The sequence below is a fragment of the Vibrio qingdaonensis genome (assembly GCF_026191675.1).
GTDB classification, from domain to species: Bacteria; Pseudomonadota; Gammaproteobacteria; order Enterobacterales; family Vibrionaceae; genus Vibrio; species Vibrio qingdaonensis.
In genome coordinates this window covers 1-115,343 of the sequence record NZ_JAKRRY010000009.1, presented here as the reverse complement: position 1 = coordinate 115,343, position 115,343 = coordinate 1, and the positions used below count along the sequence as shown (strand labels likewise).

Below are 115,343 nucleotides of genomic sequence, written 5' to 3'. Positions count from 1 at the left end.
CCATCCTTCTCTTGAAAGATCGCATCAATACCTGCGAATTGACCCGCCGTTACTCGCACTTTTTGCCCGACATCGGGAAGTGCACCGTCTTCCGCCTCTACATGCGAATACACTGCTTGCTGAAGCTCAAACACCAAATCCCCTTGCACCTCGGTTGGCTGGGCACCAAAGCGAATAAAGTCAACCACGCCTCGCGTTGAACGTATTGTGGTAAAAGAAGGGCCTGCTTCAAAATCAAACTGAATAAAAATGTACGAAGGAAACAGCGGCTCTTTGACTTTTTGCCTTTTTCCTCGTCGAATTCTTTCCACTTCAACTTCTGGGTAAAAGCATTGTAAGCCTTGATTCTCTAGATGGAGCTTTGCTCTCGCTTGCTCACCGCGCTTACAATACAGTAAATACCAACGTTTCATTGTGTTCACTTAGCCTTAATTATTATAGTTCGCCTGCACTAACTGCCTTACATCGTACCACAAAGGCAACTTTTCCTAATAGGTAGTAGGGAGCTTCTTACAGCGCTTTATAGACAAAACAGTCACTTCCAATGCAATAAAAGTGAAAAGTTAGTTTCCAGCACGCAGCTTTCGTGCCCTCTTGGTTAAAAATTCTTACATTTTAACAACTTAGCCTAATCATTCATATAGGCTATAAAACAACCCTATTGCAGTTTTTAATTTTGTTATGTATATCTTGATGCACATTATATTCTTTCATAACTAAAATTAGTAAAACTTATGACAGCACAACACAACATTTTAGGTCACCCTCGGGGGCTGTTTTTACTGTTTGGTACTGAGCTATGGGAACGTTTTTCCTATTATGCGATGCGTGCCATTTTGGTCCTTTTCCTCACTGACGCAACGATGAATGGCGGTATGGGTTGGTCCACTAAAGATGCTCTGGACTTATATGGCATCTATACTGGACTGGTTTATATCACCCCTCTCATTGGTGGCTGGATTGCTGATAACTATTTAGGTCAGCGTCGTTCAATCATCATCGGCGGTGTACTCATGGCTGCGGGGCAATTTACCCTTGCAATGCCAGTAGGTGCGATTGGGCTGCCCGCTGAGCAAGCTTTCTACCTAGGACTGGCTCTGTTGATTGCCGGTAACGGTATGTTCAAACCAAACATATCAACAATGGTTGGCGATCTTTATAAAGATGGTGACAACCGTCGTGATGGCGCGTTTACTATTTTCTACATGGGCATTAACTTAGGCTCACTACTTGCGGGTATTGCTTCTGGCTCAGTCACTGGCTCTTACGGCTGGCGTGCCGGCTTCCTGATTGCAGGCATTGGCATGGTGATCAGTATTATCATGCAACTGACTATGTCTAAATCATGGTTAGGCGATATTGGTACGGTTCCTGCGGCGGCTCGCGCTAGAGCACTCAACAAAAACAAAACGAAAGCGCCGTTAACTCGCGAAGAACTAGATCGTCTTAAAGTCATTCTTATTATGGGCTTGTTTGTTATTGTTTTCTGGGCTGGTTTTGAACAAGCTGGCGGCTTGATGAACATCTACACGCAGCAATATACAGATCGCATGATTGGTAGCTTTGAAGTCCCAGCGGCTTGGTTTCAGTCTCTTAACCCGTTCTTTGTGATTACGCTTGCTCCCGTTCTAGCCGCGCTTTGGGTCAAACTGGGTAAACGTGAACCTAACTCTCCAGTTAAATTTGCTTTGGCACTGTTCTTCCTTGCGCTTGGTTTCTTGTGCATGGTGGGGGCGGTAATGGAACAAGGTGGTGACACCAACGTGAAAACGTCTATGTTATGGCTAGTAGGTGCGTTCTTCTTCCATACGTTAGGTGAGCTGTGTATTTCTCCTATTGGTCTGTCACTGGTAACCAAACTTGCGCCACTACGTCTTGCTTCACTCATGATGGGCGCATGGTTTGGCTTTAACGCAATTGCAAACTACGTTGCTGGCTTGATTGGCTCACATGTGGGTGAGCTTGGCGCAATGTCCATCTTCGGTGGTATTGCTATCACAGCGGTCATCTCTGGCGTCATTTTGCTGCTATGTGCGAACACTTTGGTAAAATGGATGCACGGTGCAGAACAATCGGCAACATCAAACGCTCAAGAAATCGAAGAGCAACAAGCTCAAATCGCTTAATTGATTTGAAAAAAATAGATGCGTAACAAAAAACGCCGCTCTAAATAGAGCGGCGTTTTTTATGCCTAGCAGCCAGTACACATCTATTAATCCACAACTTTAATACCGTCGATAAGCCCTATGCTCAGTACCACATCAGCTCGATAAAGCATAAGCCCGATAAACCGTAACCTATAAGCTTGTGTTAACCAAATCGACCATCATGTCGATGTGCAGTTCTGAGTCGTTCAAACACTCTATATATTGGTAGGAATCACCGCCAGCTTCGATAAAAATATCACGGCACTCCACGGCAATCTCCTCTAAGGTTTCGAGACAATCAACTGAGAAGGCTGGTGTCATCACGTTTATACGCTTAGTGCCTTGAGTCGGCAAAGCTTCTAACGTCTTCGCCGTATACGGCTGTAACCACTCTTCACGCCCAAAGATAGATTGGTAGCTCATTCCTATCTGAGAGTCGTTCAATCCTAGTTCTTGCGCCAATAACCTCGTCGTGTGCTCACAATGTTGAGGGTACACATCACCATTATCAGCATAGCGTTTTGGAATACCATGATAGGAACAAAGTAAATAGTCTTGTCCGTGCTTGTCCCAATGTGCTCTCACTTTTTGTGCTAGCGCTTTGATGTAAAGCGGATGCTGATAATAATCTCGAATAAAGTCGATACTTGGTATCGTCGACAGTGACTTACACGCTTTCGCTAATCCATCAAAAACTGCGGCGCTCGTTGTCCCCGAATATTGTGGGTATAAAGGCAATACAATCACCTTCTCTACCCCTTGCTCTAGCAAAGAGGACATCCCATGCCTTAATGATGGGTTGCCATAGGTCATTCCCAGCTCTACAGGTACATTCAGGCGCTCTTGAAGCGCCTTCACTTGCCTTACTGAGTGCACCATCAAAGGAGAACCGTCATCCATCCACACCGATTGGTAGAGCTTCGCCACTTTTGGCGAACGAACTGGCAAGATAACACCGTGTAAAATGGGGCACCACAGCCAACGAGTCATATCTACGACTCTATGATCATGTAAAAACTCACCTAAGAATGCGCGCACTGCTTTTGGTGTCGGCGCATCTGGAGTGCCCAGGTTAACCAAGAGTACTCCCGTGTTTGGTGCCATGCTCATAGACTTCCTTTTGATTTGATCAAATAACAATGGCGATTATACCCATTGAATCTAGGATTGGATCAATAAAAAAAACGACCCTAAAGGGTCGTTTTTTAACAAGATTCACGAATCAGCAATTAAGATAGTGCTTTTTCGATGTCTGCACTTACCGCGTCAACTTGCTTAGTACCATCAAACTTAAGGTACTGAGTGTTGCCTGCTTCAGCTTCTTTGCCGTAGTAAGCAATCAACGGCGCAGTTTGATCATGGTAAACACCTAGACGAGCACGTACTGTCTCTTCTTTGTCGTCATCACGAACCACTAGATCTTCACCAGTGATATCATCTTTGCCTTCCACTTTAGGTGGATTGTAAGTCACGTGGTAAGTACGACCTGACGCTAGGTGCGCTCGACGACCCGCCATACGATCAACAATCACGCTATCCGCTACGTCAAATTCAATCACGTAATCAACGTTAACGCCCATTTCTTTTAGGCCGTCAGCTTGAGGGATAGTGCGAGGGAAGCCATCTAGCAAGAAACCTTTCTCACAATCGTCTTGAGCAATGCGCTCTTTAATAAGACCTAAGATGATTTCATCTGAAACAAGTTGACCTGCATCGATAACCGCTTTCGCTTTCTTACCAAGCTCTGTGCCTGCTTTGATCGCTGCACGAAGCATATCACCAGTAGAAATTTGAGGAATCCCGTATTTTTCCATGATGAATTGAGCTTGTGTGCCTTTACCAGCACCTGGAGCACCTAGAAGAATGATGCGCATGTTGTTTCCTCTTATAAATAAAAAGACTTTATACCGAAGCTCACAATCAAAGCATGGCTTTGAATAGCGTATCGACGATAAGTTTCGGTATAAAAGTGAAATGAATGATTATTCAAGCGTCGCATTCTAGCATAGAAAATTCTCGCTTGGCGTGAAATACGACTAAAGAATGCCCGTAGAAAAGATAAAGTTAGCTAAAAACGAGATCCTCACTACGAAAAAACAATGAGCCCAGCACGCTGAGCTCATTGTTTTCAATAAACGTGACTACTTCACATTAGACAAAAGTCGGTTAACCGCACCTAGGAATTGCGAAGGATCCGTCATCGACCCGCGCTCAGCAAGCATGGCTTGTCCAAGCAATACTTCTACCCAGCCGCCAAACGCTTCTTCATCAGCTTCATCAGCCATGCGCTTAACCAATTCGTGCTCAGGATTAATTTCAAAGATGTATTTCACCTCTGGCACTTCCTGACCCGCCGCTTCTAGCAACTTCGCCATTTGTGTGCCCATTTCGAAATCATCCGTCACCACTACTGCTGGTGTCGTGGCAAGCTTAAAGGTTGTACGAACCTCTTTCACTCGATCGCCTAGGTAAGCTTGAGTGCGCTCTACCACTGACTTGAATTCTTCTTCTGTTTCTTTGTGCTTCTCTTTCTCAGCTTCGTCTTCAAACTTGCTCAGATCAAGACCCGACTTTGTGATCGACTGGAACTGCTTGCCATCAAACTCAGTCAGGTAATTCATTAGCCATTCGTCAATGCGATCAAACATCAGTACCACTTCGATGCCTTTCGCCTTGAATTGCTCTAAGTGAGGGCTATTCTTAGCCGCTGCATAACTATCTGCTGTCAGGTAATAAATCTTATCCTGACCTTCTTTCATGCGCTCAATGTAAGAGGCCAAACCGACGGTTTGCTCTGCTGAATCCACCTCTGTGGAAGCAAAACGCAACAGACCCGCCACTTTTTCTTTGTTACCCATGTCTTCTGCTGGGCCTTCTTTTAGCACCAAGCCAAACTCTTTCCAAAACGATTGATATTTTTCTTCGTCGTTTTTTGCTAAACGCTCTAGCATTGTTAATACACGTTTCGTACAAGCATTACGTAGCGATTGCGTGACTTTATTATCTTGCAAAATTTCACGAGATACATTGAGAGGTAAATCGTTTGAATCAATCAAACCACGAATAAAGCGTAGGTAAGAAGGCATGAACTGCTCGGCGTCATCCATAATAAACACACGCTGAACATAAAGTTTTAAACCACTTTTATGGTCACGGTTCATCATATCAAACGGCGCTTTAGCTGGGATATATAGCAAGCTCGTGTAGTCGTTTTTGCCTTCTACTTTATTATGACTCCACTGAAGTGGGTCTGCAAAGTCATGAGAAACGTGCTTATAGAACTCTTGATATTCTTCGTCGCTGATGTCTGACTTATTGCGAGTCCACAACGCTTGTGCTTTGTTGATTTGTTCCCATTTTGTTTCGCCTGTTTCTTTGCCTTCCTCGTCGCGCTCTGCGGTTTGGATAGAAACAGGGATGCCGATATGATCAGAATACTTGCTGATGATTTCTTTTAAACGCCACTCTGATAGGAACTCTTTTCCTTCTTCACGCATGTGAAGGACGATATCAGTACCACGCGTTTCTTTAGTAATGTCTTCAATCGAGTACTCACCTTCTCCAGCAGAGTGCCATTGCACGCCCTGCTCGGCAGACGCACCAGCCGCGCGAGTGCGAACCGTCACTGCGTCAGCAACAATAAACGCGGAATAGAAACCCACACCAAACTGGCCGATAAGTTGCGAATCTTTACCTTGCTCTTCAGAAAGCTTAGAGAAAAACTCTTTTGTGCCTGATTTTGCGATCGTTCCTAAGTGCTCAATCACGTCATCGCGTGACATACCTACGCCGTTATCAGAAACCGTTAAGGTATTATGCTCTTCACTAAACGATAATTTCACACCAAGTTCAGCATCACCTTGATACAAATCACCGTTAGAAAGCGCTTGGAAACGCAGCTTATCTGCGGCATCCGATGCATTCGAGATCAGCTCTCTAAGAAAAATTTCTTTATTGGAATACAGAGAGTGAATCATTAAATGAAGTAATTGCTTTACTTCGGATTGAAAGCCACGAGTTTCTTTATTACTTGTTTCGGTTGCGCTCATGTTATCTCCATCACACTTTTCGTATCAAGTATCGACATTTATTTGCACTCGATACACTTAAGATTGTTCTGGTAAAGAAATGAGGCTGAAGATTGTAAATTCAAGGTCAAAAAACATAAAAATGCTGTTTTTTTGATTTGTTTTTATTATACTTGTGCCCCTGACTATAAAAAAATCCTAAATTACTATAATTGGCACTGCGCGACATTCAGCGCCTAACTATTTTTTTCCATCGCTCCGCGACAATTATAAAGAAGAATGCAATGAGTAACATAGGCACTAAGTTCATACTCGGCCAAAGATATATCTTTGATCCAAATAGCAATTCCTTGGTCGACCAAACCAACAATGATGAAGTAGTACGTCTTGGTAGTAACGAAAGTCGCATTTTGCTTCTGCTTGCAGAGCGTCCCAATGAAGTCGTCACTCGTCATGATTTACACGAATACGTTTGGCGGGACCAAGGCTTTGAGGTTGATGACTCAAGCCTAACTCAGGCAATTTCAACGCTCAGGAAGATGCTCAAAGACCCAACAAAATCACCGTTATTTGTTAAAACGGTGCCGAAACGTGGTTATCAGCTCATTTCAACCGTCGAGCGCTCTGCACCTTCGAGCTCTATTGACCTTAATAACGTCAATGAAGCGCCGGTGGCTGAACTGCCTAACGATCCTGTGGACGCTCAACCTACCGCTGCGGCGCCGCATGTCGCCGTAAGTAAAGCACCAGCAGAGAAAACACCACCAGCAGTATGGGGAATGGTGGTTGCAGCCTTATTGCTGCCGATCTTAGTGTTGATTGGTACCAACCCTGCTGAATCAAGTTTTAGAGAGCTTGCTGTCGTTGATGAGGTGAAAATTGTCACACCAGAAAGTCACCCCGATGTGTCCACCTGGCAGCCTAAAATTGAACAATGCGTTCAAAAATACATTGAATCACACGAGCTAGATAAAAAACCCGAACAAGTCATTGTCACTGGCGATCAAAGTGATCAAATTGCACTCAACTTCATCCATACGGTGGAACACTCTGGAGAAAACGTCACTATGAGAATTTTCACCGAGCAGTCTGACTTAAGTAAAGTGTGCCAGTAGAAGGATAATATGATGAAAATGAAATACGCTGCCATTCTACTTGCGGCCTCTACGGCGCTCAGTGCGTGGCTTTATTGGGGCAGTGACTTAAAACTGGAGCAAGTGCTCACCTCAAATGAATGGCAAAGCAACATGGTTGCGATCCTCGCCTCCAGAAATGCACCAGATACAGATATTGGTCCACTGAGCCGTCTAGAAATGTCGGCAAACGTGAAGTACCTTCCCGAAGGCACTTATATTCGTGAATCTTCTATGCGTTTGTTCGGTAAAGATCCAAATTCACATACGCTACTTAAAATTTCGGAAACCGGAAGCTGGACCATCAGCGACAACTATTTGCTCATTTCACCTCGTGCGTTTAAGGACACCGCAACCGCGCAGTCTGATGAATTTACCCACGAGCAGTTAGCTATGATTAAGCAATTCTTAAAAATGGAAGCACAGCAAAGCCGTCGCATTGATATTGTTAATGGTAAGACGCTACTGCTGACTAGCTTAAATCAAGGCTCATCGGTTTTATTTTCAAACTAAACCACGATTAAAACCACGCCATAAATTAGAACGAGAAGGAGGCCTATCTTGGGCCTCTTTTTTTATGCTTTCTGGCTCAGATCACTCCACGGCTCGAGCCCCCACGAGCCGGTAACACTTACTCATAGTGCATCTCTCTGACCTTATACCTCCGATTATCGCTCGTCGCGAACAGGTTACTTACACGCCTATTCAGCCATAAAAAAACCAGAGCCTGGAAGCTCTGGTTCTTATCTATCGCGCTAATCTGAAACACTGTTAAGCGTTTTACTTACTGATGCACTTAGCCTAGTAGACTCATTGCTGCCTGGGGCGCTTGCTTGGCTTGCGCTAAAATTGAGCTCGAAGCTTGAGAAAGAATTTGGTTCTTCGTCATCTCTGTTGTCTCTTTAGCGAAGTCAGTATCTTTAATACGGCTCTTCGATGCATTCACGTTTTCGTTAATGTTATCAAGGTTGTTGATCGCATGGTCAAAACGGTTTTGGAATGCACCTAGCTCTGCGCGGTGGCTATCAACGTATTTCAGCGCAGAATCAAGAATCGCAACCGACTCCTGTGCACCACCAACGCTTGTCACGTCAATCGTATTCACGGTTACCGCTTGACCGTCTTGCATGCCTAACTCACCCGCAAGTGAACCACCAAATGACACTTCACCATCTACTTTATTAGTGCCGGCAAACATTTGCAGTTGACCATCTTCATTTACCGACGCTTTTACTAGGTCAGTTTGACCATTGATGTACGTGGCTAGCTGTTCAATGTCATCGCCTGCTTTGGCTGTAATAGCGATATTTTGCTCTTCACCAAAGCTGTCTGTAAGCGTGATATTTAGCTCGTTAGAGCCCGCCGCCACACTCCAATCTTTATCTTTAGCTTCTGCTGCTTGGTAGCTTGTACCACCCATTCTAACGTTGTCTGAGCGCATGTCATTCAGGTTTAGCATTACTGCCTCGCCATTATCCGCACCGATTTGGAATGATTGCGTGCCGTACGTGCCATTCAATAGGCGGTTACCACCAAAAGATGTGGTTTCTGCGATACGGTTAAGCTCATCATTTAGCGCAGTCACTTCTTCTTGAATTGCCACACGCTCGGATTTTGAGTTTGAGCCATTTGAAGATTGCAGAGACAAATCACGCATACGTTGTAAGATGTTGGTCGTCTCATTCATCGCACCTTCAGCGGTTTGAGCAATCGAGATACCATCGTTGGCGTTACGTACTGCGACGTCAAGACCGCGGCTTTGCACATTCAAACGATTAGAGATTTGTAGACCCGCGGCATCGTCTTTTGCGCTGTTGATTTTAGAACCAGAAGCCAAACGCTCCATTGACGTCCCTTGCGCTTGACTTGCATTGTTTAGGTAACGTTGAGCGGTCATTGCCGATACGTTGGTATTTACATTCACTGCCATGTTAATTCTCCAATTGATTTTCCGGTGTAGCGGTTTCCGACGTCTCGGAAAACCAAGTAGTTCTCTCAAAGTTACTTTCTTTATCGTCTTGCAAAGCAATAACTTGAGATTTTTTTAAAGATAATTGGATTTTTTAGGGGATATCAGCTTGGAGTGTGATAAGACTGGAAAAAGCAGAAGTTAATAATAAAAAAGTCTAAAGTTATTCGGTGTGACGTCGAATGCCAACGTTATGATTGTAATAAGCTCATGGCTAAGTTCGGGGTTTGCTTCGCTTGCGCCAGAATAGTCGTACTGACTTGCTGCAATATCTGCTGCTTAATCATTTGCGTCGTCTCTTTAGCGTAATCGGTATCGCGGATCCGACCTCGCGACGCTGCCAAGTTCTCTTCCATATTGGCTAAGTTATTAATGGTATGGCCGAGTCGATTTTGGTTGGCACCCAATTCTGAGCGATGGCTATCAACAAACTTCATTGCCTTATCAATAACAGAGACTGACAACTGAGCGCCTCCTACCGAATCAATTGACAAGTCATCAACGGTCACCAAACCTTGTGTCTCCATCTGTAATTCGCCCGCTAATGCCCCTGAAAACGCCACTTCGTTAGTCACTTGTTGCGAATCAGCAAACAGCTGCAATTGCCCATGGTCATTTACAGATGCCGATAATGCGCTTGTTTGGCCATTGATGTATGTCGCCACCTGCTCTATATCATCACCAATCTTCGCTTCAATCGTTTCTGTAATGCTGCGGCCTGTCGAATCCTGATAGCTAAAGCTAAGCTGTTGCTGCCCTGGCATAACACGCCAACTCTCCGCTGCTCCGTTTAATGACTGGTAAGCCGCTCCGCCCATTTGCAGTTGATCGGTTCGCATACTCTTAAGTTCAACCTGCAATGCCTCCCCAGAGCCCGCACCAATTTGAAAAGAAGTACTACCAAACTGGCCATTGAGCAGTTTTCTGCCGCCAAATGAGGTGGTTTCAGCAATACGGTTTAGCTCATCGTTAAGCGCGGTGAACTCTTCTTGTAACGCACGTCGATCATCCGGAGAGTTGGCGCCGTTAGATGACTGCAAGGACAAGTCACGCATACGTTGAAGAATTTGTGACGTTTCATTCATTGCCCCTTCCGCGGTTTGCATGATGGAAATACCATCATTGGCATTTCGTTGCGCGACACTTAAACCCGAAATCTGTGCATCTAAACGGTTGGAAATTTGTAGCCCTGCTGCGTCATCTTTTGCGCTATTAATACGACGGCCCGACGCCAGTCGCTCTAACGACTGATTTAGGGCGTCAGTCGCCTTGTGGAGCTGATTCTGCGCCATCATTGCACTAACATTGGTATTAACGGTAATAGACATAGCAATCCACAAAACAGACGATTGTGTTTTATATCGGCAAGCAAAAGCAAAACTTGAGGAAGGTAAATCGAGCAAGTGGATACGCAATACGAGTTTCTTGCTAAAACCGCAAGAAACTCTTTATTGACCGGTTAGACGGTAAGAATGACTATTTAACCGCTAACTCGGCTAGCATACCCTGAGAAGGAGCGAAGAAGTACGCGCCAGTGACCGCTTTAGTAAAACGCAACAATTGGTCGGTTTTCCCGTCTGTTACCCCGTACATACTTTCAAGCATCGCATCAAAGTTATGGACAGTATTACAGTAAGCGATAAACAGTAAACCATGCGCGCCACTGACGCTGCCATATGGCAAGCTGTGACGAACAATTTTTAAACCGACACCTTCTTCTTTCAAGTCTACTCGCCCTACGTGAGAAGCTGCAGGAACATCATCAAGTTCAATAGAGTCAGGCTTAGTTCGGCCAATCACTTTTTCTTGTGCCGCAACGTTAAGTCGGCTCCACGCCGGAAGATTGTGTTCAAAACGCTGAACCATCACATAACTGCCGCCCGCCAATTCACCCTGCTTGATGATCGCGACTTCTGCGCGCTTTTCACCTTTAGGGTTTTCGGTGCCATCCACGAAGTCGGTCATGTCTCGTGAGTCCATGAACCGGAACCCTTGAGTCTCATCAACAATCGTAACGTCAGCTGAAATATCTAACATCAATTTACGTAACACAAAGAAATGCAAATCGTGACGCTTCGAGTGACAATGAATCAGTACGTCGACATCGGTTGAGGGTGCATGAGTCTCACCCTCCCCTAACTCAGGAAACGGCTTCAGCTCAGCAGGCATTGGCTGAGCAAATCCTGACCAAAATTGGTGGCTGAATGCTAGCGATAGCGTCAGTGCTGCGTCAGGTTGAGATTGATTGAGATCGTCCACCAGCTTTGGTAAAGCTTGTAATGCAGCGAGCACTTGTTGCGGATTTTGATTCACTTTCAATTGCGTATACAGCGCGAAAGGTTCCGCATCTGGGATAATGGCACTTTGTGGTAATGACATAAAAAGTCCTCTATTTTTGCTCAGTGTATTTTTAACTAGTGAGTAGAGTTATGATTGTGATCAGTAACCGAACGGATATCGTTTGGAGTTGCCAAACAATCTACCACAGTACGGCTGTTGACTAAATAAATGGCGAACCAAAGCAGTAGCACTAAGGTCACCGCATTGGTCCAACTGAATCCCCAATGCTGTAAATTGACTAAATACGTGGTGTGTATCAACTGACCTGCCACCACGATCAAAGAAATGGGTTTTAAGTAGTTCACCAATCCGTTTATATACGTCGATTCGGGCTTCCTTAAGCTAATCAACCACATCGCAATGGCAATCGGCAACCCCATTGCTAACCCTATATACAACATCTGCTGATCAGGATAGACGTATTCTAAAATCGTGACTCCCTCATTACGGCTAGCGCCAGCAACGACGAATACCACCCATGCTCGGATAAGAAAAAACCACCCAAGCCATAACCAAATGGGGGCTTTTAAGAAACCATGTTTGTCGTATTGCTCAAGTGCATAGCGCATGTGTCTATCTCTTTTTGTCTCGTATCACATAATATTGAGTTCCACGTATGACTATTCAAGCTCATGCGCGACATTGTGATAAAATAAACAAAACGTATTGGCGAGTAGCTTGGTATTTATAAACAATGAAAAATCAACAACCCATTCCATCAGCTGAAACTCAGCAGGAGGCAATGAAAATTGCAAAATCCACACAAAAACCCGGTCAAACCAAAGAACAAACGCGTCTAGTCGCACAAGGTATCGAAAAAGGCATCGCTCTTTATAAAAAACAACAAAAAGAGAAAAAACGCCAAGCGGATAAGGCACAGAAAAAACAACGAAGAGAGAAGCTAAGACCCGTAACATCCGATAACACTATGCAGGGTGACAACACAATGCAAAGTAACGCGACTTCCCGTCAAGCAACACCATCCCCTTCTATACTACCTTGGGGACTATTAACGATTAGCTGGATAGGCTTTGCTGCGTATGTTTTCTACCTACAACAATAAACTATCGGCGGTATTACTCTGCGGTGTCATTCTATCCGGGTGCTCGTCACCTGCGCATAAGGTTACGCAACAATCGGCATCCGTGGTATTGAGATTGGATCACAATCTAGATACCTCACTGTGCCAGTGGAAAGGTGAAGTCACCGGATCAGAAGGTCATTGGTACAACTTTCTCTTTTTACTCAACAGTACCATGGCAAGAGGCGCAATGAATGACATTAAAAACAATGCAGCCGAACTAGGTGCCAACACGGTCTTCCTATTGTCGCCCGTCGACTTCCAAACTTCTGTTACGCTGCTCGGCAGTGCTTACGATTGCCAAAAATAAAGCCAGAGTCTAGACCCTGGCTTTATTTTTTATTCGCTCGCACGTTGTTAATATTTCATTCGCGTTCAATGATTGCCGCTGTAGCTATACACCTAACGTTGATTCTATATCAACTTTACGCTGTACAACCCATTGGCTATCAAACGGTCCCCAGTCAGACAACTGGTAATATCCATCATTGTGTCTGCGCCCATCTTGAACAAACATAAGTTCAATACCGATACCGGGCAGTGCCTTAATAACATCTTGTATGGTGCGACGAGGCCACCCCGTTCTTTCAATCAGTTTTGGCACATTCGGTCTGTCTAGGCTCTCAACGAGCAGGGCAAGATAGAGACGACGTGCAAATACAGGACTCAGTTCCATTGACACCTCCTAATTATGTGCTTCACCAATATATTGAATTTCACCACAATCGTGTTGCGCTTGATCAATTTCTCGATAATCGGTTTTGTTTCAATTACCTTGTTTTTGTAACGACTCTTTAGAACTTCGCAGCGAAACACGGCAATTTTTTACCAAACTACTATAAAAATCGAGGAGTATCAGTCCGGCAAAGGCCGACAGGCTTTGTCTCTCACAACACTTCTTGATAGGATGCAAAGAACAACCCCCACAACAAGAACCCTCATATAGAAAGAGGGGTCATCAGCGCTCAAAGGACACGACTATGTCGACAACTATGTTTGGGATTCCAAACTGTGACACCATTAAAAAAGCCAAAAAATGGCTGGAAGCTAGCCATATTGAGTACCAATTTCATGACTATCGTAAGCAAGGCATCACACCAGAGCTTGTCGAAGGTTTCTGTGAACAGCTTGGCTGGGAAATCGTACTGAATAAACGCGGAACCACCTATCGACAATTATCGGCAGAACAAAAAGAACAACTCAATGCTGACAATGTTGTCGCGCTTCTTGTTGAGAACCCAGCCATGATCAAGCGCCCTATTCTTAAGGTCGATGGGCAATACCACATTGGTTTTAAAGCCGAACAATACCAACAGATTTTCAACCTATAATACGATTCAATTTTAAATTTAGAGACAAGGATCCTCAAGGATGACAGACAGTCCCGTTTTGGCACTAGCAAAAGACTTAATTAGCCGCCAATCAGTAACACCCGAAGATGCCGATTGCCAGAAAGTGATGATAGAGCGCCTTAAAGCGCTGGGATTCGAAATTGAAATCATGGTATTTGAAGATACCACTAACTTCTGGGCTCGCCGTGGAACCGCCGCGCCACTCTTTGCATTTGCTGGTCACACTGATGTCGTGCCAGCAGGATCTCTCGACCTTTGGCACACCCCACCGTTTGAGCCAACCGTCATTGATGGTCACTTACACGGTCGCGGCGCTGCGGACATGAAAGGCTCACTGGCATGCATGATCGTCGCCGTTGAACGCTTCATCAAAAACAACCCGAATCACACTGGCTCCATCGCGTTCTTAATAACGTCTGATGAAGAAGGCCCTTTTATCAACGGCACCACCCGAGTGGTCGACACCTTAATGGCGCGTAATGAACTCATTGATATGTGTATCGTGGGTGAACCTTCCAGCACCGAACATGTCGGAGACGTGGTTAAAAATGGTCGCAGAGGCTCCATTACTGGCGATCTATGCGTCAAAGGCATCCAAGGTCACGTTGCGTACCCTCAATTGGCGCGAAACCCAATCCATCAGTCCCTCACCGCATTGGCCGAGCTAGCGGCAACCAAATGGGATGAAGGCAACCAGTACTTTCCACCAACGAGCTTTCAAATTCCAAACCTGCATGCCGGCACAGGGGCAAGTAACGTCATTCCTGGCGAGTTTAATGTTCAATTCAACTTCCGCTTTAGTACCGAATTAACCGATGAAGACATTAAGAAACGTGTCCATTCCACACTCGACTTACATGGCCTAGAGTATGATTTGCAATGGACTCTCAGCGGTCACCCTTTCCTAACGGATACCGGTGATTTGCTCACAGCCGTCGTCGATGCGGTCGCCACTGTTAATGAGCAAAAGCCAGAGCTTCTTACCACTGGTGGAACCTCTGATGGTCGCTTTATTGCCAAGATGGGCACGCAAGTCGTTGAGCTTGGTCCTGTGAACGCGACCATTCATAAAGTAAACGAGTGTGTTAACGTGAGCGATCTTGAAAAGCTTACTGATATGTATGAGCACACTCTGATCAACTTACTCGGTCAATAGACATGATAAATAAGTCGCTTGTAGGACTCGATGACAGCAAACTGATCGATTTGAAGGTCGCTCAACGCTTATTTCAAGTCCACCCACATGTTCATAAGGACATGTCACAGTTGATACAAGCGGCATCCTCCGCTGGCTTTGACCTGTTCATTGCCAGTGGCTATCGCAATTTCCAACGACAGCTGGTCATTTGGAACAATAAAATGAATGGCACACGGCCGATACTTGACGACCACGGGTTGCCACTTATCACGGAGCAACTGACAGAAAAAGAAAAGGTATTTGCAATTTTAAAATGGAGCGCGCTCCCCGGGGCCAGTCGCCATCACTGGGGGACCGATTTCGACGTCTACGCGGGCAATCTACTTCCAGAACAAACCACACTGCAATTGGAGCCTTGGGAGTATTTAGATGGGCATCAACACGCTTTCTACCAATGGCTGAAAGACAACCTTTCAACGCATGGTTTCTTTTTCCCCTACCAAGATAGCCTTATCGGTGGTGTCGCTTTTGAAGCTTGGCACATCAGCCATCGCCAAGCTTCGCAAGACAACATGAGCAAACTAACACTTGAGCAGCTAAGTACGCTCATTGAGCAATCTGAAATTTTGGGACGAGATACCATACTTTCTGAGCTCAATACCATCTACAATCAATATATCACCAACATCAGCCTTTGAGAGCGAATTATGATTGAGTGGCTATTTAACCCTTGGGTGATCATCATCGTGGTTTTAGCAGTCGTATTTGGCAACATTGCTGCACTAAAGTACACCGCTAACATGAAGTTCGATAACCAAAAGAATGCTGCAAAGAAAAGAAAGTATGAGCTCGATAGACTGAACGAGCTCGACAAAGAAAAATACGGGAAGCATGATAAAAAATAAAAAGGACCATAATGGTCCTTTTTATTTTATTGGCTCTCTTTACCCTGTTTTATCACCGTTGAGATTAACGGCTCCAACGAACGTAATAAGCTCTCGTTGACAGGTTTACCATCTTTGTCCGTAACATTGATTGACGTACGGTTACCAAGATCACCAAACAGGAAGGTATATTCCCCCGGTTCTAAATCAATCGGCTTCAAGCCTACATCATTCCAAAACTCATCATCTGGTGACGCATATTTGGCTTTCGCTGTCCCTTGGGACTGATTACGAGAATCAATCGTAAAGCCCATTCTAGGCAATAGCTCAGGCACTTCTTGCCACATCACATTATACGGTGTGCGCGCAATAATAACGGGTAGCCCGCTTCGGTCTGTTCCCATACTAATTGGGATTGATTTTACCAGTTGCTGAGCTTTAAGTGCCGCTTCTTCTCTTAAATCACGATCATAACGTGCTGTGACCAAATTGGTCATCAAGGTGTTATAACGCTCTTCATTGGTGCGAGTCACAGGCTTAACCGCATTCGCTTCTCGCCAATCGATCAATACCATCTTAAAACCAAAGCGACGGTTGGCTTCAAAGCGGGTGATTTCGTAACGGCTACCAATTTCAACATCTTCATCTTCAGAAACCCAAGTGACCCAATCCGTTTCGATTCGGTCATCGGTTTCTTCCAGCGCTTTAACGTTAATCTCAGTAAGCATTTTTTGGACCGTCGCCCATACTTTGTCCATTTCGTCTTGCTTGAGTAGCCATAACGTCACTTCTGAACCTTGACGCTCAACTCGAGCACCAGGAATCAATTCCAGTACTTGTTGTGGTGGTCGAATGTCGACTTCACGCCCGATTCCACCCTTGAAGTCACCCTCAGGGATCTCATAGTTAGGGTAAAACTGCGGAGTGGCGTCTTCAGCTAATTGCCAACTGCGAAGCTCTGGCGCTTCTAAATAGTTGAAATCATCTTTGGCTTCACGACGAGTGTTAGGATCACTGGAGCAAGCGGCTAATACAATAACAGCTAACGAGGAGACCGCTAGCTGACGAGAAAATTTCATTGAGACTCCCTTAAAAGAGGAGCATAGCGCTCCTCTTACATAATCTATTTTAGTAGATACACGCTTCCGACATTGCCTGAGCAACGATCGGTTTAGCTTGTTCTGACAATTCAGTCAGCGGCAAACGAAGACCACCTTCTTCAATCAAACCCATTTTGTGAGCCGCCCACTTCACTGGGATTGGGCTTGATTCAACAAACAGGTTTTTATGCAGCGTCATAAGTCGCGCGTTGATTTCATGCGCTTCTTCAAATCGACCCTCTAAAGCAAGGTCCATCATCTTCGCCATATCCGCTGCTGCGATATTATTGGTCACAGAGATAACACCTTTACCACCTTGTTGGATAAAATCCAACCCAGTAGAGTCATCTCCACTTAGTAAGATAAAATCTTCGCCACAAAGTTCACGATGTTTTTCAATTCGTGATAAATCACCCGTCGCATCTTTTAATGCAACAATACCTGGAATTTTAGACAGGCGCGCCACCGTTTCTGGCAACAGATCCACACCCGTACGTCCAGGGACGTTGTATAAAATTTGTGGGATGTCACTCTCTTCAGCAATCGCTTTATAGTGCTGATATAAACCTTCTTGAGTTGGCTTATTGTAATATGGAGTCACACTCAAACAGCCCGCAATACCCACGTTATTTAGCAATCGGCTAAAAGTGATGGCTTCATGTGTAGCATTCGCTCCGGTACCAGCAATAATTGGTACTCGTCCAGCGGCAAATTCAACCGTCTTAGCGACAACCTTGACATGTTCTTCTACAGTTAATGTTGCAGACTCACCCGTCGTTCCAACCGCAACAATGCCGTCAGTACCCGCGTCAACGTGAAAATCCACTAGCTTCTTCAAGCTAACAAAATCCACCTCACCATCTGGAGTGAATGGGGTTATTAATGCAACAATACTTCCTGAAAACATGGCTATCTCCCTAAATTGATACTTCTTGCATGGTACTGTAATGATATTGATAAACACAAGAGATTAAAAACAGTTCCCATAAAGAAGTGAATGATTAATTACAGATTTCAGATATGAGGCACGTATAAGATGCGCTTTTGGTGAATATCGGTGTCAACCAATCGTCAAATTTAGCCAGAATATCTTGGGTAACCGCCATATACCGAGGTTACCTCAGTAGACCAACGCCTAATATAACGAATGTACGAAGGTCGCGTTGACAAAACTCGCTTCCTTTAACAACATTTAAGATGACATTAGAGAGCGGTTTCGACAAAAAAATATCCGTGGTTTTCATTACAGCAACCACAAGAGCTTTAATTTGAGTTGTGCTACCATATCAACAAACATGGAATAGAAGTCTCGCTATGAATCAATACTTAGTCATTACCGCCGTTGGTACCGATCGCCCAGGGATTTGCAACGAATTGGTACACCTTGTCACCCAGTCAGGATGTAATATCGTCGATAGCCGCATTGCTATGTTTGGCAATGAGTTTACCCTGATTATGCTGATCTCCGGCAACAGCAGTCACATTACTCGCGTTGAAACAACGCTACCGCTACTTGGCCAAGAGCATGATCTCATCACCATGATGAAGCGTACCTCTAAGCATGATCTCCTCACGAATCAATATACCGTCGAAGTCTTTGTTGAATCAGAGGACCGTGTCGGTCTAACCGAGAAATTTACGCAGTTTTTTGCAGACCGTGACATTGGCCTTGCCTCATTAAGCGCGCAAACCATTATTAAAGAGCGAGCTGGAACAGATATTGACCAATTCCAGATTGCCCTTAGCGCCAATGTCGAAGAAAACTGCAACCTAATGCAGCTACAAGAAGAGTTTGATGCGCTGTGCCAAAGCTTGTCAGTACGTGGATCTCTTAACTTCATTAGTAGCAATAAGTTATAAGTCAATTACCTATAAAAATAATCACTTCAAAGGAATCAACATGAATACGCTGACGGCTGGCTCACCAGCACCAAACTTTAGCCTTCTCGACCAAGACGGCAATACCGTCTCGTTGGGCGACTTTAAAGGTAAAAAGATTCTCTTTTATTTTTATCCGAAAGCAATGACACCAGGCTGTACTGTACAAGCCCAAGGCTTACGCGATATTCAATCTCAGCTGGCTGAACATAATGTCGTCGTGCTAGGCGCCAGTATCGATCCTGTTAAGCGTTTAGGTAAATTTATTGAGCGTGATAACCTTAATTTCACCTTACTATCTGACGAAGAGCACATTGCTGCAGACCAATTTGGCGTCTGGGGCGAGAAAAAGTTCATGGGCAAAGTTTACGATGGGCTACACCGCATTAGCTTCCTGATTAATGAAGATGGTGTGATTGAACATGTTTTCAACAAGTTCAAAACCAAGACTCACCATGACGTTGTTTTAGATTACTTGAACGACAACGCCTAGCGTACCGGCTAAAAATCACAAAAACGCCTCGCATTTGCGAGGCGTTTTTGTGTGAATAAAACACTCTACCCTAACGTATATCTGCGTAACGCTAGGTTGATGTCCTAGGTTCTTCATGACTTGGTAACGCATTCCACACCGCTTTTACCAACGTTGCCAACGGTATCGCGAAAAATACGCCCCAAAAACCCCACAACCCACCAAAAACCAACACAGCGACGATAATCGCCACAGGGTGTAAGTTAACGGCTTCAGAGAACAGCACTGGCACTAAAACGTTACCATCTAAGGCTTGGATGATGCCATAAGCCAGCAACAACCAGTAAAACGGTGGCGTGAGCCCCCACTGGAATAGCCCAACAATGGCGACAGGTACGGTGACCGCCGCAGCGCCAATGTATGGAATCAACACTGAGAACCCGACCAGCACAGCCAACAACACCGAATAACGTAAGTCTAAAATTGCAAAAGTAATGTAACTGACACTACCAACAATCAGTATTTCTAGTACCTTACCGCGGATATAGTTTGAAATCTGCTGATTCATTTCAACCCAAACTTCATTCGCTAAGCGGCGATTACGCGGTAACACGCCACTCGCCATTCCCACCATTTCTTCTTTATCTTTCAATAAGAAGAAAACCAATAGCGGAACAAGTATCAAATATACGGCTAATGCTGCGAGACTAACTAAAGAGGCAAGCGATCCTTTCACCACATTTTCACCCAACATCAAGACCTTATTCTTAAGGTTGGTCATCACCGACTCGACTAGGTGAATTTCAGCAAGATCGGGGTAGCGCTTAGGGATCTCGACAACAAATTTCTGCATCCCTGCATACATGTTAGGCACGTCGTTAATTAAGTTACCCACTTGATTCCAAATCGTTGGCACCAAACCAAAAATAGCCAGCAACATTAAACTAATGAATAATAAAATGACCCCGACTACCGATACGGTTCTGGGCAGTCCAATTCGGCATAACTGACTTACCGGCCACTCCAATAAATACGCCAGAACAATGGCAACAAGTAGAGGTGCGATCAAATAACCAAAAAAGTAGATGGTGATAAAGCCAAATAGCAATATAAGGACGAGGCTCACCGCCTCTGGATCGGAAAAGCGTCGTTTGTACCAACGACGAATCATATCTAGCATCTACAAATTTTCCTGTTTACTGACCGTAAGTGTGGTGACGTTCCCTGCTTTTGAGCAATCTACGTCGGCATTTTGCATCATAAGATAGTTGAGTATATCTCTTATTGAGCTCTCATCTGTTAATTGAACATGTAACTGTTCGTCAAGCCCTAAGGGCTTAAAAGAACGTTTCACTAATAGAAGTGACATAGGGCAACGCTCTTGACAAAGATCTAAGGTTTGAATCGCCATTCATCTATTAACAACTTGAGCTAGGTGGTTCTATAGTAACATTTTAACGATTCGGCGCTATCGCACATTGCTTTTCATTCACAATTATCAATGTATGTAGCAGCATTTATACACAAAAATAATAAGGCCAACTCCCCTTCCGTGCCGGTACTCATCCGTTAATAGCAAGGGGGATAAAGCGTTAAGTGCTTCCTTATCATTAAGCCATATGCAAAAATGAAGGCGATATGGAAAAAGGTAGGAAACCAAGCTCAACATTAATGGTCAAAACTACCAAATCACAGGAGTTACTTGAATCAGTATGTTAAAACGCGCCCGTTCTTTAGTTTGCCTATGTGTTGCGACAGCCCTAGGTGTGCCGCAAGTCACCTATGCAGAGGCGGATTTGCCTGAAATTGGTACGGCAGCAGGCGCCACATTAACCATAGATCAAGAAATCATCTATGGTGACGCCTATATGCGAATGCTGAGAGCAAGTTCGCCAATCGTCAACGACCCGGTAATGAATGAGTATGTTGACTCTATTGGGCATCGCTTAGTATCCAGTGCCAATGACGTAAAAACGCCGTTCACCTTTTTTATGATTCGTGACCGCAACATTAATGCCTTCGCCTTTTTTGGTGGTCATGTCGCCTTACATACTGGCTTATTTCTTCACGCCCACACGGAAAGCGAACTTGCCTCTGTGATGGCGCACGAAATTGCCCACGTCACTCAACGCCACCTCGCGCGAAGAATGGAAGACGAGGCACGACGGTCACCCGCTACGGTCGCAGCGCTCGTAGGGTCATTACTACTGGCGATTGCCTCTCCTCAAGCTGGTATGGCGGCGCTAACAGCAACGACCGCAGGATCAATGCAAGCGTCCATTAACTACACGCGAAGTAATGAAAAAGAAGCAGACCGTTTTGGCATCGCGACGTTGGCTCGGGCTAAATTTGATGTGAATGACATGCCTCGTTTCTTTGGCCGACTTGCTGATGACTATCGCTATGCCAGCAAACCGCCACCCATGCTACTGACTCACCCATTACCCGAAGATCGTATTACCGATACGCGAGCACGTGCGCAAAACTACCCACCATTGCGCGTATTGCCTTCTATTGATTATCACCTAGCAAGAGCAAGGGTTGTTGCCCGCTACGCCAACATAAAACAAAGTGCGGCGTTAGATTGGTTCGAGCGCACAGCAAAGAAAGCTGACCCTGCCATTAAAGACTCTTTTGAGTACGGTAAAGCACTCGTTTATTTAGATAATAATCAGCTCGATAAATCCGAAGCTATTTTAACAAAACTGCTTAAATCAAGACCAAACGATAACTTCTATCTTGATGCCGCTTCCGATCTTTATATTGCACAAGGTAAGCCTGAGAAGTCGGTGCAGCTGATGCAAAAAGCCTTAAAGACCAAACCCAATAACCCGGTTATTACTCTCAACTATGCCAATGCATTACTAGAAAGTGACCAATTAGAGCAAACCGTTCAAGTATTACAGCGCTACACCCATGATCACCCCGATGATACCAATGGTTGGCACTTACTCTCTGAAGCTCATATTAAATTGAGTAATAGTGATGGTGATTTGGCGGCGCGTGGCGAAATTATGGCACTCAATGCGCAATGGGATAAGGCGATACAGCTCTACTCACAAGCTAGCCAAATTGCCGAGTTAGGAAGTTTAAAACAAGCCCGCTATGACGCTCGAATAGACCAGCTACTGGTTCAACGAGACCGTTTTATGGCACTACAATAAAAAGGAATCTACATGTCAGTCACTATTTTTCACAACCCTCGCTGTTCTAAAAGCCGCCAAACGTTAGCGCTACTGGAAGAAAAAGGCATTCAAGCCGATGTCGTGAAATACCTCGATACGCCACCTAGTGTCAGCGAGCTAAAGACACTGTTTAAACAGCTTGAGCTAGACAGTGTTCGTGCCATGATGAGAACCAAAGAAGATCTTTATAAATCACTCAATCTAGCCGATACAACAATCACTGATGAGCAATTATTTCAAGCAATGTTTGAAAACCCAAAACTTATTGAACGTCCAATTGTCGTGAGCAATGGCAAAGCCAAACACGGACGTCCACCAGAGCAAGTGCTTGAGATTATATAGTGCCTTGCCGTATTTTAGTGCTGTACTACAGCCGACACGGTAGCACTCGCCACTTAGCCCGCGCGATCGCGAGAGGAGTGGAGAGTGTCGCAGGCTGTGAGGCGATATTAAGGACGGTTGAAGAACTCAACACCACCCAAAGTGAAGCTAGTGACGCCTTCGCAACACTCAATGACTTGAAGCAATGCGACGGTCTGGCAATGGGAAGTCCAGTCTGGTTTGGTAACATGGCAGCACCATTGAAACACTTTTGGGATCAAACCTCGAGCTTGTGGATCAGTGGTTCACTTATTGATAAACCTGCCTGTGTGTTTACTTCATCATCCAGCTTACACGGCGGGCAAGAAACCGTGCAGCAGTCAATGCTACTGCCATTGTTGCACCATGGAATGCTCGTCATGGGGATCCCCTACAGCGAGCCTTTACTCCACACCACTACCTCTGGCGGCACCCCATACGGCGCCTCTCATGTTGCCAATGACAGCAACCAATTGACAGCAGAAGAAGCCACGCTATCGCTCGCACTCGGCAAGCGTTTGGCGACTATGGCACAACAACTAAAACAATCATAATGGACATGACACGATTGCAACCAAAAGTTCACTACGTTCGCTACTTTGCTCTGTTTACCAACTTAGCATTACTCACATGGGTCGTTTTATGGCACAGCACCCTTTCGCCTCACCCGCACGTTAATGCGCTTGCCATTACCGTCGCATGGGCGATTCCACTACTGCTGCCTTTACCCGGTATCCTTGCTGGTAAACCTTATACGCATGCATGGGCTAACTTCATGCTCATGCTCTATTTCTTACACGCCTTTACTTTGTTATACACCGATGAAGGTGAACGTTGGTTAGCGGCGATAGAGTTACTGCTCACGACACTCACTTTCATCGGCAATACGCTTTATGCCAGAGTCAAAGGGAAAGAAATGGGGCTAAGATTACCGCGCCTATCCAGCGTTGAGAAAAAAGAAAAAGAAACCTTTGAAAAGAAACAATAACCAATAAAAAAGGAGGCTGAGCCTCCTTTTTTATTATTTGCTGTCTGTCATTAATATGACCAACGCGACGTTAGTACAACCACTCAAATACAAGCTTAGGTTTTGAGATTAACCCCGACGCCGTTTTATCATCGCTAGCAGTCTCTGCCGAAGAGTCGGTTGTAGACGACTCTAAGCCATCAGATACATTAACATCAGAAACATTTGCACCCGCTTCATTAGGGGTTTGAAGCGTCTCTTCCGCTGATACCAATGCTGAAGTCTCTGGCAGTTGCTTCGGTTCAGCGGCTTCAAGTACCTCTTCAGCAACCTCTTCAACCACTTCAACTTTCTTAACTAAACCAAGCTTAAGTACTTCTTGCTCAAAAGAGTCGATAGAACCTAATAACGCCACACGGACGATAACATTATTGCCACGAATTTCTGCCACATCGACACGAGCCGTCGAGGCAAGTCGACCTAACGCGCGCTCTAAGGTAAAGAAAGCATCGGCGTTCGCTAGACCATTAAAAGCGACAGTTACGGTACCCGCACTGTCACCACTGACGACTGAGGTATTTTTCGATGCGTAGTAATCACTCACTTGAGCAATTACGCTTTGCGCCGCTTGCTCTCCAGATGTGCCACCGGTAATGGGAGCAATCTGTGTTTTACCCATACTAGCAGGAGATTGATCATATAAAGACCAACGTAGCTGGCGACCATCCGCTTTGATCACCATCACGGCATCAACAGGGTAACGCATCGTCGCCTGTCCTATTGAGCTAACAAAGCCACCCCATAAGTCAGTCGACTGGATACCGGTCATATCATCAAAGTCCCCAACAGGAAACGTTAATGGTAAGCCACGCTTTTTCGCCTCAGCACGCAACTGAGTCGCCATTGCAGAGTTACTATGTTCCCACGTGATGGTACGATCGTAACCATTATCTTCAACTAGCCATACCATGATGTTACTGCGCTCTGCTGGCCAAGATGTCAATTCAGCTTGTTGTAATAACACATCAATTTGATTGCTATTAAACTTCATGTTTAACGCTTGCTGACCATCAACTTGAGTATAGCCAAGCTGAGAAATATACCGAGAGCTCTGGCCCAGTGCTTTTTTAACGACACTATTTGACGCAACACTCGCGTCACCACTAGCACGCACAAGCACCTCTAGCATTCCCTGCTGACGTGCAATTTCATCGGCGTTTGGTTCTTCCGTATTCACCGCAATTTGAGTTGAGTAAATATCAACTTTAGTCAACGCATACGCTGGTAACGAACATAATCCAACCAACAACCAAGCAAAATAACGCATAGGAATCCTAAATAACAAAGATATAAGTCGGAATAATAAGCAAACATGAGGACAGGAGCAAGCAGACTGCTTCAAGGTTTGGTTAAATTATCCAAGCACAAGGCGATCTCGACACCCACAGATAGAATAGCACAGCAAGTATTGAGATATTTGTAACAATAAAGCGGATTTATTTACCAAGATCATTAAGTAATCGATTACAAAGTGATACTATCGCGCGAATTTGCCTGACTGCGGTTGGGTGTGCTTATGACTTGCTTGGAATATTAAATAATGAAAACAATTCTTCAAGGTTCGCAAATGCTGTTCGTTGCATTTGGTTCCTTAGTTCTTGTCCCTTTGCTAACAGGGCTTGACCCTAACGTTGCCCTATTTGGCGCCGGCGTTGGTACCCTTCTTTTCCAACTGATAACTAAACGCAGCGTACCCATTTTCCTTGCTTCTTCTTTTGCGTTCATCGCTCCAATCATGTTTGGTATTCAGACATGGGGCGTGGGGGCGACCATGGGGGGTCTAATGGCAGCCGGGGTGGTTTACGTCTTAATGGGCGTACTCATCAAAGTGCGCGGCGTCGCGATCATTCATAAACTACTGCCTCCCGTGGTCGTTGGTCCAGTCATTATGGTGATCGGCCTTGGCCTTGCACCTGTTGCTGTTAATATGGCGCTGGGTAAAACCAGTGACGGTAGTGTTCAGCTTATCGCAGCTGATGCATCGCTGTGGATCTCTGCTATCTCACTGCTAGTCACCGTAGGCGTGAGCGTTTTTTCTAAAGGCTTCCTTAAGCTACTTCCTATCGTGAGCGGTATCCTAGCAGGTTACATCACCAGCCTTATTTTTGGCGTGGTTGATTTTAGCCCTGTCGTTCAGGCCGCGTGGTTATCCCTTCCTAACTTTACCGCACCTGAATTCAACATCAATGCCATCCTGTTTATGCTACCAGTGGCTATTGCTCCTGCAGTAGAGCATGTCGGTGATATGCTGGCTATTTCCAATGTAACTGGAAAAGATTACCTTAAAAAACCAGGTTTACACCGCACTATCGCGGGTGACGGGGTTGCAACAATCGCAGCATCAATGATGGGCGCGCCACCTAACACCACCTATAGCGAAGTGACAGGGGCAGTAATGCTCACTAAAGCATTCAACCCTGTCATTATGACGTGGGCAGCGGTAACGGCAATTGTACTTGCGCTGGTTGGAAAACTCGGGGCAGTGCTACAAACGATTCCGGTCCCGGTTATGGGCGGCATAATGATCTTACTCTTTGGCTCAATCGCGACGGTCGGCCTCAATACATTAATTAAGAACAATGTCGACCTTCATAAGTCACGCAACCTGGTAATTGTTGCGATTACTCTGGTATTCGGTATTGGCGGTATGGCTTTTGGTATTGGCGATTTCAGCCTTCAAGGCGTGAGCTTATGTGGTATCGTCGCGATTATCTTGAATCTTGTTCTGCCTCATGACCTAGGTGAAAACAAGGTCGTTGATAACGCACAAATGGAAGACTAAAACGCTATAGACAAAAAAAAGGCTGACATGATGTCAGCCTTTTTAATCACCAATTCAATCGTAATCTAAGTAACGAATGACTTAATTATCGCCGCTCGGAATTACAGTGTACCGAAGATTTTATCACCCGCGTCACCAAGACCCGGAACAATGTAACCTTTGTCGTTCAAGCATTCATCGATAGCAGCAGTGTAAAGCTCCACCTCAGGGTGCGCTTTCTCTAGCGCTTCAATACCTTCCGGCGCTGCAACTAGTACAAGTACTTTAATCGACTTACAACCTTTCTCTTTAAGAAGATCGATAGTGGCGATCATTGAACCACCCGTTGCTAGCATTGGATCCACAACTAGCGCAATACGCTCGTCCATGTTTGATGCTAGTTTGTTAAAGTAAGGCACTGGCTCAAGTGTTTCTTCATCACGGTAAACACCAACAACACTAATACGTGCACTTGGCATATGCTCAAGAACGCCATCCATCATACCTAGACCAGCACGAAGAATTGGAACAACCGTGACTTTTTTACCTTTAATCTGATCCACTTCAACGGGACCATTCCAACCTTCAATTGTGACTTTTTCAGTCTCAAAATCTGCAGTTGCTTCATAAGTCAGCAAGCTACCAACTTCAGTCGCAAGCTCACGAAAACGCTTTGTGCTGATGTCCCCTTCGCGCATCAAACCAAGTTTGTGCTTAACAAGTGGGTGTTTAACTTCAACAACTTTCATGTCCAACTCCGGCAATTTTTACAAAACGCCAAAATTATACATGCTTTATCGGCTTATTTCAGTTGAGTTTCGTCATTAAAGGCAACTTTCCACAGAAAAGTTTGATCTAATCCTGCTTATTCTTGTTAAACCGTACCTTAAAAAATAGTTTAAATTTTCTTACGCAAACGTTTTCCTTTTTACGTAAACCCCTGTTAGAATAGCGCCGCTTTTCACTTCCAATTATTTATCGAGGACTGTCCCGTGAGCGGAAACAACACTTCCCTAAGCTATAAAGACGCTGGTGTAGACATTGATGCAGGTAACGCGTTAGTTGACCGTATTAAAGGCGCAGTTAAGCGCACTCGTCGCCCTGAAGTAATGGGAGGCATCGGTGGATTTGGTGCTTTATGTGAGCTGCCAACTAAATACAAAGAGCCTGTATTGGTTTCAGGTACTGATGGTGTCGGCACAAAACTTCGCCTTGCACTAGACCTGAAAAAACACGACACCATTGGTATCGACTTAGTCGCCATGTGTGTGAACGATCTTATCGTTCAAGGTGGTGAGCCGCTATTTTTCTTAGATTACTATGCGACAGGCAAGTTAGACGTTGATACGGCTGCAGATGTTGTTTCTGGTATTGCTGAAGGCTGTGTTCAAGCAGGCTGTGCACTCATTGGTGGTGAAACCGCTGAAATGCCTGGCATGTATGAAGGTGATGACTACGATGTTGCTGGCTTCTGTGTTGGTGTCGTAGAAAAAGCAGACATCATTGATGGCACAAAAGTGGCGGCAGGTGATGCCCTCATTGCTGTAGGTTCAAGTGGCCCGCATTCAAATGGCTACTCTTTGATCCGCAAAGTGCTTGAAGTATCAGGCGCAGACAAAAATGAAATTCTAGGTGAGCGCACCATTGGCGAGCACCTACTAGAACCAACAAAAATCTATATCAAGTCGGCATTGAAAATGATCGCAGAGCATGACATTCATGCTATTTCTCACATCACAGGCGGCGGCTTCTGGGAAAACATCCCTCGCGTACTTCCTGAAGGAACGAAAGCGGTTATCGACGGTAAGAGCTGGGAATGGCCTGCTATCTTCAACTGGCTACAAGAGAAAGGCAATGTCGAAACATTTGAAATGTACCGTACATTTAACTGTGGCGTAGGTCTTGTTGTCGCGCTTCCAAAAGAACAAGCTGACGCTGCGGTAGCTTTGCTACAAGCTGAAGGTGAAAACGCTTGGGTGATTGGTGAGATCGCAACTGCCGAAGCTGGTGAAGAGCAAGTAGAGATCAAGTAATTCATGAAGAATATCGTTGTTTTAGTTTCAGGGAATGGCACGAATTTACAAGCGATTATTGATGCTTGTGAAACGTCGATCACCAACGCAAAAGTGCGCGCTGTATTCTCGAATAAAGAATCAGCCTTTGCTTTAGAGCGGGCAAGAAAAGCCGGTGCCGAAGCTGAGTTCCTTGATCCAAAAGCCAGTGAATCACGAGAAGCCTTCGATGCCGAGCTTATGCGCCGCATTGACGTGCATAACCCTGATTTATTGGTACTCGCTGGTTACATGCGTATTTTGAGTGGTGAATTTGTGCGCCACTATATGGGGAGAATGATCAATATTCATCCTTCACTATTACCAAAATATCCAGGTCTCAATACGCATCAACGCGCCATTGATAACTGCGATGAGCATCATGGTACTAGCATCCACTTCGTCACTGAAAAGTTGGACGGTGGGCCGATCATCTTACAGGCGAAGGTGCCAGTATTTGATAACGACACGGTGGAAATTCTAGAACAACGAATTCAAACCCAAGAGCACCAAATTTACCCATTAGTCGTAAAATGGTTTGTCGAAGATCGCCTGTCTATGGATGGCAGCAAAGCGATACTTGATGGCCAAGAGCTTGGTGTTCAAGGTTACGCTGATCAATAACAAAGCACAGCTTTAACTAGCAAAATGCAGATACAAAAAAGCGAGTGTTGTTAACACTCGCTTTTTTAATGCTGCCACTATTTCAATGAACTCAATTAAGAAAACAATCAAAATTGGCATTCAATATCACTTGCGCTATAACGGCTCCGTCGGTGCCTGACTCGCGGGTTTTGCTGCCGCGTATGGAACATCCTTCAATTGCTCAGAATTGCTCAATACCAACTCACCAAAATGAAACAGGTTAAACTCTCCTGGCTTCATTCGATGCCAAGTCTCATTGCCGGTTAACGGCTGCGTAGCAATCACTGAAACCACATCATTCGGCGTGGTCTCCATTTGGAAGTTAATGGTGACATCTTCATCCAATAACGTTGCCTTACCAAAAGGCGCTTTGCGAGTAATCCAATACAGATGATTAGTACAGAATGTCATGACAAACTCACCATCACTCAGCATCATGTTATAGACACCAAACTGACGTAACTCATCGCAACACTCCGCCACATAAGCAAACATAGCCATCATATCTTGTGGCGGCTCAGGAAAACGGCTTTCCAACGTATTGAGCAACCAACAAAACGACAGTTCACTGTCCGTTTCACCGACTGGGCGATGACGTCCGGTCTTCAAACTCCGGTAATCACTCAATTGACCATTGTGTGCAAATGTCCAATAGCGTCCCCAAAGCTCTCGAGTAAAAGGGTGCGTATTTTCTAAGTTCACTTGACCACGATTGGCCTGACGAATGTGACTCACCACCGCTCGGCTTTTTATCGGGTAACTTTGCACTAACTCAGCAATCTGCGAATCACAACTCTGGTTTGGGTCTTTAAACGTTCTAAAGCCCTTCCCTTCATAGAAAGTAATTCCCCATCCATCCTTATGAGGACCTGTATTTCCGCCTCGCTGAATCAAACCAGTAAAGCTAAAACAGATGTCCGTTGGCACATTGGCGCTCATGCCAAGCAATTCACACATTACGTTCCTTATTCTCCATAACCTATTGTTCTATTGTTCTATTGTTCGCCGCTGGATACAGCAACTATTCCATTTCTTTTTCAATCAACTGAATGATGATATGGATAATTTTAATATGAATCTCTTGAATTCGATCAGCATAGCCGAAATGTGGCACACGGATTTCAATGTCCGCTAATCCGGCCATTTTTCCACCATCTTTGCCAGTCAAGGCAATGGTCGTCATGCCTTTCTCTTTTGCCGCTTCAATCGCTTTAAGAATATTACCAGAATTACCTGAGGTAGACAGACCAAACAGAACATCCCCTTTGCGCCCTACGGCTTCAACATAACGCGAAAAGACATACTCATACCCAAAGTCGTTACTCACACAAGAAAGGTGACTCACGTCAGAAATTGCAATACCGGCATAACCTGGACGGTTTTCACGATAGCGCCCTGTCAGTTCTTCAGCAAAATGCATCGCATCACAATGAGAACCGCCATTACCACAAGATAAAACCTTACCGTCTTGCTTAAACGACGCCGCTATCATTTTTGCTGCAGCTTCAATTTTTGCGATGTTATCGTCATCACTTAAAAACGCATTCAAGACATCTGCTGCTTCGCTTAATTCACTTTTAATCAGATCTTGGTACATAGGGCTCTTCTCTTTGTTGCACCGATAGGTTCGGTTGTTATCGATTAACTTGAGTGTACCTATAAATCAGAGAGACTGTCGATAGCCATCACAGTTCAATCGGCTCCACATCATCAATTTTTTATGTTAATCCATTCAAAACTTCCTCAAGACAATACTCACCATATCCTTATTCTGTGATAACCAACACTTTCAAATTTTACATTTTCGCAATAATTAGTTTACAATAACAACTGGTACGACCTCCTGCCTTTACTATTTGTACTTATAGAGAGGCGTCATAAACCCAATAACAACACCAAAAATCCAATAACTATACCCAGATAAAGGAACCATCATGGACATCTTGCTCTCTACTGTCATATTGCTCGGAGCGGTTGGCGTTAGCTTTTATCAACGTGCATCGTTAGCAAAATCTCTTTTACTTGTTTCTGCAGCTATGGCAATAGGAACACTACTTGGCACTTTTGGCTTTATTGCATGGAGTGTCTATGTGTTACTCATCGCGGTAACTTGTGTTCCAGCGATACGTCAAACACTCGTATCAGAAAAAGCACTCGCACTTTTTAAGAAAGTGCTGCCAGCGATGTCTCAAACAGAAAAAGAAGCACTCGATGCTGGTACGGTATGGTGGGAAGCTGAGTTATTCAAAGGCAAACCAAATTGGCAAACGCTGCAACACATCAGCGCACCTAAGCTGAGTCAAGAAGAGCAAGATTTTTTAGATGGGCCAGTCAACGAAGTCTGTGCGATGGTCAACGATTATCAAGTCACTCACGAACTTGCCGATCTTCCTGCCGACGTTTGGCAGTACCTAAAAGATCATAAATTTTTCGCCATGATCATTAAGAAACAATACGGTGGGTTAGAATTTTCCGCTTACGCTCAATCACTGGTACTACAAAAACTAACCGGTGTATCCAGCGTCCTATCCTCTACCGTTGGTGTCCCTAATTCACTGGGTCCAGGTGAATTATTGCAACATTATGGAACTGAAGAACAAAAAGATTATTACTTGCCTCGTCTCGCTGTCGGCAAAGAAATTCCATGCTTTGCATTAACAAGTCCAGAGGCTGGCTCCGATGCAGGATCTATCCCTGACTTTGGCGTTGTGTGCAAGGGTCAATGGGAAGGTAAAGAAGTCTTGGGGATGAATCTCACATGGAACAAGCGCTATATCACATTAGCCCCCGTGGCAACGGTTCTAGGGTTGGCTTTTAAGCTTAGAGATCCCGATGGTCTAATTGGAGACAAAACTGATTTAGGGATCACCTGTGCGCTGATCCCTACCGACCTTAAAGGTGTGGAAATCGGTAATCGTCATTTCCCATTAAATCTGCCGTTCCAAAATGGTCCGACTAAAGCGCAGTCTCTTTTCGTTCCTCTCGATTTCATCATTGGGGGGCCTAAGATGGCCGGTCAAGGCTGGCGCATGTTAGTTGAGTGTCTGTCAGTCGGTCGTGGTATTACCCTGCCTTCAAACTCCACTGGTGGCATCAAAACAGCGGCATTAGCGACAGGAGCCTACGCACGTATCCGTCGTCAATTTAAACAGCCTATCGGCCATATGGAAGGGATTGAAGAGCCATTAGCACGTATTGCAGGTAATGCTTACGTGATGGACGCGGCAAGCAGTCTAACGGTCACAGGTATCGATTTGGGTGAAAAACCATCGGTGATTTCTGCCATTGTTAAGTACCACTGTACGCACCGAGGTCAGCGCGCCATTATCGATGCAATGGACATTGTTGGCGGTAAAGGCGTCTGTCTTGGTCCATCAAACTTCCTGGCACGAGGCTACCAAGGTGCACCAATTGCGATTACCGTAGAAGGCGCGAATATCCTGACACGTTCAATGATCATTTACGGGCAAGGTGCGATTCGTTGTCACCCTTATGTCCTAAAAGAAATGGAAGCCGCCTACTCAACGCAGGGCAGCGCCGTCTCAAACTTTGACCGAGCGCTAGCTGGACACGTGTCATTTGCCATTAGTAACTTCATTCGCAGTTTGTGGTTAGGAATGACCGATGGTCGTGGTTCAGATACCCCTCATAAAGATGCCACAAAACGATACTATCAACAGCTTAACCGTTACAGTGCCAACCTTGCCTTGCTATCAGACGTCTCGATGGCAGTGCTAGGCGGCTCACTAAAACGCAAAGAACGCCTCTCTGCTCGTCTCGGTGATATTTTGAGCCAATTGTATTTGAGCACGGCAGCACTTAAACGTTTTGATAACGAAGGTCGTCAAAGTGAAGACCTACCATTGATGCACTGGGGTCTACAAGATAGTTTGAAACAAACCGAACAAGCTTTGGACGACTTTTTAACCAACTTCCCAAATAAAACTATTGGTCGCTTGTTACGCGTTGTGGTTTTACCGTTTGGCACGGTGAGAGTCGCCCCGTCGGATAAACTCGATAGCCAGGTGGCGCGAATCCTTCAAACGCCTTGCGGTGCACGTAGCCGCCTTGGCCGCGGTCAATACTTAGAACCGACGGAGTTTAACCCTGCTGGTCGTATTGAACTTGCTTTAGAAGTGGTATTAAAAGCCGAACCTATTTTCAATAAAATATGCAAAGAGTTAGGTCAACGTCGCCCATTCACGAACCTCGATAGCGTCGCTGAAATCGGTTTAGAAAAAGGCATTATTGGCCAAGACGAAGCGATGGTATTAAAAACAGCGGAAGCTCATCGTCTCTATACCATTAATGTCGACGACTTCGCATCAGAGGAACTCGCAGCAAAGCCAGTCTATCCAGCCATGGAGGAAGTGGCATAAACCGCGATAGAGAGGAAGTTGAAGATAGAGGTTTAGTTGAAGATAGGGGTTAGTTGAAGATAGAGATTAGCCTAGTTTCATAATCATAATAAAATGCCAACCACACGGTTGGCATTTTTTGTTCCATACACCACGGAGTCGACCGCAGCGCGCCCTTACCGGTTAGCTTGGCATCTTCAGCTGCATTTCAGGGGTCACCGCACGTATTGCCCGTTTTCGTCTGACAATCCACCATACCAACGCACCCACCAGCAGCAATACCGTATTACCAACCACAATCGCAATAAGCGCACGCTGTTTTACCTCTGCTCGATGTTGCGCGATTTGCGCTTCTTGCTGTGCTTTCTTCTTCGCTTCTCGAGCTGCCTCTTGCAATTCTTGTGCTTTGTTCAGGTCAATCGCTCCCACCACACTAAATGAGCGACTAGGTAAATCAAAGACGAGCTCGCGCTCTGTCACCGCCTCATCGGCATAAACATGCCCAGACCAATGATAGGTTCCCACTTCATTAAGATCGGTAAACAGTGACGTCACTTCCATCTCACTGCCATCCGCTTGAGCTTGCACAACCTGCTCACTCTCACTAGGAGAGATCAACTCAATTGATGTCGCCAAACTGCCAGCTTCGATAGTGGCCGCTTCCCCACGCAGTAATAGTTGATGAGGAGAGTTTTCATCACCTTGTATAAAGCGAGTGACAAACGGGGTCGGATAGACAAACACCTCTTGCTCTAACGCCCGAAGAAATACACCATTACCCGTGGTAATTCGCACATTATACTTACCCGGCTCGATGGTAATAGGAAGTTCAACGGTAAAGATACCATCTCCAGAACGCTCATCGAGCCTAGCACCATCATCGAAAAACTCACCGATAACAATAGGAATAGGTGTTACTTTGGAGTCCTTGGCCTCTTGCTCCTCAAGGTAGCGTGTCATGACCACTTTTAAATTCACATGAGTCAGAATGCTGTCGATAATAAGCGGCGCCCCATCACTGAGAAGACGAGCAGTAAATTTCACCTTTTCACCTTGGTACAGGCGCTCAGGCAGGGTTTGCGCTTTTAACGACAGCTTAGAGACTAGTTGGATATTATTCTTCGGCGTGACTTTACCAATGGCTTGCCAAGGACCAGGCATCGGACGTTCAATCGTCACAATATCGGCGGTAGGCTCTTCAATCCAATGCACGTTGGCAGGGTGTTTCCAAGCATAGTATTTTCTGCCATCAGGGCGAACTAAAGTGACCGGACGAGAATTATCTTTGCGATAAACAAGAAACGTAATTCGCTCGACGGTTTCGTCCACGCGAAATCGGTTATCCAAAAATGACATAGCAGACTCATTGGCCATCGCTGTCCCAATGAGCGTCAACCACAGACTAAACGCTATGAAAATCCTCTGCATGCCTTTCTCCTACTGACGCCACAAACAGTTACCGCCTTTTGCTACGATATCCAAGCGCGAATTATGTGCTTCTATTTCATCGGCCGTTGCATGCAAAACCTTTAGCGCTTTTCGTCCTGTCGTTAATCTTTTGATCATTTCTGAGTCCGAGTCCCCAGATTGGCTAGCATTAAACTGTAAGTGCGTCTGCCCACCTGTCATGGCTAAATAAACGTCAGCAAGAATTTCCGCATCGAGTAAAGCGCCGTGCAATATACGTGCAGAGGTGTCGATGGTGTAATGCTTCGCTAAGGAATCAAGGTTTTTCCTGGCGGGCATGTTGGCCATACGCTTTGCCATTGCCAAGGTATCGGTAACCTTGCAATGATCTTCCGTTTTGCCAATGCTCGTATCCACCATGGAAAACTCAAGGTCCATGAAGCCCACATCGAAGGGCGCGTTGTGAGCCACCAGCTCAGCACCAGCAATGAATTCAAGAAATTCTGCATGGATTTGCTTATATTCTGGTTTGTCTAATAAGAATTCGTCCGTAATACCGTGAACGGCAATCGCATCAGGCTGGATCAGACGATCGGGCTTGATATAAACGTGGAAGTGCCTTCCGGTGAACTTTCGATTGATGATCTCAACCGCACCAATTTCTATAATTCGATGCCCTAGGTAGTGAGGACCACCTTCACGGTTCATACCCGTCGTTTCCGTATCGAGTACGATGATTCTGCGTTGTTCTGAATTGAGACTGGTATTCATGATGTTTTGTATGTCAGACTATAGAAATAAAGTTACAGACCTACATAGTATCAAATCATGGCGAAACAGGTTGAAATTTTCACGGACGGATCTTGCTTAGGTAATCCTGGACCTGGCGGGTATGGCATCGTACTGCGCTATAAACAAACTGAAAAAAAATTATCCAAAGGCTATCAGCTCACAACCAACAATCGCATGGAGATGATGGCGACCATCGTGGCACTTAAAACACTCAAAGAGCCGTGCAATGTCATTCTTACCACCGATAGTCAGTATGTACGTCAAGGCATTACACAGTGGATTCACAACTGGAAAAAGCGCGGTTGGAAAACCGCCGACAAGAAACCCGTGAAAAATGCCGACCTTTGGAAAGCGCTAGATGAAGAGACCGCGCGCCATTCTGTCGATTGGCGCTGGGTCAAAGGGCACGCTGGCCACCGCGAAAATGAAATGTGTGATGAACTGGCAAGACATGGGGCTGAAAACCCGACCGAAGACGATGTAGGCTATCAGCCTAGTTAGCCTTGCGTTTATCGGCGGTTCGATAATTCAAGCTCACCGGCGTGAGCTTTTTCTTTAACTGCCAATGCGGCTTTATTGGTTTCAGCGGATACGTCCGCTTTCGAGCAACAATGAAGTACAAACTCCCCATCGGTGAAGCCCAGTCTCCCACACTACTCTCTAACCATGTCCACATCGTACGATGTCGCTTCATCGGAAACAGCGCGTAAGTGTCAGCGTGGATCACCTGATAGTTAAGTACACTTAACCAATCACGAATTCGATTGGGCGTAAACATACGTCCACTCCATGGAAAGTTGTTGCGTCTCCAAGGCATCAAGCTCGCAAGCCCGGTAAAACTAATCGGATTAAACCCGGTGATAATAAGATAACCATCATCGATCATCACGCGGTCAACCTCGCGCAATAAGCGATGGGGATCATCACAGTACTCAAGTTGGTGAGCAAGAATCACCGCATCAAAACTTTTTTCTAAGAAAGGTAAGTCATAACGATCAGCGATCACATTGTGCAGTGGGTTTTTAGCGTCTAAATTAACTTGATGCTGTATATTGCAGTTACAGCTTGTCAACTCACAGCTTAAGCCACCGAGTTTAAGCATATGATAACCAAAAAGCTTTGGGCACCACTCATCCAAACGAGTCTGAATAGATTCAGAAACCCATTGACCGTTGGCAAGTTCTTCCCAAGAATGGGGATGGTCGAGCTTTTTCTTGCTGCGTGCTGGCTTCATATTTTCGCGCTCTCTCTCAAAGTGAATTGGAGAAACAACAATGTTACATATCAAAAGCATACCCGCATTTAATGATAATTACATCTGGCTGATTCAAAATAACCAGAAGTTGTGCGCTGTTGTCGATCCTGGTGACGCAGAACCCGTCATTGCCTATTTAGAAAAAAATCAGCTCGAACTCACCACCATCATGATTACCCATCATCACTGGGATCATATTAATGGTATTGAAGCACTCGTCACCAAGTACCCTAATCTCACCGTAATAGGCCCAGAAAACGACGCTATTCCGTACTTAACGCATCAAGTCTCCGAAGGACACCGCATTCACTTATTTGGTGAAGAATTCTTAGTCTTAGATTTACCAGGGCATACCCTCGACCACATTGGCTATGTTGGCGACGCAAAACTATTTTGTGGTGATGTGTTATTTTCAGCCGGGTGTGGTCGAATTTTTGAAGGCACACCGGAGCAAATGTTCAACTCTTTACAAAAACTCACGTTACTGCCAGAAGAAACTGACGTGTACTGCACTCATGAGTACACGCTAAGTAATCTTGCCTTCGCCATGGCGATTGAGCCTCATAATGCTTTTCTTCATGACTATCGAGAGCAAGCCAATAAGAAACGAGTGCAAGGCATTCCGACCCTACCCACTTCTATTTCCATCGAAAAACGCATCAATCCATTCTTGCGAACCCAGCAAATAGAAGTGATGAAATCCGTTGCAAATAGAACCATCAACAACGATCCTGTGTCTACTTTTACCGCATTGCGTGAGTGGAAAAACGAATTTTAACGTTTTCCTGCTTGTATTGGCACCAACCGTATTAGTATTATGCACGACCGTTCAAGTAACCGTTTGTAGTAAAGAGTATGCATAAGAAAATCAGTTGGGCCTTAGCCCTGTTGCTGGCTGGGTGTCAAATGACTCAGCCAGATTCAAGCAGTAACACAACAGAGCCGACCAACTCTCCTTCAGAAACAGCCAAAACTACAACCACTACACCTGTTTCTGTTGAGCCTGCTGTCGCGGAACCTAAAGCCCTTACCCCACAGCAACAAGAAGATGTGTGGAAGCGTATTGCGATGCAGCTGAAAATGCCAACGCCAGACCACGCTAAAGTCGATTACTATCGCCAGTGGTACATCAAGCACCCAAGTCACCTAAAAACGGTTTCACAACGCGCTCAGCCATTCCTTTATTTAATTACCGAGGAAATTGAAAAGCGTGGGCTGCCTTTAGAGTTAGCACTGCTACCTGTCGTTGAAAGTTCGTTTGATGCCTTTGCTTATTCACATGGCAGTGCCGCAGGCTTATGGCAATTCGTCCCCGCAACAGGCAAAGCATTCGGACTAGAGCAAACCTATTGGTATGACGGACGAAGAGACGTCACCGCCTCGACAACCGCAGCATTAGACTTCCTAACGCAACTTAATAAACGTTTTGATGGTAACTGGCATCATGCTATCGCGGCTTATAATAGTGGTGGTGGACGTGTAAACAGCGCCATTCGTAAAAACAAAAAACTCAACAAACCTACTGATTTCTTCTCGCTTGATCTCCCGAAAGAGACCAGCAGCTATGTGCCTAAATTACTTGCGCTAGCTGACGTACTCGCCAATCAAGAAAAGTACGGTCTCAACATCCCTGCGATCCCAAACCAACCAGCATTACAGTTGATCGATCCAGAAGAGCAGCTCGATTTAGCCATCGCGGCAAAATATGCTGGTATTTCAGTGAAAGAATTGCAAGGTTATAACCCTGCCTATAACCAATGGGCGACGGCACCATCAGGGCCACAATCGTTACTACTGCCAATAGCAAGTGTTGAGCAATTCCAAGAAGAATTAGAGAAAAACCGCGGAAAAGGCATGCGCCTGGTACGTTATAAGGTTCAATCTGGGGATTCGTTAAGCGTGATTGCACAAAAACATCAAACCACGACCAAAGTCATTCAAAAAGCGAACGGATTAAGAAATAACAACATTCGCGCTGGCCAGTATTTACTGGTCCCGACTTCAACGAAAAATGATGACATCTACGCGTTAAGTGCCTCTAACCGCCTAGCAAAGACACAGTCAACATCTCGTGGTAATTACAAGATCACCCATAAAGTCGCCAGTGGTGATAGTTTGTGGTCGATTGCAAAAGCCAACAAAGTGTCTCATCAATCGTTAGCAAAATGGAACGGCATGGGACCAAGAGATACCCTTCGTATTGGGCAAGAAATTGTCATTTGGAAAGACCAGTCAAATGGTGCCATCATTCGAACGGTATTTTATTCGGTGAGAAGTGGCGATACCGTCAGCGGCATTGCGCATAAATTTAATGTTCGCACTAATGACGTCGTCAAATGGAATAGTCTTGAAAAACAGCGATACTTAAAGCCTGGCCAAAAACTCAAGCTTTATGTTGATGTCACTAAAACCAGTGCTTAATCGCTTAATCTTACAAAGATAAGTCATCACTATTACTAAAGAAAAATCAAAAACGGCCTATCTAGGCCGTTTTTTTATGGGCTACTCACAACTCATCAATCAAGACGAAACTCGGCCATCATGGGGTTATGATCCGATGCCGTGGATGGCGGTGAGGATGAAGACAATAGCGTCATTCCGCGATAAAAAATATGGTCTAGCGGCAAACCAGTAATAAAGCGCTTTCGGTTATCATCTTTAAAGGTCACTTCTTTAATGTGGTACTTTTTGAGCACACCGCGCAAAACCTCAAGACGTTCCTCGCTCCAGCTATTAAAGTCCCCAGCAATCAACAGCGCACCTTTATGGCTAATTAGCACCTGTTTAAACGACTCTAACTGCGCCTGATATTCCTCAGTCCCGACCGTAAAGTTAACAGAGTGAAGATTTACGGTAATGAGTTTTGTCCCATTACTTAATACGTACTCTGCATATAAGCCCGATTTAGGTAAGCGCAACCATGGTTCAACTTGCAAATTAGCACACGCAATTGACGGCATGTGAGTACTAAGATTAAGCACGCCTGCAGACACATCAAAGGCCTTAAAAGCGCTGGCTTGCTGGCCACTCCAACTGGATTCCTTTAGCCATTGCAAAAAAGACGCGTCGAGGTTTGCCTCTTGCAACAACGCAAGCTGCTTACCCTTAGACAAACGTTCCAGCTCAGACAATAAGTTTTCACGGTTCTGCTTATAGATGTTCCAAACCAATATATTCAACCTACCGGCATCATCGATAGCTTGCGCACTATCGCTTTGATAACATTTAAGCTCTGTGGCGACGTTACCGCTATGAATGGACGTCACTTCAGGGGTAGCTCGCGTAGTAAAAATCAGCTGGAAACCGCCGAACATCATTAGGGTGACAACAAAGACTCCCCATATCAGCCACTTCACTTTCATTTGTTACGACCTCCCAATAAAAAAAGGAGTAGATAACTACTCCTTTTTACAGTGTATCCGAATTGGATTAAATTGCGTCTTCATCTTCCTCGCCAGTACGAATACGTACTACACGATCGATATCGGTAATAAAGATTTTACCATCACCAATTTTGCCCGTCTGAGCGGTTTCAATAATAGTATCAACACACTGGTCCGCAACATCGCTAGAGACAACAATCTCCAGTTTCACTTTAGGAAGGAAGTCCACCATATACTCTGCACCGCGGTAAAGCTCGGTGTGTCCTTTCTGACGCCCAAACCCTTTAACTTCAGATACCGTCATACCTGTGATACCCACTTCTGCTAGCGCTTCACGTACGTCATCTAGCTTAAAAGGTTTGATAATCGCTTCAATCTTTTTCATGTTCTTCCCTTACATCACTTTTATGTCGATATTATCTGGTAGCCAGTAAAAACAATCAATCAAAACAAAAAGCCCGAAGGACAACTTCGGGCTCTAGATTAGAATTTTTTGTAATAATTACTTCAAGCTTGCATAGTAAGCGGCAACATTAGCGATGTCTTCATCGCTAAGCATAGAAGCCTGAGCTTGCATCACTGCCGCTAAGCCACCATTACGATCTTTGTTTTTGTATGCCTTAATGGATGACACTAAATATTGTTCGTTCTGACCTTTAAGGTGTGGATAACCCGGTATCACAGCCATGCCATCGGCTCCGTGACAAGCGGCGCAAATCGCTGCTTTTGCCTTACCTGCTTGTACGTCAGCCGCTACTGCGGTTCCACTCAAAACACTGACAGCGAGTGCTGCACCTATCACGAATTTATTCATTGCATTACCTTTTTGCTATTTCCATATATACCAGATAACAAGTTATCGGAGACGCCTTCCCGTATCTGGCGATTTATTATGCTTACGATTGTGACATGAAATTGGTTCACTTGTCCCAAATTAGTTCACAATCTGAACCATAAAAAGCTTTATCGACAAATAAGTTAGCCACCGCTACCACTTTCTCATTGGCCATTAAGATAGGCAAACGGCGACGCTGCCAACTTGGTATTCTGTACTCTTGATATAATTTTTTCATTTTCCGCGAACCGCGGCGCCCCTGAGGATGAGCACTGAGACCTTCCGGATTAAACGTGACCGTGACGGGCGCCGTTAGCGCTGAGCGATTTAATGTCATCGTTGCCGGTTGAGTAGCACTGATAACACGCAGCATTCCCAAATCATCGGGTAAAGGTAACTTGCTCGATAAGTCCCAACATTGCGAACTCCCCGACACATCTTGACTATGAGTAACCCAATATAATTGCCCATCAAAGCGCCTTATAGAGCCTGAGGTTAACTTCAACTCTGGATTCGCATCATCTTGGGCGCAGGCCACTTCTTGCCAAAGTACCTGTAACTGCCGCTCACTAGGAAGCGCGACTGACAACAACTCCAGCCATAGCCTCAACAGATAATCACGCTTCACAGCGGACAAGGGCGTCAATGCTGATATGGATAGTCCACCCAACGCGCCAAGCATCGCGTCCAGCTCTGGGCGCAGCATTTCATGAAGTAACGTTTCTTGCTGTGCACATAAACGAGCACTTCGATGTACAGCATGAGCAAAACTCGGCCAACGATGATTAAGAATAGGCAGCACTTGATGACGAAGAAAGTTACGATCGAAACGCGTATCCTCATTGCTCTCATCCACGACCCATTCAAGCTTTTCTTGCTGAGCAAAAGAGGCAATAGCCGATTGAGAAGTTGTCAAAAGAGGGCGAACAAGACGCCCTTTTCCCCAAGCCATATCCTCTGCCATTGAGGATAACCCCTTCGGTCCGCTCCCACGTTTTAGCGCCAGTAAAAACGTCTCGGCTTGATCATCTAAATGCTGCCCTGTTAATAAAACATCATCCGCTTCAACATATTGTCCTAACGCGTGATATCGAGCGTCGCGCGCAGCCTTTTCCACACTTTCTCTATCACTAAGACTAAGCTGCACTCTCTCTGCCGCAAACGTAATTCCCTCTTCAGAAGCCCAACGCTGACAGTCCGCTAGCCATCGCTCAGCGTTATCACTCAGCCCATGGTGAATGTGAACCGCAAGACATTGTCGGGTCGGGTGTTGCTTGGCATAAATAGCAAGCAATCGCAATAATACGCGCGAGTCCATACCACCACTCAACGCGAGAATAATCTTAGAGCTATCGATTAATGACGCAGATAAAGCGTTTGAAAATTGCTGATAAAGTGCCATTGCTGATCCTAAAAACAAATAAAGCGAGCCTATGCTCGCTTTATTATACTAATGAGATGGACTTAACAGTAGCCGTAGCTCATTAAACGCTTATAACGACGGTCAAGCAACGAGTCATGATCCAGCTGCTCCAAATCTTCAAGTTGACGTAATAGCGTTGCCTTGAGGTTCTCTGCCATCTTAATTGGATCACGATGTGCGCCACCCAGTGGCTCTTCGATGATATCATCAATAAGCTCAAGCTCTTTTAGTCGAGGGGCAACTAAACCCATCGCTTCAGCCGCTTGTGGGGCTTTGTCTGAATCACGCCATAAAATAGACGCACAACCTTCTGGTGAGATTACCGAGTACGTTGAGTACTGAAGCATATTCACGTAATCACCCACACCAATGGCTAATGCGCCGCCAGAACCACCTTCACCAACAACCGTACAAATGACTGGCACTGTCAGACCAGACATCACTTTCAGGTTTTTTGCGATCGCTTCAGATTGGCCACGCTCTTCCGCGCCAACACCAGGGTAAGCGCCAGCGGTATCAATAAACGTAATGATCGGCATTTGGAAGCGCTCAGCCATTTCCATTAAGCGCAATGCTTTACGGTAACCTTCTGGCTTTGGCATACCAAAGTTACGCTTCACTTTTTCTTTCGTTTCACGACCCTTTTGATGACCAATAATCATCACTGGACGACCGTCTAGTCGCGCCATACCACCAACGATAGCTTTATCGTCAGCAAAAGCACGGTCACCCGCTAGCTCGTCAAACTCTGTAAACGCGTGTTCGATGTAATCCAGCGTGTAAGGGCGCTGAGGGTGGCGAGCCAATTGTGCAACTTGCCATGCACCTAAATCACTAAAGATCTTCTTTTTAAGCTCTAGGCTTTTCTTTTCTAGTTGTTCAATTTCTTTGTCTAAATCAATCGCGCTATCACCACCATGGCGAGATACATCGCGCAAGGCTTCGATTTTAGCTTCTAGTTCTGCAATTGGCTTTTCAAATTCAAGAAAGTTCAAGCTCATCAATGAATCCTTTTCGATTCAGTCCTCGGATAGTGTGAGGACCCAATTAGTTAAATTCGAGTTCTACCTGGTCTTGACCAAGTAACTGCTGTAATTCTTCTAACAACGTGTCGTTTGGCGTGACACGCCATTCTGTTCCCAGTGTTAGTTTTGCTCGCGCATCTTCACGCTGGTAATAAATATTAACCGGTACTGTTCCAGCTTTATGTGGCGCTAGAATATCAGTAAAGCGTTGGTAAAAACGCTCATCAATTTGTTTTTCTAGCAACGAAATTGATAATCCACGAGTAAATTTCTCGCGTGCGCTTCCCAAGTCTAAAACTTCGCGGGCGGACATTTTAAGCCCACCATTGAAGTCATCAAAGCTGACCTGTCCAGAAACGACCACTATTTTGTCTTTTTCGAGCAATTCAGCATATTTATCTAGCGCATCTGAGAACAACATCACTTCCATACGTCCAGAACGGTCGTCCAATGTCATCAAACCAATACGATTACCACGCTTTGTTGTCATCACTCTCGCAGCAATCACTAAGCCGGAAAGTGTTAACGACTGATCTCGTCGTGTTGGCGTCGCTTCATTTAGTCGACAACTGGTGTATTTATTCAGTTCCCTTAAATACGCATTAATGGGATGGCCGGTCAAATAAAGACCGAGTGTTTCTCGTTCTCCCTCTAACCACACTTTTTCAGGCCATGCTGGTACCTGAACGTATTTATGCTCAACGTCTTCTGGTGCTTCGGTCAATACCCCAAACATATCCGACTGGCCGAATGCTTCAGCCTGATGATGTTGGCTGGCGGCCTTCACTGCATCGTTAAGTGATGCCATTAACGCCGCACGATGCGGGCCTAATCGGTCTAGTGCGCCCGCCATAATCAGTTTTTCTATAACACGCTTGTTGACTTTTTTAAGGTCAAGCCGTGCACAAAAGTCGAATAAGTCTCGGAAATGTCCACCTTTATTTCGTGCATCAATAATGGCTTCAATTGGACCTTCACCCACCCCTTTGATAGCGCCGATACCATAGACGATAGCACCATCATCATCGACATTAAAGCGATACAGCCCTGAGTTGATATCTGGTGGCAACAACTTAAGTTTCATGCGTAGACACTCGTCCACCAGTCCAATCACTTTTTCTGTGTTGTCCATATCCGCCGTCATTACCGCAGCCATGAACTCGGCAGGATAATGGGTTTTAAGCCATAGCGTCTGATAAGACACCAGCGCATAAGCGGCGGAATGAGATTTGTTAAAGCCATAGCCTGCAAACTTCTCAACCAGATCGAAGATCTTCATCGAGAGCTCACCATCCACGCCATTCGCCACCGCACCTTCTTCAAAGATAGTACGTTGCTTTGCCATCTCTTCTGGCTTTTTCTTACCCATCGCACGACGAAGCATATCGGCGCCGCCTAGCGTATAACCGGCTAAAATTTGGGCAATTTGCATCACTTGTTCTTGATACAAGATAATGCCGTACGTCGGCTCTAACGTCTCTTTTAGTGACTCATGTTGCCATTTTTCATCTGGGTATGAGACGGCTTCGCGACCATGTTTACGGTCGATAAAGTTATCTACCATGCCTGATTGCAATGGACCTGGACGGAAAAGCGCCACCAAAGCGATAATATCTTCGAAACAGTCTGGTTGAAGACGTTTGATCAAGTCTTTCATACCACGTGATTCCAATTGGAACACGGCCGTTGTTTCAGAGTTTTGCAGTAGTCTAAACGATGCGGGGTCTTCTAAAGGGATCGACTCAATACGAACCGGGTCTTTGCCTTCTTTTTCCAAACGCGGATTAATCAACCCCAGCGCCCAGTCAATGATGGTCAATGTTCTTAAACCTAAGAAATCGAACTTAACCAAGCCTGCGGTTTCAACGTCATTCTTATCAAACTGAGTGACGGGGAAGTTACCTTCTGCATCCGCATAAATTGGGGCAAAATCCGTGATCGTGGTAGGCGAAATAACAACCCCACCCGCGTGCTTACCCGCATTACGCGTACAACCTTCCAGAATTCGACACATATCAATCAAATCGCGGACTTCTTCATCGCCATCATATAACTGAGGCAATGCAGGTTCAGCCTTGAAGGCTTTTTCCAGCGTCATCCCCGGATCTGGTGGGATCAATTTTGAAATCCGATCCACAAAGCCAAAGGGGTGTCCTAAGACACGACCAACATCTCGAATAACCGCTTTAGCGGCCATGGTACCGAAAGTGATGATTTGAGATACCGCATCACGCCCATACATTTCAGCTACATGGTCGATAACCTGATCACGCTTGTCCATGCAGAAATCGATATCGAAATCGGGCATGGAGACACGTTCTGGATTCAAAAAACGTTCGAACAGTAAGTCATATTCCAACGGATCTAAGTCAGTGATCTTTAGCGCATAGGCAACAAGTGAACCCGCACCAGAGCCTCGTCCTGGCCCAACAGGGATATCATTGTCCTTGGACCACTGAATAAACTCCATTACGATCAAGAAATAACCAGGAAAGCCCATTTCATTGACTACATCGAGCTCTATTTGCAAGCGTTCATCATATTCTGGACGACGCTTAGTCCGCTCTTCTTCATCTGGAAATAAAAACTCAAGTCGCTCTTCTAAGCCTTCTTGTGATTTTTTCACTAAGAAGTCCGTTTCCAGCATCCCTTCCGTCGGGAACGCAGGCAGGAAATACTCATCTAAGCGAACCGTTACGTTACAGCGCTTCGCGATTTCAACTGAGTTCTGCAGCGCTTCAGGGATATCAGCAAATAACTCACACATTTCTTCTTCAGAACGAAGGTACTGCTGTGCGCTATAACGCTTTGGTCGTTTAGGATCATCAATCGTGTAACCATCATGAATCGCGACGCGAATTTCATGGGCATCAAACAGTTCAGGTTCGACAAAAACGACTTCATTCGTGGCAACAACAGGTAAACCTCGCGCTTCGGCAATTTCAATTGCAAAGTGCAAGTAGCTCTCTTCGTCAGGACGACCCGTACGCAGTAACTCGAGGTAAAATCGGTCGGTAAAATGGGTTTCGTAAAACTCCAGACATTGATTCGCTAACGCACGGTTACCTTTTAACAATGCCCTACCGACTTCGCCATTCTTGCCTCCAGAAAGTACGATTAAACCTTCTGATAGCTCAGGGAGCCATGCTTTATCAATCACTGGCTGGTGCTGGACATGGCCGCGAAGATAAGCTTTGGAAATGAGCAATGTCAGGTTGTTGTAGCCGGTGTTATTGATAGCAAGAACCGTAATACTCGTCAGTTCATCGCCAAACTCATCGGACTGCATTGCAAAATCAGCACCAATGATGGGCTTAATTCCGCAACCATGTGCATTGCTGTAAAACTTCACTAAGCCACACAAGTTAGTAAAGTCGGTAAGCGCCATAGCTGGCATATTCATCTCAGCAACTTTCTTGACGAGTGGCGGCACTTTCGATAGGCCATCCACCATAGAAAAGTCACTATGTACACGCAGGTGTATAAACTTGGGATCTGACATACTAAATCCTAATTGTCACGATAGTGTGATTCATGGTCATCATTACTTATTCGATACCCAACGCGCGTTTAACCGGCTTAAAACTTTTGCGGTGCTCGTCAATAACACCATGTTGCTCAATCGCATCAAAATGTGCTTTTGTCGGATAACCTTTGTGTTTAGCAAAACCAAATTGAGGGTGACGTTTATCCAACTCGTCCATTTCCGCATCCCGTACCACTTTAGCAATAATGGATGCCGCGCTAATTTCCGAGACGCGCAAGTCCCCTTTTACCACGGCTTGTGAGTCCATCGTTAAACTCGGAGTGCGATTGCCGTCAATCAACACAAGATCAGGACTGACTTGAAGCCCAGCAACCGCTCGTTGCATCGCGACCATCGTTGCTTGAAGAATATTCAATTCATCAATCTCTTCTGGCGAGCAACGCCCTACTGCCCATGCTAACGCTTTTTCTTTAATTTCTGGGTAGAGCGCTAACCGTTTTTTTTCCGACAGTTTTTTGGAGTCAGCCAGACCCGATATCGGGTTATTTGGATCTAAAATGACCGCGGCAGTCACGACGTCCCCAACTAGTGGTCCACGCCCAACCTCATCCACCCCTGCAATCATGCTATAACCATGCGGATATTCAAAAGGCGGATACTCTACAGGCGTTTTCTTGGTCATGTTCTTCACTTATTAATTAGTTTTAATACGGCTTGAGCGGCTTGCTCATCCGCGTTTTTCCGGATCCAATGATGCATTTCGGTGAACTTGTCTAGCACCGCGGTGTTATCTTGGTTTAATAATACGGTTAACGCATTATACAGATTTTCGACCGTACACGCGTCCATCAAGCATTCTTCTACGATCCCATCATCGGCTAAAATATTCGGCAAGGACACGTACTTGGTTTTCACTAAGCGCTTGGCTAAAAATGTTGTGATCGCATTCATTTTGTAACCAACAACCATCGGCCTTTTTATTAACATACACTCTAGTGCTACCGTTCCCGATGCGAGCAACACGACATCAGCAGCGGTGATGACGTTTCTCGCGGTATCTTGAACAATGTGAAAATCTAACTCTGGAGCGAAGGTTTTCCAAGCTTCGACAAACTGCTGTCGGCGCTTGTCATTGACCGCTGCAACCACGAAGCCTAAATTAGGATCATCAGCGTGCAGTCTTTGACAAGTTTCGATAAACGGCTGAGACAACATCTTAAGTTCATTATTTCGGCTTCCTGGTAACACTGCGAGCCAGGTTTTATCTTGCTCAAGACCTAACAGTGCGCGCGCGGAATGCTGATCTGACTGCAAAGGAATGGCATCCGCTAACGTATGACCAACGAATTCGCAAGGCACATTGTGCTGATCATAGAATGCCTTTTCAAATGGTAAAAACGCCAATACAAGATTGGTGGCTTCGCCAATTTTAATAATGCGTTTTTGTCGCCAGGCCCAAACCGAAGGGCTGACATAATGTACCGTCGGTGTGCCCGCTCTTTTAAGGTCAAGCTCTAACCTTAAGTTGAAATCGGGAGCATCAATACCAACAAAGACATCAACGGGATTTTCAGAGAAGTAACGAACAAGCTCCGCCTTAACATGCAATAAACGTCTTAAGCGGCCCAATACCTCAACCAGGCCCATGACCGCAAGTTCTTCCATGTCAAATAGAGACTCACAACCTTGCGCAATCATTTTTGGCCCACCAATGCCGACAAATTCTGCATCAGGGTAGCGTTGTTTGATTGATGTAATGAAACCTTCACCTAACGTGTCACCGGATAACTCACCGGCTACAATGCCAATTCGAAGTGGTCTTGCCATACTTTTTCCCTTTGTTGACGTCATTCGTACCCAAGTACGGTTCTGTTGAACCTAAAAGACAAAAAGACCGCTAAGTATCACACCTGCGATCTTTTGTTCTCGTCATTGACAGACGATACATGTGTGTCCGGGTTTAGCGGATAATGCCACGCTCTGAGTTTTCGAAACTGTCGATCAGACGACGAACAGCTGGAAACTCTATCGCCATTTCTTCTAAAACGGGCTTCACTTCCGCTAACGTTTTGCCAGAACGGTACATTTCTTTATACGCTTTTTGTAGTGCTCTTAGTTCCGGTTTTTCAAAACCATTGCGCTTCAAGCCAACTAAATTAAGACCGAATGGCGTGGCATGATTACCTTGCGCGAGTACATACGCTGGGACATCTTGAACAACTGCTGAACACCCGCCAACGTAAGCATAAGCGCCAACAGTACAAAATGGATGAATCGCAGACAGCGCCATCACACCAGCATAATCACCGACTGTCACATGCCCACCCAAAATAGCATTGTTACCAATGTGAGTATGGTTTCCAACAATCACGTCATGGGCTATGTGCGCGTTCACACACAGTAAGTTATCATCACCCACAACCGTTTGTGTTTTATCTTGAGTGGTACCACGATGAATCTGAGCACTTTCACGAATGACGTTACGATCGCCAATAATCACTTTCGTGTCTTCACCACCGTATTTCTTATCTTGGTTTTCTTCACCAATGATAGCTTGTGGGAAGATACGGTTATCACAACCAATCGTAGTATTACCTTTAATGACAACATGCGACATGATTTCGTTATTTTCACCAATCGACACGTCGCCTGAGATGTAAGTAAATGGGCCAACGCTGCTGTTCGCACCAATAGACACATTGCCTTCAATCACTGCACTTGGGTGAATTTTCGCGGTTTCATGAATCATACTAGAACTCTCGACGGGCACATTTCAATTCAGCGGAACAAACAACTTCGCCATCAACTTTCGCAACGCCATTAAAGGCTGCAATGCCACGGCGTTCTTTTAGGAATTCGACTTCAATAACCAATTGGTCACCAGGTGTCACTGGCTTACGGAACTTCGCTTTATCAACACTAGCAAAGTAGTAAAGCTCATTACCCTGAGGGGCGCCAAAAGATTTAAATGCCAATAACCCAGTAGCTTGAGCCATTGCTTCAAGGATCAAGACACCTGGAAACACGGGCATCTGAGGAAAATGACCCGTGAATTGAGGCTCATTAACTGATACGTTTTTGATCGCCTTTAAGTATTTTGCTTCTTCGTAGTCGGTAACACGGTCAACCAACAGAAAAGGATAACGGTGAGGTAATAGTTCCTGAATTTCAGTGATGGTCATTATTTTAGTATCAGTACTCAAAGCTATATTCCTATTTCAATTCTTATATCTTACTACAGGCATTATATACCCAAATCCACTTGAGTGGCAGTTAGGGCTGTTAAGATGTAGATAAGCAAACAAACAATAAAAAGACCCGCCTATTGCGAGTCTTTTTTAAAGAAGATAAAAGTCTTAGTCTTCTTTATCAATTAACTGTTTTTCAGCGGCTTTAAGTCGCTTGTTCATATCATCGATACGATGTACACGAGCGGCTGTTTTACGCCACTCTTTGTTGGTTTGCAATGGGATACCAGAAGAATAAATCCCCTTGTCTGTAATGCTTCGCATCACCATCCCCATACCGGTAACAATGACACCATCGGCAATTTCAATATGACCGTTAATGACACTACCACCACCAATCTGACAGTACTTGCCTATTGACGTGCTGCCAGCAATGATTGTACCACCAGCAAGCGCAGTACCATATCCGATGTGCACGTTGTGAGCAATCTGTAACTGATTGTCGATAATAACATTATCTTCAATCACTGTATCATCAAGCGCACCACGGTCTATCGTCGTACAAGCCCCAATCTCAACACGATTACCAATACGAACCGTGCCGACTTGGGGAATTTTCACCCACTCGCCTTTCTCGTTTGCATAACCAAAACCGTCGGAGCCAATCACCGTGTTTGCTTGGACTAAACAGTGCTCACCTAACTCAACACGATGATAAATGCTGACATTTGACCATAATTGAGTATGAGCACCTAACTTGGCACCCTTACCTATAAAGCAACCCGCGCCAACGCTAACGTTGTCCGCCAGCTCTGCCCCGGCTTCAATCACAGCATTAGCGCCAACAGAAACATTTGCTCCCAATTTAGCCTCAGAAGAAATAACCGCAGTCGCGGCAATACCTTCAGCTGCTTTTGGCGTTGAATCCAAGGCTTGGGCCACTTTTGCGTAAGCCACATAAGGATCGGCAACCACTAGAGCGTTGGTATGACAATGCTCTAGTTCAGCGGCTTTAACCATGACGGCAGAAGCGTGACTCTCCGCTAAATGCTTCGCATATTTTGCATTTGTCAGGAAAGTAATCTCACCTTTACCAGCACTATCCATTGGCGCAACCGCATGGATACGAGTGTCCCCGTCGCCATGTAATTGGCCGTTGGTGATTTCAGCAAGTTTCGCTAAAGTCATTTCTGTCATCATTGTCCTACCGCTTTCTCAATCTATTGCTTTCTGTTCAATTACTTAATCGAATCAACTATTTAAGTGAATCAATAACGTTTTGAGAGATATTGAACTCTTCTTTCGCGTAACCGACCGCTTGAATGTCAATGATCATGTCGTAGCCTTGCTTCTGTGCGACTTTCTCTACTGCCTCTTGGATCACTTTAAATAGCTTTTGCTTTTCTTCTGCTTCACGACGTTGGCTTGCTTTTTCTAGAGCCTGACCTTTGATTTTGTACTTACTATCAAGTTGACCGATCTCGATACGAAGTTTTTCTACTTCTTCTGTACCTAATAGCTCGCCATCACGTTGTAGCTTTTCCATTTTCTTAGCCGCATCCGCTTGAATAGCTTGCAATTCCGCCGCTTTATCTTTGAATTCACTTTGAAGCTTTTGAAGAACAGCCTCACGTTGTGGTAACGCTTGGAACACCTGAAGCGTATTCACATAACCAATTTTTTGTGCCGCTTCCGCTGCATTAGCAAAAAGTGAAGACGTTAGGATTACCAGGCCAAGACCAGCCGCTTTCATCATGTTTTTCAAGGTCAATTCCTCTATTTATATGCAATATTCTATCGCCTATCAACTAGGCTCTAAAGTGTAAATTCTGCGCTCTAATACTAGAACGTATTACCAATCGTAAATGTGAAGGCTTCTGTTTTATCACCTTCAAACTTCTTAACTGGTGTTGCTAGTGAAAATACCAATGGTCCCATTGGAGACATCCATTGAACTGCTACGCCGACGGATGCTCGATAATTCGATGGATCCGAGTAATCGTAATAGTATTTCTGCCCTGACATGTTAGGGTCCGGTGACAAATACGTAAACTCTGTATCCCATAAGCTCGCGGCATCAAAGAACACACTGGTACGAATTTGGTTGCGGAACTCGTCAGACGCAAATGGTGTCGGTACGATAAGTTCAACACTCGCTAATGCAACCGCGTTACCACCCACCGACTGCTCAGTTGCGGAATAACATGGGTTATTGCCACCAACATTACTTGAACAGCCGTTAGGATCATCATAAACGGCTTTCGGGCCTACCGAGTTTTGTCTAAAGCCACGTAACGTAGAGAAACCACCGACATAGAAGTTCTCGTAGAATGGCAATAGGTTGTCATTACCATTGGTTTGTCCGTAACCGTTACCGTAACCCAATCGACCTTTTAACAATAACGTAAAATTGTGACTTTGTGTTATCGGAAAATACTGCCTAACGTCATATTGTGTCTTGAAGTATTGAACATCCGAGCCAGGAACCGTTACCTTACCATAGAGTTTTTGATGGTTACCCGCTGTCGGGAAGCGACCACGGTTCAAGTTGTTTCGAGTCCATGCCGCTGTCATGTGGAAATCATCGGTAATTAGGTTACCTTCCGCATCACGGTTCTTCTCTTGCGCTTGTAAGAATTTTTCAATCTGTACGTATTCTTTGATGTTGCCAAGGCGACTGTGGGTATAACCACCACCAAATTCAACGTAGTTTAGTTCGTCAACCGGGAAACCCCAAGTCAGCGTTCCGCCGTAGCTTTGGTCGGTATAGTCAATAATACCCGCTTTAGAGGCTTCAAATTCGTTGTAGAAAATCTGCCCACCTAAGCTGACACCATCCAAGTTCCAGTATGGGTCTCGGTAGTCTAAGGTAATGTTCTTTTGATACTTGTTGGTCATTGCGCTGATACCAACACGGTCACCGCTACCAGCAAAGTTATCTTGCTGTAGACCAACCTGGAAACTGATCCCTGATTCCGTACCATAGCCGACACCAAAGTTGACACTGCCAGAGTTGGCCTCTTTGACGTCATAAACTAAATCGACTTGATCTTCAGAGCCTGGCACTCGAACCGTTTGTACATCTACGGTTTCAAAGAAGCCCAGACGGTTTAATCGGTCTTTACCTACGTCAATAGAGCGAGAGTTCAGCCAGCTGGCTTCCATTTGACGCATTTCACGGCGTAACACTTCATCTTTCGTTGAGTTGTTACCTGTGAAACGAATGTCACGCACGTAGATACGATTACCGGACTCGACATTAATGACCAAGGAAACTTGGTTATTCTCATCGTCAAACTCCGGAATAGTCCGTACTTGTGGGTAAGCATAACCTGATTCACCCAGTACTCGCTTAATGCTTTCTTCTAGCGCTGTGACACTTGAGCCGTTGTAGGTATCGCCGTCTTTAAACGGAACCATGCCTTGAAACTCGGCTTCTTTACCAATGAGTTGTCCGCGGAATTTCACCCCTTCGACTTGGTAAGGTGCGCCTTCATCAATGCCTAACGTAATGTAGACACCTTTTTTATCCGGAGAGATAGAAACTTGTGTGGTATCGACTTTAAACTTCAAGTAACCACGATCAAGGTAATAGGATTTCAATGCTTCAATATCACCAGCCAATACTTGCTTCTGGTATTTATCGTCGGCAAGGAAATTCCACCATGCAACGTCTACATTCAAATTAAAGCGAGAGCGTAACTCATCATCAGTAAAGACTTGGTTGCCGATAAAGTTTATCTGCTTAATTTTCGCAGATACGCCCTCAGTAAAGACAAATTTCAAATCCGAACGATTACGTGGTAGCGGCGTCACAACCGCCTGTACTTTAGCGTTGTATTTACCCACGCTGTAGTAAAAGTCTTCTAACCCTTTTTCTATGTTGCTCAGCGTCGTACGATCGAGCGCTTCACCAACAATAACACCAGACGCGTCCAAGTTTTGCTGTAGCTGCTCTTCCTTAATCGCGTCATTTCCTGAGAACGAAATGCTGGCAATTGTCGGACGCTCTGTCACCTGAACAACAAGCGCATCTTGATCTCGCAAAACCTTGATGTCTTCAAAGTTACCAGACTTGTAGAGCGCGTTAATAATTTCTGAGATATCCTTCCCATCAACCGTGTCACCAATTCGTACCGGCATTTTCAATAGCGCAGCACCCAGTGCTACCCTTTGCAAGCCTTCAATACGAATGTCCTGTACAACAAAATCCTCAGCTCCATTCGCCGACACACTGGTCGCTAGTAGAGACGCGAATAGAATATGCTTAATCGCCATACCTGCTCTAATTAATCCTTTGCTAATACTGCTGCCTAAATTCTGATATCAGAGGCGTGTAAAATCGTTAAAAATTGCGATCAACATGAGTGAAAAAATAATCGCCCCACCCACTCGATAACCCATTTCTTGTATTTTTTCTGGCACCGGTCTACGAATGACCGCTTCGATTGCAAAAAACAGCAAATGACCACCGTCTAGCATCGGTAATGGCACCAAATTTATTATTCCAAGGTTGACACTAATCAGCGCTAAAAAGCCTAAAAAGTACACCAAACCATAATCGGCCGTCGCCCCTGCTCCCTTTGCAATGGAAATAGGGCCACTTAAATTGTTAAGACCCACATCACCCGTAATCAGCTTTTTCAGCATGGAAACGGTGAGTTCTATAATCTGGCCAGTTTTAACAAATGCTCGCCCAACAGATTCAACCGGACCATACTGGAGATCAAAACGATAATCTTCGGGCCACGCTTCCATTTCTGGTGCGATACCAGCGAAACCAATTGTAGTCCCATCCTTCAATGTTCTTGAATTTGGCATCAGCGATAGTGTCATGTCGTCGCCGTTTCTATCAACCGTGACATCAACTGGTGTATTAGGGTTCGCTTGAATCGCATTGACGACTTGTTGCCATTGCTGGATAGCTTGCCCGTCAATCGCAATAATCTTGTCGCCAGCTAAAATGCCTGCTGCCGCACCAGCGCCATCACTACTCACATTTGCTAATGTCGTTCTGATGGACGGCGAGTACGGTCTAAAACCAAGCGTCCCCATAGCAGACTCTGTTTCTGGGTTAAAGTTCCAACCAGACAGGTCAAATGTTAATTTTTTATCCGTTCCTATTTGGTCACTGGATGAAACTGTGACCGTCATTTGATTATCTCCAATATGAGATACCAAACCCAAATTCACCGACTCCCAATCTAGCGTTTGCTTACCATCAACAGATTTAATCTGCATTCCGGGTTCGAAACCAGCTTGGGCAGCAATAGAATGCGGCGTCACTTCACCGATCACAGGCTTTACAGCAGGAACACCAATCAGAAACACTAACCAATAGGCAAACACGGCAAAAATAAAGTTAAATGCCGGTCCAGCCCCCACAATAGCGGTTCTTTTCCAAAGAGGCTTTTTGTCAAAAGCATACTTGTGATCCGCCTCAGAGACTTCGTCAACACGGCTATCTAGCATCTTGACATAGCCACCAAGAGGAATCATCGCAACACTGTATTCAGTGCCATCGCTGCCCGTCTTTGACCAGATAGATTTACCGAACCCAATCGAAAACTTTTCGACGTAAACGCCACACTTCCTTGCCACCCAAAAATGGCCGAACTCGTGCACAGCGACGAGCACTCCTAGGGCAATCACAAAGGAGGCAAAGTTCCACAGTATGTCTGTCATAGTCAATTATCTCTCATGGCTCATACGCCTTGTGATGATGGTTACTAGTGATGATGGTTACTAGTGATAGTTATTAGTACGCGCTGAGCTCAGCTCACTGCCAGCGTTGTTACTTACTGTGTACAATCTCGCCCGCATAGATTCGAGCCATTCTATCTAGCTCAAGAATGCTTTCCAAGTCACTTAACACGTTATATTGGTTTGATGCACAAACCTTCGACATAACACGCTCATTTATCATGCTAATATCGGTGAAGCTTATCCCACCCGATAAAAAGGCTTCAACCGCGACCTCATTAGCAGCGTTAATAGCGGTTGTCGCATGCTGACCTTCATAACAAGCTTCAATCGCTAGAGCAAGACATGGGTAACGTTCAAAATCAACCTCTAAGAAGGTCAGCTCATTCATCTTAGTAAAGTCTAGAGATGGAACGCCCGCCGGGATTCGCTCTGGGTACGACATCGAGTAAGCGATCGGTGTTGCCATATCAGGCTGCCCCATTTGCGCGAGTACAGAGCCATCTTGATATTGAACCATAGAATGGATCACAGATTGAGGATGAATAATAACCTTCAGCTGATCTTTATTAGTGTTAAACAGCCATTTAGCTTCAATAAACTCCAGCCCTTTATTCATCATTGTCGCGGAGTCCACCGAAATTTTAGGTCCCATAGACCAATTAGGGTGAGCAATCGCTTGTGCTGGTGTCACTGACGACAGGCTAGATACATCACTATAACGGAATGGACCACCGGAGCCGGTTAATAATATATGCTCAATCCCAGCTTGCGCTAAATCACAATAGCCAAGATCGGTTTGAATTGAAGTCGGCAAGCATTGGAAGATAGCATTATGCTCACTATCGACGGGAAGAAGCTGAGCTCCAGAAGTACGAACCGCATCAATAAACAGTTGCCCAGACATGACCAAGGCTTCTTTATTGGCAAGGAGTATACGCTTACCGGCCTTCACCGCGGCTAGAGTCGGTAATAAGCCTGCGGCACCCACGATGGCAGCCATAACCATATCAACGTCATCATCAGCTGAAACCTGGCACATTGCATCCTGTCCGAACAGGATCTGAGTATCGACCAAACCGTTTAGCTCTGTTCGCAGACGTTTCGCATCACTCTCTTCTGCCACTACAGCAAATTTGGGCTGCCATTGCAGGCACAGTGCGGCCATTTTGGTCACATTTTTGCCGCCCACTAGAGCATAGATTGAGTAAAGCGAAGGGTTTTGAGCGACCACTTTAAGGGTGCTTGCGCCAATAGAGCCTGTAGCACCAAGGATGGTTAAATTTTGCATGCTAGTACAACCGCTTATCGAACATAAAGAGGGTGATGAACACCCTCTTTATGAGATTAGAAAATGAGATAAAGAAGAGCAAAAATTGGGAATGCGGCCGTTAAACTGTCAACGCGATCCAATACGCCTCCATGACCTGGAATAATGTTGCTGCTGTCCTTTATTTTAGACACACGCTTGAACATACTCTCAACAAGATCGCCCAACACTGAGATGACAACCGTAGCTAATGTAATGAAAACCATGCTAGTTGCGCTGGTAAACTCAATATCAAACATAATCGAGCTTCCCCATGCCACACCTAGCGCTGTAACAATTCCCCCTAACAAACCTTCAATCGTTTTATTAGGACTGACATGAGGGGCCATTTTTCGTTTACCCAAGCTTTTACCCGCAAAATAGGCACCACTATCTGCTGCCCAAACGATAAGGCAAACAAACAACACGAGTTTAGCACCGTGGTAAGGGTCTTGATGATACGCTTGAGCACGAAGTATGAGTATACTCCATAAAAACGGCAGCAGAGTTAATAAGCCAAATAGGTGTCGTAGCAGATTAGAATGCTGCCAATAGTTAGCCGATTTAGGGTATGTCATAGCGAGACCACTGGCGATCAACCACCAACTACATCCCACACCCAATATAGTAATATGAGCTAACCCGACTTGATTAAATGCTATGACGTCAACTGGAATAAGCAATACCGATAACGCGATAGCAATCACAGGTGGCAGCATGGCGACAAGACGCGATGGCGTTAACGTAAATTGTGTCCATTCCCACGCGCCAATAAGGGTAATGGCAGCAACCGCTATCATAAACCACAAAAATGGCAGAGAAAAAATACCCCAAACCACCAGCGGAGCGAGGATTAGAGCTGTTATAATTCGTTGTTTCAAACTAAATCGTCCTTAATTGGCTTCCATTAACGCTTTGACTTGCTCTCCGGTACAACCAAAACGCCGTTCGCGATTCACAAACCAAGTGATAGCTTCCACTAAGCTGTCTTCATTGAACTCAGGCCAAAATTGTTCAGTAAAATACATTTCTGCATACGCCATTTGCCAAAGCATGAAGTTACTAATACGGCATTCACCACTGGTGCGGATAAGTAAATCAACATCCGGTAAATCCGACATTGTGACATGTTCGGATATCATATCTTCCGTGATATCGGCTGCTTTTAGCTCACCACGCTCTACTCGAGCAGCAACGTTTTTCAACGCCTCAGTGATATCCCATTTACCGCCATAATTTGCAGCAATATTAATGACCATACCGGTATTGTTTTCAGTCAACGCTTCCGCATCTGCAATTTTACGCTGTAGTCGGTCATTGAAACGGGTGATATCACCAATAATACGAAGTCGTAGATTATTCTTATGCAGTTTTTTGATTTCACTAGATAAAACTGTAATAAACAGTTCCATTAGTAGCCCCACCTCTTCTTCAGGTCGTCGCCAGTTTTCGCTACTGAACGCAAAAAGAGTGATCGCTTTAATCTCTAGCTTAGCGGCTGCCGAAATGGTTTTTCTAACCGCAGAAACACCTTTCTTATGTCCAAATACACGAGGTTTTCCCTTAGATTTAGCCCAACGTCCATTTCCATCCATGATGATAGCAATGTGTTGAGGAAGGGAATCATTGAAGACTTCTGAGTTCTGCATAAAAGAGTTTAGTAATAATTTGGGACAAACAGAGTAGCATAAAAAAACGCTGGGCTGTCAGCACAGCGTTTTTCACAGGTGCAAGTGGTTAAGAATTAAACTTCCATTAACTCTTTTTCTTTTGCTGCTAATGTATCATCTACATTTTTTACAGCAATGTCAGTCAGCTTTTGAATCTCATCTTGCGCTTTACGATCTTCGTCTTCAGAGATTTCTTTGTCTTTTAATAGTGCTTTAAGATCACCATTTGCATCACGACGGATATTACGGATCGCCACTCGACCACCCTCAGCTTCGCCACGAACAATCTTAACAAGGTCCTTACGACGCTCTTCTGTCAACGGTGGTAGTGGTACACGAATAACCGTACCTGCTGACATAGGGTTCAAGCCTAAATCGGACATTAGGATTGCTTTTTCAACTTTTTGCGTCAGCTCTTTATCAAATACTGTAATAGCAAGAGTGCGTGCATCTTCAGCGATAACGTTAGCAACCTGATTCAACGGAGTCGGCGCGCCATAGTATTCAACAGAAAGACCCTGAAGTAGACTTGGATGTGCACGACCTGTGCGAATTTTTGATAGATTGTTTTTTAGTGCTTCAACACTTTTTTCCATACGCTCTTGAGCGTCTTGCTTAATTTCGTTAATCACAATATCACCTTAATAATGTGCACCTAAATGCGTGTACGCATTTAGGTTGTTTCTTTCGATAAATCCTAGTGACAGAGTTTACTCTTATTCTTCGTCACTGATAAGTGTGCCTTCCGTTTCACCCATCACAACTCGACGAAGTGCACCTGGCTTATTCATGTTGAAAACACGAATTGGCATTTTATGATCACGAGCCAGAGTAAACGCGGCTAAGTCCATAACCTTAAGTTCTTTATCTAGAACAGTATTGTAGGCAAGCTTATCATATAATTCAGCGTCTGGGTTAGAGACAGGGTCAGCACTGAATACGCCATCTACTTTTGTTGCTTTAAGCACAACGTCCGCTTCAATTTCAATACCACGTAAACAGGCAGCTGAATCAGTAGTAAAGAACGGGTTACCCGTACCTGCTGAGAAAATAACAACACGGCCCTGTCTTAATTCACGGATAGCGTCCGCCCAGTTGTAATCATCACACACACCCTTAAGAGGGATTGCAGACATCACACGCGCATTCACGTAAGCACGGTGCAACGCATCACGCATTGCTAAACCGTTCATTACCGTCGCCAACATTCCCATATGGTCGCCCACTACACGGTTCATACCCGCTTCAGCAAGACCAGCACCACGGAAAAGGTTGCCACCACCGATGACAACACCAACTTGAACGCCCAGTTCCACCAGTTCTTTCACTTCTTGAGCCATACGCTCTAAGATTGATGGGTCAATACCAAAGCCTTCTTCGCCTTGCAGCGCTTCACCACTAAGTTTTAACAGAATGCGCTGATACGCTGGTTTTGGGTTCGTTGTCATGGAGTTCACCTTCCAAAGAGAGTTGTCGATTAACGGTCATGGATTAAGATTCATAAATAATATAGCACTCAAGGCAGGTAACAATGCCGATGCTCGCTAAGCAAATCTCAATTCATGACGGTTAAAAAATTACCACCTAGTCTACTCGCAAAAAGACCGTAGCCTTGGCTACGGTCTTTAATTCAACGAGACAAAAAAGGATTAACCTTTCTGTACCGCAGCTACTTCGTCAGCGAAGCTCATTTCAGCTGCTTTCTCGATACCTTCACCAACTTCTAGACGTACGAAGTTAGTTACTGTAGCGCCTTTCTCTTTCAAGATTTCGCCAACAGTTTTCTTAGGTTCCATGATGAAAGCTTGACCTGTTAGAGAGATTTCGCCCGTGAATTTCTTCATACGGCCGATAACCATTTTCTCAGCGATCTCTTGTGGTTTGCCTTCGTTCATTGCGATTTCAACTTGAACCGCTTGCTCTTTAGCAACTACATCTGCAGGTACGTCAGAAGGGTTTACGAACTCAGGCTTAGATGCTGCAACGTGCATAGCAACGTGCTTGATCGTTTCTGCGTCAGCTTCACCAGCTACAACAACACCGATACGGTCGCCGTGGCGGTAAGAACCAACGTTTGTGCCTTCGATGAATGCAACGCGACGGATGCTGATGTTCTCACCGATTTTAGTTACTAGAGCAATACGTGCATCTTCAAATTTAGCTTGAAGAGCAGCAGCGTCTAGTTTCTCAGCTAGAGCAGCGTCAGCTACTTCGTTAGCGAATGCAAGGAAGCTTGCATCTTTTGCTACGAAGTCAGTTTGGCAGTTCACTTCAACAAGAGCAGCAACGCCAGCATCTTCTTTAATGATAATTGTGCCTTCAGCAGCTACGTTGCCTGCTTTTTTAGCCGCTTTAGCCGCACCACTTTTACGCATGTTTTCAATTGCTAATTCGATATCAGCATTTGCTTCAACAAGCGCTTTTTTACATTCCATCATGCCAGCGGCTGTGCGCTCGCGAAGTTCTTTTACAAGAGCAGCAGTAACAGTTGCCATTCTTAAATCCTCAGTTGATTCTACACAAGGTAAAAATCAGGGGCTCTCATTGGGCCCCTGATGCTAACTATAACTTAGTTTATATGAAAACTAGACGTTGCCCAAAACTAAGTGTGACTTATAGTCGCTATTATTCAGCTTCTTCTACGAAACCGTCTTTCTCAGCAGCTACAGCAGCAACATCTTTGTTACGACCTTCTTTAACCGAGTCTGCAGCAGCGTTTAGGTAAAGCTGTACTGCACGGATTGCATCGTCATTACCAGGAATGATGAAGTCAACGCCGTCTGGGTTAGAGTTAGTATCAACTACAGCGTAAACTGGGATACCTAGGTTGTTTGCTTCTTTAACAGCGATGTGCTCGTGATCAGCGTCGATTACGAATAGTGCGTCAGGAAGACCGCCCATGTTCTTGATACCACCAAGAGACTTCTCTAGCTTCTCCATTTCGCGAGTACGCATTAGAGCTTCTTTCTTAGTGATTTTCTCGAAAGTACCGTCTTGAGCTTGCGCTTCGTATTCTTTTAGACGCTTGATAGACTGACGAACTGTTTTGTAGTTCGTTAGCATGCCGCCCAACCAACGGTTGTTCACGTAGTACTGGTTGCTGTTGATTGCAGCTTCTTTAACAGCTTCAGACGCAGCGCGCTTAGTACCAACAAAAAGAACTTTACCTTTTTTCTCGCCGATTTTAGCTAGCTCAGCTAGTGCATCGTTGAACATAGGTACAGTTTTTTCTAGGTTGATGATATGAACTTTGTTACGAGCACCAAAGATGAATGGCTTCATTTTTGGGTTCCAGTAACGAGTTTGGTGACCGAAGTGAACACCAGCTTTAAGCATATCGCGCATTGATACAGTTGCCATTTTAAAATCCTCTATGGGGTTAGGCCTCCACATTTCCCATGAATCCGACTTGGTATGAATGATTACTCAAGCACCCCGGAACATGTGACGAAATGTGTGTGATTTAAATTAAAGTTAATGAGAAAACAAAGGCAGTTCGCCGCAAGGGAGAAACTGACTCTATATTCTGGCGCGCTTTATACCATATTTTGCCACCTCAATACCAGAAAAATCACAATAATTGAGCAAATTCAAACCACGCTCTAACGACATAAATGACCAAACCGAACTACCATTATCACAGCAACAATCTTAGAAACGAGTTTTATTCTTGTTGCGCTTAATCTCGTCGTTGTTAGAATAACGCGTCAAATTAGAGAGTAGAGAACACAAATGTCTATCAAAATCAAAACTGAAGCTGAAATCGAAAGAATGCGTATCGCAGGTAAACTTGCGGCCGAGCTTTTGGAAATGATCGAGCCCCACGTCAAAGAGGGCGCGACTACCGAGGAACTTGATAGAATTTGTGCTGACTACACGCGCAAAAACGGCGCATACTCAGCGCCTCTCGATTATCATGGTTATCCAAAGTCTATCTGTACTTCCATCAACCATATTGTTTGCCATGGCATCCCTGCTGAAAACGATGAAATGGGGACCACTGGCAAGACAAAACCAGCGGTACTCAAGAGCGGCGATATCGTCAACGTTGATGTCACCGTCATCATCCCAAATGATGATAATGCCTCGCTCGATACTCGACCTGAAGGCTATCACGGCGACACATCAAAAATGTTCTTAATTGGGGATGTTTCTCCAGCAGATAAACGCCTATGCATGGTGGCTCAAGAAGCACTGTATTTAGGCATGAAAACCGTCAAGCCTGGCTCAACCGTTGGCGCTATCGGTACAGAGATCGAGAAGTACATTAAGACCAATAATAAAAACAACCCTCGCGCAAAATTCTCAATCGTAAAAGATTTTTGTGGCCACGGTATTGGTTCTGAGTTTCATGAAGAACCTCAAGTTGTTCACTATAAAAATGCCGACCGCCGCGTGCTAAAAGAAGGCATGGTGTTTACCATCGAGCCAATGATTAATGCAGGTAAATTTGGTTGTAGCATCGACGCCGATGATGACTGGACTGTTTATACCGGTGATGGTAAAAACTCAGCGCAATGGGAACATACTATTGTTGTGACTAAAACAGGCTGTGAAGTCCTCACATTACGAGCTGAGGAAACCATTCCTCGCCATATGAACAACGCTTAATTGCTCCGTTATTTCGTCTTTTAAAAATATCCTCACAATGTGAGGATATTTTTTTATCTTCACCATTTTGGTATAACCGTAGTTAGATTTTCTTTTTGCTTGCACGGATTGCGCCTTTTATGACTTTTCAGACCCCCACAACGCTCAGTGATGAACAACTGACCGTGGAAGAACTCAAAGCCCAGCTGGATACCTTTTCCGACCATCAAAAGCACGAGTTCTTAAATCACCACCCTATTGCCGATTTGATTCTTGGTCGTTCAGACTATATCGACTTGCTGCTCAACCGACTTTGGCAGCATAGTGGTCTTAATAATCAGACCAACCTCGCATTGGTCGCTGTTGGCGGTTATGGTAGAGGTGAACTTCATCCACTTTCCGACATCGATATTCTATTTGTCTCGCGTAATAAGCTCACACCCGCGCTAGAAACAACCGTCAGTGAATTCATCACCTTGTTATGGGATCTTCGCTTAGAAGTGGGTCATGCCGTTCGAACAGTCGCAGAATGCGTTGAAATAGGACAATCTGACCTTACGGTCGCCACTAACCTGCAAGAAGCACGATTGCTATGCGGCAGTGAGGACACGTTTTCACAACTGAAAAACGTCGTGGATTCCGACACTTTTTGGACATCAGAAGACTTCTATCGAGCAAAAATAAACGAACAAAAAACCCGTCACTCTAAGTATCACGATACCACTTACAATTTAGAACCCGATATCAAATCTACACCAGGCGGTCTGAGGGACATCCATACTCTAAGTTGGGTAGCTCGTCGCCACTTTGGTGCCACGTCTTTATTTGAAATGAGCCGTTTTGGCTTTCTCACTGATGCGGAATATCGCGAGTTGGTCGAATGTCAAAATTTCTTATGGCGCGTGCGCTTTGCCCTACATATCGAACTCAGACGCTATGACAATCGACTCACCTTTGGTCATCAGGCCCAAGTTGCAGAAAGCCTTGGCTTTGTCGGTGAAGGCAACATTGCCGTAGAAATGATGATGAAGGAGTTCTATCGCACGCTAAGACGTGTCGCTGAACTCAATAAAATGCTACTAAAACTATTCGACCAAGCCATCATCAACAAAGGACAAATTGTTGCCGCTGAAGTCCTCGATAGTGACTTTCAGCGTCGGGGACACCTTATTGAAGCGAGGAAACCCGCTCTGTTCCAAGCGCGTCCAGAAACCATCTTGGATATGTTTATCCACATTGCCAACGATTCAAGCATCGAAGGCGTTAGCCCAGCTACGCTGCGACAGCTGCGTACTGCTCGTCGTCGGTTAAATAAGTTTCTACATGAAATTCCCGCGGCGCGAGACAAGTTTATGGATCTTGTCCGTCACCCCAACGCCCTCCACCGAGCTTTCCGGTTGATGCATAAGTTAGGGGTGTTAGCGGCCTATCTGCCACAGTGGAGCCAAATTGTTGGCCAGATGCAATTCGACCTGTTCCATGTTTATACTGTCGATGAGCACAGTATCCGATTGCTCAACCACATTCACACCTTTAGTTTGGAAGAAAATTATTCTAAGCACCCTATCTGCTGCGAAGTCTATCCAAGAATGCAAAAGAAAGAACTGCTGATCCTCGCGGCTATTTTTCATGATATCGGTAAGGGTCGCGGTGGGGATCACTCTGAAATTGGCGCGGTTGAAGCATTCGAGTTTTGCATTGAACATGGGCTGTCAAAACCTGAAGCCAAGTTAGTCTCATGGCTGGTGCAAAGTCACCTATTAATGTCAGTCACCGCGCAAAGACGCGATATTTACGATCCAGACGTGATCATTGAATTTGCTAAAAAAGTACGTGATGAAGAATATTTGGAATACTTGGTCTGCCTCACCGTGGCCGACATTTGCGCCACTAACCCTGAACTCTGGAACAGTTGGAAACGAACGCTCCTCGCTGAGTTATTTCACTCCACCCAACGCGTATTAAGACGAGGGCTTGAAAACCCCGTTGATGTTCGAGACCGTATTCGCCACAACCAACAACTCGCCTCTGCATTACTAAGAAAGCAAGGCTTTGCTGCCCGTGAGATTGAAGTCTTGTGGCAACGATTTAAAGCGGATTACTTCCTACGCCATACTCACAAACAAATCGCCTGGCATTGTGAGCATATTTTAAACTCCGAAGACCAATCTAAACCGCTGGTGTTGATGAGTAAAAAGGCCACACGGGGCGGCACTGAAGTTTTTGTTTACAGCAAAGACCAACCCGCTCTATTTGCGACAGTGGTCGCTGAGCTCGATCGACGTAATTTTAATGTCCACGACGCACAAATCATGACCAGTAAAGACGGTTATGTTCTCGATACGTTTATGGTACTCGATCATCACAGTAAAAAAATCGATACCACTCGTCACTCTGCTGTCATTAAGCATTTAATACGAGTACTTGAAAGTGGCAAGCCAACCAAAATAAAAGCGCGCCGTGCACCGCGAAACTTAAAACATTTCAACGTAAAAACCAAAGTGGACTTTCTACCAACGAAAAGTAAGAAGCGCACATTGATGGAACTCGTCGCACTCGATGCACCTGGCTTACTTGCTAAGGTTGGTGCTACGTTCGCGCAGTGTGATGTAAGCCTCCATGCCGCCAAAATCACGACCATTGGTGAGCGGGCGGAAGATCTATTCATTTTAACCAGCGCCAGTGGAGGACGCCTTTCTGAAGAGGAAGAAGAAGCATTGAAACAGAAACTGCACGACACCATTTCAGAACAAATATCGGCCTAATGGCAAAATTTCCAATCTAAAAAGCTAGGTTCTATTATGAACCTAGCTTTCCCTACTTATCCAGAATGAATATTAAGCGATCTCCCCCACATTTCTTCTTAATCGTTCAACTTATCAACTATCTACCACACCAATAGACTGCTACATTTGTACTTAGAACACACAATGAAAGAGGTAAACTATGTATCCAAACCTCACGAGTTTAGGCATTCATGAACCTAAACAGATTGAGCGTTACTCAATTCGACAAGAAGCGCACAAGGATGTGTTAAAAATATATTTTCGTAAACAGAAAGGCGAACTGTTTGCTAAGAGTGTTAAGTTCAAATACCCAAGGCAAGTTAAGAACGTCCGGGTAAATAGCAGCAGCCAAAGCTACAAAGAAGTCACAGAGATCAACCGAAACTTAACCTTAGTCATTGATGAGCTAAACAAAATCACTAAGCCCGTTGAGGTAGCAGAAGTCGATGTGAAACAAAAAATCCTATCTGATCTTCGTCACTTAGAAAAAGTCGTCTCTGGTAAAATTGCAGAGATTGAAGCCGATTTAGAAAAACTAAAATAACACCCTTCAACAAAAAAATGCTCCCAATTGGGAGCATTTTTATTTTGATAACGCTGTACCACCTACCATTAACTAAGGCGTGTAGTACGTCGCGGCACCAGGACCAACAGGCAAGCCAAATACGAATACCCAAATATAGAACAATACACTCCAGCCCACTAAGAAGCAGATAGAGTACGGCAGCATCGTGGCGATCAAAGTACCAATACCAAGGTTCTTCATGTAGCGTGTCGCTACCGCTAAGATAAGGCCGAAGTAGCTCATCATTGGTGTGATGATATTCGTCGTCGAATCACCAATACGATAGGCCGCTTGAATCGTCTCAGGCGCGTAGCCAACCAACATTAACATTGGAACGAAGATCGGTGCAGTTACCGCCCACTGAGCAGATGCCGAACCAATCATAAGGTTGATAAAGCCACACATCAGGATGAAGGCAAAGAACAACGCAGGACCCGTCAAACCAATGGTTTGTAAGAAATCAGCACCGCCTACCGCGAATACCTGACCAAAGTTCGTCCACTTAAAGAACGCGACAAACTGAGCTGCAAAGAACACCAATACAATGTACATGCCCATTGAAGACATCGATTTAGACATGGCATTGATAACGTCACGATCGTTATTCATGGTTCCCGTGACTTTGCCGTAGACAAATCCTGGAATCGCAAAGAAAACAAAGATAAACGCAACGATACTCTTCAAGAAAGGTGAACCAGCCACTTCTCCTGTTGCAGAACGAAGTACACCGTTAGCAGGAACAATCGTTGAAGCAATCACAGCACTCACAATCAGTACCGCAATACCGGCCATTTTTAGACCTTTCTTTTCAACGTCAGACAGTTTACCCATACGGTCATTAGATAAGTCTTCCGCCGCTTCTTCTTCATTGTATTTACCTAGCTTCGGCTCAACAATTTTCTCGGTAACAAAGGCACCGGTAATTGAGATAAAGAAGGTAGACACAAACATAAAGTACCAGTTTGACTCTGGGCCAACGGTGTAGGTTGGGTCAATCATTTGTGCTGCTGTCTCAGTAATGCCTGAAAGCAACGGATCCACCGTACCAATTAATAGGTTTGCAGAATAACCACCAGACACACCGGCAAATGCAGCAGCTAGACCGGCTAGAGGGTGACGCCCTAGAGAGTGGAATAACATCGCAGCCAGTGGAATTAGAACCACATAGCCAAGCTCTGAAGCGGTATTAGAGATAATGCCTGCAAACACTACCGTTACAGTCACCATGCGTTGAGACGCGCCCATAACTAGGCCACGCATTGCAGCAGATAACATGCCAGAGTGTTCAGCAATCGCAACACCAAGCATGGCAACCAACACGGTTCCTAAAGGAGCAAAGCCAGTAAAGTTCTTAACAAGGTTAGTAACGATAAGCTGTAAGCCCTCAGCATTGAATAAGCTGACAACTTTGATCATTCCATCAGCAGCACGACCAGGTGCGCCTTCTGGGCGAGGGTCGACAACCGCAACGTCAAAGTAACCGGCAATACCAGACATGACTAAAATGGCGACACAGAATATAGCGAAAAGTGTGATTGGGTGGGGTAATAAATTCCCCAAATATTCAACGCCGTCTAAAAAACGGGTAAATATCGGCTTTTTTGGTTTGTTGTGTTTCATTGCGGCAGATGAACTCATCTGTCCCCTCCTTTTATTATATTGTCCTGGCTTATTTGACAAAGCTATCGTCCTTTTCTGACAACTTTGTAAAAAGCAGGCGAAGGGTACGTGACCAAAAGCGCAATTAAAAGCCCAATATGTTGCCAAATGTAAAATTAGCGCAATATTCAACCAGTCGATTTAATATCAATCAACCACATATACTGATATCCATATCAATTAAGAAATAACATTCTCATGACAAATGCATTTTTTGATCAACACACCAATATGTTATAGGCCACACTTGCCTTTCGCCCCCTATTGAAAACCCCAGGCACATCTGAAATGATGAATCTTTAATTTTGTGACCTAAAGTGACGCCTTTGACCTACCACATTGAACCGATTGGCATTATCAGCTCGCCTTATAAAGAAAAATTTGCCGTGCCGAGACAACCGCGCCTTGTCTCTTCTGCGACAGCGACCGTAACACTGCAGGGGCAAGCAAACTGCCAAGAGGCCATTAAAGGCATCGAGCAATTCTCTCATCTGTGGTTGCTATTTTTATTCGATCAAAACATCGACGCGGGCTGGAAGCCAACGGTTCGCCCCCCTCGCCTTGGAGGCAATGAAAGAATGGGAGTGTTAGCGACTCGTTCTACTTTTAGACCCAATGGTATCGGCATGTCCGCGGTTGAACTAAAAGGCGTAGAACAGCAGGGGTCACAAACCTTAATACATATCGGCAGCGTTGATTTAGTTGATGGTACGCCCATCGTTGATATCAAACCCTACATCCCATACTCAGATGCCATTCCTCAAGCGCAAGGCGGCTATGCGTCCGATGAACCTGAACTCATTGATGTCCAGTTTTCGAGCAGTCTCGAATCTGTCTTTCATCAGCGACAAGATGGCGAGCACCGACGTCAGGTGATAGCACAGGTTCTCGCTCAAGATCCCAGGCCTGCATATAAAAAAGGCAAACCGGACAATAAAGAGTATGGAGTGAAACTGTACGACTGGAATATTAAATTCAAAATAATAGATGAATCGGCATTAGTTACCGCGATTGAACCTTTGTAGAACGACAATACGCTGATATCATAGTCGGCTTAACTCGATTTAAGCGATGGCTTGAATCTCTTACAATCATGATGAAACGGATACCATAGAATGCGTACCAGTAACTACCTTCTTTCCACTTTGAAAGAAACTCCAAACGACGCAGAAGTTATCAGCCACCAGCTGATGCTACGTGCAGGTATGATCCGTAAGCTAGCTTCAGGTTTATATACTTGGCTACCTACTGGTCTACGTGTACTGCGTAAAGTAGAAAATATCGTTCGCCAAGAGATCGATAATGCCGGTGCCGTTGAAATCTTGATGCCCGTCGTTCAACCGTTTGAGCTTTGGGAAGAGACTGGTCGCAGCGAGAAAATGGGTCCGGAACTGCTTCGTTTCACTGACCGCCACTCTCGTCCGTTTGTTCTTAGCCCTACAGCGGAAGAAGTCGTCACAAGCCTAGTTCGCAACGAGATTAGTTCTTACAAGCAGCTTCCTCTTAACCTGTACCAAATCCAGACTAAATTCCGCGATGAACGCCGTCCTCGTTTTGGCGTAATGCGTGCTCGTGAATTCTCTATGATGGATGCGTACAGCTTTGATATCGACAAAGACGGTCTAGAGCAATCTTACCAAGCCATGCACGATGCTTACTGTAAAGCCTTCGACCGCATGGGTCTTGAGTACCGTCCAGTATTGGCAGACTCTGGCGCAATCGGCGGCAGCGGCTCTCAAGAGTTCCACGTTCTTGCTGAAAGCGGCGAAGACCTCATCGCCTTCTCTTCTGAATCGGATTACGCAGCGAACATCGAAAAAGCCGAAGCACTCGCCCCTACAACTGAAGCGGCTGCGCCAACGCAAGAGATGGAACTGGTTGATACACCGAACGCAAAAACAATCGCGGAGCTAGTAGAACAACACGGTCTAGCCATCGAGAAGACAGTTAAGACTCTGTTCGTTAAAGCTTCTGATGAAGTAGATGCCGATATCATTGCTCTTATCATCCGTGGTGATCATGAACTTAACGAAGTGAAAGCAGAAAACCTCCCACAGGTTGCTTCTCCACTAGAAATGGCTGATGAAGCTGCAATTCGTGCACTGGTTGGTGCTGGTCCGGGTTCACTTGGCCCTGTTGGCTTAGAGCTACCATTCATCGTTGACCGCTCTGTTGCAGTAATGAGCGACTTCGGCGCTGGCGCAAACGTAGACGGTAAGCATTACTTCGGCATCAATTGGGGCCGTGACGTTGAGCTTGCTCAAGTTGAAGACCTACGTAACGTTGTTGAAGGCGACCTTAGCCCATGTGGTCAAGGCACTATCCAACTTAAGCGTGGTATCGAAGTGGGCCATATTTTCCAACTGGGCACTAACTACTCAGAGAAAATGAACTGTAACGTTCTTGGTCCTGACGGTAAGAGCGTAACACTAGAGATGGGTTGTTACGGCATTGGTGTATCACGTGTTGTTGCCTCCGCTATCGAGCAAAACCACGATAAATTCGGCATCGTTTGGCCAGACGCACTCGCCCCTTTCCAAGTGGCGATTGTGCCAATGAACATGCATAAATCAGAGCGCGTAAAGGAAGCGGCTGAGAAGCTATACGCTGAATTAACGGCTATGGGGATCGAAGTCCTGTTTGATGATCGTAAAGAGCGTCCTGGTGTGATGTTTAAAGATATCGAGCTTATCGGTATTCCACACACCATCGTTATTGGTGACCGCAGCATGGACGAAGGCAACTTCGAATATAAGAACCGTCGCAATGGCGAGAAAGCACCAATTGCTATCTCAGACATCGTTGAGCATGTTAAAGCGCAATTAGCGTAACGCTATACCGCAATTGATCAGCGCAACTGATCATCGTAAATGAAACGACCTCGGTCATAAAAGGCAGCCTATTGGCTGCCTTTTTAATGCCGATAAACAAACCAACTTCATCTTCAGTTCAGATTCACTCTATTACCATCATAGATATGACGTGCCAATCGCATTAGATCTTAAGCACGAACCGCTCAAAAACCTAAACTCTACTCATATATTTTGGAGAATACGATGGATCTGAAATCACTACTTAATCAAGCACTCAAATCAGATGTTGTGAGTAAAGCGACCCAAAAAGCCTCTCAGTCATCATCGAACCTTAGCTCTGCTCTCAGTGACAAGAAAACCATGGGTGCATTAGGTGCAGGGGCCGTCGGCGGCGGCTTACTTGGTATGCTCATGGGATCGAAGAAAACCAAAAAAATGGGCAAAACAGCACTAGGCGTTGGCAGCGCAGCCGCTCTTGGCGCTCTGGCATTTAAGATTTACAACGATTGGGATAAAAAGAATGCCTCAGATTCACAAGGGGCAACCATCAATAAATTTGCCAATACCAATCATGAAGAAATCGTTCTCAAAGCCATGATTGGGGCAGCCAAAGCCGATGGTCATATTGATGAAGCAGAAATGAGTAAAATTGACCAAGCGCTACAACGAATGCATGCCGACGCTCATCTTCAGGCATTCGTTCAAGCTGAAATCGCAAAACCGCTTGATCCTAGCTATATTGCGCAGCTTTCACACTCACCAGAGCAAGGAGCGGAAATTTATCTTGCGAGTTTACTTGTCGTGGATGAACAAAACTTTATGGAAAAAGCGTACTTACAAGAACTGGCAAAACAACTTCAGCTTCCACCAGAACTGGTCAGCAAACTCGAAGAGCAAGTATTTTAAGTCGAAGATAACAACGGCCTTAAGGGTGGATGCACGACCCATGAAAAACGCGCACAAAAAAACCGCTGATAATACAGCGGTTTTTTATTGGTACCTATCAACGAATCAAAACTCGTCAACAGTACTAAAATGATTACTCTTCGTCTTCTTGCTCAGCGCTATCTTGGCGAGCGGCAGCTTTTACTGCTTTTAGAGCTTCTTTCGCGTGCTCTTTGGCTTCTTTCTCTTTACGAGCTTCAGATTTACGAGCATTACGTTCAGCTTGGCTTGCAATAAAGCCTTGTAGCTCTTTCTCTGCCCAAGCTTGTGCTAATTCTTCGCTTTCAAAACCCATCTCACGCTTAGATACTACCGTTCTACGAGAGGTTACTTGGCGAGTAATTTCTGCAGACCAACCATTGCGCTTTTCCGTTAGACGGATAGCAAATTTTTTATTTTCAGACATTTAGATGATTCCTAAGGGTTTTGTTAAGGGATGTTCCAACATAATTATCATTACTTTGTCAGCCATCCCTAAGCCAGCGCGGTATTAGAACACAATTAGTTCAATTACGCTCCACTATTTTTAGCAACAACGACGGATTTTTTTATCGTACTAAATGACTAATAATCGCCATAAAACAGCTAGCAAGAAAACAACTGGCAATAAAAAAGGTCGCCAGCGCTTACACTGACGACCTTTCCAATTGACTATGTCATTAACCTAGCGATTAACCGATATTCTTGCGCGCGTTTTGGAACATACGCATCCAAGCACCGTTTTCACCCCAAGTCTCTGGAGCCCAAGAGTTAGCAACCGTACGGAATACTCGCTCTGGGTGAGGCATCATAATGGTTACACGGCCATCCGTTGTCGTGAGACCGGTGATAGCGTTTGGCGAACCATTCGGGTTATTCGGGTATTGCTGCGTCGGGTTACCGTTGTTATCAACGTAACGTAGCGCCACTGTACCTGAATTTTCAATCGCGTTTAGGTGCTCGTTATCACGCACTTCTACGCGACCTTCACCGTGAGAAACCGCGATAGGCATACGAGAACCTTGCATACCGTTGAAGAATACAGAATCAGACTTCTGAACTTCTACTAGGCTGAAACGAGCTTCAAAGCGCTCAGATTCGTTACGCACGAAACGAGGCCAGTATTCTGCACCCGGAATCAATTCACGTAGGTTAGACAACATCTGACAACCGTTACACACGCCTAGAGAGAAGGTATCTTCACGCTTGAAGAAGTTTTCAAATTGGTCACGTGTAGAGTCGTTAAACAGAACTGACTTAGCCCAACCTTCACCAGCACCTAGTACGTCACCGTAAGAGAAGCCACCACAAGCCACAAGGCCGTTGTACTCTTCTAGAACCGCTTGACCCGTTAGGATATCGCTCATGTGAATATCGGTGGCTTCGAAACCTGCTCGGTCAAATGCTGCGGCCATTTCAACGTGAGAGTTAACACCTTGCTCACGTAAAATCGCCATCTTAGGTTTCGCGCCTGTCGCAATATATGGCGCTGCGATATCTTCATTAACATCGTAACTCAGGCTAACGTTTAGACCTGGGTCTGAGTTATCTTTCTTCGCTTCATGCTCTTGATCGGCACACGCAGAGTTATCACGAAGTGATTGCATTTTGTGTGTTGTTTCAGCCCAAATCGTACGAAGCTCCGTACGGTTACGCTCGATAACAACTTGTTCACCTGACTTAATGACGACTTCATCTGAAGCTTCTACTGAACCGATAACGTGTGAACAAGCTTCTAGGCCATTCGATGCTAACGTAGACAGTACTGAATCTAGGTCTTCGTTACGTACCTGGATGACCGCACCTAGCTCTTCGTTAAATAGAGCCGCTAATGTGTCTTCACCTAAAGCGGCAATGTCAGCATTCACACCACAGTGACCTGCGAACGCCATTTCCGCTAGCGTAACGAATAAACCACCATCGCCTTTATCGTGGTAAGCCACAACTTGGTCGTTAGCAACGAGTGCTTGAACACCTTCGTAAAAGCCTTTTAGCTGTGCTGCGTTGTCTACATCTGCTGGCTTATCACCAAGCTGCTTGTATACCTGAGCCAATGCTGTCGCACCCATGCGGTTTTTGCCGTTGCCTAGGTCGATAAGCACCAGTGACGTGTTACCTTTGTCAGTGCGTAGCTGCGGAGTAATGGTCTTACGAACATCTTCAACACGAGCAAACGCAGTGATAACGAGAGATAGCGGAGAGGTGACTTCTTTCTGCTCGCCGTTTTCTTCCCACTTGGTCTTCATCGACATTGAGTCTTTACCTACTGGGATAGTTAGCCCCAGCGCCGGACAAAGCTCTTCACCTACCGCTTTTACCGCTTCATAAAGACCGGCATCTTCACCTGGGTGACCAGCTGGAGACATCCAGTTAGCCGACAGTTTAATGTGCTTAATATCGCCGATGTTTGTCGCTGCGATGTTAGTGATTGCTTCACCAACCGCTAGACGAGCCGATGCACCGAAATCGAGTAGAGCAACTGGCGTACGCTCACCTAGAGACATAGCCTCACCGTGGTAAGTGTCGTAGCTTGCTGCTGTTACTGCGCAGTTAGCAACAGGAACCTGCCAAGGGCCTACCATTTGGTCACGAGCAACTAGGCCTGTTACCGAGCGGTCACCGATGGTGATAAGGAATGTTTTTTCTGCAACCGTTGGTAGACGAAGAACACGGTCAACCGCTTCGTTCATCTCGATACCAGAGCGATCAATCGCCGGGTTGTTCGCTTTCAACGTTTTCGCGTCACGGTGCATCTTAGGTGTTTTACCTAGCAAGATGTCCATTGGCATATCGATTGGCGTGTTATCGAAGTGTGAATCTTCTAGTTTAAGTTCACGCTCTTCTGTTGCCTTACCTACAACGGCATATGGTGCGCGTTCACGCTTACAAATCGCGTCAAACGTTGCCATGTCTTTGTCAGCAACTGCCATTACGTAACGCTCTTGAGATTCGTTACACCAGATTTCAAGAGGACTCATGCCCGGCTCATCGTTTGGTACGTCACGTAGGTTAAAGATACCGCCACGCTCACCATCGTCCACTAACTCAGGAAGTGCGTTTGAAATACCACCCGCGCCCACATCATGAATGAAGGCGATTGGGTTGGCATCACCAAGCTGCCAACAACGGTCAATCACTTCCTGACAACGACGCTCCATCTCTGGGTTTTCACGTTGTACAGAAGCAAAATCGAGATCTTCAGAAGAAGAACCAGAGTCCATTGAAGATGCAGCACCACCGCCAAGGCCGATGTTCATTGCAGGACCACCGAGAACGATTAGGCTTGCACCTACAGGGATCTCTTTCTTCTGAACGTGCTCATCACGAATGTTACCTAAACCACCAGCTAACATAATTGGCTTGTGGTAACCACGTACCTCTTCACCAGCATGAGAGTTAACTTTCTCTTCGTAAGTACGGAAGTAACCTAATAGGTTTGGACGACCAAATTCGTTGTTAAACGCCGCACCACCAAGAGGACCTTCAAGCATAATATCCAGAGCAGTAACGATACGGCTTGGCTTACCAAAGTCCGTTTCCCAAGGTTGAACGAAGTTCGGGATCTTAAGGTTAGAGACAGAGAAAGCGACAAGGCCTGCTTTAGGCTTACCACCGATACCCGTTGCGCCTTCATCGCGGATTTCACCGCCAGAACCGGTTGATGCGCCCGGCCAAGGAGAAATAGCCGTTGGGTGGTTGTGCGTCTCAACCTTCATCAAGATGTGCGTTTTCTCTTGATGATAGTTATATTGGCGCGTGTCTGGATCTGGGAAGAAACGACCAACAGTTGAACCAGTCATAACTGCTGCATTATCTTTATAAGCAGATAACACGTGTTCTGGTGTCGTTTCAAACGTGTTCTTAATCATCTTAAACAATGATTTTTCTTGCTTAACGCCATCAATAGTCCAGTCAGCGTTAAAAATTTTGTGACGACAGTGTTCTGAGTTTGCTTGTGCAAACATCATAAGCTCTATGTCTGTTGGATTGCGACCTAGCTTTTCTGTAAAGCTTTCAAGAAGGTAATCAATCTCATCTTCAGCAAGGGCAAGACCTAGGGTAACGTTTGCTTCTTCAAGCGCTTTACGACCACCACTAAGCAGGTCAACCTCAGCATAAGGTGCAGGTTCTGCCACAGTGAAAAGCGCCGCTGCAGAATCAAAGTCATTGAACACGACTTCCATCATGCGGTCATGAAGGATCGCTTTCAGCTCTACTAATTGAAGCTCAGTTAATTCGCTTGATGATTCAACATAAAAAGCGGTACCACGCTCTAAACGTGTGACTTTATTCAGACCACAGTTATGCGCAATATCTGTCGATTTAGACGACCATGGCGAGATAGTACCCGGACGAGGCGTAACTAGTAATAGTGTACCCGTTGGTTCATGTTCTTCGATTGTTGGACCGTAAGTCAGCAACTTCTCCAATTTTTCGACTTCAGACGCATCTAAGTCTGATGTCAGGTCGGCAAAGTGGGCAAACTCAGCGTAAATACCTGTGACAGGTAGGCTTAATTCACGACAAAGCTCTACTAGCTTGTTAACACGAAACTCAGAAAGAGCTGGGGAGCCACGCAAAATTCTCATGTGCTTAGGTCTCTTATGCAATTGATTTGAGGTGATATTGGAATAAATTCAACGAGTTACATTTAAAAAATAAACATATACCAATTTCTGCCCCCTTGATTCCGGCGTATTATAGTGTATTTTTTTTTGTGACGTAACCACTTACGCAAACGTTTTCGTCATTTTTTTCTTAATTGCAAAAATCCGACGAATAACGGCGATAAAGTGACAGTAAACGAGACTTTCTATGATGTTGCTTTGCCAGAAGTTCTAGCTTTGGTATAAAGACCACATCGTTCTCGTGAGATAATTGAATTAATGCAAAATAATTATTCTGTTCGTTGGCTAAAACTAACAACGTTGCTGACCTTATCGTTAGGTCTCTTCGGGTGCCAAATAGACTCTGATCCCAAAAGCGAATTGGAAAGCATCCAGGAACGAGGCGTGCTGCGTGTAGGAACGCTGAACAACCAGCTCTCTTACTACATTGGTCCAGACGGCCCAACCGGATTGGATTATGAATTAGCCCGCCAGTTCGCAGACGAGCTTGGTGTTAAGTTGGAGATGAAACCCGCCTACCGCCTTTCAAGCCTGTTCCCTGCGCTAGAAAAAGGTGAGATTGATATTATATCTGCCGGGTTAAGCCAATCACCGCAGCGTATCGAGCAGTTTCGTGCTGGTCCCGCTTATTACTACGTGAGTCAACAAGTGGTGTATAAGAAAGGCCAATGGCGACCAAGAAACCTTGAGCAACTATTAGCCAATCAAGCTGAATTAATCGAAAAAGCCGATGGCGAAGATGTGTTTGCAGTGGTGCAAGACTCTCATTTCGAGCGCACCTTAAATCACGTCGCCAAAGACAATGCCGAATTTCGCTTTAAGGTTGATGCTAACGCGGATGTCAACGATCTACTCAAGCAAGTCTCTGAAGGTGAACTGCTCTTCACTATGGCAGACTCTGTTGAGTTATCGCTCTCGCAACGCATCTACCCTGACCTCGCCCTAGCTTTCGAGATGACCGAGGATCAACCTATTTCTTGGTACATGAGAAAATCTGACGACGAAAGCTTATACGCATTATTGATCGAGTTTTTTGGTAGTCTAAAACAAAGTGGTGAGCTCGCTAACTTAGAAGAAAAATACATCGGTCATATTGGCACTTTTGATTACGTTGATACTCGCGCTTTTATTCGAGCCCTCGACAGCAAACTGCCTAAATGGTCACCGTTGTTTAAACAGTATTCTCAAGAATTCGATTGGCGCTTAATCGCAGCCCTCGCGTATCAAGAATCGCACTGGAACCCGGTCGCTAAATCACCGACAGGGGTTCGTGGCATGATGATGTTGACGCTACCAACCGCTAAAATTGTCAATGTGACCAATCGTCTTGACCCTGAACAATCCGTACGAGGCGGGGTGCAGTACCTTCGCTATATTGTCGGTCGAGTGCCTGACTCCATTACTGAGCATGAGAAGATTTGGTTTGCGCTGGCTTCTTATAACCTCGGGTTCGGCCATATGATGGACGCAAGACGCTTAACTAAGCGACAAGGTGGTAACCCAGATGCTTGGGCGGATGTGAAAGACCGCTTACCCCTGCTGCGCCAAAAGAAATACTACAGTCAGACACGATATGGCTATGCGCGTGGCGATGAAGCGCAAAACTACGTAGAGAATATACGTCGCTACTATCAAAGCATCATCGGCCATGTTGATAAACAAATCGCCGCTGAAGCGGAACTAGACAATAGTACAGACGGGCTCACTGTCATCACACCCGTCGCGGTCAGCTCTGCCGCTGTAGGAACCCTTCAACCTGCTGTCAGCGAAGCGATAGCAACCTCAGAGGCCGCTGCAGACACGAACCCTTAGTTAGAGTAGGCTAATACACCGCCCGCTTACCGCACAGGTAGCATGAGTTCAAGAATTCGTATTTGCGTATTCTTGAACTCAACTCAATTTGTTCTACATTATGAGAAAGGGTTAAAGACTCACGACAGCTACACAATACACGTTAAACCATGCACGTTAAACCATACACGCTAACCAATACTCGCTAACCAAGAACACCTCTGCCCATTGTAATTATCAATTAACATAGCGCTATCGCGCTGAATTAGTGATATTGTCTGCGCCGTGCTACATCCCCCTTAACATCGCCCTTTGAAGGTATCCCATTAATCCGATACCTTGTTGAGCACCGAATTATTAGTGATAGGAGATCGTTTCATGCTTGCTAAGAGACGAATACAATCAAGAAACTTAAGTAAAACCGTGTCTGCGAATCGCAGAAAGCGAAAGTTAGCGAACAATAAAAAGAAAATCATTTGGCGAAATCGTGCTTTCATGCAATTGATTGCGCCTTAACGACCGCTGAAACACCCTGACTGACAAACACCTGTCTCTCAGGTGTTTGTTTCCCCTTTATCTTGCTGTAAACGCCGCGCCTTTTTCGCTTCCTTTATCTCTTTTCTTCGACGCTTAAAAAACGCCTGTAACTGTTCACGACACTCGTTGGCGAGCAAACCATGCTCAACATCAGCGTAATGATAAGACGCCTGACTCTCGAATAAATTAAGTACTGTCCCAGCCGCTCCCGCTTTAAGATCGGGTGCACCGTAGACAATTCGTTTCACTCGACTATGCAATAAAGCACCCGCGCACATTGGGCACGGTTCCAAGGTGACATAAAGCGTGGTATCAAGTAGTCGGTAGTTCTCAAGTCTTTTCCCGGCCGCTCTCAATACTTGAATTTCAGCATGCGCCGTTGCATCATGCAGCCCAATCGAGCGATTCCAGCCTTCAGCGATAATTTCACCATCTTTCACTAACACCGCTCCAACGGGAACCTCACCCTCACGCTCAGCTTCATGAGCAAGTGCAATCGCACGTCGCATAAACTGGCGATCTTCCTCGCTATATTCTTCAGCACAAGGCACGGAATTGTCATTACTTTCCATATTGACTAAAGGCCTCTACAAGATAATCTATCAACGTTCTTACTTTGGACGTCAGCATTCTATTTTGCGGATAGAGCGCCCAAATACCCTCTCGATTGCCACGATAGTCACTCAGCAATTCCACCAATTCACCAGACTCCAGATAAGGCTGCACATAATAATCTGGAAGCTGCACGATCCCTAACCCCTTTAGTGCCGCATCCACCAACGCATAGCCACTATTACACTGTAGTCTGCCGTTAATATTAATCACCCTTTCACTGCCTCCATCGCTAAAACGCCAGTGGCGAACAGACCCTCGTAAACACTGATGCCTTTTTAGCTCAGATAAGGTATGAGGCTCGCCATAGGTCGAGAGATACTCTGGACTACAGCAAACAAAAACCTGCCGATCCAGTAACTTTCTCGCCATCATCGAAGAATCATCTAATTGCCCTAAACGAATAGCTAAATCGAACCCTTCTTGCACTAAGTCTATTTTTTGATTAGAAAGCATCACATCCAACTCAATCTGGGGGTGTGCTTTTAAAAATTGATGAAGAATTGGCGCTAACGCTTGCTCACCAAATGTCACTGGGGCGGTGACCTTAATCAATCCTTTCGGTGCGACTTGCAGCTGAGTCACCGCCAATTCGGCCGACATTAGTCCTTCAAGCAATGGTTTACAGTGGCGAAAATAACTTTCTCCTGCCTCCGTAACCGAGACTTTTCTCGTTGTTCTGACTAACAGCTTCACCCCGAGTCGCTGCTCAAGTGCGTTGACTCGTCGGCTGATATTTGCAACCGAGGTATTAAGTCTATTTGCAGCACCGGTAAAACTTTGGCTTTCCACCACCGCAACAAACTCATTGACGCCTTCCCAATCTGCCATTGCTCTACCCTTTACTCTATTCTCAACGACCCACGTCGCCTATTGTTACAGTACCGTAATAGTTTATTTCAAATAGTCCTAATTATCATCTCATTAGAAATAAATATACTATACCTATCAAAACAAACGGCGCCATTTAGGCTAGTCTTACTGGTAATAATGCCCCTTAAGTCGCCGCGTCTTATTGACCTTTAGTAAGGAAGTAAACATGACTATCGAAAATAGCAGCCAAGCAAAAGTATTTGGTGGTTGGCACAAGCAATATACGCATCAATCTAACGTTCTAAACTGCGCGATGAAATTTGCCGTTTACCTTCCACCACAAGCGAGCAAAGAGAATCCCGTGCCTGTCATTTATTGGCTGTCTGGCTTAACCTGCAGCGACGAAAATTTCATGCAAAAAGCAGGGGCGTTTAAAGTCGCTGCGGAGCTTGGCGTTGCGATTGTTGCTCCCGATACTAGCCCGCGAGGCGAAGGGGTAGCTGATGACGCAGAAGGAGCGTATGACTTAGGCCTTGGCGCAGGATTCTATCTCAATGCCACCCAAGCTCCTTGGGATAAGCATTACCACATGTATAGCTATATTGTTGACGAACTACCGGCGTTAATCGAACAGCATTTCCCTGTCACACCAGCCAAGTCGATATCTGGCCACAGCATGGGCGGGCATGGTGCACTCACTATTGGTCTAAAAAATAGCGAACAGTACCGTTCGATTTCAGCTTTTAGCCCAATAACCAACCCTATTAACTGTCCTTGGGGACAAAAAGCATTTAGCCACTACCTTGGTAATAATATTGAAGATTGGAAGGCCTATGACAGCGTTGAGCTTCTCAAACACAATAAAGCCACCTTACCGATTCTGGTTGATCAAGGCGAAGACGACGGCTTTTTACAAGAGCAGCTTAAGCCAGAATTACTGGTCGCGGCAGCCAAAGCCTCTGGCAGTGATATGACGCTTAGAATGCAACCAGGTTATGATCACAGTTATTTCTTTATACAGAGTTTTATTGAGGACCACTTACGCTTCCACGCTCAGTTCTTAACAGCGTAACCCCCGATTGATTCGCTCATTCTCAGATAAAAAAAGCCCGCCAGTTCAATCCTGGCGGGCTTTTCAGTACTTTGTACCTGATTAAGTTAGCGATAACTTACATGGTGTACGTGTACGGTGCTTGAATACCTAGTGGGATACCCAGCGCCCAATAAGCGAGCAAGAATAATGTCCAGCCAATTAGCATCGCGATAGAGAATGGCATCATTAGAGAAGCCAATGTACCGATGCCCGTTGATTTCACATAACGTTGACAGTAAACCACAACCAATGGGAAGAAGACCATCAATGGCGAAATGATGTTCGATACTGAATCGCCAACACGGTATGCCGCTTGAGACAGTTCAGGAGAGATGCCTACTGCCATTAGCATTGGAACCAAGATTGGACCAATCAACGCCCACTTAGCCGATGCAGAACCGACAAGTAAGTTAACTGAAGCCGTCAACAAAATCATACCTACGATGGTCGCTTGACCTGGTAGGTTCATGGCTTTCAGACCTTCCGCACCGTAAAGCGCTAGCATAGTACCGATATTTGACTGAGCAAACGCTGACAAGAATTGTGCACAGAAGAACGACATCACAATGTACGCACCCATGGTAGACATGGTGTGAGACATCGCTTTAATGATGTCATTGCTATCTTTAAACGTACCCGCCACACGACCGTAAACAATACCTGGAATAATAAACAGGATGAAGATTAACGGTACGATGGATTGCATGATCGGCGCAGAGAATGCGGTAATTTCACCTTCAGGAGAGCGTAGTGCTGAATCTTCTGGCAAAAGTGCGAAAACAAGTAAGGCGATACCCGCCATCATTGCCCAACCAGCCGCACGGAATGCTTTAGACTCAACAGCAGTAAAAGAACCAAGATCTGGTGCTTCTTCTGCATCTTCATCGACAGGAAGGTTTGCAAGACGTGGCTCGATGACTTTCTCAGTCACCCACCAACCAATCGCGATAACCAAAACAGAAGATAAACCAGTAAAGAAAATATTCGAAAGTGGGTTAATCACATAGTCTTGGTCTAGTACTTGAGCAGCCGTTTGTGTGAAGCCAGCCAACAGTGGGTCGATACCAGATGGGATGAAGTTTGCAGAGAAACCGCCCGATACACCAGCAAATGCTGCGGCAATACCTGCGAGAGGGTGACGACCTGCTGCGTGGAAAATGATACCACCAAGCGGGATAACCAACACATAACCCGCGTCAGCTGCCGTATGAGAAACAATCGCAACCAAAATAAGCATTGGCGTTAGCAATTTCGCTGGCGTGAAGTTAAGCATTTTCTTCAAGCCAGTTTGGATAAAGCCAGAAGAGTCTGCAACACCAACACCTAACATCGCAACCAATACGATGCCAAGAGGAGCGAAGCCAGTAAACGTGGTTACCATGTTTGCTAAGAAGCTGGCAAGCGCCTCACCCGTTAGCAAGTTATTGACCTCTAATGCACCGCCAGTACGAGGGTTAATAAGATCAAAGCTAACATTCGATAGAACGGCAGATGCGACCCAAACAATAACTAATGCCCAGAAAAATAGAATAGCAGGATCTGGGATCTTGTTTCCTGCCTTCTCAATTGCGTTTAAAAAGCGATCCATGCCACTCGGCTTTGGCGTTGGCGCTTGATTGATAGTCTGGTTACTCATGGTAACTCCATTGTGATGTTGTGGTGCGTGAACTTTAAAGCAGCTTCACTGTGTCATTTTTCTTCGCGACTATTTTATGTAAAAAAAATTAAATTAGTAGATAATTTGGAAGTATTTCCATTTTTGTAGACTTATTTTGCAAAAAACACCCGAACAAGTAACAGAAAAACAACATAGAAGTACACATATCCAAAACATTCCACTAACTAGCACGCAAAGTTCCCGATTATATAAGCATAGTGTATAAATCCATCACATCGGACGGGCAATGCGTCACACACCTTTATTCATTAAAGTGATGAGCGGTAGGGGGGATAGTTCAAGTAAAAGAAGTGCGGTAACCATGTTAATTGATGACCCGTTGACCTTAGCCGGTATCAATCAAATTCACTGTAATTGGAGAATTGACTTTGTAAGGAGAGCGTCTGCGTCTGCCCAAATCGATCGGGCCAACTGACGACGACTTCGACAGCTTTGATACTGCTCGAAAAAGGAACGGCCGACACCGTCCATTCAACAACAAATGGCGAATGAGTCAAATCTTCACCATCCACAAGATCCGTGACAAAATCGGCAACATCCATGGTGGACGATGCGGGATCTGCGCCTCGGGTACTAAACCACTCTAAACGTGCTTCGGCAAGCCCCAACGCCTGAATGCCTTGGGCGGCATAATCAGATTTCTGCTCGATGTAGGTCTGCATTTTCACTAACCCTAATGCGCCAACACCTATCAAGCAAAAAGCGATCATGACTTCAATCAGGCTAAAACCTTGTTGTTTAGAAGTCACGCCATGAACCCTTTTTCCATGTGGTAGAGGTTAGCCCCTGACGCGCATGATCAATCACGTCGCGATTATAGTTGAAGGCTAAAGAGTTATTAAAAATAGCCACTTGCGGATCAGGCGTTTCAAAAAGTTGTCCTCCTGTCACCGTAAACGACCCATGCTGATAATAGGAAGTTCGTTCTCGATACGATAAATCAAAATCATTCGCCACATGATGCAGGTACACGCCAGCCTCAAAGCCTTCCCACTTGGCTAGATCTGGAGAGAAATCTTGATTAAAGTGAAAAAGTATCCCGTTTAAGCTACCTGTCCCCATAATAGAAAATAGCCCTTCATGGACGACAAGCAAGATGCCTTTCGTTTTCGATGATGCTTGCGATAACGCATGCAATTCCGTAGTAGCAATCTCGCAACTGCCTTCCACCCACAATTTGGTGTGACCTTTTTCTATCTCGTCAGTTAACGCCTTACCACAATTCGGCAACGTTTTAATCGTCCCCGGAGCACTTACTGTTCCCTCTAAAACCGTGAAGGCTTCGCTATTTTTCACTTGATCATGATGCTTAACAGGGACATTGAAAAAGGACTCAAACACCTTCAAGTTACTCTCGAATTGAAAGTCACTCTTCAACAACGAATTACTATCACTGGTCATATGTGATGTTGAACAGTCCTTACCTTGATTATCAAAACCATCATAAGGGGGAAAACCATGAACCAGCCCTTTATTATCAATGCTCCCTACTACCTTAAACTCACCATCATATTTAGCGGCGATGCACTCCCAGCCTTTGTCTGACAACTGACCCGGGTCTGGCGTATAAATAGAACTACTACCACGAACGTAGAGATCCGAGGTTGACTGAATTGCGCCGCTAAACGCTTGCAAAGAATGTGTGAACCGTCGGCTCACCTCACGTCGTTGAACCCTTGCTGAAATCACCACTTCGTTATTCATCGGATCAAGAACGATGTTAGGCAAAATATTAGCGTCCGTATCGCAAGCCAAAATTGAGGCCGGAATTGTTCTGGTTATCATATATTGGGCAACCCCACATTCAACTCCCCCTTCAGCGGCCCAATGCGCTTGCCTTGAGGCGATCTCATTTTGCGCTCGCTTAACCTCATAGAATGTACTCTTATGCCCCCCTAACGCGATAACCAAAGCAACGATTAGCAGTAGACTTGTCGTTAACAAAGTCACCATTCCCATCTGCTTGTTCGCGTAAAAGTAGGTGTGAGTATTACTGTTCATTGGCCATTCCTTATCAAGAAACGGCGCTCAATATCCGCGCTAATCATTGGATTTCCAGCGAGCTGAGCGGCCATCGATAAATGAATATATTGTTTACTAATACTGGAACTAGAGACATTAAACGCCTCTACGGAAAAGGATGTCACCGCAATCAAATCATCTTCCAACAGCGACGTACAATTGCTGCCACTAAAATAATTGATGTCAAATATGACCACGGCGCGTTTTCGGCAAATTCGCAGAGACTGCGACGATTGGGAGTAGCGCCATGAGGTATTTTCATACTCTCCACTATCACCTCGATGATCATCCCAATAGGCATACTGGATTTGGCTTCCGTCACTGTTTATATAAATCGTATTCGCCGCGCCAGAAGGGGTGCTAGAACTTCCCAGTTCGCTATAGCCTGCCCGAATAAGATCATTTTGTAACCGTCTTGCTGTTGTCGCCAGTGCTTGACTCAACAACATAGTCTGAGCACGTTCGGAGGTATGCTGTTGAACCATAAGATACACCGACCCAATGGAGCCTATCGCGACAATGCCGATCGTCGACGCCACTAGCATCTCGACTAATGACCCACCTCTCTCTCGAGAAAGGCTCATACTGAACAGTCCCCTACGCCATATTCAGCATCACCAAATTGACAAACCACAATGCGACCCGACGCCGCCGAGGTTTTAATTCTGATACCTGAATTTTGTTGTGAATACGGGCTAATCGTGATCGTCCCAGTTGATAAAACAACACCGGTCAAATTATCAAATTTGATTTGTTTACTATTGTGGTTAAGGTGGAGATGAACGTTTTGATATGGCTGGCCGCTAAGCGCCATGAAGGTCGTACCCGATAAGGAGGGTGAATTGGTCACCAAAATATTCCAGCTTCCATCCTCGGCACCTTGAGGGAGATGATTAAAATGACTCCAAAGAGGTTCATTTCGCATAATGGCTTCGGCCTTGGTTTGCATTAACATCCCGTAGATTTCTGCCGCTGCTCTCTCTACCTTCACTTCCTTCGACAGTCCTGAAAAGCTAGGGGCGACGCTCAGCATGAGTATCATCATAACGAACACGCTAATCATGAGCTCTAGTAGAGTGAATCCGCGAACCATTTCCCAAATCCCAATGAAACCTATCACAACAATCGGATAGGTATTGCAGAAATCCTAGCAGTCACGAACACTATAAATATCAAAAAAATCAGAGCATTGGGCAGAGTTAAAAGAATGAGATGTAAAGTAAGTAACCACTTTCAAATAGGCTTGACCCTGATCGAAATTCTTATCGCTTTAGTCATACTTGGGGTAGTAAGCGCTGTCGCATACCCGACGTATACACAGCAAACGCGCGAAGCGTATCGGATGATTGCGCTGGGTGACATGCTAGAAATGCAACTGGAACTTGAACGACACTACAATGCTGGTTATAACTTTGAGCACATCCTATCTGGAGGAAAATGTGTGGTGTGTGAGTCTGATACCACTCGATACCAATTTACTGTAACCAGTAGCGCGACCGCTGCCTACACCATTACAGCAATAGCCCAACCCTTCAGTAATCAAAGTAAGGATAACTGTTTAGATAGCGATAGGAAAATGAGTTTGAATTCCAAAGGCGTAACCACACCAAATGCTTGTTGGAAATAGCGCTAGCCAGAACCCCCCCCGCGAACACAAGCTTGGGAAAAATAACATAGTATGACTGAAACAAAAAAGCTCGCCACAAGGCGAGCTTCCATAATGCGCTAACAGTAAAGGTTAACTGGTTAGATCATCGAAGAATTTTTTAACACCATTGAAGAAACCTTCTGATTTCGGCTGATGCTTGTTTGCAGCTTCGCCACCACAAGTATCTTCAAATTCGCGTAATAACTCTTTTTGACGCGCACTGAGTTTCACTGGCGTTTCTATCACTAACTTAACGATTAAGTCACCAACACCACCGCCACGAACGCCCTTCACGCCTTTACCGCGCATACGGAACATGCGACTTGTTTGCGTCTCTTCTGGCACTTTTAGGTTAACGCGTCCGTCCAACGTTGGAACTTCCACTTCACCACCTAATGCAGCTTGAGCAAAGCTCACGGGCACTTCACAGTACAAATTGTTGCCTTCACGCTCAAAGATATGGTGCTCTTTAACATGAACTTGTACATAAAGATCGCCCGCAGGTGCGCCTTGCTCACCCGCTTCGCCTTCACCAGATAAACGAATACGGTCACCCGTATCCACACCAGCAGGGATTTTCACATTCAGTGTTTTAGACTTTTGAACACGACCTTGACCATGGCAGCTGTTACAAGGGTCTTTGATGATTTTGCCTTGACCATTACACGTTGGACAGGTTTGTTGTACGGCAAAGAAGCCTTGGCGCATCTGAACTTGACCGTGACCATGACAGGTGCCACACGTTTGAGGCGATGAGCCTTTTTTCGCGCCACTCCCCTCACACGGCTCACACTCAACCAATGTAGGAACTTCAATTTCTTTTGATACACCACGTACCGCTTCTTCTAGAGAAAGCTCCATGTTGTAACGCAGATCTGAACCACGCTGAGCGCGTGATTGACCGCGGCGTCCACCACCGAAAATATCACCAAATACATCACCGAAGATGTCACCGAAATCACCAGCACCGCCGCCGAATCCGCCGCCACCCATGCCGCCTTGTTCGAAAGCTGCATGACCATATTGATCGTACGCTGCTTTCTTTTGAGGATCGGTTAGGATTTCGTACGCTTCTTTTACTTCTTTAAACTTATCCGCAGCCGATTCATCACCTTGGTTTCTATCCGGGTGATACTTCATTGCAAGACGTTTGTAGGTTTTCTTTATATCGCGCTCAGACGCATCACGACCTACACCTAATACTTCGTAAAAATCACGTTTTGACATATTGCTTGGTACCAATTACTTCGACAAACAGCCCAGCGCTGTTTTTGGGTTGTATCATTCTAGATAAAAATTTGGGTCCTGGGTCCTGGGTCCTGGGTCCTGGGTCCTGGGTCCTGGGTCCTGCAGGTTATTGTGACTTCCTTATCTAGAATGACAATATTCACATACATGCGGGCGTGAAGGTTACCCTAAACGCCCGCATAAATCACTTTTCAAGAATCCAAATAATCGAATTCTTTACACTAAGAGGATCTGCCTCGGAATAAAGATGCATCCTTTGCGTTGCAAAATACACATCTCAAACAGGGAGGCTGAACTCCTAGCAACAAGAATTATTTTTTCTCGTCTTTTACTTCTTCGAACTCAGCATCAACAACGTCGTCTTCTTGCTTAGGCTGTTCACCAGCTTCTGCATCAGCACCTTGTGCTTGTTGTTGTGCCATTTCCATTAGTTTTTGTGCCGCAGCCATTAGCGCTTGAACTTTCGTGTCAATCGCTTCTTTGTCATCGCCTTTACGAGCTGTTTCTAGCTCAACGATTGCTGCTTCAATCTTTTCTTTCTCTTCAGCTGGAAGGGCTTCGCCTGCTTCTTCCACTTGCTTACGAGTACCGTGAATCATTTGGTCAGCTTGGTTACGTGCCGCAGCCAATTCTTCGAACTTCTTGTCCGCTTCTTTGTTTGCTTCCGCTTCTTGAACCATTGCTTCGATATCTTCGTCGCTTAGGCCACCAGACGCTTGGATCGTGATTTTTTGCTCTTTGCCAGTTGACTTATCTTTCGCAGATACGTGTAGGATACCATCCGCATCAAGGTCGAAAGTTACTTCGATTTGCGGTGTACCACGTGGTGCTGCTTGGATGCCTTCTAGGTTGAATTGACCTAGAGACTTGTTGTAAGTCGCCTGCTTACGCTCACCTTGTAAAACGTGGATAGTTACCGCGTTTTGGTTGTCTTCTGCTGTAGAGAAAACTTGGTTCGCTTTCGTTGGAATCGTTGTGTTCTTCTCAACAAGCTTCGTCATTACGCCGCCCATTGTCTCGATACCTAGAGAAAGAGGCGTTACATCTAGAAGAAGTACGTCTTTCACGTCACCCGCAAGAACACCACCTTGAACTGCAGCACCCATTGCTACTGCTTCATCAGGGTTTACGTCTTTACGTGGCTCTTTACCGAAGAACTCAGTTACCTTAGCTTGAACCATAGGCATACGAGTTTGACCACCAACTAGAATAACGTCGTTGATGTCGCTTACTGATAGGTCAGCATCCGCAAGAGCAACTTTTAGTGGCTCAAGAGAACGTTGTACTAGGTCTTCAACTAGAGATTCTAGTTTCGCACGAGTCACTTTAACGTTCATGTGCTTAGGACCCGTTGCATCTGCCGTTACGTACGGTAGGTTTACGTCAGTTTGAGAAGTAGAAGAAAGTTCAATTTTCGCTTTCTCTGCTGCTTCTTTAACACGTTGCATTGCTAGAGGGTCAGTTTTAAGGTTAATACCTTGCTCTTTTTTGAATTCATCAACTAGGTAGTTGATTAGACGGTTATCGAAATCTTCACCACCAAGGTGTGTGTCACCGTTAGTTGCTAGTACTTCAAATGTTTTCTCGCCTTCAACTTCATCGATTTCGATGATAGAGATATCAAATGTACCGCCACCAAGGTCATAAACTGCGATAGTGCGATCGCCGCCTTTTTTATCTAGACCGTAAGCAAGAGCAGCTGCAGTCGGTTCGTTGATGATACGTTTAACTTCAAGACCTGCGATACGACCCGCATCTTTTGTTGCTTGACGTTGTGCATCGTTAAAGTAAGCAGGAACAGTGATTACTGCGCCAGTCACTTCTTCACCTAGGAAGTCTTCTGCTGTTTTCTTCATTTTTTTCAGGATTTCAGCAGATACTTGAGGTGCAGCCATTTGTTGGCCTTTCGCTTCAACCCATGCATCACCGTTGTCAGCCTTAACGATTTTGTAAGGCATGATTTCGATATCACGCTGAACTTCTTCATCTTCAAAACGACGACCGATCAGACGCTTAATCGCAAATAGCGTGTTTTCTGGGTTAGTTACTGCTTGACGTTTTGCAGGTTGACCTACAAGAGTTTCACCGTCTGTATAAGCAATAACCGATGCGGTTGTGCGTTCACCTTCCGCGTTTTCAAGTATACGTGGTTTGTCGCCATCTAGAACAGCAACACATGAGTTAGTAGTACCTAAATCAATACCAATGATCTTACCCATCAGACTATCTCCGAATAAATTCTATTATTACGCTTTCTATTGCCCCGACTCGGGGCCTTAGAGCCAGTTGGAAAACTAACTCAAAAAAGGTTTGTTTTCTGTATGAACCATAGATAAGGGCAGCAACGCGCTTTTCAAGGGAAGAGGACAAAAAAAATCGCTTTTTTTCATATTTAAACGAAAACGGAGCACAAAGGCTCCGTTTTTTAACTCGCTTTTCCTGCGACGTCTTTCGCGACGTTGTATTTATCTAAGGCGTTATTCTTATTTACGCGCTTATACTTGGCTTTGAACGGGTGCAGCTTCATTGACTGCTTCCGAGTCAAGCTCACCTTCAGAGTGCGCTACGATAGTATTCACCGCCGTATCACCCACTACATTCGAGCTGGTACAAAACATATCATTGATGCGGTCAACAGCAGCAACAATCGCAAGGCCTTCTGGTGGTAAACCAAGTTGATGAAGTAGAACACCAATCATCACGACACCACCACCAGGTACACCACCTGCGCCAATGGATAGCAACAAGATAGTGAAGCCCATTGTGACTAGGTCTGCCATTTGGATAGGCTGACCAAATGCGTTAGCAATAAAGATAGTCGCAATCGCGATGTAAATGGAAACGCCAGCCATGTTCATGGTCGCGCCTAACGGCACACCAAAACCCGCCACCGACTTAGAAACACCAATTTTATCTGTCAGTGTTCGCATTGTTACCGGGATAGTCGCGTTTGAACTTGCCGTAGATAGCGAGAACAGGACTTGTTCACGAGTTGCACGCATAAACTGGGCAGGCGATACTTTTGTTGTTGCACCAACCATGATTGGATAAACAATGAATATCCATAGAATAAGGATACCGACAACTAACGCAACATAACCAGCAACCGACGCCAATGTACCGGCATCTAGAGTTGCACCAAGCTGAATCATCAGTGCAAATACACCATAAGGCGCCAAGCTCATCACCAAGCCAATCAGCTTCATCATGATATCGTTACCCATCTTAAAGGCACGAATCGCTGGACCACCTTTCTTATCCAGAGCTTGAATGGCTAGACCTGTCAAAATAGCCATAAAGATAATCTGTAGCATGTCGCCATTAGCAAATGCTTGGAAAGGGTTGCTTGGTACGATATTGGTAATCAAAGAGAAGATATCAGGCGTGGTCGTTGATGTTATCTCAACCGTAGCGGCAACGGTTCCACCAAGGTTTGCTCCCGCACCAGGTTGAACAATCATACCAACCGTTAGTGCAAACGTGATTGCTATTACCGTATTTAGAATATAAAGCGCAAAAGTTTTACCGCCTAAACGGCCAAAGGATTTGATGTCTTTTAGTTCCACAATACCGCAAACAATTGACACATAAACCAGTGGTACCACTAGAAGTTTAATTAACGATACAAACATACCGCCAACGCCTTCCGCGAGACCAAGTAAGTATTGGTCAAAAAGACTAACACCAGCGAACAAGTATTGAATTGCCGTACCGATCAGTAGACCGGCAAATAGACCAATAAAGATCTTTTGGGATAGAGGTTTATTCATTCATAGACTCCAGAATGTTGTGTTGATTCCCTGTATTTTTATAGTTATTTGCTTTCTTATTAATAGAAAACTCAGGGCATCTTACAGATCTGAAGTTCAAAATAAAGCATTAATTTTACATTTTGTTACCTCAATGAAACAATACAAAAACCTAATTGATACATGGTTATTGATATTTACAACCAAAAAAAATGAAGCCAAATAGGCTTCATTTCTTTGATATACATAAACTAATAGAGTTTTACGCTCGTCTTAATGATTTGCGTCCCTACTTGTTATTTCGACACCATAACCATGGCAGGTCTGATCACTCGACCATTAAGCTCATAACCTTTTTGCATGACGAACATCACAGTATTTGCTTCATGATCCGCGCTTTCTTGAATAGACATCGCTTGGTGAAGTTCTGGGTTAAACGTCTCGCCTTCAGGGTTAATTTCCTTTAAGCCAAACTTAGCGACCGCATCAACCAGTGTTTTATGAGTCATCTCGACTCCTTCAACGATTGGTTTTACCACCTCATTTTCAGCATCTGCAGCGGCAATCGCACGCTCTAGGTTATCGATTACTGGCAATAACTCTTCCGAGAATTTGTTTAAAGCGAATTTACGTGCTTTATCAATTTCTTGCTCAGTACGACGACGCATGTTTTCCATTTCAGCTTTGGCGCGCAGTACAGAATCTTGCTGCTCTTTAATTTTAGCTTCGCTAGACAACAATGCTGCTTCTAGTTGAGCAATCTTAGCTTCTTGAATATCTCGTTCTGATTCTTCATTCCACTCAACATCAGCGTCAGAACCAACCACGTCTGCATCTTGCATTTCTACGTCTTGCGTATGCAGTTCTTCTTGATTTACTTTGTTTTCTTCGTTGCTCATGGTCTCTCCGCAATACTCGATTCACGTCAATGCATGGTAGCCAAGTGAGAAACTTGGATTAATTTCATACCAAACACTGCATATATAAACACTTTGGGTATATTATGGGGATGAAGATTTTTGATTCAAGCACTAAAAGTTTGGAAGTGATATGAAAAACACCTTTAAGGTGATCGCCATCATAGGTAAACCCCGAGCACAGAAAGCAATTCAGACTCATAAAGAATTGTTTCATTGGCTTACATCAAAAGGCTATAACGTCCTTATTGATGACCGATTGATTGATATTCTTGTCGATATTCCCAGACAGCATTTTTTTAGCCTAGTTCGTATTGGTCGAGAAGCTGACCTCGCTATCGTCGTTGGTGGTGATGGCAATATGCTTGGCGCCGCAAGAGTGCTATCACGCTTTGATGTGGCCGTCATCGGCGTCAACCGTGGTAACTTAGGGTTTCTCACCGATCTCAACCCTGAAGGCTTCGAGCAAGCGTTAGAAGCCGTGTTGCAAGGGGAGTACATCGAAGAAAAGCGTTTCTTGCTTGAAACTGAAATTCACCGCCATGGGCAAATCAAAAGTCACAACGCCGCCCTTAATGAAGCGGTACTTCACCCAGGTCAAGTCGCCCATATGATTGAGTTTGAAGTCTATATCGACGACACGTTTGCATTTAGTCAGCGATCAGATGGCTTGATCGTGGCGACACCAACTGGATCAACCGCTTATTCATTATCCGGCGGCGGGCCAATCCTTTCAGCAAAACTGAATGCCATATCTTTGGTGCCAATGTTCCCTCATACACTTTCAAGCCGCCCACTTGTGGTCGACGGTAATTGCCGAATCAAACTCATTGTTTCGCCAGATAACCGGGGCACTCAAGAGGTCAGTTGTGATGGGCAAATTTCACTGCCTGTGTCACCAGGCGATGAAATACATATTTTTCAAAGCCCTAACGTTTTGAAACTGATCCACCCTAAAGATTACAGCTACTATCATGTTCTGAGAAACAAGCTGGGTTGGTCGAGCAAACTCTTCTAAATCATAGGTTTGACTACCCATTGATTGAGCCAGCAATGTATTGCTGGCTTTTTTGATCGTATTTTCAGCAACCCGCGATTGATCACATAAAAAATTCAGACAGTACCTTTACTGTATAAAGAAACAGTATATACTGAGCTTATATACAGTAATGTTGATATAAACAGGTAAAGAAAATGCTGTCTCATCTAAGTGTTAATAATTTTGCTATCGTAAAATCTCTGCAGTTAGAACTCAGTACGGGAATGACCACCATTACCGGAGAAACTGGTGCAGGTAAATCCATCGCGATTGATGCACTGAGCCTCTGTTTGGGCGGACGTTCAGACGCAGGTGCGGTTCGCAACGGCGAAGATAAAACCGAAGTCACCGCCGCCTTCATGATTGATAATAATGTCCATGCCACCCGCTGGTTAGAAGACAACGATCTCTATGATGGTACCGAATGCATCTTGCGACGAAGCATTACCAAAGAAGGTCGCTCTCGCGCCTTCATTAATGGTAGCCCTGTGCCGTTATCCCAACTTAAATCTTTGGGACAAACGCTTATCAACATTCACGGGCAGCACGCTCACCACCAACTAATGAAAGGCGACTATCAACTTTCATTACTGGACCAATATGCCGGTCATACCACCCTACAAAAACAAGTCCGTAATAGTTATCAAACTTGGCGAAGCGCCGATATTGCATTGAGAAAACTAAAAGAAAACAGTGCCAATAACCAAGCTCAATTGCAGCTGCTTGAGTATCAAATTAAGGAACTCAACGAACTCGCGATTGAAGAGCTAGAATTTCCAGAACTTGAACAAGAGCACAAGCGCTTAGCAAACAGCGGCGAACTTGCGATTTCATGCCAGCAAGCCATTGATATTATTTACGAGGGTGATGATGTCAATGCTCTCGCACTACTGCAAAGTGCTAGCAGCAAACTCATTCAGCTGTCAGAGCTTGATACTACGCTTACACCTTTACCGGCAATGCTTGAAGAAGCAATGATCCAAATTGAAGAGGTGAACGCTGAACTACGTGACTACCTTGATAAAGTCGACGTGGACCCGCAACGCATGGCGTATGTAGAATCACGCTTTTCTAAAATTATGTCGCTCGCTCGCAAGCATCACGTGCTACCTGAGGAGCTTTATCAACATCATCAAAGTTTGCTCAATCAAATTGAGCAGCTCGACTGTTCTGATGAAACAATATCTGCGAAGGAACAAGACGTCAGCGCCCTTTTTGAACACTATGTCCGCATATGCGAGAAACTCAACAAATCTCGCGGTCGTTACGCTAAAGAACTAAACAAGCTGATTTCGCAAAGTATGCACGAGCTCAGCATGGATAAAGCCAAGTTTGCTATTGATGTGAGCTTTCAGCCAGAGCACCCCTCACCAACAGGAATGGATACCGTAATCTTCTTAGTCTCAACTAACCCGGGTCAACCGATGCAGCCTATCGCTAAAGTCGCATCTGGTGGTGAGCTATCACGAATATCATTAGCCATTCAGGTCATTACGGCGCAGAAAGTAGATACACCAAGCCTTATTTTTGATGAAGTGGATGTAGGTATTAGTGGTCCAACTGCGGCGGTTGTTGGACAGATGCTTAGAAAACTAGGGGAATCAACACAAGTCCTGTGTGTCACCCATTTGCCTCAAGTTGCCGGTCATGGACACCACCAACTGTTTGTCACAAAAAATACTAAAGGCAATAAAACTGAAACCAGTATGTACGCGCTAAACGAAAACGAACGAATTAGTGAACTGGCTCGCCTACTTGGTGGTAGCCAAATTACCGAGTCGACGCTAGCAAACGCCAAAGAACTATTGATTGCGGCTTAGAGGGTTAGTTCCCTAAACCAATAGATTTCAACAAGGATTGTAATCTAACTCATAAATCAGCGCTCTTTTTACATAATGAAGCAGACATGTTTTTACATCTGCTTCATCCTTGTTTATTATCTCTGCAGTTTAAAAAATCAAAGTTGTAAATTGACGCTATGCAATTAAAAAAGTGGTTGGCAGCAATACCACTCGCCTTAACATTACTGACAGGCTGCTCGGTAATAGAAAAAATCGTCTACCGTATTGATATTAATCAGGGGAATTTTGTCGAACAAAATGCCGTTGATCAGCTACGCTTTGGCATGACAAGAGAACAGGTTCGCTTTGTTCTTGGCTCACCGATGCTTATCGAAAATGGTTACCCGAATACGTGGTACTACATCTACCACGCAACGAAAGGACATGATGACGCTGTTCAGCGTAATCTTGTTGTCGATTTTGATGCTACTGGCACATTGACGAACATTTCTGGCGACTACGAAGCCAGCGACCAGTTTTTCGAAAGCCTAAATTAATAAAAAAGCTCGCAATGCGAGCTTTTTTATTATCGATTCGTTGACCAGTTCCTCATGCAGACTTGGCAGCTTTAGCCTGCTCAGCTCGCTTGCGGCGGATTTCTTTTGGATCAGCCAGCAATGGACGATAGATCTCTATTCTATCTTTATCTCTTACCGTTGCATCAAGCTTAACGTTACGGCTAAACACCCCGACCTTATTAACCTTAAGATCAATATCAGGGTAAATGTCTAATACGCCAGATTTCTCGATAATTTCTTCAACGGTGAGCTCATGGTTAACCACAATCGTAAAAACACGCTGCTCATCGGGTAAGGCATAAACGACTTCAACGTGAATGAGCGGTTGATCAACGTTCATGCTAGTACACCTCTTTGGCACGCTTGGTAAATGAGTTCACCATATTGCTGGTTACGTCATGGAAAATCTTGCCGAACGCGAGCTCAATCATCTTACTCGAAAACTCAAACTCAAGCTTGAGCTCAACTTTACATGCTTGCTCATCAAGCGGAATAAAAGACCAGACCCCTTTCAACATTTTGAACGGGCCATCGACCAATTCCATCAGTATTTCACGGCCTTGTACCAGCGTATTCGCTGTTGTGAATGTTTTGCTAATGCCTGCTTTCGACACATCAACCGATGCCACCATTTCCATACCAGAAGACTCTATTACACGAGAACCAGAACAACCAGGCAGAAAGTCAGGATAACTGGCAACATCATTCACCAAGTTAAACATCTGGTCAGCACTGAACATTACTAATGCCGAACGCGTCACATGTTGCATAAAAAACATCTCACAATAAAAAGCTAATGGTGATTCTACTGAGTTCTACGAGTTAGCTCAAGTTGACAACTCAACCCAACAAATATATCAAAGCACTAACGACTCATGATACATTTAGCTATCGAAAACAAAAGCCTTTCCTAAAACTCCAGACTCACCTTATAATGGCGCCACTATGGTAAAAAAGAACTCAAAGAATAAAGCGGGTAGTAACACTATCGCGCAAAACAAAAAGGCTCGCCACGAATATCACATTGAAGATGATATCGAAGCTGGTATTGAGCTACAGGGCTGGGAAGTCAAATCACTTCGTCAGGGCAAAGCTAACATCGTCGAAAGCTACATTTTTATCCGCGATGGCCAAGCCTATATCAGTGGTATGTCTATACTCCCGCTAAATCAAGCCTCTACTCATATAGTCGCCGAACCCACACGTGTGCGTAAATTACTTATGCGCCGCCGAGAACTCGACAACCTTATTGGTCGTGTGAATCGCGAAGGTATGACGTTAGTCGCGCTCTCTTTGTATTGGTCTCGTTCTTGGGCGAAACTCAAAGTCGGTGTTGCTAAAGGTAAAAAACTGCACGATAAACGCGAAGATTTAAAAGAAAAAGACTGGGCAAGAGACAAAGCACGCGTTATGAAGAGTAACTTGCGCTAATCTTAACCACTTGAACTTTCAACTACTAGACACGCTTAGCTTTTCTGGTACTATGAAAAATAACACTTGGGGCTGATTTAGGATTCGACAGGAATTTTGAAGTCTGAGGTGCATGCCGTGGGGCGGTTGGCCACGTAAAAAGCCGCAAAAAAATAGTCGCAAACGACGAAAACTACGCACTAGCAGCTTAATAACCTGCTGAGAGCCTCTTTGCCCTAGCTTCCGCTTGTAAGACGGGGAACAACAAAGAGTCAAACCCAAACCAGCTAGATCGGATTCTCCCGCCTGAGAGATGAAGTTCGAAATTTAATTCAGGATAGTCATTTACTAGCGTGTCGGTTCGCAGGTACTTGGTGAATTTAAAGATCGACTAAGCATGTAGTACCAATGATGAATGATTTCTGGACGCGGGTTCAACTCCCGCCAGCTCCACCAATTCAACATCTAAAGACGTCCTAGGACGTCTTTTTTTGTACCTGTAGCCCTTTAAAATTAATACCTTAACGTCCATTAGTGTTTTTTAACGTCCGGTAACTTATTCGTTATCGTTTACCCAATACGTTACCCAATGTAAAATAACCCAAAATATTGGGTAACTATACGAGGGCGAAAATGGCTAAGACCACAGGTAGAATAACGGATACCAAGCTAAAGAACGCAAAACCACAGGAGGGGGAATACACGATTTCTGTGGGTGACGGTTTACAACTGCGTGTATTGCCGAACGGAACTAAATCATGGCGCACTACTTATACAAGTCCAGAAACTGGTAAGCGTGCCAAGCTGAGTTTAGGCACTTACCCTGCCCTGAGTTTCTCCAAAGCAAAACAGCTCAACTTCGAGCATAGACAACTATTAGCTGAAGGTATTGACCCCCGAACTAAAAAAGCTCAAGAAAAAGAACAGCAAAAAGCACTCACCGAGCATACCTTTATCAATATTGCTTCCGAATGGTTTAAGCTCAAGAAAACCCAAGTTACTCAGAATTACGCTGATGACATTTGGCGTTCTCTGGAAAGAAATATCTTCCCTACCCTTGCCCAAACACCAATCAGCCAGATCACAGCCCCTATGGTGATAGAGTTGCTACGTCCGATAGAGGCAAAAGGCAGCTTAGAAACAATTAAGCGATTAAGCCAGCGTATGAATGAGATTATGGGCTACGCCGTTAACGCAGGCATTATTCATGCGAACCCTCTAACCAATATCAAAGCCGTTTTTCAAAGACCTGAAAAGAAACATATGAAGGCGATTACCCCTCAAGAGCTTCCTGAACTAATGCAAGCCATTGCTAACGCCAATATCAAGAAAACGACCCGTTGTCTCTTAGAATGGCAACTACACACGATTACACGCCCTGCTGAAGCAAGTAACGCTCGTTGGGATGAACTAGATCTAGAAAATGAGGTGTGGGTTATTCCGGCTGAACGAATGAAAAAACGAAAAGAACATCGAGTTCCTTTAACTCCCCAAATGCTCGATATACTTGAGGTCATTAAGCCGATTAGTGGGCATAGAGAGTTTATATTTCCTTCAGACAAAGATCCGAAAAAACCATGTAACAGCCAAACGGCAAATGCCGCCCTAAAGCGGATGGGCTATGGTGGCCGCCTTGTATCCCATGGGATGCGCTCAATAGCTAGTACTACACTAAATGAGCAAGGTTTTGATTATGATGTGATTGAGACTTGTCTTGCTCATGTTGATAAAAACCAAGTTCGTAGCGCCTATAATCGTACCGACTACCTAGAGCGTCGCCGTAAAGTAATGTGCTGGTGGAGTGAGCATATAGAGAAAGCTAGTCGAGGGAGTTATAGTGTGACAGGGACAGTAAATATTAAGTTAGTTGTTTAATCTAAAATTGGAATGAAAGCCAATGTTTAGGCTTTCATTTTCCCTAATTAACATCTTTGGTTATTTCAATTTTTTGTACATTATAGAGAGTATTTCCCTTAGCAGGGTTCATGAACATATTCGGCTCTTGGGATAAAACGATAAATCTTTTTAGTTTCACGTCGATCCTTTAGTCAATGAAATGAAGCTTGATATAGTCGCAGTTGAAAAAGCTGTCAGGCATCAATTACCTGGTATGTTACGAGTCTACAGTCACTACGACTACTTTGATGAGCAATTGCTTGTAATACAGGCGTGGGGAAGAAAGAGACGATATCGCCGACAAAAGCAGCTTTTTGGCGTCGACACTTTGGTATATAACCTGCTACTTTTGCTATTTGTAGCAAAAGTAGCAGGAGTTTAGATAGATTGATGTCGTATGAAAAACTTAGTCGGCTTATTAAGCCTGAGTTGGGAGAAAAGCCCCATCAACTTTTAGCTGAGTGTCTAGAGCTTAAAATACCACTTTATCATTTGATGCCCTCTAATCACTCCATTTGGTTTGGCAATAATGATGAATGCATAGAAAATTATAATTTATCAGAATTAATAACTGATAAAAACAAGAGAATGATAATTGAATTAACCATAGGAGACATTGAAACTTTTATAAATATTAATCAAGATTGTATTGATATTTCAACTTGTAGTTCAATAGTACCATCGTCTATATATAACAGTAGAGAGACTATTGAACCTTACTCAATAATTAAACATCATCTTGAGAAGGAAGAAAGGCTAGAGGTTTATAAAGCTGAAAACATCAAAAAAATATCAAATGGTGGGTTTGGTTATAAATTTAGGGTCATAACTGAACCAAAAGATAAAATCCCTGTTGAGAAATCACTTACTCCTACTGATATTAAAATATCATTAATGCGCAAGTCTAATATGGAATATTATTTTTTAATATTTAGTGCTAATATTCATTCCAACATTTATAACAAGAAGTTATTGAGTGTTAAAATAAATGACATTTTAATACATAAAGAAGACATTGTTAAGTTATCCCAAATTGAACAAGTATCGAAAATACCTTCAACTTCCTATTATTGGGTTCCTCCTAGCTACCATGAACATAAGGAACTTTGCACGTTAGCTTATATTGGATATGCTATTTTTGAAGCAGGAACTATTGATATGCCCAACAGTAGTGAGGAGGGTAAAAAATTATTGAAGCAACTATTAAACTATTCAAACGAGAAACAAGCCATATTTGCATTTATCTTAATAAATACATCCCTTAGTCATTCAGTAAAAAGGGCAAATAAAGAACAATGGGAAGGTCGAGATAAAAAAGAATTTATCCCTCAGATCAAGTATTTAATGAAGATTGAGTCAGAGTTAACTGATTGGGAGAAGATAGATGAGATCACAAAACTAGACTTTTCCGATGACTATGACGACTTTGCACTTAATTATATTTCAAACCCGTCATAAGTTATTGATTTTAGATTTATTTATTCCCTCCCTCCCCTAAAGGAGGTGGAGGGAGCTCAAAGGAGAAGTAGCTCCCTCGTAAGAGATATTTTATTTAGGTAGAGTCACCATGAACTTAACTTGAGAAGGGAATAGAACATGCCCATGAACCAATACCAAACCGTCACTGATCGTATTGTTCGCATCAAAGAGCTGACTCAACTTACGGGTCTCTCGCGCAGTACTATATACGACAAAATCAACTCTCGCTCACCGCGATACGATGCTACTTTTCCAAAAAGCCTTAAACTTGGCTCTCGCGCTGTGGGATGGTTATCGACTGACGTTTCAAGATGGATTGAGTCCAAAGTCTTAACACATCAAGTTGAAGGGGAGTTAGAGCGATGAGCACAATACCTCCAATTTTAGCGGGTAGTACTACTTATTTTCCTTACTTATCTAAGGCGCCTTATCTTTATGGTGAATCTATTATTTATAAGGCAGTAGATAACCTAAATCAAATAACCCAGACAGCAAAAGAGATGAACCTCTCAGCACTTCTAGCAGCGGCTTCTGTCAGTTTACAAGGGATAATCGATGTGGAGAACCCTATATCAGGAAAAGTTGGACCTGTTGTTTTGAATATATTGTGTATAGCTGGCTCAGGCGAACGAAAATCATCACTCGAATCTCAAGTTTTTAAAGGACTAAAAAAGTTTATACGTAATGATGTGGAGCGCTTAATGCGGGAAGATATCAAGTTTGATATTGCTATGGGTGAGTATAAAAAAGAGCTGAAAGATTTGAAGAGAGAGCTTAAGAAGGCTTTACCTGAAGAGAAAGAATTTTTTATAGAGGCGCTAGTTTATCATCAACTAGCTAAGCCGCAGTCACCAAAACCAAGGCTAATAAAATTCGAAGACGTTACCCCTCAGTCATTGCAATCAGAAATGCAAGGTATTGGAGCAAATGCTATCCTCAGTTCTAGCGAAGGTGGGAAGATACTCAATAGCCCTTTAGTAAGGAATACTAGCTTTCTTAATGACCTATGGAGTGGCGAGTCAACATATATTAGCAGAAAGTCAGAAGACTCAACAACCATAGAGGAGGGTCGCTTAACCGTATCAATTATGACTCAGCCAAGTACGATTGAGCGATTTATTTCAAGCTCTAAAGATGATCCAAGAGATAATGGTTTTTGGTCTCGATTTCTAATAGCATCCCCGCCATCTAAGTGTGGAGAACGACACTCTTATGGAATCAAGGTGCCAACCGAAGCAATTGATGAATTCAATGAGCGTGTATGCGAACTGCTTCAGTTCTTACCTATAAGGGGTGATGAATACGAAAGGCGCATCGTAAAATTCTCGTATGATGCAAGAAAAACGATAATTAATATTTCTAATGATATAGAGACTAACATGAAGCTTGGTGGACGTTTTGAACATGGGAAGGACCATGCTTCCAAGCTTGTCGAAAATATTACTAGGGTCGCTGCAATCTTGCATTGCTTTGAGGAATACTCGGAGAGTGAACCTATCTCAGAGATACCAACCACGACGCTGTGTGATGCCATTAACATCGTCGCCTATTACTCGTCTGAATTTATGAGGTTATTCTGCGCACCACCCAAGTATGTGCTTGATGCTGATTTACTCATGCATTGGTTTGCGGACAGAAAGATAAATCATGGGCTTCGTTATATCCCTCATAACTATATCTTACAGTACGGTCCAAACGGTTTAAGGAAGAAAAAAACTCTAGATGCAGCTTTAGATTATTTGGAAAACGAACAAAGTTTTTCTAAGGTAATGATTAGTAGGAAAAAGTTCTTTGATTTGTACCCTGAATACCAATTTGATCACAATAAATACAATATGGATTTATCAATAACAACAGCTAGCCCGGTTAGTCGTCATAGTTGCTAGCTTTAATCATTCACTAGAGGTGATAAAAGCCTCTTGTAGCTTGTCGTTATTTGAATTTTTTTTGAGAATACAGGCTTATCACGTCAATCTCTTACCCAATGATAACAAGAGGTTGTATTAATGGTAGTCCTGCAAGTTTAAAGAAACCGACAATTAATAATATTAACAAAAGTATAATGTATATAAATTTAAATAGTTTCATTTCTTAGATTCCTTTTAAATTAAATGCCTCATATAAATTAACTTCGGAGTTGTTTGTGATGAGCTATTTCAAATAATAACCAATGATTGTTTTGTTTTTTAATCTTTGTTTTATTATCGTTCGGATCGGTTATTGGTAATATACATCTAACAATCAATAATATATTTGAACTAATACATTAACACTAACCCAATAGTAATACCTTGATGCATATATTGAGGTATGTGCTAATGCACGTTTATATTAGTTAAAAATAAGATTAATGAGGATAGGTATGGAAGATATTAATTACCCTATTTTTACTCAATACGTACATAACAAGGATTACTTGTTATCAATACAGAAGGTATTTAATAAAGCATTAGCCAATAACAGTGCACGTGTTTTAATGTTTCGAGTAGATTTACGCTTACCATCAACCTGCTCTATTGATGGTTATGGTTTATATAATTTGAATCCGATGACGTTATTTATAGAGTCATTACGCAGTCAAATTGAAGCTGAACGTAAACGTAAGCAACGTTTCGGTCAAAAGGTACACGCATGTCCAGTGCGTTACATTTGGGCAAGAGAGCGTAAGAGTGCTGAGAAAGATCATTATCACGTAATGATTATTGTCAGTAATGAGTACTACAGTGGCGTGGGTGATTATACGAGGCTTAACCCTGAGCACTTGAGCGGTAAAGTCTACACGGCTTGGGCAAGAGCCATGCAGAACATGGAGAGGAGGTTATTTCTATTGTCCTTGTCAGATGACGTGGAAAATTACATGCCGCTTGTGGAGTTTCCAGATAAGTCGGGATACGTGATCAGACGTAATCAACTGGGTTGGCAAGAAAAGTTATTCGAGGCCTATGTGAGGGCAACTTACTTAGCTAAGCTTGACACAAAGCATTATGGCGAAGGACATCGTTGTTTTGGAACAAGTAGTAATTAAAGGGGAATTTTTTTAACAACTGCGTATCACACGCACACATTTTTATTTCGGTCAGACTGTGTTTATTCAAGACTGTCAGCCTTAGTGCTCGGTGAAAGGTAAATTGTATTTCCTTTAAGCACAGCCGTTCATAAACTAGGGATAGGGTTCTGGTAATTGAACAGCAGAACCCCGTCTTTACTAAAAAATACTACTTAACGTTAATCGTGCTCCCAATAAGCAATAGATTAGGATTAGAAAGTTGCGGGTTAAGCTGTGTTAATGCACCCACTCCCATACGGTGCTCTTCAGCAATGCTATATAATGTATCGTTTTCTTTTACGACATAGCGCATACTCTTCTGCTCTTTCTCTTTTGTTTGGTCTGTCAGAAGTTTATTAGTTTGCTGGTTCGCCATTTGAATAGCGCGCTCTTGCTTTTGCGTTTTTTGCTCAACTTTTTCGATTTGAGATTCGAGTTGAGTAATTTGTTGCTGTTGTTTTTCTTGTGCTGCGATTAAATCATCATTAGACGCACAGCCACTCATTGCAAGTGCTGATAACGTTGTTAGTGATAAAGCGATATGTTTTAAGTTCATACGGTAACCTTGGTTATTTAATTGAATGCTTATTATCTAAAAGCCATGACGCAATGCAAACAAGTTCGACTATGCCTCCAGAGGCTGGGCTAAATGTATCAAATTGACTAGCCTTGACGTAATGATGATTGATTCTAATTTGCTTTTTGTGTAGAGAAAGGATGTTACGACTACCATTTAATAGTTTGTGTAGAGCAATTAATCTATCAAGATAGAAATACGAACTTTATGGCGCGAATTGATCGCTATCGAATTAGAGCTATATCCACACTTTGCCACCCAAAAAGCTCTAATAAATACGATAAACTAGGACGAATGATACCCTCTTAATAATTCAGGTCTCGTTGAATAGATAAAATGAATACAAACCTTAAACACTACCAAGCCCTTGATGAGCTTGTAACCAATGCACTTCTCGCGCTGTATTGCACCATGAGTCAACAAGGCGGATTTTGGACAGTAAAAAGAAGAAATGAACAGTTAGTGAAGTTCATCAAACCCAAAGTAAAACAACCTCAGTTCTCAACCTGTAAAAATGAACTCAAAACGATGCTTAGCATTGGTCGTAGTCCAACTGGTAACCTTGAACACAAGCTGTGGGATGTGAATCGACTCAATCTTGAGTATCAATCCAAATTCTCACAAGCTGATGAGCTCTATATCATGCTAACGGGATTATTTGAGCGACATCAATTCCCATCGATGTTGGAAGCACCAGAAAAAGAATTCGAACAGGACACTCTTTACCTGAAAGAAAAAAACGTAGAGCAAAGCTTTGATGACGATAACAAGCAAATTAAGCCATTAACGATGACCGTAAAAACCCATCGTTTGGAAGTGTTAACCGAAGCGCTGCAAGCCAACGGCATTTATCGTGTTGACATTAACGGTATAAATGAAGATGGAGCCACTCACCTTTTACTGCATAGAAAAGAAATGAATGGCAGAGATTGAACCCGTCAAGCGCCAAACGGTTGCTCTTTTTTGCCTTGGGTGTATTGATGTGCCACTAAATAGCCATTTTCAACCTTAATCGAAAGCTTTCCCATATGGCAACGGACTCCAAAGCTTGTATGACCCAATAAATCATAAAGGGATTGAGCTTTCTCTATACGCAATTCAGGCTTACGCATGAACCTTTTGAAGTTGGCATTCACGAGGCTAGGTTTTGACATGGTCTCTTTACTTAATACTGAAAATATCGTGGAGATTAATAAAAATGATGTGCTCAGCTTTTTAGTTACCACTGTACCAACTATTTTATACCAGACGAATCATGTATTAACAGGACGTGTTGCTGGCAATCATACTCGACCAATAAGCATCGTCCACAGTGTTACGTTAACTGGTGATTGGTCATGCAGAAGGTAAGCACCTTCCACATTACAAATTTGAGATTATGGATTCAGTGCATCTTTCAGTGCTTTACCCGCTTTAAAGGTGGGAGACTTGCTGGCTGAAATCTGAATTGGCTCACCCGTTCTTGGATTGCGCCCAGTACGAGCTGCACGCTCTGTAATTTTAAAGGAACCAAAACCAAGAAGTGCTACCTCTTCACCTTGCGCTAGAGACTGTTCAATCCCTTGTGTAATAGCATCCAGTGCATCGTGCGCTTGTTTTTTGGTGATGTCGGCTTGCTCTGAGATAACATCGATAAGTTGGGTTTTATTCATTTGAATGTCCTATGGTTGTTTTAGTCGTTTAAAGCTCGAACTGTTTATCAAATTCTTGTTGCTCTTTCCATTGTTCAATTTTCTTACGTGTCTGATGGGCCGTGACATCACTCTTTACACGCTTTAGTTTTGGTGCGCTCTCTACGTATTTCTTAATCTTAGTTTTCTTTGTCATGACATTTCCCTCCGCCAACAAACGACATTAATGTTTCCACACTCTAGGGTTCGGCCCAAAGCGGTTGTGATAAGGCTCCCCTTTCTTTAAAAGACCATAAAGTAGGAATAACGTTCCAAGTACCGGAACCAGCCCCATGAATAACCACCTCAAAGAATACCCAGAATCATGAAGGCGTCGACAGGAGGATGAGATGAGTGCTGGACAAGTCATTACGACATAACCTAAAAGAGCCGCTTCGCTAAACCAGTAGGAAACCACGCCATACACCAAGAATAAAGTGATGATTATATGAATGATTAGAAAGCACCAGAAGCTTCGACGAGTGAGACGCCCACTAAGCCGAAAACTGTGTCTTAGTACTTTTAGATACTCCACCACCTTCCCCTCTTAAAAATTCCCATAAAAATCAACTTGCTTTAAATAGAATAGCACCATGGCTCCATGTTGCATTAATTAAAGTGACAGGGCGACTGGCTGTGACAGCTCTGTCACTTAGTTCATCTTAAACCGTTAGCTAATGGGAGTGAGCAATAGTAAATGTGATGTCTATTCAATCAATTTAATATATCAACCATGGATGCGCCGACAAGATATGGGATAATATTACTCTCATTACCTTATTTCTCAGCAAGGACTCACTTTGGGCTACAAAACGGTTGAACTCATTCACTTGATGACACACGAATTTCTACAAGTCGAAGGTGACTTTGAATCCTTATCTGAGCGTGAGTTAAAAGATGTCATACCCTCTGGGATGGGCTATCGCCAATTCATTGAGCAATTAAAGCAAGGTCACCTGCTACTTCTTAATGACTCTCCACGGGCTCCGCTGCTAATGAAGGATAATAACGCATTAAGCAGCGCGACTTGGGGTTTGAATACCCATGTCAGTAATAACATTGAACCAGCCGCTCAAAAAGCGTTACTGGTACGTACACAAATGAGTGGTGGCACGTCAAGTGGTACTCAAAGCAAAAGCCTTCATCCCCCTTTACCGATGCCCACTTACATCCCTGAGCGGCCTCGCCCTGATGATTCAGACGAGCCGCCTACACTAAAATACGAATACAATATTGATATTGCTTGCTCTCACGATGCCTTTCATCGCAATGTCGGCTGCTCCTTTGCTCTGGCTAAAACAAAAAAAGAGGCCATGCTCGGTCGCTGGAATGAAAGCAAAATAGAGGAAGGGACACGTTACACCTTGTTAACGGCATTTGATGAGCCTAAAAAGCTGGTGGGACAAGTCGCTTCAATCTCAATGGGTATCTCTCCTAACCAACCCGTAAAAATGAGAACGATAGGAAGCAGTGTCGCCTTAGAGGGCTTTATTCCTGTCACACCCGCCGTGCAATTGGGCGAGCGTTTAGGTTACCCAACAGAAGGTTTTTATTATCACATTCATGACGGCAAACTGATTCAAGAGTACAGAATCCTTGGGGATAAAAAGTGGAGTTTTTATGCCACTCGCTCTATGCACCATCGTCTTGACTCCGAGAGAGGCTATAACATTGACCAAACCGCTATCTTGGTCTTTTGGAAGCTCAAAGGGAAAGTGGTTGAGAATCAACACCTGATTTATCTCGACAGACAAATCACTCGGGGTGAGCTTGATAGTTTAAATGATGAATGGCTAGATGAGCACGGTGTTTCGCTTGATATACCAGAGCTACTTACTGCAACGAAAAAAGCCATCCAGACACGCAATGACTTTATGGCAACGAAAGAAGAGACCCAGCCTCTCCCTCACCACATTGTTCAAACAGACCCAGAAACAGGGCAGCGTGAAACGTGGATGAGCATTGCACAAAAGTATGCATTAACGCCTAAGACGCTACTGACACTCAATCCACAGTATGATGCCGACCCCATGTCATTGGCCGTTGGTCATTCACTCAACGTCACTCAAAATGCGGAAGGCCCGAAAGCAAAACCCTCGTTTTTCGCTAGTCCACCAGCAAAACCAGAAAAAGTGAATCAGCCATCAAATACGTATTATGAATTCTCGGAATCTTATCTTGCTGACACGCACGTTAAAGCGATTAACCATGAACACTTGATTGAAAAAGACATCCCAATCGTCAACTTGAAAGAGGTGACACCGAGTAAGGTGTTTGCGAAATCTTGCCAACTACCGCAAGGTTGTATTGACGCAGGCGTTATAGAAGAGCCCATTCAAAACTTTGGGCCTTGGTCATTCTTTTTTGGACAAGCGCAAGCTCATCCATTGGTTATCCCTGCTATTCAGGCCACACAAGCTCAAATAGCGATGGGGGCGACCGCCTTTATGGCAGGACAACCTAAAACGAGTGCATCAGACTCTACAGCCACTGAACTCGAAAAGCTGGCGGGCACTTTGAAAGATAAGCTGGTGGAGAGCTACCGCTGGAAAGTCGATGGGATCAGTGCGTTATTTGCTATGCAGCAGTCTTTGTTAGGGGATGGTACGCAGTATAGTGATAAGGAATTAAGGCAGCTCAGCACGGTACAAAGTCGACTTCGTGTTCACATTACAGAGCCAAATGAAGGTGAATACTACCCGAATGTGAAAGCCTACCATGTTGATGATACGCGCATTCCAGTGAAGTACGTCGCGCAAGATGATAATAACCAGCTCTCCGTTCAGCTAGAAAACGAGGGACCCATTATTTATTGGACGCCAGCAGACAGTGGCGACCCAAATTGGCAAAGCACACCAAGTCAAGATGATGGTTTTGAACTGGAAGATATACGAGTCACGCCGATTCATTCTGATGAAACGACAGTCACCGTCACTCCAATGCCAGAAGAGAAAGATTGGCGCGATGCGATTTTAGTGTTTCCAGAGAGTTCGGGCATAACACCACTTTATATTGTATACAGTGAAAATGCTTACTCATCAGGATTTAAAACATTTTTATCTCCAGATTCATATCCTGGCGTTTCGAGAGCTCGCCATTTTCAAGAAGCTAATGAGAATCTTTTGAAAATGATAGAGTCAGATCAGGGCTTTGCAAGTCAAATGGAATCGCTAAATATTAAGCTGGAGAGAACAGCCACGGGGTTAGCTCCTAGACGACCACCCAAAGGTTGGACATGGCACCATGAAAGAGAAAAAGGCAGTATGGTATTAGTCCCAAGAGAACAACACACTATTGGTAGTGATGAGTGGGGAGTCCTTCATCCAGAAAACAAGGGGGGATATTCAATATGGGGAAAATAAAAATGAAATTAAAAGAATTAATACTTGATTTAGAAAACCTAGACCCTGAGTTAACTATTTACATCGACGGAGCATGGAGTCCTGAATCTAATATCTTACTTTGCTTCGAGCCAGAAGATGGAAGCTCACCCAAAGAATACGAATACTTTTTAGAAGTCTTCATATTACAAGAGTTATTTGAAAGTACGCCTGATATTACTGTAGAAAGAATTATACAGTATGCTTTGTATGATGCTTAAGGTGTTAAAAACGCAGTTACAAGACAAAAGATGCAGTAATAATGAGGATACCATTTCATGCAAATCAAAAAAGATGGCAAAGGTCAATTGTATATCGAATGGCAACAAGCCGCTGGTGGCTATAAGCGTGCTTGGGTTCAGCACAGAGAGCCCGACAGAGATTGGGCCAACACGCCAGAGGGCGTTACTTAAATGTGGTTCGTATTGCTGAATTAGGTGCAGGCCCAGCAGGCAATGCTACGGATTTCCCTATTTTTAGCCCCCTTTCTGATGAACAGATCCTCATTGCTTTTGTTACCTCTGTTTCTGCGATTACAGGTTGCGAGCTCAAAGATGAATGACTCTTATGCTGCTGAGCATGATTTAGTAGGCATTTAGAGCTATACAGTTAAAGCATTCGGATCTGATTTGAACCATGAATACGGTTTTGCTTCGACATATCCCGAATATCTGTTTAGCCACGCAGTCTAGATAGTAGTTTATCTCCTCCGTTTCAGATTTATCAATTTGATCAAATCATCGACTGACAGAGACAACCTTCATCATTGTCTATTATCTAATTTTCCCATATTCTCTCACCATTAAAACCATCAGTAGAATTGGCGAGCGAAGAAAGACTTCCTAGCTTCAAAGTCGGTGGATTTTGGCGTTTAAGAGTGAAATTCTTGAAGCATGGGGACAAGAGCAAGAAGCTTAGGTTTAACTGAGCCCCCAAATACAATATTACTTACATGTGCCGACTGTTTTCACGATGTCGGTCAATAGTTGAAATGAATTGAGCAGAATATGAATAAGCAACAATTAGCGGCAAAAATCTGGGAATCAGCGAACCAGATGCGTTCAAAGATCGAAGCAAACGAATACAAAGACTACATCTTAGGTTTCATCTTTTATAAGTACCTCAGCGATCAACAGGTGCAGTTTGTCACCAAAGAAGGGATGACGCCCGATGAAATCAAAGCGCTAACTGAAGAAGATGCTGAAACAGTCAAGTATATTCAAGATAACCTTGGCTATTTTATTGCTTACGAAAATCTGTTTTCAACGTGGGTTGATCCAACGTCCGACTTTGACGAGTCAAACGTGCGTGATGCGCTTTCTGCTTTTAGCCGTTTGATTTCTCCTACTTACAAAAAGTTGTTTGAAGGCATCTTTACTACCCTAGAAACAGGGCTAAGCAAACTTGGTGAAAGTGCGGGTAAGCGAACTAAAGCTATCAGCGACTTGCTGCACTTAATCAAAAGTATCCCTATGAACGGTCAGCAAGGCTATGACGTTCTGGGTTACATCTACGAGTACCTGATTGAAAAATTTGCGGCTAATGCGGGTAAAAAAGCTGGAGAGTTTTATACGCCTCATGAGGTCTCGGTTCTCATGTCGCACATCATTGCTCATGAACTCAAAAATAAAGACACCATTGAGATTTACGATCCAACGTCCGGCTCTGGCTCACTCCTTATCAATATTGGTGAGGCCGTCGAAAAATACGCTAAAAACAAAGACAGCATTACCTATTATGCACAAGAGTTAAAAGCGAACACATATAACCTTACCCGTATGAATCTCATCATGCGTGGTATTAAAGCCAGCAACATTAAAACCCGCAATGGAGATACTCTAGAAGACGATTGGCCATACTTCGATGAGAACGACCCACAAGGCACTTACGATGCCTTATACGTGGACGCCGTTGTTTCTAACCCGCCGTATTCACAACAATGGGACCCGAGCTATAAAGATAGCGATCCTCGTTATTCGCGTTTTGGTCTAGCCCCAAAAACTAAAGCCGATTTTGCCTTCCTATTGCACGATCTCTATCACCTAAAGCCCGATGGTATTATGACCATTGTATTACCTCATGGGGTGTTGTTCCGTGGTGGTGAAGAGGGGGAGATCCGCAAGCAGCTTATTGAGCAGAACCACATTGATGCCATTATTGGTTTGCCGGGTAATATCTTCTTTGGTACAGGTATTCCAACCGTGATCTTGGTGCTCAAGCAAAAGCGTCAGAATACCGATGTATTGGTTGTTGATGCGTCTAAGCACTTTATTAAAGAAGGCAAAAACAACAAGCTGCAAGCGAGCGATATTAAACGCACTGTTGATGCCGTGATCAATCGAGATAGCATCGATAAATTCTCGAAAGTAGTGAGCAAAGAAACCTTACGCAATAATGGTTACAACTTAAACATACCACGCTATGTGGACTCTTCAGCTGCGGCTAAAAGCTGGGACTTACACGCCACCATGTTAGGCGGTATTCCTAACAGTGAGATTGATGAACTCAATCCATATTGGCTTGCTTTTCCTGAACTACGCAGCACCTTGTTTGCGACTAAATCTTCTGCGTACAGTGAGCTGGCAATTGCTAAAGACGCAGTCAATACAAGCATTAGTAGTCATACACAGGTGGTTGAGTTTATAGCAGCTTATAAACAAGCTTTTGCTGGGTTTGATGACGACTTAAACACCAAACTCATTAAAGGTTGGCAAGGGGTTAACCGTAATCAACAAGAAGCTTCATTAAGTGTTGAACTTTTTAACCGCCTAAGTCCTATTGCTTTAATCGACAAATATCAAGCCTACCAGCTTCTAAACAACCAATGGCAAATCATTAGTGCCGATTTAGAAATGATGCAAACGGAAGGTTTTGACGCGACTAAGCAAGTTGAACCGAATATCGTTATCAAAAAGAAAAACGGTAAAGATACTGAGGTACAAGATGGCTGGAAAGGTCATATATTACCTTTTGGTTTAGTGCAAAAAACTCACTTAAGTGATGACCTAGCAGCACTGGCTAAACAAGAGAGTCGTTTGGCTGAAATCTCAAGTTCACTTGAAGACATTTTAGAGTCCTTAAGTGAAGACGATAAAGAGTTAGATACCGTCAAAGAAAGCAAAGATGCTTTTGTTAATGCTGAAGTAGCAAAGGCTGCTAAGGCATTCTTGAAAGAACAGAAAGACAGTAATGTTAAGTTCAATGAAGATAGCCTTGTGCCTGAAGAAAGCTATAAGGCCAAGATTATCCGCGCTAACAAACTTATCAATGAAGAAAAAGCGCTGAAAAAAACAGTGAAAGAGGCGACAACTAAACTGCACCTTAAAACCAAAACCACCATTGAAGGCTTAAGCGACGAGCAAGTAAATAACCTGCTGAACCTAAAATGGATCGATCCATTAAGTAGCGAACTATCTGCGATGCCAAGCAGCTTGATTGCCCAGCTTACTAATAAGGTACAAGTCCTTACGAATAAATACGCTGTAACCTATTCGCAAGTCGCGAGTGACATCAAAACCACCGAAGGTGAATTGTCGGAAATGATGGATGGGCTTACTGGTAACGAGTTTGATATGCAGGGCTTAGCTGAACTGACTAGTTTGTTGAAGGGCGAATAGGATGAGTGTGGAAAAGAAAGTTCCTGAGATTCGGTTTGCAGGGTTTGGTGGAAAGTGGGAGGAGAAAGAGCTGGGTACTGATGTTACTGATATTATTGGTGGAGGTACTCCTAGCACTTCAGTATCTGAATTTTGGGACGGTGATATCGATTGGTATTCGCCCACTGAAATTGGCGACAATGTGTATGCTGAAGGTAGCCAGAAAAAAATTACGGCTCTAGGCCTTAAAAGTTCATCTGCAAAGATACTTCCGGCTGGTAGGACGGTTCTATTTACTAGTAGAGCTGGCATCGGGGATATGGCTATTCTTACTAAGCCTGGCTCTACGAATCAGGGCTTCCAATCTTTTGTCATCAAAGAGGGCTTTTCGCCTTACTTCATTTATTCCTCAGGTAAACAGATTAAGGAGTTTGCACTTAAACATGCGTCAGGCTCGACGTTTTTAGAGATTTCGGGTAAGCAACTTGGACGAATGGAGATTCTGATACCTTGCGAAAAAGAACAAGCAGCCATAGGAAACTACTTCCAAAAACTCGATGCGCTAATTAACCAGCATCAACAAAAGCATGACAAGCTCAGTAGCTTGAAAAATGCGATGCTGGTAAAAATGTTTCCCAAGCAAGGTGAAACCGTTCCGGAAATCCGCTTTAAGGGGTTTAGTGGGAAGTGGGAGGATATTGGCTTACTGGAAAGTATCGAAAGGGTCATAGACTTTCGAGGCCGTACACCTAAAAAACTAGGCTTAGATTGGAGTCCTTCAGGATATAGAGCATTATCGGCTTTAAATGTTAAGCAAGGCTATATTGATTTTTCAATTGATCCTCATTTCGGTGATCAAGAGCTGTATGATAAATGGATGAGTGGTTCTGAACTCCATCAGGGGCAAGTTCTTTTCACGACTGAAGCTCCAATGGGGAATGTTGCGCAGGTACCTAATGCTGATAAATACATTTTAAGTCAGAGAACAATTGCTTTTGTAGTTAAACCAAAAGTTATTACTGATGCCTTTCTCGCAGTTTTGTTAAGAAGTTCCAAAGTCTTTAGAGAGCTTTCAGCATTATCAAGTGGTGGGACTGCAAAAGGGGTAAGTCAAAAGGCTTTAGCCAATTTAAATGTTCTTATACCAAGTGATTTAGATGAACAAACAGCTATTGGCAACTACTTCCAAAAACTTGATACGCTGATCAACCAACACCAACAACAGATCACCAAGCTCACTAACATCAAGCAGGCTTGCTTGAGCAAAATGTTTGTTTAAGGAATGACCATGACCATTTTTAAAACCGAAGCAAAATTTGAGCCGGCTTTTATTGAGGTTCTTATCCAAAAAGGATGGGAGCCTGAAATACTCAAAAACAAAACTGAGGCCGAGTTACTGCAAAACTGGGCAAACATTTTGTTTGAAAACAAC

General features: G+C 44.4%; 109 protein-coding genes, 1 other RNA gene and 1 pseudogene (1 of these 111 running past the window's edge). 49 read left to right on the top strand and 62 right to left on the bottom strand.

The annotated features are described in order from the left end of the window. Nucleotides 1-413, bottom strand: the 5' portion of a protein-coding gene (gene rfaH, locus MD535_RS09225) for a transcription/translation regulatory transformer protein RfaH (RefSeq protein WP_265674570.1). The gene continues 82 nt to the left of window position 1, outside the view; only the first 413 of its 495 coding nucleotides appear in the window; it begins with the start codon at nucleotides 411-413; the stop codon falls past the left edge of the window. 321 nt (nucleotides 414-734) lie between these two features. On the opposite strand from rfaH, the gene MD535_RS09220 reads away from it, so the two are divergent. After that, entirely contained in the window at nucleotides 735-2,126 is a 1,392-nt protein-coding gene (locus MD535_RS09220) for a peptide MFS transporter (protein ID WP_265674569.1), read from the top strand. 171 nt (nucleotides 2,127-2,297) lie between these two features. Here MD535_RS09220 and hemH read toward each other — a convergent pair whose 3' ends face one another. From hemH to htpG, 3 genes are all read right to left on the bottom strand, one after another. After that, nucleotides 2,298-3,257, bottom strand: a complete 960-nt coding sequence (hemH, locus tag MD535_RS09215) for a ferrochelatase (protein WP_265674568.1) — start codon at nucleotides 3,255-3,257, stop codon at nucleotides 2,298-2,300. A gap of 119 nt (nucleotides 3,258-3,376) precedes the next feature. Continuing rightward, on the bottom strand, nucleotides 3,377-4,021 hold the full coding sequence (adk, locus tag MD535_RS09210; protein ID WP_265674567.1) for an adenylate kinase: 645 nt from the start codon (nucleotides 4,019-4,021) through the stop codon (nucleotides 3,377-3,379). 267 nt (nucleotides 4,022-4,288) lie between these two features. Continuing rightward, complete coding sequence (htpG, locus tag MD535_RS09205; protein ID WP_265674566.1) at nucleotides 4,289-6,196, bottom strand: molecular chaperone HtpG; 1,908 nt, start codon at nucleotides 6,194-6,196, stop codon at nucleotides 4,289-4,291. Nucleotides 6,197-6,459: 263 nt separating this feature from the next. Between htpG and MD535_RS09200 the strand changes: the two genes are divergently transcribed. After that, nucleotides 6,460-7,290, top strand: a complete 831-nt coding sequence (locus MD535_RS09200; protein WP_265674565.1) for a winged helix-turn-helix domain-containing protein — start codon at nucleotides 6,460-6,462, stop codon at nucleotides 7,288-7,290. Between the two features lie 12 nt (nucleotides 7,291-7,302). Continuing rightward, the gene (locus MD535_RS09195) at nucleotides 7,303-7,821 is read left to right on the top strand and encodes a regulatory protein ToxS (RefSeq protein WP_265674610.1); all 519 of its coding nucleotides are present in this window, start codon (nucleotides 7,303-7,305) and stop codon (nucleotides 7,819-7,821) included. A gap of 283 nt (nucleotides 7,822-8,104) precedes the next feature. On the opposite strand, the gene MD535_RS09190 is transcribed toward MD535_RS09195, so the two are convergent. From MD535_RS09190 to MD535_RS09175, 4 genes are all read right to left on the bottom strand, one after another. Next, nucleotides 8,105-9,238 carry a flagellin gene (locus MD535_RS09190; protein ID WP_265674564.1) on the bottom strand — a complete coding sequence of 378 codons (1,134 nt, stop codon included), beginning with the start codon at nucleotides 9,236-9,238 and terminating at the stop codon, nucleotides 8,105-8,107. 230 nt (nucleotides 9,239-9,468) lie between these two features. Continuing rightward, the gene (locus MD535_RS09185; protein ID WP_265674563.1) at nucleotides 9,469-10,605 is read right to left on the bottom strand and encodes a flagellin; all 1,137 of its coding nucleotides are present in this window, start codon (nucleotides 10,603-10,605) and stop codon (nucleotides 9,469-9,471) included. Nucleotides 10,606-10,753: 148 nt separating this feature from the next. After that, nucleotides 10,754-11,656: a Dyp-type peroxidase gene (locus MD535_RS09180; RefSeq protein ID WP_265674562.1), complete on the bottom strand. Its 903-nt coding sequence runs from the start codon at nucleotides 11,654-11,656 to the stop codon at nucleotides 10,754-10,756. Nucleotides 11,657-11,691: 35 nt separating this feature from the next. Continuing rightward, the gene (locus MD535_RS09175) at nucleotides 11,692-12,186 is read right to left on the bottom strand and encodes a DUF2919 domain-containing protein (protein ID WP_265674561.1); all 495 of its coding nucleotides are present in this window, start codon (nucleotides 12,184-12,186) and stop codon (nucleotides 11,692-11,694) included. 125 nt (nucleotides 12,187-12,311) lie between these two features. On the opposite strand from MD535_RS09175, the gene MD535_RS09170 reads away from it, so the two are divergent. Together MD535_RS09170 and MD535_RS09165 are read left to right on the top strand one after the other, a co-directional pair. Further along, nucleotides 12,312-12,680, top strand: coding sequence for a DUF2956 domain-containing protein (locus MD535_RS09170; protein WP_265674560.1), 369 nt, complete (start codon nucleotides 12,312-12,314; stop codon nucleotides 12,678-12,680). After that, the gene (locus tag MD535_RS09165; RefSeq protein ID WP_265674559.1) at nucleotides 12,658-13,008 is read left to right on the top strand and encodes a DUF4156 domain-containing protein; all 351 of its coding nucleotides are present in this window, start codon (nucleotides 12,658-12,660) and stop codon (nucleotides 13,006-13,008) included. The genes MD535_RS09170 and MD535_RS09165 overlap by 23 nt, the downstream gene beginning before the upstream one ends. A gap of 84 nt (nucleotides 13,009-13,092) precedes the next feature. Here the strand turns inward: MD535_RS09165 and MD535_RS09160 are convergent, their stop codons facing one another. Next, entirely contained in the window at nucleotides 13,093-13,374 is a 282-nt protein-coding gene (locus MD535_RS09160; protein ID WP_102471240.1) for a winged helix-turn-helix domain-containing protein, read from the bottom strand. 304 nt (nucleotides 13,375-13,678) lie between these two features. Between MD535_RS09160 and MD535_RS09155 the strand changes: the two genes are divergently transcribed. From MD535_RS09155 to MD535_RS09140, 4 genes are read left to right on the top strand one after another with little or no spacing between them, the layout of a single operon-like run. Next, nucleotides 13,679-14,029 carry an ArsC family reductase gene (locus tag MD535_RS09155; RefSeq protein ID WP_265674558.1) on the top strand — a complete coding sequence of 117 codons (351 nt, stop codon included), beginning with the start codon at nucleotides 13,679-13,681 and terminating at the stop codon, nucleotides 14,027-14,029. A gap of 40 nt (nucleotides 14,030-14,069) precedes the next feature. After that, the gene (gene dapE, locus MD535_RS09150; protein WP_265674557.1) at nucleotides 14,070-15,206 is read left to right on the top strand and encodes a succinyl-diaminopimelate desuccinylase; all 1,137 of its coding nucleotides are present in this window, start codon (nucleotides 14,070-14,072) and stop codon (nucleotides 15,204-15,206) included. A gap of 2 nt (nucleotides 15,207-15,208) precedes the next feature. Continuing rightward, nucleotides 15,209-15,886 (top strand): M15 family metallopeptidase, encoded by a 678-nt coding sequence (locus MD535_RS09145; RefSeq protein ID WP_265674556.1) that lies wholly within the window; start codon nucleotides 15,209-15,211, stop codon nucleotides 15,884-15,886. A 9-nt stretch (nucleotides 15,887-15,895) separates the two neighbouring features. Continuing rightward, the gene (locus MD535_RS09140) at nucleotides 15,896-16,093 is read left to right on the top strand and encodes a DUF2897 family protein (protein ID WP_265674555.1); all 198 of its coding nucleotides are present in this window, start codon (nucleotides 15,896-15,898) and stop codon (nucleotides 16,091-16,093) included. Nucleotides 16,094-16,119: 26 nt separating this feature from the next. Here MD535_RS09140 and bamC read toward each other — a convergent pair whose 3' ends face one another. Together bamC and dapA are read right to left on the bottom strand one after the other, a co-directional pair. Beyond that, on the bottom strand, nucleotides 16,120-17,151 hold the full coding sequence (gene bamC, locus MD535_RS09135; RefSeq protein WP_265674554.1) for an outer membrane protein assembly factor BamC: 1,032 nt from the start codon (nucleotides 17,149-17,151) through the stop codon (nucleotides 16,120-16,122). A gap of 49 nt (nucleotides 17,152-17,200) precedes the next feature. Then, on the bottom strand, nucleotides 17,201-18,079 hold the full coding sequence (gene dapA / locus MD535_RS09130) for a 4-hydroxy-tetrahydrodipicolinate synthase (RefSeq protein ID WP_265674553.1): 879 nt from the start codon (nucleotides 18,077-18,079) through the stop codon (nucleotides 17,201-17,203). A gap of 407 nt (nucleotides 18,080-18,486) precedes the next feature. On the opposite strand from dapA, the gene MD535_RS09125 reads away from it, so the two are divergent. Both MD535_RS09125 and bcp read left to right on the top strand, forming a co-directional pair. Then, nucleotides 18,487-19,032 carry a glycine cleavage system protein R gene (locus MD535_RS09125; protein ID WP_265674552.1) on the top strand — a complete coding sequence of 182 codons (546 nt, stop codon included), beginning with the start codon at nucleotides 18,487-18,489 and terminating at the stop codon, nucleotides 19,030-19,032. Nucleotides 19,033-19,072: 40 nt separating this feature from the next. After that, nucleotides 19,073-19,543: a thioredoxin-dependent thiol peroxidase gene (gene bcp, locus MD535_RS09120; RefSeq protein ID WP_265674551.1), complete on the top strand. Its 471-nt coding sequence runs from the start codon at nucleotides 19,073-19,075 to the stop codon at nucleotides 19,541-19,543. A gap of 91 nt (nucleotides 19,544-19,634) precedes the next feature. Here the strand turns inward: bcp and MD535_RS09115 are convergent, their stop codons facing one another. Both MD535_RS09115 and MD535_RS26300 read right to left on the bottom strand, forming a co-directional pair. Beyond that, nucleotides 19,635-20,702 (bottom strand): AI-2E family transporter, encoded by a 1,068-nt coding sequence (locus MD535_RS09115; protein WP_265674550.1) that lies wholly within the window; start codon nucleotides 20,700-20,702, stop codon nucleotides 19,635-19,637. Then, nucleotides 20,703-20,933 (bottom strand): sulfurtransferase TusA family protein, encoded by a 231-nt coding sequence (locus tag MD535_RS26300; RefSeq protein ID WP_390902912.1) that lies wholly within the window; start codon nucleotides 20,931-20,933, stop codon nucleotides 20,703-20,705. Nucleotides 20,934-21,234: 301 nt separating this feature from the next. On the opposite strand from MD535_RS26300, the gene bepA reads away from it, so the two are divergent. From bepA to MD535_RS09095, 4 genes are read left to right on the top strand one after another with little or no spacing between them, the layout of a single operon-like run. Then, entirely contained in the window at nucleotides 21,235-22,686 is a 1,452-nt protein-coding gene (gene bepA, locus MD535_RS09110; protein WP_265674549.1) for a beta-barrel assembly-enhancing protease, read from the top strand. Between the two features lie 12 nt (nucleotides 22,687-22,698). Beyond that, nucleotides 22,699-23,049, top strand: coding sequence for an arsenate reductase (glutaredoxin) (arsC, locus tag MD535_RS09105; protein ID WP_265674548.1), 351 nt, complete (start codon nucleotides 22,699-22,701; stop codon nucleotides 23,047-23,049). Beyond that, nucleotides 23,049-23,621, top strand: coding sequence for an NAD(P)H:quinone oxidoreductase (wrbA, locus tag MD535_RS09100; RefSeq protein WP_265674547.1), 573 nt, complete (start codon nucleotides 23,049-23,051; stop codon nucleotides 23,619-23,621). Before arsC ends, wrbA begins: the two co-directional genes overlap by 1 nt. Nucleotides 23,622-23,626: 5 nt before the next feature. Beyond that, nucleotides 23,627-24,055 carry a DUF2069 domain-containing protein gene (locus tag MD535_RS09095; RefSeq protein ID WP_265674609.1) on the top strand — a complete coding sequence of 143 codons (429 nt, stop codon included), beginning with the start codon at nucleotides 23,627-23,629 and terminating at the stop codon, nucleotides 24,053-24,055. A gap of 70 nt (nucleotides 24,056-24,125) precedes the next feature. Here the strand turns inward: MD535_RS09095 and MD535_RS09090 are convergent, their stop codons facing one another. After that, nucleotides 24,126-25,361 carry a DUF2066 domain-containing protein gene (locus MD535_RS09090; RefSeq protein WP_265674546.1) on the bottom strand — a complete coding sequence of 412 codons (1,236 nt, stop codon included), beginning with the start codon at nucleotides 25,359-25,361 and terminating at the stop codon, nucleotides 24,126-24,128. 273 nt (nucleotides 25,362-25,634) lie between these two features. On the opposite strand from MD535_RS09090, the gene MD535_RS09085 reads away from it, so the two are divergent. Then, a complete protein-coding gene (locus tag MD535_RS09085; protein ID WP_265674545.1) occupies nucleotides 25,635-26,876 on the top strand; it encodes a uracil-xanthine permease family protein in 1,242 nt (413 codons plus the stop codon). Between the two features lie 101 nt (nucleotides 26,877-26,977). Here MD535_RS09085 and upp read toward each other — a convergent pair whose 3' ends face one another. Then, the gene (gene upp / locus MD535_RS09080) at nucleotides 26,978-27,604 is read right to left on the bottom strand and encodes a uracil phosphoribosyltransferase (RefSeq protein WP_265674544.1); all 627 of its coding nucleotides are present in this window, start codon (nucleotides 27,602-27,604) and stop codon (nucleotides 26,978-26,980) included. Nucleotides 27,605-27,847: 243 nt separating this feature from the next. Between upp and purM the strand changes: the two genes are divergently transcribed. Next, nucleotides 27,848-28,888, top strand: coding sequence for a phosphoribosylformylglycinamidine cyclo-ligase (purM, locus tag MD535_RS09075; protein ID WP_265674543.1), 1,041 nt, complete (start codon nucleotides 27,848-27,850; stop codon nucleotides 28,886-28,888). A gap of 3 nt (nucleotides 28,889-28,891) precedes the next feature. Beyond that, nucleotides 28,892-29,530 (top strand): phosphoribosylglycinamide formyltransferase, encoded by a 639-nt coding sequence (gene purN / locus MD535_RS09070; RefSeq protein ID WP_265674542.1) that lies wholly within the window; start codon nucleotides 28,892-28,894, stop codon nucleotides 29,528-29,530. A 135-nt stretch (nucleotides 29,531-29,665) separates the two neighbouring features. On the opposite strand, the gene MD535_RS09065 is transcribed toward purN, so the two are convergent. Both MD535_RS09065 and lpcA read right to left on the bottom strand, forming a co-directional pair. Continuing rightward, nucleotides 29,666-30,508: a class II glutamine amidotransferase gene (locus tag MD535_RS09065; protein WP_265674541.1), complete on the bottom strand. Its 843-nt coding sequence runs from the start codon at nucleotides 30,506-30,508 to the stop codon at nucleotides 29,666-29,668. A 64-nt stretch (nucleotides 30,509-30,572) separates the two neighbouring features. After that, complete coding sequence (gene lpcA / locus MD535_RS09060; RefSeq protein ID WP_265674540.1) at nucleotides 30,573-31,148, bottom strand: D-sedoheptulose 7-phosphate isomerase; 576 nt, start codon at nucleotides 31,146-31,148, stop codon at nucleotides 30,573-30,575. 337 nt (nucleotides 31,149-31,485) lie between these two features. Between lpcA and fadE the strand changes: the two genes are divergently transcribed. Further along, nucleotides 31,486-33,930, top strand: a complete 2,445-nt coding sequence (gene fadE / locus MD535_RS09055) for an acyl-CoA dehydrogenase FadE (protein WP_265674539.1) — start codon at nucleotides 31,486-31,488, stop codon at nucleotides 33,928-33,930. Nucleotides 33,931-34,092: 162 nt separating this feature from the next. Here fadE and MD535_RS09050 read toward each other — a convergent pair whose 3' ends face one another. Together MD535_RS09050 and dnaQ are read right to left on the bottom strand one after the other, a co-directional pair. Beyond that, nucleotides 34,093-35,337 (bottom strand): TIGR03503 family protein, encoded by a 1,245-nt coding sequence (locus MD535_RS09050; protein WP_265674538.1) that lies wholly within the window; start codon nucleotides 35,335-35,337, stop codon nucleotides 34,093-34,095. A gap of 9 nt (nucleotides 35,338-35,346) precedes the next feature. Further along, nucleotides 35,347-36,087, bottom strand: coding sequence for a DNA polymerase III subunit epsilon (gene dnaQ / locus MD535_RS09045; RefSeq protein WP_265674537.1), 741 nt, complete (start codon nucleotides 36,085-36,087; stop codon nucleotides 35,347-35,349). A gap of 57 nt (nucleotides 36,088-36,144) precedes the next feature. On the opposite strand from dnaQ, the gene rnhA reads away from it, so the two are divergent. Then, nucleotides 36,145-36,609, top strand: a complete 465-nt coding sequence (gene rnhA / locus MD535_RS09040) for a ribonuclease HI (RefSeq protein WP_265674536.1) — start codon at nucleotides 36,145-36,147, stop codon at nucleotides 36,607-36,609. On the opposite strand, the gene MD535_RS09035 is transcribed toward rnhA, so the two are convergent. Continuing rightward, nucleotides 36,602-37,342, bottom strand: a complete 741-nt coding sequence (locus MD535_RS09035) for a class I SAM-dependent methyltransferase (protein ID WP_265674535.1) — start codon at nucleotides 37,340-37,342, stop codon at nucleotides 36,602-36,604. The two genes, rnhA and MD535_RS09035, sit on opposite strands and share 8 nt — an antisense overlap. Before the next feature lie 40 nt (nucleotides 37,343-37,382). Between MD535_RS09035 and gloB the strand changes: the two genes are divergently transcribed. Together gloB and MD535_RS09025 are read left to right on the top strand one after the other, a co-directional pair. Further along, nucleotides 37,383-38,141 (top strand): hydroxyacylglutathione hydrolase, encoded by a 759-nt coding sequence (gene gloB / locus MD535_RS09030; RefSeq protein ID WP_265674534.1) that lies wholly within the window; start codon nucleotides 37,383-37,385, stop codon nucleotides 38,139-38,141. A 77-nt stretch (nucleotides 38,142-38,218) separates the two neighbouring features. Next, nucleotides 38,219-39,784 carry a lytic transglycosylase gene (locus MD535_RS09025; protein WP_265674533.1) on the top strand — a complete coding sequence of 522 codons (1,566 nt, stop codon included), beginning with the start codon at nucleotides 38,219-38,221 and terminating at the stop codon, nucleotides 39,782-39,784. Nucleotides 39,785-39,879: 95 nt separating this feature from the next. On the opposite strand, the gene MD535_RS09020 is transcribed toward MD535_RS09025, so the two are convergent. The 21 genes from MD535_RS09020 to rpsB form a co-directional block, all read right to left on the bottom strand. Further along, nucleotides 39,880-40,725, bottom strand: coding sequence for an endonuclease/exonuclease/phosphatase family protein (locus MD535_RS09020; protein WP_265674532.1), 846 nt, complete (start codon nucleotides 40,723-40,725; stop codon nucleotides 39,880-39,882). 67 nt (nucleotides 40,726-40,792) lie between these two features. Continuing rightward, nucleotides 40,793-41,131, bottom strand: coding sequence for a nitrogen regulatory protein P-II (gene glnB, locus MD535_RS09015; RefSeq protein WP_250618351.1), 339 nt, complete (start codon nucleotides 41,129-41,131; stop codon nucleotides 40,793-40,795). A gap of 117 nt (nucleotides 41,132-41,248) precedes the next feature. After that, a complete protein-coding gene (locus MD535_RS09010; RefSeq protein WP_265674531.1) occupies nucleotides 41,249-41,560 on the bottom strand; it encodes a c-type cytochrome in 312 nt (103 codons plus the stop codon). 106 nt (nucleotides 41,561-41,666) lie between these two features. After that, on the bottom strand, nucleotides 41,667-42,983 hold the full coding sequence (gene tilS / locus MD535_RS09005; RefSeq protein WP_265674530.1) for a tRNA lysidine(34) synthetase TilS: 1,317 nt from the start codon (nucleotides 42,981-42,983) through the stop codon (nucleotides 41,667-41,669). A gap of 62 nt (nucleotides 42,984-43,045) precedes the next feature. Then, complete coding sequence (gene accA / locus MD535_RS09000; protein ID WP_265674529.1) at nucleotides 43,046-44,005, bottom strand: acetyl-CoA carboxylase carboxyl transferase subunit alpha; 960 nt, start codon at nucleotides 44,003-44,005, stop codon at nucleotides 43,046-43,048. Nucleotides 44,006-44,051: 46 nt separating this feature from the next. Further along, complete coding sequence (gene dnaE, locus MD535_RS08995) at nucleotides 44,052-47,531, bottom strand: DNA polymerase III subunit alpha (protein WP_265674528.1); 3,480 nt, start codon at nucleotides 47,529-47,531, stop codon at nucleotides 44,052-44,054. 46 nt (nucleotides 47,532-47,577) lie between these two features. Beyond that, a complete protein-coding gene (gene rnhB, locus MD535_RS08990; protein ID WP_265674527.1) occupies nucleotides 47,578-48,198 on the bottom strand; it encodes a ribonuclease HII in 621 nt (206 codons plus the stop codon). Nucleotides 48,199-48,203: 5 nt separating this feature from the next. Next, a complete protein-coding gene (gene lpxB, locus MD535_RS08985; RefSeq protein WP_265674526.1) occupies nucleotides 48,204-49,343 on the bottom strand; it encodes a lipid-A-disaccharide synthase in 1,140 nt (379 codons plus the stop codon). A 133-nt stretch (nucleotides 49,344-49,476) separates the two neighbouring features. Further along, nucleotides 49,477-50,265 (bottom strand): acyl-ACP--UDP-N-acetylglucosamine O-acyltransferase, encoded by a 789-nt coding sequence (lpxA, locus tag MD535_RS08980; RefSeq protein ID WP_265674525.1) that lies wholly within the window; start codon nucleotides 50,263-50,265, stop codon nucleotides 49,477-49,479. 1 nt (nucleotide 50,266) lies between these two features. Continuing rightward, nucleotides 50,267-50,698, bottom strand: coding sequence for a 3-hydroxyacyl-ACP dehydratase FabZ (gene fabZ, locus MD535_RS08975; protein WP_390902915.1), 432 nt, complete (start codon nucleotides 50,696-50,698; stop codon nucleotides 50,267-50,269). Nucleotides 50,699-50,872: 174 nt separating this feature from the next. Then, the gene (gene lpxD, locus MD535_RS08970) at nucleotides 50,873-51,901 is read right to left on the bottom strand and encodes a UDP-3-O-(3-hydroxymyristoyl)glucosamine N-acyltransferase (RefSeq protein WP_265674607.1); all 1,029 of its coding nucleotides are present in this window, start codon (nucleotides 51,899-51,901) and stop codon (nucleotides 50,873-50,875) included. A gap of 58 nt (nucleotides 51,902-51,959) precedes the next feature. Beyond that, a complete protein-coding gene (locus MD535_RS08965) occupies nucleotides 51,960-52,460 on the bottom strand; it encodes an OmpH family outer membrane protein (RefSeq protein WP_265674605.1) in 501 nt (166 codons plus the stop codon). 86 nt (nucleotides 52,461-52,546) lie between these two features. After that, nucleotides 52,547-54,982, bottom strand: coding sequence for an outer membrane protein assembly factor BamA (bamA, locus tag MD535_RS08960; RefSeq protein ID WP_265674524.1), 2,436 nt, complete (start codon nucleotides 54,980-54,982; stop codon nucleotides 52,547-52,549). Between the two features lie 48 nt (nucleotides 54,983-55,030). Next, the gene (rseP, locus tag MD535_RS08955) at nucleotides 55,031-56,389 is read right to left on the bottom strand and encodes a sigma E protease regulator RseP (protein WP_265674523.1); all 1,359 of its coding nucleotides are present in this window, start codon (nucleotides 56,387-56,389) and stop codon (nucleotides 55,031-55,033) included. Nucleotides 56,390-56,498: 109 nt separating this feature from the next. Further along, entirely contained in the window at nucleotides 56,499-57,698 is a 1,200-nt protein-coding gene (gene ispC / locus MD535_RS08950) for a 1-deoxy-D-xylulose-5-phosphate reductoisomerase (protein WP_265674522.1), read from the bottom strand. A gap of 56 nt (nucleotides 57,699-57,754) precedes the next feature. After that, entirely contained in the window at nucleotides 57,755-58,597 is an 843-nt protein-coding gene (locus MD535_RS08945; protein ID WP_265674521.1) for a phosphatidate cytidylyltransferase, read from the bottom strand. Nucleotides 58,598-58,609: 12 nt separating this feature from the next. After that, the gene (locus tag MD535_RS08940; protein WP_265674520.1) at nucleotides 58,610-59,365 is read right to left on the bottom strand and encodes an isoprenyl transferase; all 756 of its coding nucleotides are present in this window, start codon (nucleotides 59,363-59,365) and stop codon (nucleotides 58,610-58,612) included. A gap of 95 nt (nucleotides 59,366-59,460) precedes the next feature. Then, the gene (gene frr, locus MD535_RS08935) at nucleotides 59,461-60,018 is read right to left on the bottom strand and encodes a ribosome recycling factor (RefSeq protein ID WP_250618337.1); all 558 of its coding nucleotides are present in this window, start codon (nucleotides 60,016-60,018) and stop codon (nucleotides 59,461-59,463) included. A gap of 84 nt (nucleotides 60,019-60,102) precedes the next feature. Further along, on the bottom strand, nucleotides 60,103-60,834 hold the full coding sequence (gene pyrH, locus MD535_RS08930; RefSeq protein ID WP_250618336.1) for a UMP kinase: 732 nt from the start codon (nucleotides 60,832-60,834) through the stop codon (nucleotides 60,103-60,105). A gap of 201 nt (nucleotides 60,835-61,035) precedes the next feature. Further along, complete coding sequence (tsf, locus tag MD535_RS08925; protein WP_265674519.1) at nucleotides 61,036-61,881, bottom strand: translation elongation factor Ts; 846 nt, start codon at nucleotides 61,879-61,881, stop codon at nucleotides 61,036-61,038. A 130-nt stretch (nucleotides 61,882-62,011) separates the two neighbouring features. After that, on the bottom strand, nucleotides 62,012-62,746 hold the full coding sequence (rpsB, locus tag MD535_RS08920; protein WP_250618334.1) for a 30S ribosomal protein S2: 735 nt from the start codon (nucleotides 62,744-62,746) through the stop codon (nucleotides 62,012-62,014). Nucleotides 62,747-63,118: 372 nt separating this feature from the next. Between rpsB and map the strand changes: the two genes are divergently transcribed. The 3 genes from map to MD535_RS08905 all read left to right on the top strand — a co-directional run bounded on the left by map (nucleotide 63,119) and on the right by MD535_RS08905 (nucleotide 67,306). Then, complete coding sequence (gene map / locus MD535_RS08915) at nucleotides 63,119-63,997, top strand: type I methionyl aminopeptidase (protein WP_265674518.1); 879 nt, start codon at nucleotides 63,119-63,121, stop codon at nucleotides 63,995-63,997. Between the two features lie 119 nt (nucleotides 63,998-64,116). After that, on the top strand, nucleotides 64,117-66,741 hold the full coding sequence (gene glnD, locus MD535_RS08910; protein WP_265674517.1) for a bifunctional uridylyltransferase/uridylyl-removing protein GlnD: 2,625 nt from the start codon (nucleotides 64,117-64,119) through the stop codon (nucleotides 66,739-66,741). Nucleotides 66,742-66,922: 181 nt separating this feature from the next. Then, nucleotides 66,923-67,306 (top strand): DUF3461 family protein, encoded by a 384-nt coding sequence (locus MD535_RS08905; RefSeq protein WP_265674516.1) that lies wholly within the window; start codon nucleotides 66,923-66,925, stop codon nucleotides 67,304-67,306. Between the two features lie 72 nt (nucleotides 67,307-67,378). Here MD535_RS08905 and MD535_RS08900 read toward each other — a convergent pair whose 3' ends face one another. Further along, the gene (locus MD535_RS08900; RefSeq protein ID WP_265674515.1) at nucleotides 67,379-68,965 is read right to left on the bottom strand and encodes an AbgT family transporter; all 1,587 of its coding nucleotides are present in this window, start codon (nucleotides 68,963-68,965) and stop codon (nucleotides 67,379-67,381) included. 347 nt (nucleotides 68,966-69,312) lie between these two features. Here MD535_RS08900 and tsaA point away from each other — a divergent pair, with 347 nt between their 5' ends. From tsaA to MD535_RS08885, 3 genes are all read left to right on the top strand, one after another. After that, the gene (gene tsaA / locus MD535_RS08895) at nucleotides 69,313-70,011 is read left to right on the top strand and encodes a tRNA (N6-threonylcarbamoyladenosine(37)-N6)-methyltransferase TrmO (RefSeq protein ID WP_265674514.1); all 699 of its coding nucleotides are present in this window, start codon (nucleotides 69,313-69,315) and stop codon (nucleotides 70,009-70,011) included. Nucleotides 70,012-70,101: 90 nt separating this feature from the next. Continuing rightward, nucleotides 70,102-71,817 (top strand): proline--tRNA ligase, encoded by a 1,716-nt coding sequence (locus MD535_RS08890; RefSeq protein ID WP_265674513.1) that lies wholly within the window; start codon nucleotides 70,102-70,104, stop codon nucleotides 71,815-71,817. A gap of 225 nt (nucleotides 71,818-72,042) precedes the next feature. Next, nucleotides 72,043-72,705, top strand: coding sequence for a tellurite resistance TerB family protein (locus MD535_RS08885; protein WP_265674512.1), 663 nt, complete (start codon nucleotides 72,043-72,045; stop codon nucleotides 72,703-72,705). A gap of 133 nt (nucleotides 72,706-72,838) precedes the next feature. Here MD535_RS08885 and MD535_RS08880 read toward each other — a convergent pair whose 3' ends face one another. Beyond that, entirely contained in the window at nucleotides 72,839-73,150 is a 312-nt protein-coding gene (locus MD535_RS08880; protein ID WP_265674511.1) for a DUF3622 domain-containing protein, read from the bottom strand. A 265-nt stretch (nucleotides 73,151-73,415) separates the two neighbouring features. Beyond that, nucleotides 73,416-77,312 carry a phosphoribosylformylglycinamidine synthase gene (purL, locus tag MD535_RS08875; RefSeq protein WP_265674510.1) on the bottom strand — a complete coding sequence of 1,299 codons (3,897 nt, stop codon included), beginning with the start codon at nucleotides 77,310-77,312 and terminating at the stop codon, nucleotides 73,416-73,418. 297 nt (nucleotides 77,313-77,609) lie between these two features. On the opposite strand from purL, the gene mltF reads away from it, so the two are divergent. Beyond that, nucleotides 77,610-79,163 carry a membrane-bound lytic murein transglycosylase MltF gene (gene mltF / locus MD535_RS08870; protein ID WP_265674509.1) on the top strand — a complete coding sequence of 518 codons (1,554 nt, stop codon included), beginning with the start codon at nucleotides 77,610-77,612 and terminating at the stop codon, nucleotides 79,161-79,163. A gap of 533 nt (nucleotides 79,164-79,696) precedes the next feature. Here mltF and tadA read toward each other — a convergent pair. Both tadA and MD535_RS08860 read right to left on the bottom strand, forming a co-directional pair. Beyond that, the gene (gene tadA, locus MD535_RS08865) at nucleotides 79,697-80,251 is read right to left on the bottom strand and encodes a tRNA adenosine(34) deaminase TadA (protein WP_265674508.1); all 555 of its coding nucleotides are present in this window, start codon (nucleotides 80,249-80,251) and stop codon (nucleotides 79,697-79,699) included. Further along, nucleotides 80,241-81,122, bottom strand: coding sequence for a LysR family transcriptional regulator (locus tag MD535_RS08860; RefSeq protein ID WP_265674507.1), 882 nt, complete (start codon nucleotides 81,120-81,122; stop codon nucleotides 80,241-80,243). The genes tadA and MD535_RS08860 overlap by 11 nt, the downstream gene beginning before the upstream one ends. Before the next feature lie 208 nt (nucleotides 81,123-81,330). On the opposite strand from MD535_RS08860, the gene fghA reads away from it, so the two are divergent. After that, nucleotides 81,331-82,176 carry an S-formylglutathione hydrolase gene (gene fghA / locus MD535_RS08855; protein WP_265674506.1) on the top strand — a complete coding sequence of 282 codons (846 nt, stop codon included), beginning with the start codon at nucleotides 81,331-81,333 and terminating at the stop codon, nucleotides 82,174-82,176. A gap of 97 nt (nucleotides 82,177-82,273) precedes the next feature. Here fghA and MD535_RS08850 read toward each other — a convergent pair whose 3' ends face one another. The 5 genes from MD535_RS08850 to MD535_RS08830 all read right to left on the bottom strand — a co-directional run bounded on the left by MD535_RS08850 (nucleotide 82,274) and on the right by MD535_RS08830 (nucleotide 86,990). Continuing rightward, nucleotides 82,274-83,833: an AbgT family transporter gene (locus MD535_RS08850; protein WP_265674505.1), complete on the bottom strand. Its 1,560-nt coding sequence runs from the start codon at nucleotides 83,831-83,833 to the stop codon at nucleotides 82,274-82,276. 377 nt (nucleotides 83,834-84,210) lie between these two features. Next, entirely contained in the window at nucleotides 84,211-84,624 is a 414-nt protein-coding gene (locus MD535_RS08845; protein WP_265674504.1) for a type IV pilus modification PilV family protein, read from the bottom strand. Then, a complete protein-coding gene (locus MD535_RS08840; protein ID WP_265674503.1) occupies nucleotides 84,614-85,876 on the bottom strand; it encodes a hypothetical protein in 1,263 nt (420 codons plus the stop codon). Before MD535_RS08840 ends, MD535_RS08845 begins: the two co-directional genes overlap by 11 nt. Next, entirely contained in the window at nucleotides 85,873-86,481 is a 609-nt protein-coding gene (locus tag MD535_RS08835; RefSeq protein WP_265674502.1) for a hypothetical protein, read from the bottom strand. Before MD535_RS08835 ends, MD535_RS08840 begins: the two co-directional genes overlap by 4 nt. After that, nucleotides 86,478-86,990 carry a GspH/FimT family pseudopilin gene (locus MD535_RS08830; RefSeq protein ID WP_265674501.1) on the bottom strand — a complete coding sequence of 171 codons (513 nt, stop codon included), beginning with the start codon at nucleotides 86,988-86,990 and terminating at the stop codon, nucleotides 86,478-86,480. Before MD535_RS08830 ends, MD535_RS08835 begins: the two co-directional genes overlap by 4 nt. Nucleotides 86,991-87,104: 114 nt before the next feature. Here MD535_RS08830 and MD535_RS08825 point away from each other — a divergent pair, with 114 nt between their 5' ends. Next, nucleotides 87,105-87,524: a type IV pilin protein gene (locus MD535_RS08825; protein ID WP_265674500.1), complete on the top strand. Its 420-nt coding sequence runs from the start codon at nucleotides 87,105-87,107 to the stop codon at nucleotides 87,522-87,524. 111 nt (nucleotides 87,525-87,635) lie between these two features. Here the strand turns inward: MD535_RS08825 and dnaJ are convergent, their stop codons facing one another. The 4 genes from dnaJ to grpE all read right to left on the bottom strand — a co-directional run bounded on the left by dnaJ (nucleotide 87,636) and on the right by grpE (nucleotide 93,441). After that, entirely contained in the window at nucleotides 87,636-88,772 is a 1,137-nt protein-coding gene (dnaJ, locus tag MD535_RS08820) for a molecular chaperone DnaJ (RefSeq protein WP_265674499.1), read from the bottom strand. Nucleotides 88,773-89,104: 332 nt separating this feature from the next. Further along, nucleotides 89,105-91,012: a molecular chaperone DnaK gene (gene dnaK / locus MD535_RS08815; RefSeq protein WP_265674498.1), complete on the bottom strand. Its 1,908-nt coding sequence runs from the start codon at nucleotides 91,010-91,012 to the stop codon at nucleotides 89,105-89,107. Nucleotides 91,013-91,288: 276 nt separating this feature from the next. Continuing rightward, entirely contained in the window at nucleotides 91,289-92,563 is a 1,275-nt protein-coding gene (locus MD535_RS08810; protein WP_265674497.1) for a dicarboxylate/amino acid:cation symporter, read from the bottom strand. A gap of 275 nt (nucleotides 92,564-92,838) precedes the next feature. Further along, nucleotides 92,839-93,441: a nucleotide exchange factor GrpE gene (grpE, locus tag MD535_RS08805; protein ID WP_265674496.1), complete on the bottom strand. Its 603-nt coding sequence runs from the start codon at nucleotides 93,439-93,441 to the stop codon at nucleotides 92,839-92,841. A 151-nt stretch (nucleotides 93,442-93,592) separates the two neighbouring features. Between grpE and nadK the strand changes: the two genes are divergently transcribed. The 3 genes from nadK (at nucleotide 93,593) to bamE (ending at nucleotide 96,836) form a co-directional block, all read left to right on the top strand. Beyond that, complete coding sequence (nadK, locus tag MD535_RS08800; protein ID WP_250618310.1) at nucleotides 93,593-94,477, top strand: NAD(+) kinase; 885 nt, start codon at nucleotides 93,593-93,595, stop codon at nucleotides 94,475-94,477. A gap of 176 nt (nucleotides 94,478-94,653) precedes the next feature. Next, nucleotides 94,654-96,318, top strand: coding sequence for a DNA repair protein RecN (gene recN / locus MD535_RS08795; RefSeq protein WP_265674495.1), 1,665 nt, complete (start codon nucleotides 94,654-94,656; stop codon nucleotides 96,316-96,318). Between the two features lie 158 nt (nucleotides 96,319-96,476). Next, complete coding sequence (gene bamE, locus MD535_RS08790) at nucleotides 96,477-96,836, top strand: outer membrane protein assembly factor BamE (RefSeq protein WP_265674494.1); 360 nt, start codon at nucleotides 96,477-96,479, stop codon at nucleotides 96,834-96,836. Nucleotides 96,837-96,888: 52 nt separating this feature from the next. Here the strand turns inward: bamE and MD535_RS08785 are convergent, their stop codons facing one another. Then, complete coding sequence (locus tag MD535_RS08785) at nucleotides 96,889-97,197, bottom strand: RnfH family protein (protein WP_265674493.1); 309 nt, start codon at nucleotides 97,195-97,197, stop codon at nucleotides 96,889-96,891. A gap of 1 nt (nucleotide 97,198) precedes the next feature. Then, a complete protein-coding gene (locus MD535_RS08780; RefSeq protein WP_265674492.1) occupies nucleotides 97,199-97,627 on the bottom strand; it encodes an SRPBCC family protein in 429 nt (142 codons plus the stop codon). A 175-nt stretch (nucleotides 97,628-97,802) separates the two neighbouring features. Here MD535_RS08780 and smpB point away from each other — a divergent pair, with 175 nt between their 5' ends. The 8 genes and pseudogenes from smpB (at nucleotide 97,803) to MD535_RS08740 (ending at nucleotide 104,667) form a co-directional block, all read left to right on the top strand. Then, the gene (gene smpB / locus MD535_RS08775) at nucleotides 97,803-98,288 is read left to right on the top strand and encodes an SsrA-binding protein SmpB (protein ID WP_265674491.1); all 486 of its coding nucleotides are present in this window, start codon (nucleotides 97,803-97,805) and stop codon (nucleotides 98,286-98,288) included. Between the two features lie 68 nt (nucleotides 98,289-98,356). Next, nucleotides 98,357-98,723, top strand: a transfer-messenger RNA (tmRNA) gene (ssrA, locus tag MD535_RS08770). A 177-nt stretch (nucleotides 98,724-98,900) separates the two neighbouring features. Then, complete coding sequence (locus MD535_RS08765) at nucleotides 98,901-100,142, top strand: integrase domain-containing protein (protein WP_265674490.1); 1,242 nt, start codon at nucleotides 98,901-98,903, stop codon at nucleotides 100,140-100,142. A 175-nt stretch (nucleotides 100,143-100,317) separates the two neighbouring features. Further along, a pseudogene (locus MD535_RS08760) lies at nucleotides 100,318-100,545 on the top strand (hypothetical protein); the annotation flags it as partial. Nucleotides 100,546-100,553: 8 nt separating this feature from the next. Beyond that, nucleotides 100,554-101,621, top strand: coding sequence for a hypothetical protein (locus MD535_RS08755; protein ID WP_265674489.1), 1,068 nt, complete (start codon nucleotides 100,554-100,556; stop codon nucleotides 101,619-101,621). A 138-nt stretch (nucleotides 101,622-101,759) separates the two neighbouring features. Then, complete coding sequence (locus MD535_RS08750) at nucleotides 101,760-102,008, top strand: helix-turn-helix transcriptional regulator (protein WP_265674488.1); 249 nt, start codon at nucleotides 101,760-101,762, stop codon at nucleotides 102,006-102,008. Further along, entirely contained in the window at nucleotides 102,005-103,528 is a 1,524-nt protein-coding gene (locus MD535_RS08745; RefSeq protein ID WP_265674487.1) for a YfjI family protein, read from the top strand. The genes MD535_RS08750 and MD535_RS08745 overlap by 4 nt, the downstream gene beginning before the upstream one ends. A gap of 476 nt (nucleotides 103,529-104,004) precedes the next feature. Further along, a complete protein-coding gene (locus MD535_RS08740; protein ID WP_265674486.1) occupies nucleotides 104,005-104,667 on the top strand; it encodes an inovirus Gp2 family protein in 663 nt (220 codons plus the stop codon). A gap of 190 nt (nucleotides 104,668-104,857) precedes the next feature. Here MD535_RS08740 and MD535_RS08735 read toward each other — a convergent pair whose 3' ends face one another. Next, nucleotides 104,858-105,244, bottom strand: a complete 387-nt coding sequence (locus tag MD535_RS08735; protein WP_265674485.1) for a LysM peptidoglycan-binding domain-containing protein — start codon at nucleotides 105,242-105,244, stop codon at nucleotides 104,858-104,860. 357 nt (nucleotides 105,245-105,601) lie between these two features. Here MD535_RS08735 and MD535_RS08730 point away from each other — a divergent pair, with 357 nt between their 5' ends. Further along, a complete protein-coding gene (locus tag MD535_RS08730; protein ID WP_265674484.1) occupies nucleotides 105,602-106,198 on the top strand; it encodes a DUF2913 family protein in 597 nt (198 codons plus the stop codon). 5 nt (nucleotides 106,199-106,203) lie between these two features. On the opposite strand, the gene MD535_RS08725 is transcribed toward MD535_RS08730, so the two are convergent. The 4 genes from MD535_RS08725 to MD535_RS26295 all read right to left on the bottom strand — a co-directional run bounded on the left by MD535_RS08725 (nucleotide 106,204) and on the right by MD535_RS26295 (nucleotide 107,470). Continuing rightward, nucleotides 106,204-106,419, bottom strand: a complete 216-nt coding sequence (locus MD535_RS08725) for a hypothetical protein (RefSeq protein ID WP_265674483.1) — start codon at nucleotides 106,417-106,419, stop codon at nucleotides 106,204-106,206. Nucleotides 106,420-106,641: 222 nt separating this feature from the next. Beyond that, complete coding sequence (locus tag MD535_RS08720; RefSeq protein WP_102282144.1) at nucleotides 106,642-106,917, bottom strand: HU family DNA-binding protein; 276 nt, start codon at nucleotides 106,915-106,917, stop codon at nucleotides 106,642-106,644. A 28-nt stretch (nucleotides 106,918-106,945) separates the two neighbouring features. Further along, entirely contained in the window at nucleotides 106,946-107,092 is a 147-nt protein-coding gene (locus MD535_RS08715; protein WP_265674482.1) for an adenosine deaminase, read from the bottom strand. A gap of 27 nt (nucleotides 107,093-107,119) precedes the next feature. Continuing rightward, entirely contained in the window at nucleotides 107,120-107,470 is a 351-nt protein-coding gene (locus MD535_RS26295; protein WP_390902913.1) for a DUF805 domain-containing protein, read from the bottom strand. A 265-nt stretch (nucleotides 107,471-107,735) separates the two neighbouring features. Here MD535_RS26295 and MD535_RS08710 point away from each other — a divergent pair, with 265 nt between their 5' ends. The 6 genes from MD535_RS08710 (at nucleotide 107,736) to MD535_RS08685 (ending at nucleotide 115,190) form a co-directional block, all read left to right on the top strand. After that, nucleotides 107,736-110,297 carry a T6SS effector antibacterial DNase gene (locus tag MD535_RS08710; protein ID WP_265674481.1) on the top strand — a complete coding sequence of 854 codons (2,562 nt, stop codon included), beginning with the start codon at nucleotides 107,736-107,738 and terminating at the stop codon, nucleotides 110,295-110,297. A 2-nt stretch (nucleotides 110,298-110,299) separates the two neighbouring features. Beyond that, the gene (locus MD535_RS08705) at nucleotides 110,300-110,536 is read left to right on the top strand and encodes a hypothetical protein (protein ID WP_265674480.1); all 237 of its coding nucleotides are present in this window, start codon (nucleotides 110,300-110,302) and stop codon (nucleotides 110,534-110,536) included. A 57-nt stretch (nucleotides 110,537-110,593) separates the two neighbouring features. Next, a complete protein-coding gene (locus MD535_RS08700) occupies nucleotides 110,594-110,728 on the top strand; it encodes a hypothetical protein (RefSeq protein ID WP_265674479.1) in 135 nt (44 codons plus the stop codon). Between the two features lie 2 nt (nucleotides 110,729-110,730). Continuing rightward, the gene (locus tag MD535_RS08695; RefSeq protein WP_265674478.1) at nucleotides 110,731-110,877 is read left to right on the top strand and encodes a hypothetical protein; all 147 of its coding nucleotides are present in this window, start codon (nucleotides 110,731-110,733) and stop codon (nucleotides 110,875-110,877) included. A 445-nt stretch (nucleotides 110,878-111,322) separates the two neighbouring features. Continuing rightward, nucleotides 111,323-113,932: a type I restriction-modification system subunit M gene (locus tag MD535_RS08690; RefSeq protein ID WP_265674477.1), complete on the top strand. Its 2,610-nt coding sequence runs from the start codon at nucleotides 111,323-111,325 to the stop codon at nucleotides 113,930-113,932. Between the two features lie 7 nt (nucleotides 113,933-113,939). Continuing rightward, the gene (locus MD535_RS08685) at nucleotides 113,940-115,190 is read left to right on the top strand and encodes a restriction endonuclease subunit S (protein ID WP_265674476.1); all 1,251 of its coding nucleotides are present in this window, start codon (nucleotides 113,940-113,942) and stop codon (nucleotides 115,188-115,190) included. The last annotated feature ends 153 nt before the right edge of the window (nucleotides 115,191-115,343 follow it).

Coding starts and splice junctions, on each gene's coding strand:
- MD535_RS09175 (WP_265674561.1), bottom strand. CDS start 12,186: ATGCGCTATGCACTTGAGCAATACGACAAACATGGTTTCTTAAAAGCC.
- MD535_RS08850 (WP_265674505.1), bottom strand. CDS start 83,833: ATGAGTAACCAGACTATCAATCAAGCGCCAACGCCAAAGCCGAGTGGC.
- MD535_RS09195 (WP_265674610.1), top strand. CDS start 7,303: ATGAAAATGAAATACGCTGCCATTCTACTTGCGGCCTCTACGGCGCTC.
- lpcA (WP_265674540.1), bottom strand. CDS start 31,148: ATGTACCAAGATCTGATTAAAAGTGAATTAAGCGAAGCAGCAGATGTC.
- MD535_RS08825 (WP_265674500.1), top strand. CDS start 87,105: ATGAGATGTAAAGTAAGTAACCACTTTCAAATAGGCTTGACCCTGATC.
- MD535_RS09065 (WP_265674541.1), bottom strand. CDS start 30,508: ATGTGTGAATTGCTTGGCATGAGCGCCAATGTGCCAACGGACATCTGT.
- lpxA (WP_265674525.1), bottom strand. CDS start 50,265: ATGATTCATGAAACCGCGAAAATTCACCCAAGTGCAGTGATTGAAGGC.
- tilS (WP_265674530.1), bottom strand. CDS start 42,983: ATGGCACTTTATCAGCAATTTTCAAACGCTTTATCTGCGTCATTAATC.
- MD535_RS08755 (WP_265674489.1), top strand. CDS start 100,554: ATGTCGTATGAAAAACTTAGTCGGCTTATTAAGCCTGAGTTGGGAGAA.
- MD535_RS09155 (WP_265674558.1), top strand. CDS start 13,679: ATGTCGACAACTATGTTTGGGATTCCAAACTGTGACACCATTAAAAAA.
- MD535_RS08745 (WP_265674487.1), top strand. CDS start 102,005: ATGAGCACAATACCTCCAATTTTAGCGGGTAGTACTACTTATTTTCCT.
- MD535_RS08900 (WP_265674515.1), bottom strand. CDS start 68,965: ATGAGTTCATCTGCCGCAATGAAACACAACAAACCAAAAAAGCCGATA.
- tadA (WP_265674508.1), bottom strand. CDS start 80,251: ATGGAAAGTAATGACAATTCCGTGCCTTGTGCTGAAGAATATAGCGAG.
- MD535_RS08705 (WP_265674480.1), top strand. CDS start 110,300: ATGAAATTAAAAGAATTAATACTTGATTTAGAAAACCTAGACCCTGAG.
- MD535_RS09125 (WP_265674552.1), top strand. CDS start 18,487: ATGAATCAATACTTAGTCATTACCGCCGTTGGTACCGATCGCCCAGGG.
- fadE (WP_265674539.1), top strand. CDS start 31,486: ATGGACATCTTGCTCTCTACTGTCATATTGCTCGGAGCGGTTGGCGTT.
- recN (WP_265674495.1), top strand. CDS start 94,654: ATGCTGTCTCATCTAAGTGTTAATAATTTTGCTATCGTAAAATCTCTG.
- MD535_RS08940 (WP_265674520.1), bottom strand. CDS start 59,365: ATGCAGAACTCAGAAGTCTTCAATGATTCCCTTCCTCAACACATTGCT.
- MD535_RS09170 (WP_265674560.1), top strand. CDS start 12,312: ATGAAAAATCAACAACCCATTCCATCAGCTGAAACTCAGCAGGAGGCA.
- MD535_RS26300 (WP_390902912.1), bottom strand. CDS start 20,933: ATGGCGATTCAAACCTTAGATCTTTGTCAAGAGCGTTGCCCTATGTCA.
- MD535_RS08720 (WP_102282144.1), bottom strand. CDS start 106,917: ATGAATAAAACCCAACTTATCGATGTTATCTCAGAGCAAGCCGACATC.
- rnhA (WP_265674536.1), top strand. CDS start 36,145: ATGGCGAAACAGGTTGAAATTTTCACGGACGGATCTTGCTTAGGTAAT.
- dnaJ (WP_265674499.1), bottom strand. CDS start 88,772: ATGTCAAAACGTGATTTTTACGAAGTATTAGGTGTAGGTCGTGATGCG.
- MD535_RS09035 (WP_265674535.1), bottom strand. CDS start 37,342: ATGAAGCCAGCACGCAGCAAGAAAAAGCTCGACCATCCCCATTCTTGG.
- MD535_RS09200 (WP_265674565.1), top strand. CDS start 6,460: ATGAGTAACATAGGCACTAAGTTCATACTCGGCCAAAGATATATCTTT.
- pyrH (WP_250618336.1), bottom strand. CDS start 60,834: ATGACAACGAACCCAAAACCAGCGTATCAGCGCATTCTGTTAAAACTT.
- MD535_RS08730 (WP_265674484.1), top strand. CDS start 105,602: ATGAATACAAACCTTAAACACTACCAAGCCCTTGATGAGCTTGTAACC.
- grpE (WP_265674496.1), bottom strand. CDS start 93,441: ATGAGCAACGAAGAAAACAAAGTAAATCAAGAAGAACTGCATACGCAA.
- rpsB (WP_250618334.1), bottom strand. CDS start 62,746: ATGGCAACTGTATCAATGCGCGATATGCTTAAAGCTGGTGTTCACTTC.
- rseP (WP_265674523.1), bottom strand. CDS start 56,389: ATGACAGACATACTGTGGAACTTTGCCTCCTTTGTGATTGCCCTAGGA.
- MD535_RS08750 (WP_265674488.1), top strand. CDS start 101,760: ATGCCCATGAACCAATACCAAACCGTCACTGATCGTATTGTTCGCATC.
- MD535_RS08835 (WP_265674502.1), bottom strand. CDS start 86,481: ATGAGCCTTTCTCGAGAGAGAGGTGGGTCATTAGTCGAGATGCTAGTG.
- bepA (WP_265674549.1), top strand. CDS start 21,235: ATGTTAAAACGCGCCCGTTCTTTAGTTTGCCTATGTGTTGCGACAGCC.
- MD535_RS09050 (WP_265674538.1), bottom strand. CDS start 35,337: ATGCAGAGGATTTTCATAGCGTTTAGTCTGTGGTTGACGCTCATTGGG.
- lpxB (WP_265674526.1), bottom strand. CDS start 49,343: ATGGCAAGACCACTTCGAATTGGCATTGTAGCCGGTGAGTTATCCGGT.
- dapE (WP_265674557.1), top strand. CDS start 14,070: ATGACAGACAGTCCCGTTTTGGCACTAGCAAAAGACTTAATTAGCCGC.
- tsf (WP_265674519.1), bottom strand. CDS start 61,881: ATGGCAACTGTTACTGCTGCTCTTGTAAAAGAACTTCGCGAGCGCACA.
- MD535_RS08860 (WP_265674507.1), bottom strand. CDS start 81,122: ATGGCAGATTGGGAAGGCGTCAATGAGTTTGTTGCGGTGGTGGAAAGC.
- glnB (WP_250618351.1), bottom strand. CDS start 41,131: ATGAAAAAGATTGAAGCGATTATCAAACCTTTTAAGCTAGATGACGTA.
- MD535_RS08840 (WP_265674503.1), bottom strand. CDS start 85,876: ATGAACAGTAATACTCACACCTACTTTTACGCGAACAAGCAGATGGGA.
- accA (WP_265674529.1), bottom strand. CDS start 44,005: ATGAGCTTGAACTTTCTTGAATTTGAAAAGCCAATTGCAGAACTAGAA.
- MD535_RS09095 (WP_265674609.1), top strand. CDS start 23,627: ATGACACGATTGCAACCAAAAGTTCACTACGTTCGCTACTTTGCTCTG.
- fghA (WP_265674506.1), top strand. CDS start 81,331: ATGACTATCGAAAATAGCAGCCAAGCAAAAGTATTTGGTGGTTGGCAC.
- purN (WP_265674542.1), top strand. CDS start 28,892: ATGAAGAATATCGTTGTTTTAGTTTCAGGGAATGGCACGAATTTACAA.
- bamA (WP_265674524.1), bottom strand. CDS start 54,982: ATGGCGATTAAGCATATTCTATTCGCGTCTCTACTAGCGACCAGTGTG.
- MD535_RS09160 (WP_102471240.1), bottom strand. CDS start 13,374: ATGGAACTGAGTCCTGTATTTGCACGTCGTCTCTATCTTGCCCTGCTC.
- MD535_RS08690 (WP_265674477.1), top strand. CDS start 111,323: ATGAATAAGCAACAATTAGCGGCAAAAATCTGGGAATCAGCGAACCAG.
- htpG (WP_265674566.1), bottom strand. CDS start 6,196: ATGAGCGCAACCGAAACAAGTAATAAAGAAACTCGTGGCTTTCAATCC.
- MD535_RS09025 (WP_265674533.1), top strand. CDS start 38,219: ATGCATAAGAAAATCAGTTGGGCCTTAGCCCTGTTGCTGGCTGGGTGT.
- bamE (WP_265674494.1), top strand. CDS start 96,477: ATGCAATTAAAAAAGTGGTTGGCAGCAATACCACTCGCCTTAACATTA.
- glnD (WP_265674517.1), top strand. CDS start 64,117: ATGACTTTTCAGACCCCCACAACGCTCAGTGATGAACAACTGACCGTG.
- bamC (WP_265674554.1), bottom strand. CDS start 17,151: ATGAAATTTTCTCGTCAGCTAGCGGTCTCCTCGTTAGCTGTTATTGTA.
- ispC (WP_265674522.1), bottom strand. CDS start 57,698: ATGCAAAATTTAACCATCCTTGGTGCTACAGGCTCTATTGGCGCAAGC.
- adk (WP_265674567.1), bottom strand. CDS start 4,021: ATGCGCATCATTCTTCTAGGTGCTCCAGGTGCTGGTAAAGGCACACAA.
- MD535_RS08885 (WP_265674512.1), top strand. CDS start 72,043: ATGGATCTGAAATCACTACTTAATCAAGCACTCAAATCAGATGTTGTG.
- MD535_RS09020 (WP_265674532.1), bottom strand. CDS start 40,725: ATGAAAGTGAAGTGGCTGATATGGGGAGTCTTTGTTGTCACCCTAATG.
- MD535_RS09090 (WP_265674546.1), bottom strand. CDS start 25,361: ATGCGTTATTTTGCTTGGTTGTTGGTTGGATTATGTTCGTTACCAGCG.
- MD535_RS08700 (WP_265674479.1), top strand. CDS start 110,594: ATGCAAATCAAAAAAGATGGCAAAGGTCAATTGTATATCGAATGGCAA.
- MD535_RS08715 (WP_265674482.1), bottom strand. CDS start 107,092: ATGACAAAGAAAACTAAGATTAAGAAATACGTAGAGAGCGCACCAAAA.
- MD535_RS09115 (WP_265674550.1), bottom strand. CDS start 20,702: ATGCTAGATATGATTCGTCGTTGGTACAAACGACGCTTTTCCGATCCA.
- MD535_RS09165 (WP_265674559.1), top strand. CDS start 12,658: ATGTTTTCTACCTACAACAATAAACTATCGGCGGTATTACTCTGCGGT.
- lpxD (WP_265674607.1), bottom strand. CDS start 51,901: ATGACAGAAATGACTTTAGCGAAACTTGCTGAAATCACCAACGGCCAA.
- MD535_RS09220 (WP_265674569.1), top strand. CDS start 735: ATGACAGCACAACACAACATTTTAGGTCACCCTCGGGGGCTGTTTTTA.
- hemH (WP_265674568.1), bottom strand. CDS start 3,257: ATGAGCATGGCACCAAACACGGGAGTACTCTTGGTTAACCTGGGCACT.
- fabZ (WP_390902915.1), bottom strand. CDS start 50,698: ATGACCATCACTGAAATTCAGGAACTATTACCTCACCGTTATCCTTTT.
- dnaQ (WP_265674537.1), bottom strand. CDS start 36,087: ATGAATACCAGTCTCAATTCAGAACAACGCAGAATCATCGTACTCGAT.
- purL (WP_265674510.1), bottom strand. CDS start 77,312: ATGAGAATTTTGCGTGGCTCCCCAGCTCTTTCTGAGTTTCGTGTTAAC.
- dnaK (WP_265674498.1), bottom strand. CDS start 91,012: ATGGGTAAGATCATTGGTATTGATTTAGGTACTACTAACTCATGTGTT.
- mltF (WP_265674509.1), top strand. CDS start 77,610: ATGCAAAATAATTATTCTGTTCGTTGGCTAAAACTAACAACGTTGCTG.
- MD535_RS09085 (WP_265674545.1), top strand. CDS start 25,635: ATGAAAACAATTCTTCAAGGTTCGCAAATGCTGTTCGTTGCATTTGGT.
- MD535_RS08735 (WP_265674485.1), bottom strand. CDS start 105,244: ATGAACTTAAAACATATCGCTTTATCACTAACAACGTTATCAGCACTT.
- nadK (WP_250618310.1), top strand. CDS start 93,593: ATGAAAAACACCTTTAAGGTGATCGCCATCATAGGTAAACCCCGAGCA.
- MD535_RS09185 (WP_265674563.1), bottom strand. CDS start 10,605: ATGTCTATTACCGTTAATACCAATGTTAGTGCAATGATGGCGCAGAAT.
- bcp (WP_265674551.1), top strand. CDS start 19,073: ATGAATACGCTGACGGCTGGCTCACCAGCACCAAACTTTAGCCTTCTC.
- MD535_RS08765 (WP_265674490.1), top strand. CDS start 98,901: ATGGCTAAGACCACAGGTAGAATAACGGATACCAAGCTAAAGAACGCA.
- MD535_RS09190 (WP_265674564.1), bottom strand. CDS start 9,238: ATGGCAGTGAATGTAAATACCAACGTATCGGCAATGACCGCTCAACGT.
- MD535_RS08785 (WP_265674493.1), bottom strand. CDS start 97,197: ATGAACGTTGATCAACCGCTCATTCACGTTGAAGTCGTTTATGCCTTA.
- MD535_RS09180 (WP_265674562.1), bottom strand. CDS start 11,656: ATGTCATTACCACAAAGTGCCATTATCCCAGATGCGGAACCTTTCGCG.
- dnaE (WP_265674528.1), bottom strand. CDS start 47,531: ATGTCAGATCCCAAGTTTATACACCTGCGTGTACATAGTGACTTTTCT.
- smpB (WP_265674491.1), top strand. CDS start 97,803: ATGGTAAAAAAGAACTCAAAGAATAAAGCGGGTAGTAACACTATCGCG.
- MD535_RS08725 (WP_265674483.1), bottom strand. CDS start 106,419: ATGTCAAAACCTAGCCTCGTGAATGCCAACTTCAAAAGGTTCATGCGT.
- gloB (WP_265674534.1), top strand. CDS start 37,383: ATGTTACATATCAAAAGCATACCCGCATTTAATGATAATTACATCTGG.
- dapA (WP_265674553.1), bottom strand. CDS start 18,079: ATGTTTTCAGGAAGTATTGTTGCATTAATAACCCCATTCACTCCAGAT.
- MD535_RS08965 (WP_265674605.1), bottom strand. CDS start 52,460: ATGATGAAAGCGGCTGGTCTTGGCCTGGTAATCCTAACGTCTTCACTT.
- MD535_RS08810 (WP_265674497.1), bottom strand. CDS start 92,563: ATGAATAAACCTCTATCCCAAAAGATCTTTATTGGTCTATTTGCCGGT.
- MD535_RS08905 (WP_265674516.1), top strand. CDS start 66,923: ATGTATCCAAACCTCACGAGTTTAGGCATTCATGAACCTAAACAGATT.
- arsC (WP_265674548.1), top strand. CDS start 22,699: ATGTCAGTCACTATTTTTCACAACCCTCGCTGTTCTAAAAGCCGCCAA.
- MD535_RS08780 (WP_265674492.1), bottom strand. CDS start 97,627: ATGCAACATGTGACGCGTTCGGCATTAGTAATGTTCAGTGCTGACCAG.
- upp (WP_265674544.1), bottom strand. CDS start 27,604: ATGAAAGTTGTTGAAGTTAAACACCCACTTGTTAAGCACAAACTTGGT.
- rnhB (WP_265674527.1), bottom strand. CDS start 48,198: ATGACCAAGAAAACGCCTGTAGAGTATCCGCCTTTTGAATATCCGCAT.
- MD535_RS09145 (WP_265674556.1), top strand. CDS start 15,209: ATGATAAATAAGTCGCTTGTAGGACTCGATGACAGCAAACTGATCGAT.
- MD535_RS08830 (WP_265674501.1), bottom strand. CDS start 86,990: ATGGTTCGCGGATTCACTCTACTAGAGCTCATGATTAGCGTGTTCGTT.
- MD535_RS09140 (WP_265674555.1), top strand. CDS start 15,896: ATGATTGAGTGGCTATTTAACCCTTGGGTGATCATCATCGTGGTTTTA.
- MD535_RS08740 (WP_265674486.1), top strand. CDS start 104,005: ATGGAAGATATTAATTACCCTATTTTTACTCAATACGTACATAACAAG.
- MD535_RS08880 (WP_265674511.1), bottom strand. CDS start 73,150: ATGTCTGAAAATAAAAAATTTGCTATCCGTCTAACGGAAAAGCGCAAT.
- MD535_RS09010 (WP_265674531.1), bottom strand. CDS start 41,560: ATGAATAAATTCGTGATAGGTGCAGCACTCGCTGTCAGTGTTTTGAGT.
- map (WP_265674518.1), top strand. CDS start 63,119: ATGTCTATCAAAATCAAAACTGAAGCTGAAATCGAAAGAATGCGTATC.
- MD535_RS08890 (WP_265674513.1), top strand. CDS start 70,102: ATGCGTACCAGTAACTACCTTCTTTCCACTTTGAAAGAAACTCCAAAC.